Origin of the sequence: Propionicimonas sp. (assembly GCF_049840635.1) — a bacterium.
GTDB lineage: Bacteria > Actinomycetota > Actinomycetes > Propionibacteriales > Propionibacteriaceae > Propionicimonas.
Genome location: NZ_JASGKL010000005.1, coordinates 168,778 through 279,600, shown reverse-complemented (window position 1 = coordinate 279,600; position 110,823 = coordinate 168,778). Strand labels below are relative to the sequence as shown.

Below are 110,823 nucleotides of genomic sequence, written 5' to 3'. Positions count from 1 at the left end.
GGTGACGGGGGCGCTCATGGCGTCCACCTTAGGGTGCGAGGGCGACCCCGGTCAGTTCGGTCGACAGCTCCCAGAGCCGCTCGCCGATCCCCGGCTTGCGGGCGCCCTCGGGCAGCCGGGCAGGCCCGGCAGGTCCGGCCGAACCACGGTGCCTCGTCGGGCCGTAATAGGCGCCCGGATGAGGGTCGGTGGCCGCGAGCAGGACCGGCTGGGCGCCGTCGGCGGGCGACTGGATGGCGCCGGTGAGCCGCCCGATCAGCGTCACGAAGGCCGGCGGGCCACCGGTGTCGAAGATCGCGGTCGCACACCAGCCGGGGTGGGCGGGGACGGCCGTGACGTCGATACCGGCCCGCAGGCAGCGGCGACGCAGTTCACCGGCGAAGACAACGGTGGCGAGCTTGGAGTCGCAGTAGGACTGGTAGGTCGAGCGCGTCGGCCGTCCGAACCCGGGACCGATCCGGCCGCGGGTCGCCATCGTCGAGCCCAACGACACCACCCGTGCGTCGCCGGCGTCGCGCAACGCCGGCCACAGCCCCGCGGTCAATGCCCAGGCGCCGAGGTGGTTCACGCCGACCTGGAGGTCGAAGCCGTCGGCTGTGCGCGCGTCGGGGTCGTCGGTCCCGGTGCCGGCGTTGTTCACCAGCAGGTGGACGGGACGTTGGCCGATCCGCGCGGACGCGTCCGCGATGCTGACCAGCGAGGCCAGGTCGACGAGTTCGACCGAGACCTCGGCGCCCCGGTGCCTGTGCCGGATCTGCGCGGCGGCCGCGTCGCCGCGGCCGGCGTCCCGGACGGCCAGCACCACCTCGGCCCCGGCTCCGGCGAGCGCGTCCGCCGTGGCACGGCCGATGCCGGCGCTCGCCCCGGTGACGACGGCGCGCCGGCCGCCCAGATCGGGCAGCGGCAGTGGGGGCAGTCGGTCACCGATCCCGCGGGCCATGCTCAGCCCTGTCGCCTCTGGATCGCTGCCCACTCGTCCCGCAGCCCGACCGTGCGGTGGAAGAGTCCCGGTGCGTCCGGATCCGCGGCGAAGTAGCCCAGTCGCTCGAACTGCACGACCTGACCGGGAGCCGCCTCGGACAGCGCCGCCTCGGCCTTGCCGGCCACGACCTCGCGAGAGGCGGGGTTCAGGTCATCCAGGGGCTCGCCGGTCGCCTCGCCGGGAACGGCGGCGGTGAACAGCCGCTCGTACAGCGCGACGGCGATGTCGGTGGCATGCGCGGCGGAGACCCAGTGCATGGTCGACTTCACCTTGCGTCCGTCGGGGGCGTCGCCGCCCCGGGTCGCCGGGTCATAGGTGGCGTGGACGGCGACCAGGTTCCCGTCCGCGTCCTTCTCCACGCCGGTCGCCGTGACCAGATAGGCGCCGCGCAGGCGCACCTCGCGTCCGACCGAGAGCCGGAAGAACTTCGGCGGCGGCACCTCGGCGAAGTCGTCCGCCTCGATCCACAACTCGCCGGAGAAGGCCACCTCGCGGGTACCGTCCGCGGCGTTCTCGGGGTTGTTGGTCACCTCGAAGTACTCCACCACCGGGGCGCCGGACGCGTCGGTCGGCCAGTTGTCGATCACCAGCCGCAGGGGGTGCAGGACGGCCATCCGGCGCTGGGCGGTCGTGTTCAGCTCGCGCCGGACGAAGGCCTCCAGCGCCTCGATGTTCTGGCGGCTGTTGGTGCGCGTCGTGCCGATCTCGGTGCAGAACGCGCGGATCGCGCGGGCGGGGTAGCCGCGACGACGCAGTCCGCTCAGGGTCGGCATCCGCGGGTCGTCCCAGCCGTCCACCGTCCCGTCCGCGACGAGCTTGGCCAGGCGGCGCTTGCTCGTCACGGTGTGGGTGAACTCAAGGCGCGCGAACTCGATCTGCTTCGGCTGGTCGCCGGGCAGGGGCAGCTGGGAGAGGTACCAGTCGTAGAGCGGACGGTGGGTGTCGAACTCCAGCGTGCAGATCGAGTGGGTGACGCCTTCGATCGCATCGCTCTGGCCGTGCGCCCAGTCGTAGGTGGGGTAGATGCACCACTCGTCGCCGGTGCGGAAGTGGTGGGAGTGCCGGATCCGGTACATCACCGGGTCGCGCAGCGCCATGTTCTCGTGGTTCATGTCGATCTTCGCGCGCAGCACCTTCGCCCCGTCCGCGAACTCGCCGGCCTTCATCCGGCGCAGCAGGTCGAGGTTCTCCTCCGGCGTCCGCGTCCGGTAGGGGCTGTCGATGCCCGGCTTGCCGAACCCGCCGCGCTGGGCGGAGATCGTCTCAGTGTCCTGGTCGTCCACGTAGGCCAGGCCGTTGCCGACCAGGTACTCGGCCCACGCGTACAGCTGTCCGAAGTAGTCGGACGCGTGCAGCACCTGCGCGGGGTGGAAGCCCAGCCAGGCGATATCGGCGAGGATCGATTCGACGAACTCGGTCTCCTCGGTGTCGGGGTTGGTGTCGTCGAGGCGCAGGTTGCAGCTGCCCCCGAAGTCCTCCGCGGTGCCGAAGTCGACGGTGATCGCCTTGGCGTGGCCGATGTGCAGGTAGCCGTTCGGTTCGGGCGGGAACCGGGTCTGGACGCGTCCGCCGTAGGTGCCCTGCTCGTTGTCGCGCCGGATGATGTCGCGGATGAAATCGTTGGCGGCCACGGGCTCGGTCATGCCAGTGAAGTTAGCACGGACGCAGCCGCCGTCCGGACGCAGGCAGAGCCTTGTCAGGCGTCGTCGGGGGCCACCGTTCTGTGCTGAGGGCCATGGCTCACGCCGAGGGCCCGTGTCTGGGCAAGGGCTCTCGACGGGAGGGGTGGCTGTCGAGCGGGAAGGGTGGCTGTCGGAGGTGGCGCGGCCGGATCGGTAAGCTGGGCCGGCCATGACAGCCAGCCCAGCCCGCCTCCGCGTCGCGCCGTCGCCCACCGGTGACCCGCACGTCGGCACCGCGTACATGTCCCTGTTCAACCTCGCCTACGCGCGCGCGACCGGGGGGTCGTTCGTGCTGCGGATCGAGGACACCGACCGTGCCCGTTACGTGGCGACGTCCGAGCAGCAGATCTACGACACCCTGCACTGGCTGGGCCTGCCCTGGGACGAGGGCCCCGACATCGGCGGCCCGTACGCGCCCTACCGGCAGTCCGAGCGCCTCGACACCTACCGCCCGTTCGTCGAGCAACTGGTCGAGGCCGGCCACGCGTACTACTGCTGGTGCTCGACCGACCGGCTGGCCGAGCTGCGGGCCGAGCAGCAGGCCAGCAAGTCCCCGGTGACGGGCTACGACCGGCTCTGCCTCGGCAAGACCCGCGACGAACGCGCGGCGCTCCCGGGGTTCAGCGAGACGCCGGTGGTGCGGATGCTCGTCCCCGACGACGTCGAGCTGACCTTCACCGACCTGATCCGTGGTGAGGTGAGCGCGCCGCGTCCCGACGACCAGGTGATCCTGAAGGCGGACGGGTTCCCGACCTACCACCTGGCCGTGGTCGTCGACGACCACCTGATGGGGATCACGCACGTCGTGCGCGGCGAGGAGTGGATCTCCTCGACCCCCAAGCACCTGCTGCTGTACCGCTGGTTGGGCTGGGACGAGCCGGCGTTCGCGCACATGCCGCTGCTGCGCAACACCGACAAGAGCAAGATCTCCAAGCGCAAGAACCCCGCCGCCCGGCTGACCTGGTTCCTCGAGCAGGGCTACCTGCCCGAGGCGCTGCGGAACTTCCTCCAGCTGCTCGCCTACCCGCCCGTGCACGAGGGCGAGGACGTGAGCAGCTTCGACGAGTTCGTCGCCGCGTTCGACTGGGCGAAGGTGAACACCACCGGGCCGATCTTCGACCTGGCCAAGCTGAACGCGCTGAACGGCCACTACATCCGCGCCCTCTCGCCGGAGGAGTTGGCCGACCGTGTGGTCGAGTACGCCGTCCGCGAGGGGCAGTGGACGCAGCCGTCCGACGCCGACGTCGCGCTGCTGCGCGCGGCCGTCCCGCTCGTCCAGGAGCGGCTGGTGCTGCTCGGCGAGGCCGTGCCGAAGCTCGCCTACCTGTTCGAGGCGGACGACGACCTGGTCATCGACCCGCACGCGCTGGCCAAGGCAGGTCCCGACGCCGCGCCGGTCGTGCGGGCCGCACTGGACGCGCTGGGCGGGCTGGCCGACTGGCACCACGAGGCGATCCAGGCCGCGCTGCGCGAGGCGCTGGTCGACGGACTCGGGATCAAGCCGAAGTTCGCCTTCGGCCCGGTGCGGCTCGCCGTGACGGGGTCCAACGTGTCGCCGCCGCTGTTCGAGTCGATGGAACTGCTGGGCCGGGAGTCCTCGCTGGCCCGGCTGACGAGGCTCCAGGGCCTGTTGTGAGCGTCGTCGCCGTCTTCGGCGGTCGCAGCGAGATCGGGCTGGCCGTGGCCACCCGGCTCGCTGCCGGCAACACCGTCGTGCTCGCCGCGAGGCCCGGGCCGATGGACGAGGCGGTCGCCGCCTGCCGCGCCTCGGGTGCCGCGCGGGTGGAGACGGTCGAGTTTGATGCCGACGACGTGGCCGGCCAGGCCGGGGTGGTGGCGGCCATCGAGCGCCGCACCGGCCCGATCGACATCGCGGTGCTCGCGTTCGGTGTGCTCGGCGACCAGGCGCGCGCCGAGCGCGATCCGGAGTTCGCCGCGTCCGTTCTGCACACCGACTTCATCGCCCAGGCCACCCTGCTGACCGTCCTCGCCGACACGATGCGGACGCGGGGGAGCGGCACGATCGTCGCCTTCTCCTCCGTCGCCGGCGCCCGGGTGCGCAGGGCGAACTACGTGTACGGGTCGGCCAAGGCGGGCCTGGACGGGTTCGCGTCCGGACTGGCGGACGCGCTGCACGGCAGCGGCGTGCGCCTGTTCATCGCCCGGCCGGGCTTCGTGATCGGGCGCATGACCGAGGGCATGGAACCGGCACCGTTCTCCTCGACGCCGGAGCAGGTCGCCGACGCCGTGGTCCGGCGGATCCGCTCCGGCGGCGGCCCGGACCTGTGGATCCCCGGGTACCTCGGCGCCGTCATGGCGGGCACGCGGTTCGCGCCGCGTTGGGTGTGGCGCCGGATGCCCCGCTGAACGGCGTGGCCGCGTTGGCGACCCGGTGCGAACGGCAAGGATGGTAGCGAGAAGCACCGCGAGCGGAAGGTTGACGAGATGGCTCTGAAGGTGGATCCGGTACAGGGTGCGGGCGGACGCCACGTGCCGCGGCGCGGACCGGCGTCCTTCGCCGACGCCGGCTACTGCGGGCGGTCGTTCAACGAGGGGGTCCTGCGGTTCCACGACGCCCAGACCGGGCCGAACTACCGTGAGCTGTGCTTCGAGGCATTCCCTGAGCTCGCAACGGTCGACGCCGATGCCGACGTGCTCGCGTTCGACTGGCACGGACGCCAGTACGTCACCGCCGCGGTCGCGGGCACCCCGGACGTGCAGGTGCTGATCCTCGACGTGTGCGCGGGCACCATCGAACGGCTGGCCGGGGTCGCCGAGTTCGCCGCCGTGCTGAAGCTCGACAACATGCGTGACTTCTTCGACGGAGACTTCTACGACCAGTGGCGCGCCGCTGTCGGCCGCCCGGACGGGCAACTGGGCTTCAGCGACTGCGTGGAGTTCACCGTCCCGCTGTACCTGGGCGGGCCGGAGACGGTCGAGAACCTCCAGCTGATCGACCTGGACGTCTCCTGGACGATCGGCGCGCAGCTCAGGGCGCAGACGCCCCGCTCCTGATCCGGCGCCGCGCCGTTCAGCGCCAGGGCTGCCACTTCCTCAGGCTGAGGATGTGGGCGACGCCGGCCTCGATCGTCGTCTCGATCCGCTCCCGCGTCCAGACGGGCGTCGGGCTGCCGAACAGCCACATTCCGCAGAGGACGGACAGGTCGTTGAGTGCCTCGCCCACCCGCAGGTCGTGGCTGTCGGCCGGACCGGAGAAGACGTCCTTGAGCATGCTGCCGTCCAGTGCCCGTGGCAACGGGAGGTAGGGGTCCCCGGGAGCGTTCGTGGCGAGGTCGGCCAGGGCCTCGGCGGCCGTGGTGTCACCGGCGCGGTGGGCGAAGTAGCACACCCGCGTGATGCTCGAGTGGAGGTAGGAGTACTGCACCGAAGGCGTGCCGTTGGGGACGCCGCGCAGCGCCAGCGCCGCCGGCACCGCGCGATCGAGGAACCCGTAGAGGGTGAGGACGCCGAACGAGCCGTAGAGGTTGCTGAGGTCGACGCTGGAGTCGAAGCACAGCCGCTTGGACAGCCCCTTGAGCGCGACGTTGGCGCCGTGCCCGCGGGGGACGCCGAGGGACGCCGGGTCGATGATCCGGACCACCTCGGCGGCGACCTCGGGGTACGGGTGGGTGGCCACAGGTGAGCCCTCCGGGTTCGGGCGGGCTCAGCGCCAGGGCCGCCACTTCTCGAGTCCGAGGATGCCGGCGACGTCGGCATCGATCGTGGCGTCGATCCGTTCCCTCGTCCACTCCGGCGCCGGGCTGCCGAACACCCACATGTCGCAGAGCATCGCCACGTCGTTCAGGGCGTCTCCCACCCGCTGGCCGTGATCCACGCCCGGCTTCGAGAACAGGTCGTTTAGCAGGCTGCCGTCGATCGTGCGGGGCTTGGGCCGGTACGGGACGCCCGGAGCGTTGAGGGCGAGCTCGTGCAGGAGCTGAGCAGACTCAGTGTCGCCCGCCCGGGCGGCGAAGCGGCAGGTCAGCGTGATGCAGGTATTGAGGTACCCGTAGAGCACCATCGGCGTACCGTTCGGAACCGCTCGCAGAGCCAGGGCCGCGGGCACGGCGCGATCCAGGAACCCGTAGAGGCAGAGGTTGAGGAAGGCGCTGTAGAGGTTGCTCAGGTCGGTCGTCGAGTCGAAGTTCATCCGCTTGGACAGACCCCGGAACGCCCCGGCGGCGCCGTGGCCCCGAGGGATGCCGAGCGAGTCGCCGTCGATGAGGCGGACGACCTCTGCGGCGACCTCGGGGTAGGGGTGTCTGGCCACGGGTGACTCCTTCTGTTCGGGCGCGGGACCTCTTGGGGAGCACCCTAGGGGCTCGGCGGCAGTACCAGCCTCACGTCGGTGCCGAAGTCCAGCTGCGCGCGCTTGATCGCATTGTTGATCTGGGCGCCGAAGCTCCGGTTGACCGACCGATCGAGGAGCTGCAGGTTCTCGATCACGCTCTTGCCCCCGAGCTGGAGGTCGAGGATGTGGTCGACGTCCACCCCGGACTGGGTGATCTTCCCGGACACGCTCTCCCACAGCCGACGGACGTTCACCGCACGTTCCGCCTCGGCGACCCTGGAGACCATCGGCCCGGCCGCGTTCACGTCCGCGACCTTCTGGGTCGCCGCCGCGATCTGGTCGGCGTTCCACCCCCTCTTCATCCGGAGCGCGATCTCCACCACCCCGTCGTCGGCGAGGCTGACGCCGCGGGCGAGGGCGGTGCCCCCGCGAGCGGCACCCTCGGCCGCCTCGACGCCTCGGGCGCCGGCCCTCAGCCCGGCGAAGATGCCGCGCGCCGCGCCGCCGATGCCCACGCAGCCCAGCACGGCGAAGACGATCGAGACGACGGCCTCGCCCCAGGACTTCTCCCCGGTGGCGGCCAGCGCGATGTTGGCGAGCGCGGCCACGATGCCGGCCACGGCGGCGACGATCAGCAGGACGCCGGCGAGCGCCTGCCCGATCACCGGGATCCAGCACACCAGCAGCGCGAGGATGCCGGCGATGGTGGCGACCGCCTCGGCGATCGTGGCGATCCACTCGGTGAGCTTGGCGCCCCAGTCGTCCCACCACGAGTCGTTGAGGCCGTCGGAGGAGGTCGTGTTCTCGATCTTGTCGATCGCGGTCCGGGCGGCAGCGTCCCGGTCGCTCACCGCCGCCTGGACGAGCTGCACCTGGGTGGCGATCCGCGCGCGGGCGGCCGACGCGGCCCGCTGCTGTGCGTCCTGCCTGCGCACGTAGTCGTCGTGCTCGTCGGCCTGGTCGGGGTCGTCCGCGTCGTCGGCCAGGTCGCGGTAGTGCCGTTCGGACGCCTCCGCAGCCTCGGCGTCCGCCTGCGCCGCGCGGGCCTGGCTGAGCGCGTGCAACGTGTCGACCTGGACGCGATCAAGGGTCACGGCGTAGGTCGACAGCGCCTGGCCCGCGCTCCGGTAGCGTCCCTCGGCCTTGCCGACGTCGTCGACCACCTTGTCGCGGGACTCCAGCAGCGCCTTCACCGAGTCCGCGGTGGAGGAGCCCGCGTCGAGACGTCGCAGCGTGGCGGCCGCGCGCGCGATCGCGTCGGCGACGCCGGTGTAGCTCGTGCCGCCGTCCCGGACCACGGCCGGATCGCCCGGTGTGGGGTCGGAGGACAGGCCCAGTGCCGACCAGTCGGAGGGTCTCGACATCGCCGCCTCACCTTGTTCGCTCTGCAGGACGCTTCGCACCTTACCGGCAGCCACCGCCAACGGTCAGGAGGGTCACCCGTGCCCGGACGGGGGATCCGGCACGGCCACGACGAGCCGGACGGCGCCGTGGAACCAGGGCTGGGAGCGCAGGTGCCCGTGGCGTGCGTCCCAGGCGCCGGACGCCAGGTCGGCCGCCAGCCGGTCGAGGCCCGCGGCGATCGTGGGCGGGTCGGCGAAGTTCCAGGCCGACTGGGCGGCCCGCACGGCCGGGTCGAGGAAGGCCTCGGGGCGTCCGTAGAAGGCCTCGGTGAAGCCGTCGGTGCAGTCCAGCGGGATCAGCACCCGCGCGACGCTGGTCACACCGCCGAGGGCGGTGCACACCGCGTCGATCGTCGGGTAGCGGGCAGCCTCGGCGGCGAACAGCTCCGGAACGTACTCGTCCAGCCACCACTCGGGCACCGCTGCCGGGTCGAACGTGAGCACGACCACCGGTCCGCTGCTCACCCGGCGGAGTTCGCGCAGGCCCGCTGCCGGGTCGCGCCACTGGTGGATGGTCACCGTCGCCATCGCCGCCTCGAACGCCCCGTCGGGGAAGGGCAGGTTCTCCGCGGTCGCGTCCACCACCGGCGCCGAGCCGTGCGGACGCTGCGCGCGCATCTGCGCGGACGGCTCGACGGCCACGACGTCGCGATCGGCGGGCTCGTAGGATCCCGCGCCCGCCCCGACGTTCACCACCGTCCTGGCGTCGCCGAGAGCGGCGTGCACGAGGGCCGCGATCCGCGGGTCGGGCCGACGCCGACCCGCATACCCGACGCCGGTCGCCTCGTAGTCGACGTCACCGGCGGGAGTCGTCCTCTGCTCGGGTACGGTCATGCGGCCACCCGCTCCCACACGGAGATCCGTCCGGTGTCGTCGTTCGACGGCGGCGTCCGGTCCCAGTCCGCCCAGCGGTGTCGCAGCCGCAGTCCTGCCTGCCGGGCCATCAGGTCCATCTCCCCGAACCACGCGTAGCGGTGCACGGAGGCGAACACACGTCCCTGCCCCGGCCGGTAGTGGTGGGACGTCAGACGCTGGGTGACCAGGTCGTAGGTGTCGAAGCCGAGGTGCTCTCCGTCCACCTCGAACGGCACGGCGACCGCCCCCGGTGGCAGCAGCCGCAGCTCCGGCTCGCCCTGTTCGACGACGAAGCACCCGCCCGGTGCGAGGTGCGCGGCCGCGTTGGCGAAGCAGGCGACCTGTTCGTCCTGCTCGATCAGGTTCGACAGCGTGTTGAACACCAGGTAGACGAGCCCGAACCGGCCCGGCACCCGCGCGGACGCCATGTCGCCCACCACGACGGGGACGTCCTCGCCGCCGGGCTTCGCGCGCAGCCGGGCGATCATGTCCTCGCTGAGCTCGATGCCGCTCACCGGGACGCCCCGCGCGGCGAGGGGGAGCGCCACCCGGCCCGTCCCGATCGCGAACTCGAGCGCAGGGTCGCCGTCGGCGAGGTCGACCAGGACGTCCAGCATCGGCGCCAGCGCCTCGGGCGTGGAGACGTCCGCGCAGTCCGCGTCGTACCGTTCGGCGACCTCACCGGTGAAGATGTTCTGCACGCGCCCAGCCCACCACGACGGGCCGTGCCGGACAACCCTGTCCGTGGGGCCTAGTTGTCGAGGGTCTCGAGCTCCTCCGCGAACGTCGGGACGCCCACGGGCGCTCGCCCGGCGGCCAGCCGGATCAGCACCACGCCGGCCACGATCAGCGCGCCGCCGGCCAGCTGCATGGTGGTGGGCACCTCACCGAGCAGGACGGCGGCGATCAGCGCGGCGAACAGCACCTCGGAGAGGCTGACGAAGCTCGACAGCCGTTCACCCATCAACGCGATGCCGGCCACGCCCAGTGCGTACGCGAGCACGGTGGCGGCCAGCACCACCACCGAAAGGGGCACCCACCACGGCACGGACGCACCCATCAGCTGCACGTCCACCAGCGGTGCGGAGTAGGGGAGGGCGCCGACCAGGATCGCCAGGCCCAGCACGGCCGCGCCGACAGGGAGGCCGAACGCGGGCAGCGCCAGCGGGTGCAGCAGGGACGGACGCGCGCCGAGCGCGAAGTAGGCGGCGGCCCCGACCATCGCGCACAGCCCGAACAGCACGCCGAGCGGGTCGAGTCGCGCCCCGGTGAGGTCGAGGACGCAGAGCAGGCCGAGCACGCTGGTCGCCGTCCCCGCCAACACCAGCCGGGAAGGGGCGTGCCGCGTCCGCACCCACGCCAGCAGGACCAGCGCGACCGGGGCGAGGTACTCCAGCAGCAGCGCCACCCCGACGCTGAGCCGGGAGACGGCGGCGAAGTACATCAGCTGGGCCAGCGCGACGGCCAGCGCGCCGAAGCCGACCACGGTGCGCCATTCGGTGAGCACCACGCGCAGGCGTCCGCGCATCACCCACAGGCCGACCGGCAGCAGCAGGACGGCGGCGACGCACACCCGCCAGAACACCGCCGCGCCCGGCGTCCAGCCCGCGTTCATCAGGGGACGGGCGAAGGTGCCGGACGTGGCGAAGGCCAGGGAGGCGACCAACCCGAGCCCGATGCCGAGGCCGATCCGGCGGGTATCGTGGGGCGTTGTCGCGGGCTGGTCGGCTGAACTCACCCGGCCCACTCTGCCAAAGCTGTGAGATTTGGCATCGCAGCGCCCAGCATGAAAGAATCGACAGGTTGCTCCGAAGGGGACGCCAGTTCTGGCGGCCCCCCGGCAAGTCTGGCGCTGACGTGCCGGGCCCTACCACGACCCATCAAAGATCGGTCATGTGCGGCCCAGACGTGGTTCGACACGCCCGACCCCGGGGGTCGGAGGGACACGCTTCTCCGGAAGATGCACCGGGGGAGGAAGACGAGAAGAAGGACGAACCAGTGGCGGGACAGAAGATCCGGATCCGACTCCGGGCCTACGACCACGAGGTCATTGACTCCTCGGCGAAGAAGATCGTCGACACCGTGACCCGTACCGGCGCCAAGGTGGCGGGGCCCGTGCCCCTGCCCACCGAGAAGAACGTGTTCTGTGTGATCCGTTCGCCGCACAAGTACAAGGACAGCCGCGAGCACTTCGAGATGCGCACCCACAAGCGGCTCATCGACATCCTCGACCCCACGCCGAAGACCGTCGACTCGCTGATGCGGCTCGACCTGCCGGCGGGCGTCGACATCGAGATCAAGCTTCCGTGAGGTCAGACGAGATGAGCGAAACCAACGTGAAGGGCCTGCTGGGCACCAAGCTCGGCATGACCCAGGTCTGGGACGAGAACAACCGTGTCGTCCCCGTGACCGTGATCCAGGCCGGTCCCTGCGTGGTGACCCAGGTCCGCACGCCCGACGTCGACGGCTACTCCGCCGTCCAGCTGGGCTTCGGTGCGGTCAAGGCCAAGAGCGTCACCAAGCCGGCCGCCGGCCACTTCGAGAGGGCAGGGGTCACGCCCCGCAAGCACCTCGTCGAGCTGCGCACCGCGGACGCGAGCACCTACACCCTCGGCCAGGAGCTGACCGCCGAGACCTTCGCCCAGGCGGAGATCGTCGACGTGACCGGCGTCACCAAGGGCAAGGGCACCGCGGGCGTCATGAAGCGCCACGGCTTCGGCGGCCTGCGCGCCACCCACGGCGTGCACCGCAAGCACCGTTCGCCGGGCTCCATCGGCGCCTGCGCCACCCCGGGCCACGTCTTCAAGGGCACCCGGATGGCCGGCCGGATGGGTGTCGAGAAGGTGACCGTGCAGAACCTCACCATCCACGCCGTCGACGCAGAGCGCGGGCTGATCCTGGTCAAGGGCTCCGTGCCCGGCCCCAAGGGTGCCCTCGTCGTGCTGCGCACGGCGGCCAAGAAGGGAGCTCAGGCATGAGCGAGACCCGCACCGTGAACGTGCTCGGCACGAAGTCGGCCAAGGCCGAGCTGCCGGGCGAGCTGTTCGACGTCCAGACCAACGTGCCGCTGATCCACCAGGTCGTGGTGGCCCAGCAGGCCGCTGCCCGCCAGGGCACGCACGCCACCAAGACCCGGGGCGACGTCTCCGGCGGTGGCGCCAAGCCGTGGCGCCAGAAGGGCACCGGCCGCGCCCGCCAGGGTTCGCGCCGCGCCCCGCAGTGGACCGGCGGTGGCGTCGTGCACGGCCCGCAGCCGCGCAGCTACGCCCAGCGGACGCCCAAGAAGATGATCGCCGCCGCCCTGCGCGGTGCGCTGTCCGACCGGGCCCGCGAGGGACGCATCCACGTGGTCGAGGGCATCGTCACCGGCGAGACCCCGTCCACGAAGGCCGCCCTGAAGGCGCTCGCCGAGATCGGCGGCAGCAAGCTCCTGGTCGTGCTCGACCGGGACGAGGACGTGGCGTGGCTGAGCCTGCGCAACGTCGCGACCGTCCACGCGATCGCCGTCGACCAGCTGAACGCCTACGACGTGCTGGTGGCCGACGACGTGGTGTTCACCACCGCCGCGCTCGCCAGCTTCGTGGCCGGGCCGGTCAAGGGCAAGGTCACCGTCGTGGCCGCCGAGAACGAGGAGGCTGCCAAGTGAGCGACCTGAAGATCCGCGACCACCGCGACATCCTCCTGGCCCCCGTGGTCAGCGAGAAGAGCTACGGGCTGCTGGACGAGAACAAGTACACGTTCCTCGTCTCCCCGAGCGCGAACAAGACCGAGATCAAGATCGCGGTCGAGGCCGTCTTCGGCGTCACGGTGACCGGCGTGAACACCAGCAACCGCCAGGGCAAGCGCAAGCGCACCCGGGCCGGCTGGGGCAAGCGCCCCGACACCAAGCGCGCCGTGGTGAGTGTGGCCGAGGGCCAGCGCATCGACATCTTCTCCGGGCCGCTGGCCTGAGCCGAGATAGGAATACGAACTCATGGGTATCCGTAAGTACAAGCCGACCACCCCGGGCCGTCGTGGCTCGAGCGTGGCCGACTTCGTCGAACTGACTCGCTCCACGCCGGAGAAGTCGCTGGTCACGTCCAAGCCGAAGACCGGTGGCCGCAACAACTCCGGCCGGATCACGACCCGGCACATCGGTGGCGGCCACAAGCAGGCCTACCGGCTGATCGACTTCAAGCGCTACGACAAGGACGGGGTTCCGGCCAAGGTCGCGCACATCGAGTACGACCCGAACCGCACCGCCCGGATCGCGCTGCTGCACTACGCCGATGGCGAGAAGCGCTACATCATCGCCCCGAACGGCCTGAACCAGGGCGCGACGGTCGAGGCCGGCGAGGGCGCGGACATCAAGCCCGGCAACAACCTGCCGCTGCGCAACATCCCGGTCGGCACCACGGTGCACGCCGTCGAGATGCGCCCCGGTGGCGGAGCCAAGCTCGGCCGCTCGGCCGGCGCGAAGATCCAGCTGGTCGCCCGCGAGGGCAAGATGGCCACGCTGCGGCTCCCGTCCGGTGAGATGCGCCTGGTCGACGTGCGCTGCCGCGCCACGGTCGGCGAGGTCGGCAACGCCGAGCAGTCGAACATCAACTGGGGCAAGGCGGGCCGCAACCGCTGGAAGGGCGTCCGCCCGACCGTCCGCGGTGTCGCGATGAACCCGATCGACCACCCGCACGGCGGTGGCGAGGGCAAGACCTCCGGCGGCCGTCACCCGGTCAGCCCGTGGGGTAAGCCCGAGGGCCGCACCCGGGACAAGAACAAGGCGAGTTCTCGCCTGATCATCCGCCGCCGCAAGTCCGGCAAGAAGCGCTGATAGGACAGGTGAGGTAACCAATGCCACGCAGCCTGAAGAAGGGCCCCTTCGTCGACGACCACCTGGTCAAGAAGGTCGATGCCCAGAACGAGAAGGGCACCAAGCAGGTCATCAAGACCTGGTCCCGGCGCTCCATGATCACCCCGGACATGATCGGCCACACGATCGCGGTGCACGACGGCCGCAAGCACGTGCCGGTGTTCGTGTCCGAGGCCATGATCGGCCACAAGCTGGGCGAGTTCGCCCCGACCCGCACCTACCGCGGGCACATCAAGGAAGACAAGAAGTCGCGCCGCCGCTGAGGCAGCGAGAAGAGGAACTGATACTCAGATGAGCAACAAAGAGCGACCCACCCGTCGCGCCGCCCTGCTCGGGGATCGTCCTGGCTCGTACGCGATCGCGCGTCACGTCCGGATGAGCCCGATGAAGGTGCGCCGCGTCGTGGACCTGGTCCGCGGCCTGCCCGTCACCGACGCCCTCGACGTGCTCAAGTTCGCCCCGCAGGCGGCCTCCGAGCCCGTGTACAAGGTGGTCGCGTCCGCGACGGCCAACGCGGAGAACACCGAGGGCCTGCGCGCCGACGAGCTGTACGTCTCCCAGGCGTTCGTCGACGAGGGCATGACCCTGCGTCGCATCCGCCCGCGGGCGAAGGGTTCGGCCAGCCGGATCCTGAAGCGCGCGAGCCACATCACCGTCGTCGTCGAACCCAAGGCAGAGAAGGGAGCCTGAGCATGGGCCAGAAGATCAACCCCAACGGCTTCCGCCTCGGGATCACCACCGACCACAAGACGCGCTGGTACGCGGACAAGAACTACTCCGACCTGGTGGCGGAGGACGTGAAGGTCCGGCGCTACCTCGCCAAGACCCTCGAGCGGGCCGGCATCTCCTCCGTGGAGATCGAGCGCCGCAGCGAGCGGGTGACGATCTTCCTGTACGCCGCGCGTCCGGGCATCGTCATCGGCCGCAACGGGGCCGAGGCGGAGCGTGTCCGCGCCGAGCTGGAGAAGCTCACCGGCAAGCAGGTGCAGCTGAACATCCTCGAGGTGAAGAACCCCGAGACCGATGCGCAGCTCGTCGCCCAGGGCATCGCTGAGCAGCTCGGCGCCCGCGTGGCCTTCCGCCGCGCGATGCGCAAGGCGCAGCAGAGCGCGATGCGCGCCGGCGCCCTCGGCATCCGGATCCAGTGCTCCGGTCGTCTCGGCGGCGCCGAGATGAGCCGCTCGGAGTTCTACCGCGAGGGTCGCGTGCCGCTGCACACCCTCCGGGCGGACATCGACTACGGCTTCTACGAGGCGCGCACCACCTTCGGCCGGATCGGCGTGAAGGTGTGGATCTACAAGGGTGACGTCTCCGGCAACCGCGCCGAGCGCGCTGCCCAGAAGGCCGCCCGGCAGGCAGCCGGCGGTCAGCGCCGTCCGGCCCGTGGCCCGCGTCGTGATGGCGCAGGCGCCGGCCGTGGCGATCGTCCGGAGCGTGGCGGACGCCGTCGCGCCGATTCCGTTGCCGAGGGTGCCGCTGCGCCCGAGGCCGTCGAGAGCAACGCAGGAGCCTGAGCATGCTGATCCCACGTCGCGTCAAGCACCGCAAGCAGCACCACCCCAAGCGGACCGGTATGGCCAAGGGTGGCACCAAGCTCGCCTTCGGTGACTACGGCATCCAGGCCCTGGAGTCCTCGTACCTGACGAACCGTCAGATCGAGAGCGCCCGTATCGCCATGACCCGTCACATCAAGCGTGGCGGCAAGGTCTGGATCAACGTCTACCCGGACCGTCCGATGACCAAGCACCCCGCGGAGTCCCGGATGGGTTCCGGCAAGGGTTCGCCCGAGTGGTGGATCGCCAACATCAAGCCGGGTCGCGTGCTCTTCGAGCTCTCCGGTGTGGACGAGCCGGTGGCCCGCGAGGCCATGCGCCTCGCCATCCACAAGCTGCCGTTCAAGGCTCGCTTCATCAAGCGGGAAGTAGGTGACATCTGATGGCCAACACAGTGACGGCCAACGAGCTGCGCGGGCTTTCCCGTGAGGAGCTCAACGCCAAGGTGGTCGAGCTGAAGGAGGAGCTGTTCGGGCTCCGCTTCGCCGCTGCGACCGGCCAGCTGGAGTCCCACGGGCGGCTGCGCGAGGCCCGCAAGGACATCGCCCGGATCTACACCGTGATCCAGGAGCGCAACCTGGGCATCGTGCCCGACCCGGATGAGGACAAGTGAGTCAGATGAGCGAGACTGTGAACACCGAGAGCGAGAGCCGAGGCGGCGCCCGCAAGGTGCGCGAGGGCATCGTCGTGTCCGACAAGATGGACAAGACGGTCGTGGTCAAGATCGAGCAGCGCGTCAAGCACCCGCTGTACGGCAAGGTCATGACGAAGTCAGAGAAGCTCAAGGCGCACGACGAGGCCAACGAGGCCGGCGTCGGTGACCGTGTTCGGGTGATGGAGACCCGGCCGACGTCCGCGACCAAGCGGTGGCGTCTGGTCGAGGTCCTCGAAAAGGCCAAGTGACCAGGAGAGACTGACAATGATCCAGCAGGAGACGCGACTCAAGGTCGCCGACAACACCGGTGCGAAGGAACTCCTCTGCATCCGCGTGCTGGGTGGCTCCAAGCGTCGCTACGCCGGCCTGGGCGACAAGATCGTCGCCACGGTCAAGGACGCCATCCCCGGTGGCAACGTGAAGAAGGGCGAGGTCGTGAAGGCGGTCGTCGTCCGCACGGTGAAGGAGACCCGTCGTCCCGACGGCTCCTACATCAAGTTCGACGAGAACGCCGCCGTGATCCTGAAGAACGACGGGGAGCCCCGCGGCACCCGCATCTTCGGTCCGGTCGGCCGTGAGCTGCGCGAGAAGAAGTACATGCGAATCATCTCGCTCGCGCCGGAGGTGTTGTGAGCATGCATGTGAAGAAGGGTGACCGCGTCAAGGTCATCGCCGGGAAGGACAAGGGCCGCATCGGGGAGATCATCTCCGTCGACCCGCAGGCCGGCCGGGTGATCGTCCAGGGCGTGAACCTCGTGAAGAAGCACAAGCGCGAGACCCAGAACAACCAGACCAGGCAGAACAACGCTGCCGGGATCATCACCACCGAGGCCCCGATCGACGCGTCCAACGTGCAGTTGGTCGTGAAGGTCGACGGCAAGGACGTGGTGACCCGGGTCGGGTACGAGCGCCAGGAGGTGACCAAGCGTCGCGCGGACGGGACCGAGTACTCGGCCGAGCGCAGCGTCCGGGTCGCCCGCAAGACCGGGAAGGAAATCTGATGGCCGCCACTGCGACCGAGACGAAGAGCCTGCCGCGGCTGAAGGAGAAGTACCGCTCCGAGATCGCCCCGGCGCTCAACAAGGAGTTCTCCTACGACAACGTCATGCAGATCCCCGGTCTGGTGAAGATCGTGGTGAACATGGGCGTCGGCGAGGCGGCCCGTGACTCGAAGGTGATCGACGCCGCCGTGCGCGACCTCACCGCGATCACCGGCCAGAAGCCGACCGTGACGAAGGCCCGCAAGTCGATCGCGCAGTTCAAGCTGCGCGAGGGCATGCCGATCGGCTGCCACGTGACCCTGCGCGGTGACCGGATGTGGGAGTTCGCCGACCGGCTGCTCACCCTGGCGCTGCCCCGGATCCGTGACTTCCGCGGCCTGTCGGCCCGCCAGTTCGACGGCAAGGGCAACTACACCTTCGGCCTGACCGAACAGGTGATGTTCCACGAGATCGACCAGGACCGCATCGACAAGCTGCGGGGCATGGACATCACCTTCGTGACCACGGCCACCAACGACGACGAGGGGCGCGCGCTGCTGAAGGCGCTCGGCTTCCCGTTCAAGGCCCCGGCCGACGAGGTCGCCAAGGTCGCCAAGAAGAAGGGCCCGGCGTTCACGGGCAAGAAGAAGAGGTGAACTGACTCATGGCCAAGACCGCTCTGAAGGTGAAGCAGGCTCGCAAGCCGAAGTTCGCCGTCCGCGCCTACACCCGCTGCAGCAAGTGCGGCCGGCCCAAGGCCGTCTACCGCAAGTTCGGCCTGTGCCGGATCTGCGTGCGGGAACTCGCCCACAAGGGTGAGCTGCCCGGCGTCACCAAGTCCTCCTGGTGAGCAGTACCAGGAACCAACCCAACCCGCTGAAGGTCCACCCGATGGTGGAAACCGTGGCGAGAAAGAGGCATCACACGTCATGACCATGACCGATCCGATCGCGGACATGCTGACCCGGCTCAGGAACGCCAACCAGGCGTACCACGAGTCGACGTCCATGCCGCACAGCAAGATCAAGGTGGGGATCGCCGAGATCCTGAAGGCGCAGGGCTACATCGCCGGCTACGAGGTGGCCGAGCCCGAGGCGGGCGAGGTCGGCAAGACCCTCACCCTCACCCTCAAGTACGGGACCAACCGCGAGCGTTCGATCGCCGGCGTCCGCCGGATCTCGAAGCCCGGCCTGCGCGTCTACGCCAAGTCCACCGCGCTCCCCAAGGTCCTCGGCGGCATGGGCATCGCGATCATTTCGACCTCGCAGGGGCTGCTGACCGACCGGGAGGCCAACTCCCGCAGTGTCGGCGGCGAAGTCCTCGCCTACGTCTGGTGAGAAGAAGGAGCTGAACAGATGTCACGAATTGGCAGGCTCCCGATCGCCATTCCGGCCGGGGTCGAGGTCAACCTCGACGGTCAGACGGTGTCGGTGAAGGGGCCCAAGGGTTCCCTGCAGCACACCGTCGCGGAGCCGATCAGGGTTGCGCGCAACGACAGCGGCGAGCTGGAGGTGAGCCGTCCGGACGACGAGCGCGAGAGCCGCTCGCTGCACGGGCTCACCCGCACGCTGGTCGCGAACATGGTCACCGGTGTCACCGACGGCTATGAGAAAAAGCTCGAGATCGTGGGCGTCGGCTACCGGGTGATCTTCAAGGGCCCCGAGCAGCTGGAGTTCAACCTCGGGTTCTCCCACCCGGTCGTCGTGAACGCCCCCGCGGGCATCACGTTCTCGGTGGAGAGCAACACGCGGTTCACCGTCTACGGGATCGACAAGCAGGCAGTGGGCGAGGTCGCGGCCAACATCCGCAAGATCCGCAAGCCCGAGCCGTACAAGGGCAAGGGCGTGCGTTACGCCGGCGAGCGCGTTCGTCGCAAGGTTGGAAAGGCTGGTAAGTGATGGCTATCTCACTGTCCTCGAACAGGGGCATGGCGGACAAGGCCGCGGCGCGGCTGCGTCGGCAGGCCCGGGGCCGCAAGAAGATCGCCGGCACGACCGAGCGTCCGCGCCTGGTGGTGTTCCGGTCCAGCCGGCACATCGCGGCCCAGGTGGTCGACGACACCGCCGGTGTGACCCTCGCGTCCGCCTCGTCCCTGGAGCTTCGCGCCGAGTCCGGCGACAAGTCCGAGAAGGCGAAGGCTGTCGGCAAGCTCGTGGCCGAACGTGCGAAGAAGGCCGGCGTGGAGAACGTCGTCTTCGACCGCGCGGGCAACAAGTACCACGGACGGATCGCGGCGCTGGCTGACAGCGCCCGCGAGGCCGGTCTCGGATTCTGACGGATCGAAAGGTAAGCAAGCGATGAATGGAACCCAGCGCCGCGGTGGCGGTGCAGGTACCGGCGATCAGCAGCGTCGCGGCGGCCGTGAAGACCGTCGTGGCCGCGACCAGGCCGCCGAGAAGGAGAAGAGCAACTACCTGGAGCGGGTCGTCGCGATCAACCGCGTCGCGAAGGTCGTCCAGGGTGGTCGCCGGTTCAGCTTCACCGCGCTGGTCGTGGTGGGCGACGGCGAGGGTACGGTCGGCGTCGGCTACGGCAAGGCCAAGGAGGTGCCCGCGGCGATCGCCAAGGGTGTCGAGGAGGCCAAGAAGCACTTCTTCCGCGTGCCGCGGGTGCAGGGGACGATTCCCCACCCCGTGCAGGGCGAGAAGGCTGCCGGTGTCGTGATGCTGCGTCCGGCCTCGCCGGGTACCGGCGTGATTGCGGGCGGCTCGGCCCGGGCCGTGCTGGAGTGCGCGGGCGTGCACGACGTGCTCGCCAAGTCGCTCGGCTCGGACAACGCGATCAACGTGGTGCACGCCACGGTCGCGGCCCTGCAGAGCCTGGAGGAGCCGGAGTCGGTGGCCAAGCGCCGCGGACTCACGGTCGCCGAGGTCACCCCGGCGGCGCTCCTGCGGGCGCGTGAGGAAGGTGCGCACGCATGAGCAGGCTGAAGGTGACCCAGATCAAGTCTGGGATCGGTGGCAAGCAGAACCAGCGCGAGACCCTGCGCTCGCTGGGTCTGAAGCGCATCGGTGACGTGGTGGTGATCGAGGACCGTCCCGAACTCGTCGGCATGGTCAAGACGATCCCGCACCTCGTCGCCGTCGAGGAGGTCGAGTGACATGGCACTGAAGGTTCATCACCTGCGTCCGGCACCCGGAGCCAAGACCGACAAGACCCGCGTGGGTCGCGGTGAGGGCTCCAAGGGCAAGACCGCCGGCCGCGGCACCAAGGGCACCGGTGCACGGAAGAACACCCCGGAGAACTTCGAGGGCGGGCAGATGCCGCTGCACATGCGGCTGCCGAAGCTTCGCGGCTTCAACAACCCGTTCCGCGTGGAGTACCAGGTGGTCAACGTGGCCCGGATCGCCGAGCTGTTCCCCGAGGGCGGCGCGGTGACCCCGGCCGATCTGGTGGAGAAGGGCGCCGTCCGCGACGGCCAGCTCGTCAAGGTGCTCGGCAACGGGGAGATCTCCGTCGCCGCGCAGGTCAGCGCGCACGCGTTCTCCGCGTCCGCCAAGGCCAAGATCGAGAAGGCCGGCGGCTCCGCCACCGAGCTCTGACGAACGACGCGAGGCCCCCGGCGCTGCCGGGGGCCTCGCTGCGTCCCCGGCTGCTGTCCCCACACAAACGCTCCCGAAACTCGCAGAAGCTCCCGAAATTTCGGGAGCTTCTGCGAGTTTCGGGAGCGTTTGTGCCGACTGGCCGGAGGACGCGAGCGGTGGACGGAGTAGTTGGATGTTCAACCAGGTGTTGTCCGTTTCGCCGAAGTGTTGTCCGTTGCCGGCTGGACCTTGTGGACGGATGATCGAGGGTCGTGAACTGTCGTCCATGACCGTGAGCCGAACCCACCAACTGCTGAGCCTGGGCCAGACCAGCGCCGACCGAGTGCGCCTGGCGAGGACGGGCGAGTTGGTTCGGGTGCGTCATGGTGCGTATGCGGATGAGGCAGCCCACTCGGCACTGGACCGGCACCGCCAGCTCATCGCTGGCACCGTGCCGATCATGACAGCTGAGATGGTGCTCAGCCATGTCAGTGCGGGCATCCTTCACCAATTGCCGAGCTGGGAGTCGACCCTGGGCCAGGTGACGGTGCTCCGGCTGTCCGGCGGTCACGGCTCCCGGCGGCGCAACCTGCACGTCCGGCTCGCGCCCATCGAGGGCGTCGAGATCACTGAGATCGACGGATACCCGGTCACCAGCCTCGAGCGCACGGCGATAGACCTCGGCTGCATCCACGCGTACGAGCGAGCCGTGGCCGTCATGGACGCGGCGCTGCATCGGGAGGCCGGCTTCGAGGTGATGGTGGACACGGTGCAGGCGGCGCGGACGCGGCGTGGCGTGGCGACCGCGCGGGCGGCGCTGACGTTCGCGGACGGCCGGGCGGAAAGCGTGGGGGAGTCGATCAGCCGCGTCCGGATGGCCGCTGCCGGCTTGCCGGTTCCGCAGTTGCAGGTGAACGTCTTCGACGAGTTCGGCATCTGGCTCGCCCGGTCGGACTTCGGCTGGGAGGCGCTGGGGGTGCTGGGCGAGTTCGATGGCCAGTTGAAGTATGTCGGTACGCCCGAGCAGGTCGCCCGAACCGTGATGCGGGAAAAGGATCGGGAGGATCGGCTGCGCGAGCTCGGCTGGGTCGTCGTCCGCTGGAAGTGGGCTGATCTCGCCGATCTGAACGGGTTCCGGCGCCGGATCGAAGCCGCGATCGCGCAGGCCAACCCGTCCGCGGTCCGAGGCTCCGTCCGCCCGTCCTGACCCACCCCGGGAACAAACGCTCCCGAAACTCGTCCGCGCTACCGAAATTTCGGGAGCGCCCGCGAGTTTCGGGAGCGTTTGTGGTCGACGGGGCCGGGAGGGAGGGCCGCGCGCGGGGTGAGGGGCGGGGGGCGGTCCCGCGGACAGGCGGGTCAGGGGGTCTTGGTCGTGGCGCCTCGGCGGCGGGCTTCCCGCCGATGCGGGAAAGTCGCGCGCGGCTTGATAGAGTTCACCGGGTTGTCTGGGCGCGGTGCCGCAGCGACGCCGACGCCGACGGGGCTGCACGGGCAGCGCCTCGAAGTAAGGAGTGGGTCCTCTACATGCTCTCCGCATTCGCGAACGCACTACGGACGCCTGACCTGCGCAGGAAGATCCTGTTCACGCTGATGATCCTGGCGGTGTTCCGCCTGGGCTCGACGATCCCGACGCCCAACGTCAACATCGTGAACGTCGACTCCTGCCGGGCCCAGGCCACCAGCGGCGACACGTCGGGCCTGTACTCGATGATCCAGCTGTTCTCCGGCGGCGCGCTCCTCCAGATGGCGATCTTCGCGCTCGGCATCATGCCGTACATCACCGCCAGCATCATCCTCCAGCTGCTCACCGTGGTGATCCCGCGGCTCGAGGCGCTGAAGAAGGAGGGCGCGTCCGGCACGCAGAAGATCACCCAGTACACGCGGTACCTGACCCTGGTGCTCGCGGTGCTGCAGTCGACCGCGTACGTCACCCTCGCCGTCAACGGCCAGCTGTTCCAGGGCTGCTCGCTCGACCTGGTCTACGACAAGAGCATCTTCCCGATCATCACCATGATCATGACCATGACCGCCGGCACCGGCGTGATCATGTGGCTCGGCGAGCTGATCACCGACCGCGGCGTCGGCAACGGCATGTCCGTGATGATCTTCACCCAGATCGCCGCCCAGTTCCCCGCCTCGCTGTGGGCCATCAAGGAGAGCCACGAGGGCGCCCAGGGCTGGTTCTACTTCATCATCGTGCTGATCATCGGCCTGGCCGTCATGGCCGGCGTCATCTTCATGGAGCAGGCGCAGCGCCGGATCCCCGTCCAGTACGCCAAGCGCATGGTCGGACGCCGACTGCTCGGCGGGTCGACGACCTACATCCCGATGAAGGTCAACCAGGCTGGCGTCATCCCGGTCATCTTCGCCTCGTCGATGCTCTACCTCCCGATCCTGTACGCCCAGTTCCAGCCGGGCACGACCGACAGCCCGAACCCGGTCGCCACCTGGATCTCGACCTACCTCACCACCGGCAACATCGTGTACGAGGCGATCTTCTTCGTCCTGATCATCGCGTTCGCCTACTTCTACGTCTCGATCACCTTCGACCCGGTCGAGGTCAGCGACAACATGAAGAAGTACGGCGGCTTCATTCCCGGCGTCCGTGCGGGCAAGCCCACCGAGCGCTACCTGGCCCACGTGCTGTCCCGGCTCACCGCGCCCGGCTCGCTCTACCTTGCGATCATCGCGCTGATCCCGGCCATCGCCTTCGTCGCCCTCGGCACGGCCAACAAGTTCCCCTTCGGCGGTACATCGATCCTGATCATCGTCGGAGTCGGTCTGGACACTGTGAAGCAGATCCAGAGCCAGCTGCAGCAACGGAACTATGAAGGATTCCTGAGGTGAGACTTCTCATCATGGGCCCTCCCGGTGTGGGGAAGGGAACCCAGGCCGTGGGCATCGCCGCCCATTACGGCATTCCGGCCATCTCGACCGGAGACATTTTCAGAACCAACGTGAAGAACCAGACGCCCCTCGGTCAGGAGGTGTCCCGGATCATGGCCGATGGCGGCTACGTCCCCGACACCATCACCAACGCGATCGTCGCTGATCGCCTGACCGAAGCGGACGCGGCGCAGGGCTGGCTGCTCGACGGCTACCCCCGCACCTCCGGCCAGGTGGACGCGCTCGACGCTGAGCTCGCCCGGACCGGGCAGGGGCTGGACGCGGTCATCTCCCTCGTCGCGGACACCGACGTCCTCGTCGGGCGGTTGCTCAAGCGTGCGGAGCTCGAGGGCCGCGACGACGACAACGCCGACACGATCCGCCACCGCATGGAGATCTACACCGAGGCGACCGACCCGCTGCTGGCGACCTACCGCAGCCGTGACCTGCTGGTCGAGGTGGACGGCATCGGCGCCGTCGACGAGGTCGCGGGCCGGATCACCACCGCGCTCGACGCGAAGCTCGCCTGAGCCGCACGGCTCGCAGGGACCAGGCAGGTTCGACGATGGCGCGACGCTCCTCGATCGAGGTGAAGAGCCCCGAGCAGATCCTGAAGATGCGGGCCGCCGGACTGGTGGTGGGACGCACGCTGCAGACGGTCAAGGAGGCCGCTCGCCCGGGCATCACCACCGCGGACCTCGATGCGGTCGCGCGTGAGTGCATCGCCCGCGCCGGCGCGGTCTCGTCGTTCCTCGGCTACGGAGGCGGCTTCGGGCTGCCGCCGTTCCCCGCGGTGACCTGCATCTCGGTGAACTCCGCGGTCGTCCACGGCATCCCTGGCGACCACGTCCTCGCCGATGGCGACCTGGTCAGCGTCGACTTCGGGGTCTCCCTGGCCGGCTGGCACGGCGACTCCGCGATCACGTTCGCCGTCGGCACGCCGTCCCCGGAGGCCGAGGCGCTCAGTGAGGTCACCCGGCAGGCGATGTGGGACGGGGTCGCGGCGGCCCGGATCGGCGGCCGGATCGGCGACATCTCGCACGCGGTCGAGTCGTCCGTCCGTTCGCACGGGCGGCGGTACGGCATCGTCTCGGAGTACACCGGTCACGGCATCGGGACGGCCATGCACCAGGACCCCGACGTGCCCAACATCGGCCGGCGGGGACGCGGGGAGCTGCTCACCAAGGGCGTCTGCCTCGCCATCGAGCCGATGGTGACGGCGGGCTCCGCCGCCACGGCCACGCTCGACGACGAGTGGACGGTGGTGACCAGGGACGGCTCGCTCGCCAGCCACTGGGAGCACACGGTCGCCCTGACCGGGACCGGCCTGTGGGTGCTCACCGCCGAGGACGGCGGCGAGGCCGAACTCACCGCCCGCGGGGCGAGGTTCGGACCCCTGGGCGACTGATGGCGCCCCGGATCGTCCTCGTCGGCCTCGGTGCCCTCGGTGCGGGCTACGCCAGCCGGCTGCTCGACGCGGGATGCGACCTGCGCGTCCTCGTCGACCCCGGACGTGCCGCCCGGTACGCGGAGCGTCCCACCATCGTGAACGGCAGGCCGTACGACTTCCCGCTCTCGACCGGCGCCGACGGTCCGGCCGACCTGGCCGTCGTCGCGGTCAAGCGGGCGGCGCTGGACGAGGCGATCGCGCTGCTCCGTCCCTGCGTCGACGAGCGGACGGTGATCCTGAGCCTGCTGAACGGGATCGACAGCGAAGAGGTGCTCGCACGGGCGTTCCCCGCCGCCACCGTCCTGCTGGCCGTGAGCGTGGGGATCGACGCGGTGCGCGACGGTCGCGACGTCCGATTCACCTCGCTGGGCCGGATCCTGGTCGGCGAGCCGGCCAACCCGGGACCCGCCGCGGACCGGGTTGCCACGGTGGCAGCACTGCTCACCGGCGCCGGCATCGAGTGCGCGGTGCCCGCCGACATGGTCCGCGAGCTGTGGTGGAAGTGGCTGATCAACGTGGGGGTGAACCAGGTCTCCGCGCTGAGCCGGGCGCCCTACCGCGTGCTCCAGGATCGCGACAACCCCGCGCGGGAGGTGATGGTCGCCGCCCAGCGTGAGGTGATCGCCGTGGCGAACGCCCGCGGGGTCGCGCTCGACGAGCACGACATCGTCCGCTGGCTGGCGGTGCTCGACGGCCTCGGACCGGACAACTACACCTCGATGGCACAGGACGCGCTCGCGGGGCGCCCGACGGAGGTGGACGGCTTCGGCGGCACGGTGGTCACGCTCGGCCGCGAGCTCGGCGTCCCCGTGCCGGTGAACACGGTCCTGTACGGGCTCCTGAAGGGCGCCGAGGCGGCGAGCCCTCCCCGGTGAGGCCGGACGGTACCCTCTTCCGGTGACCAGCACAGCGAAGCGGCGGCTCCTCGCCGGCCTGATCGACCTCGGCCTGATGCTGGCGTGGGCACTACTGGCCGGGGCGGTCATCCTCTCCCTCGCCGCGGCGGGGAGCCTGGGCGGCATCGGTCTGCTCGGGGTGAACGTGGTCGGTATCGCCGCAGTGGTGCTTCCGGTGACGGTCGGCCTCACCGCGCTCGAGGCAGGACGCTACGAGGCCACCCCGGGGAAGCTGAAGTTCGGGCTGCGTGTCCGCCACGACCCCGGCGGCGAGCGGGTCGGGTGGGGACGCTCCTTCGTCCGCAACCTGCTCAAGCTCGGCCTGCCGTGGACGCTGCTCCACCTCGCCGTCGTCTCCGCCGCCATCGGCGGGGGACCGGCGGCCTGGGCGGGGCTCGTCCTCGGCGTCGCTGTGGCTGCCGGCTACGTCGTCTCCCTCATCCGGGGCGACGGACGCACGGTCTACGACCACCTCGCCGGCACGATGGTGATCAGCACCGAGCCGGGCCGCCGGTTCGCCGCCGACTGAGGCCACGCGGCCGTCCCCGCGCCGCACCTGTAGACTCCACCGGTGAGTGAGCCTTCCCTCGACCCCGTCCCGCCGCGCTTCGACGACCTCGGCCTCGACCCCCGTCTGCTCCGCGCGGTGCGCGAACTCGGGTACGAGACGCCGACCGCGATCCAGGCCGCAACGATTCCGCCCCTGCTCGCCGGCTACGACGTGGTCGGCCGCGCGCAGACCGGCACCGGCAAGACGGCGGCCTTCGCGCTCCCCGTCCTGAACGGCCTCACCCACGCCCAGAAGCAGCCCGAGGCGCTGGTCCTGTGCCCCACCCGCGAGCTGGCCCTGCAGGTCTGCGAGGCGTTCGCCAGCTACAGCACCCACCTGCCCGGCGTGCACGTGCTGCCGGTGTACGGCGGCCAGGGGTACGGCGTGCAGCTGAGCGCGCTGCGTCGTGGCGTCCAGGTCGTGGTGGGGACGCCCGGACGCGTGATCGACCACCTGGAGAAGGGCACCCTCGACCTGACCCGGCTGCGGTTCCTCGTCCTCGACGAGGCCGACGAGATGCTGAAGATGGGCTTCGCGGAGGACGTCGAGACCATCCTGGCCGACACCCCCGGCGACAAGCAGGTGGCGCTCTTCTCCGCGACCATGCCCGCGCCGATCCGCAAGATCGCCAAGAAGTACCTCACCGAGCCGGTGGAGGTGCACATCAAGACCTCCACCACGACCGTCGTCACCACCAGGCAGCGCTACCTGAAGGTGCCGCACTCGAAGAAGCTGGACGCCCTCACCCGCATCCTCGAGACCGAGAACTTCGAGGCGATGATCATCTTCGCCCGCACCAAGCAGGAGACCGAGCAGCTCGCCGAGCGGCTGCGGGCGCGCGGGTTCTCCGCCGTCGCGCTCAACGGTGACGTCGCCCAGGCCCAGCGCGAGCGGACGATCAACCAGCTCAAGGACGGCCGCCTCGACATCCTCGTCGCCACGGACGTGGCCGCACGCGGCCTCGACGTCGACCGGATCAGCCACGTCGTGAACTACGACATCCCCACCGACACCGAGTCCTACGTGCACCGGATCGGACGCACCGGGCGGGCCGGCCGGTCCGGGGACGCGATCTCGTTCGTCACGCCCAAGGAGTTCCGGCTGCTGCACGCCATCGAGAAGGCGACCCGGCAGGAGGTCTCCCCGATGCCGCTGCCGACCATCGACGACGTGAACAGCACCCGCCTGGGCAAGTTCGACGACGCGATCACCGCGGCGCTGGAGTCGGAGACGGTCGACTTCTTCCGGGACGTCGTCACCCACTACGTGCGTGAGCACGACGTGCCGGAGCTGGACGTGGCCGCCGCGCTCGCCGTCGTCCTGCAGGGCGACGTGCCGCTGCTGCTGGAGGAGAGCGCGGAGGCGCCCGCCGACGACCGCGACGCCAGGGGTGCGAGGGCCGACCGCGGGGAGCGCGGCGACCGTCGCGAGCGCGAGCCCCGGCCGCGCGGCCCCCGCGACTTCGCCACCTACCGGATCAACGTGGGACGTCGGCACCGCGTGCAGCCCCGCCAGATCGTGGGCGCGCTCGCGAACGAGGGTGGTCTGGGCAGGGACGACTTCGGGCACATCGACATCCGGATCGACCACTCGCTGGTCGAGCTGCCCGCGCAACTGCCCCCGGGCGCCTGGGACGCGCTGGCCGACACCCGGATCTCGGGGAAGCTGATCGAGCTGTCCCGGGTGGGGGCCGACCGCGGCGGCAAGAAGCCGCGCCGGCGCAGCTGACCGGTCGGTCTTCGCGACGTGGTTCGACAACGACGGCACGATCGGAACCGTCCCCATCGTGCCGGGCTGTGATCGGGTGGTCGTGGGGCGGTTTCGACACGGCCCTGAAACACAGGGGGATTCCGCCCGTTACACGCCCCGCCTAACCTGACCATCGTGAGCCTGCTGTTTCGCGATTACGCCGGCACCCCGAAGGCCTTCGACGAGGTGGTGGGTGCCGAGGGCGTGCGGGTGGCCTACGGATCGGTGCTCCGGCAGCTGGCGAAGCTGGACTCCGACGAGGTCCGCGCCCGTGCCGAGTACCTCAAGTCGACCTATCTGGACCAGGGCGTCACCTTCGACATCGGTGGCGAGGAGCGTCCGTTCCCCCTCGACATCGTCCCCCGCGTGCTGCTGGCCGACGAGTGGGCCGAGGTGGAGGAGGGCGTCGCGCAGCGCGTCCGAGCCCTCGAGGCGTTCCTCTCCGACGTCTACGGCGAGGGCAGGGTGTTCCGGGACCGGGTGATCCCGCGCCGCGTCGTGGTCACCTCGCCGCACTACCACCGGGTGATGGCCGGCGTGCGGATGCCCAACGGGGTCCGGTGCCACGTGGCCGGCATCGACCTCGTCCGCGACGAGGTCGGACGCTTCCGCGTGCTCGAGGACAACGTCCGGGTGCCGTCCGGGGTGTCGTACGTCATGACCAACCGCAGGGCGATGTTCTCCGCGCTGCCCGAGGTGACCTCGCGGCACCGGATCCGCCCGGTGGAGGGCTACCCCCTGCACCTGCTGGCCGCGCTGCGGGCGGCCGCGCCGAGCGGCGTCAGCGACCCGACCGTCGTCGTGCTCACCCCCGGCGTGTACAACTCCGCGTACTTCGAGCATGCGCTGCTGGCCCGGATGATGGGCGTCGAGCTGGTCGAGGGCCGCGACCTCGTCTGCCACAACGGACGCGTCTCGATCCGCACCACCCAGGGCCTCAAGCCCGTCCACGTGATCTACCGCCGCGTCGACGACGAGTTCCTCGACCCGGCCCAGTTCAAGTCGGACTCGATGCTCGGCTGCGCGGGCCTGGTCACCGCGGCGCGGGCGGGCAATGTGACGATCGCCAACGCGATCGGCAACGGGGTGGCAGACGACAAGCTCGTCTACACCTACATCCCGGACCTGATCCGCTACTACCTCCACGAGGAGCCGAAGCTCGCCAGCGTCGACACCTGGCGGATGGAGGAGCCGTCGCACCGCGAGGAGGTGATGGACCGGCTCGCCGAGCTCGTCCTCAAGCCCGTGGACGGGTCGGGCGGCAAGGGGATCGTGATCGGCCCGAGGGCCAACGCCCGGCAGCTGGACGCCCTGCGCGCCCGGATCCTGAAGGACCCGCGCGGCTGGATCGCCCAGCCGGTGGTGCAGCTGTCCACGGTGCCGACGATGATCGAGGGGAAGATGGCGCCCCGCCACGTCGACCTGCGCCCGTTCGCCGTCAACTCCGGTGACGACGTCTACGTGCTGCCGGGCGGGCTGACCCGGGTCGCCCTGCCCGAGGGCGAGCTGATCGTGAACTCCAGCCAGGGCGGCGGGTCCAAGGACACCTGGGTGCTGGCCCGGGACGGCGTCCGCGGGACGCGGCGCCGGCGGCGTCCGCGCGAGGCCGTCTCCAGCGTCCCGCAGGCCGACCTCGGCGAGGAGAAGGTGCAGCAGCAGCAGGCCCAGCAACAGCAGCAGGCGAGGATCGGCGGTGCGGCGTGCTGAGCCGGATCGCCGAGTCCCTGTTCTGGATCGGTCGCTACCTGGAGCGGGCCGAGGACACCACCCGGATCGTCGAGGTGCACCTGCAGCTGCTGCTCGACGACCCGACCGTTGACCAGGACGACGCCGCCCTGAACCTGCTCGCCGTGATGGGCGCCCCGGAGGGGGAGACCGCCGACACGAACGAGGTGTTCCGGGTGCTCTGCTACGACCCGCTGTCGGCGTGTTCGGTGGCCGCGGCGCTCGGTGGCGCCCGCGAGGCGGCCCGGAGGGCGCGCGAGACCGTCTCGATCGAGATGTGGGAGGCCATCAACACCACCTGGAATTCGGTGAAGGGCGGCCGGTTGCAGCGGATGCGTCCCGCCTCGGCGTTCCGGCTCGTCCGAGAGCGGTGCGCGGTCATCTCCGGCACCGCCGACCAGACGATGAGCCACGACGAGGGCTGGCACTTCCTGACCCTGGGCCGCAGCCTGGAGCGGGTCGACATGACCGCGCGGCTGATCTCCAACGCCCACGTGACCGGCGGCCAGAGCGCGTGGAGCAACGTGCTGCGTGGCTGCGGCGCCCACCACGCCTTCGTCCGCACCTACGGGGGCGTGACGACCGACAAGGACGCGGCGGAGTTCCTGCTGCTCGACCGGCTGTTCCCGCGCTCTGTCGTGCACAACCTCGCCGCGGCGGAGGCCGCGCTCGCCGACCTGGACTTCGCCGGCGGCCGCAGGGTGGGCTTCGACGACGAGGCGCGCCGCCTGCTCGGCACCGCGCGCGCGGCGCTGGAGTACCGGGCGCCGGGCCGCATCCTCGAGGACCTGCCGCACCGGATGACCGACCTGCAGCGGATCTGCAACCAGGTCAGCGAGACGGTCACGCAGCGGTACTTCAGCGGCGCGACCGCCGCCACCTGGAGCGGAGGCATCTGATGGGACGGCAACTGCGGATCGTCCACCACACCGGCTACCGGTACGACGGCATGGTCAGTGCCTCCCACAACGAGGTGCGGATGACCCCGCGCGCGACCAGGGAGCAGTACGTGCTGGCCACCCGCCTGGACATCTCGCCGATGGCGTGGTCGCACTCCTTCGTCGACTACTGGGGTACCCCGGTCACCGCGTTCGAGATCGCCGAGCCGCACAGCAGGATGGACGTCGTGGCGACGTCCACCGTCGATGTCGGCGACCGGCTCGCCGTCGGACCGGGGGTGAGCTGGGAGGCCCTGGCCGACCCGGCGCTGTGCGACCAGCAGGTGGAGTTCCTCGCCCCGTCCGAGCACGTCGAGCCGCCGGCGGAGCTGCGCCGGTTCGCCGCGGAGGCCGCGAAGTCCGCCGACCGGCCGGTCGAGGCCGTCCGGGAGATCATCGAGCGGATCCGCGACCGGGTCGCCTACGTGCCCGGGTCGACAGAGGTGAGTACGACGGCCACCGCCGTCTGGGAGGCGCGGGCCGGCGTCTGCCAGGACCTCGTCCACCTCGCCCTCGGCGCCTTGCGTGGCGTCGGGATCCCGACCCGCTACGTCTCCGGCTACGTGATGCCGAACGCCGCCCCGGTCGTCGGTGAGGCGCGGACGGGGGAGTCCCACGCCTGGTTGCAGTACTGGGACGGGGCGTGGGTCGGCCTCGACCCGACGAATGACACCGCACCGGGCGACTTCCACGTCGAGGTCGGGGTCGGCAGGGACTACTTCGACGTCACCCCGCTCAAGGGCGTGTACTCCGGTTCGCAGTCCTCCGACCTGTTCGTCGAGGTGGAGATCACCGTCCTCGCCTGACGCCGTCGCGCCGCTGCCGTCAGCGGCGCCGGGGGAGCGGCCCCGGCCGGTACTCCTTGTTGGTGGGACGCATGTCCTCGCCGGTCAGTTCGGCGTGGACGCGGTAGGCGGCCAGCGCCCCGGTCAGCAGCTGTGCCCAGGCGTCGGTCCCGCCCGGTGACCACGCCGAAGCGACGATCACTCCCGGTTTCGCGGGCTGCAGCCGCGGCAGGTCGAGCAGCGTGCGCCACGACGTCCACAGGGGCCCGCCGCCCGGTGCCCGCTGGAGTCGTTGGGCCGTGCGCAGGTCGGGCCGCTCGCGGGTCAGGTCGGCGTGGGTGAACGGGTCGACCGCGCTGACCACGGTCTCGGCGACCAGGTCCCCGGCCGTCGTGGTCAGGCGGTGGCCACCGTGGGGGTCGACCCGGATCGAGAGCACCTCGACGCCGCTGCGCACCTCCGCACCCCGCGCCCCGAGGCGCTCGACGAGCAGGCCGACCAGGGCGGCCGCCGGCTGCGGGACCCCCCGGGTGTCGACCAGCTGCCAGCGGCCGAAGACGCGCTCGACCGACAGCCGGGTCGCGTGCCAGCCGGGCAGCCGGGCCGGGTCCTGGCCCAGCCGTGCGGCCACCTCGAGCACGAGGTCGGCCAGCGGAGGGACCCGTCCGGCGAGCCGGGCGATGCTCGTCCGGGGCGCCAGCACCGCCCGGTCGGCGGCCGTCAGCCGGCCGTCGAACTCGGCCTCGAGGCCGAGCCTGCGCAGCACCTGCCACGTCCCGTCGAGCTCGTCGAGCAGGTCGCGCCACGCCGCGGCGGTGTCCTGGCCGAAGCGGGGGGCGAGCACCGCCCACTGCGCGCCCCTGTCGGTGGGCAGGGCGAGCGCCGAACCGTCGGACAGAGTGAACGACCGCGGGGGAGCGGGTACCAGCTCGAGCCCGGCCCTGCCCAGTTCGGCGTCGAGGCTGCGGCCGGTCTTCCGGAACAGGTCGCGCCACGCCGCGGGGAGGGTGAGGACGGTGCCGCCGGGCTCGGTGGCGACACCGATGCCCGTGCCCGGAACCGGGGCGTTGTCACACACGACGACCTCGTGGCCGGCCCTGGCGAGGCGGGCCGCAGCCGCGAGCCCGGCGAGACCCGCACCGACGACGACGATCAATGGGTGGCCAGCCAGGCCCGGAGCGCGGCGACGCCCTTGCGGATCTGGGCAAGGAGGAGGATGGCGAGCGCGATCGTCCCTGCGAGCAGGAGGGCGGCGAGGAGCGCGGCCTGGACGGGGTAGGCGATCGCGAGCGAGAGCACGGTGATCAGTGCGGCGTCGCCGACCAGCGACGCCCCGATGTTGCTGATCGGCTCGGGCGAGGTGTTCACGGCCAGCCGGACGCCGGCGCGCGCGGTGTGGCTGACCAGCGCGGTGACGCCGCCGAGGGCGCCCATCGTGACCGGCAGCAGGTCGCCGTTCGCCCCGGCCAGCAGGGCGCCGATCAGCGCGCCGGCGACGGGCCGGATGAAGGTGGACACCGCGTCCCAGATCGAGTCGAGGTAGGGGATCTTGTCCGCGAAGAACTCGACGACGGCCAGGACGCCCATGATCACCAGGACGTCGGTCCGCTGGAAGCCCTCGGGGATCCCCGCCACCCCGCCGAGCCTGCCGATCAGCCCGAGCAGGAAGACGGTCGCGTACGCGTTGAGGCCACTCGCCCACCCGCTGGCAAAGGTCATGGCCACCACGTCCATGCCGGAATCGTAGTCGCGGGCACCGCGCCGCCGGGGGACCAGCGCCGTGACGGGCACCCGTCACGACGCTGAGGGCCACCGTTGGGTACCGAGCGCCAGGGTTGCCGTCGAGAGCCCGTGCCTGGACGAGGGCTGTCGACGGGAAGGGTGGCTCTCGGCGATGTCGGGTGGCGGGCCCTTGACGCATTGTCAGAGCGGGTGGTTATCATGGTGCTCATTCGAACGAACGTTCGATAACGCGGGCAGGGGAAGCCCGCGCACCGGGAGACGGGCGACCGTCCCGGAACGGCCCCGGCGCCGACGTCCCCGCCGTCGTGGGAGTGGACTCGACCCCCGCTTCCCACGTCGTGCGGGCCGCGTCCACGCCGGGGCCGGGCATTCCCGGGGTACCGCAGGAGGGCGGCCGACATGGGTGGTGACGAGGTGCCACGGGTGGTCATGTGTGTGGACATGGACGCCTTCTACGCCTCCGTGGAGTTGCGGCGTCATCCGGAGTGGCGTGACGTGCCGATGTGGGTCGGCGGCGCGCACCGCGGGGTGGTGCTGTCGGCGAACTATCCCGCCCGTGCGTTCGGCGTCCGCGGCGGCATGTCCTCGACCAGGGCGCGCAGGCTGTGCCCCCACGCCGTGTGCGCGCCACCGGACTTCGACGCCTACACCGAGGTCAGCGCGGGGATCGTCGCCGTGCTCGAGACGTTCACGGCCAAGGTCGAGAGCGCATCGATCGACGAGGCGTACCTCGACCTCACGGGCTCGGAGCGGACCGTCGGCCCCGCCGCGCTCCTGGGGGAGCGGATCCGTGCGATCGTCCACGACGAGCAGGGCATCTGCTGCTCGGTCGGGATCGGGCCGAACAAGCTCGTCGCCAAGATGGCCTGCAACGCGGCCAAGCCGGACGGGCTGCGCGAGGTCGCCCCTGCCGATGTGGTCGCGTTCCTGCACCCGCAGCCGGTGGGGAACCTGGTCGGGGTCGGTGAGAGCACGGGGGCCCGGCTCGGACCACTGGGGGTGGTGACCGTGGGTGACCTGGCCGCGCTCCCGCGCAGTGCCGTGCAGGCCGCGTTCGGGCTCCGGGCCGGCGCACTCCTGCACGACCTGGCCTGGGGGCGCGACCACAGCAGGGTGGTCGCCCGTCCCGGCGAACGCGGGGTCGGCTGCCAGGAGACCTTCGGCCGCGACCTCCTCGACGACGAGCGCGTCCACGCCGAACTGCTCCGGGTCGTGGTCAAGGTCACGTCCCGCATGCGCGCCGCCGGGGTACTCGGACGGACGGTCACGCTCACGCTGCGGTACGCGGACTTCCGGACGGTGTCGAAGGCGCTGACACTGCCCGCGCCGACCGACCTGACCGACGAGGTCTACGACGTCGCCCGCCACCTTTACGCAATACTGCGGACGCCCCGCAGCCCGGTCCGTCGGGTCGGAATCCGGGTGACAGGGCTGGCCGACATCGGCGCCGTCTCCCTACAGCCGACCCTTGACGCCCCCGACCGCGGCTGGCGGGACGCCGAACGTGCCGCTGACAACGTGATCCGGCGGTTCGGGCCGACCGCGGTGCGCAGGGCGGTGCTGACGAGGCGCGAGCGGCCGTGACGGCGGCCCTGACGAGCACCGACAGTTCCGAAAACCCACCTGCGCGCCTAAACTGGCCGTGTCCGCACGGACAGTCCGAACAGGGGAGGCGGCCATGGCACTCTCGGAAGAGGAGCAGCGACTCCTCGACCAGATGGAGGCCGCGCTGGCGGCCGAGGATCCCAAGCTCGCCAACGCCCTGCGGGGCACCTCCCACCGGTGGCAGCGTCGGCGCGCGGTGCTCGCGGGCTTCGGGTTCGTGGTCGGTGTCTCCTGCCTGATCGGCGGCATGCAGGTGCATCCCGTGCTCAGCGTGTTCGGCTTCGTGGTGATGCTCGCCTCCTCGGTGCTCGGCGTGACGGCCTGGCAGCAGTCGGGCCTCGCAGGGGACGCGTCCGGGTCGGGCGGCAAGGCCGGCGGGGCCTCCGAGTTCATGGGCCGGATGGAGGACCGCTGGCGGCACGGTCAGGACGACGGCGGGGCCTGACCCCTCACGATCTCGACGGCCGCAACGATCGCGGCCACCACACCCGGGCGGTGGGCGGTGCCCACCGCCTCTGCATTGCCGCCGTGATCCTCTCCACCCGCTCGCGCAGCGCCCGGGGATGCCCCGGGGTCTCGGCGTACCGCACCCGCTCGACGTCCAGGGCGAGGCTGGACAGCGCGTCCCTTCCGTCCACGTCCAGCGCAGGACCGATGTCTGCGGCGACCTGACGGGTCGTCCCCTCCGGCCAGTCCTGGCCGGCGTCCCTCGCCACCGCTCGCACCTCCGCCCACGCGTACTCGGCCGCGCGCCGCGGATCGGCGGAGCCGGCCAGCCGGACCTGGCGCTGCACCGCGCGGACCAGTCGCGGGCCCGCGGCCACCGCCGCGCCGGCCACGAGAACGCCGATCAGCCACGGCAGCGGGTTGCCCGGCGCGGATCCCGGGCCGGTCGGGGTGACGGGCGCCACGGACGGCGTCGCCGTGGTGGGCGCAACGCTCGGCCGGGCGCTGGCGGTCGTCGGGGTTGCGCTCGGGGAGGCGGAGGGGCCCGCGTTCCCCACCGCGCCCGACGGGGTCGCGTCCACGGGCACCCAGCCCACGTCGCCCCCGAAGTACAGCTCGGTCCACGCGTGCATGTTGCGCGGGGTGACCTGCCAGTTCGCGCCCACCTTGCGGCCGGGGAGGAAGCCCACGACGACCCGGGAGGGGATCCCGACGACGCGGGCCATCACGGCGAGCGCGCCGGCGAACTGCTCGCAGTAGCCGATCCGGCTGCCGAGGAGGAAGTCGTCGAGGGTGCTGAGGGTCGTCCCGGGCGTGACGGCCGTGCTGTAGGTGAACGCGTCCGAGCGGAGGAACTCGGCGAGTGCGAGCGCCTTCCTCCCCGCGCCGTTGCGACCGGCGGTGACCTGCTCGGCGAGCTGCCGGACCTCGTCGGACAGGCTGTCCGGCAACTGCAGGGTGAGGCCGCCGTCCGCGGGGTCGCCGGCCAGGGTCAGGTCGGGCAGCAGTGCGCTCGCCGCAGGCAGGCGCGCGGACGTCGTCTCGTAGCTCAGCCCGCGGGTGGCCGAGGTGCGTCCGGTGCCGACCGCGACCACGGCGAGCGTCTTCGGGTCGTAGCGCCAGACGTCCGGGTCCACGTCGGCCGTCAGCGGGTACCACGGCGTGGGCAGGTACTCGCTGGCGAGGTTCCCCACGGTGATGGACGTCTCCTCCGTCGAGGTGGACGCGGCGGGGCCGTCCCTGTCGGCGGAGAGGGGGACCAGGTCGGTGGCGGTCAGGTGGAAGCCGCGGTCGTCGAAGGCCGGCAGCGCGGCGAGGCGCAGGTACTCGCCGTCCCCGTCGCTCGTGCGGTAGGTGATCACCACCTGGTCGCTGTTGGAGTTCACATTCCGGATCAGGTCGAGGCTCGGGTCGCCGAGCTGGACGGAGCCCTGGCCGCCGGAGGACTGGGCGCCCGCCGAGCGCTCCGGGATCGGCAGCGACACGACCACGGTGCCGACGAGTGCGAGCACCGTGGACAGGGTCGCCGTGGTGGCCACTCCGCGGCGCCAGCCGGCCACGGTGTCCACGTCGTTGCCGCCATCCGCGCCGGCGGAGGTCGCCGTCGCCGTCGCCAGGACCAGGGCGTAGCCGGCCGCGGGGAGGACGAACAGGAACGGGCTGGTCTCGGAGTAGATCGCCAACGTGGGGACGAGGTAGGGCAGCAGCAGGACGGGGAACGTCCACGCGGGGGCAGCCAGGCCGATCGCCAGCGTCTCGCACAGGAGGTAGACCGCCCACAGGAGCACCGCACAGAAGACGGCGAAGCCGGCGTCGTACGGCATCGGTGCGAAGGCGGTCTGGATGAACGAGTAGGTCTGTTCGAACAGCCCCAGCGGGTCGAGCACCGCAGGGATCAGGACCGGCACGACCACCGCGGGGAGGAGCTGCGCGATCCGGACGAGCGGCTCTCCCGCGTGCAGTCGGCGCACCCCGATCCCGAGGGCACAGCTCAGCCCGATCAGCAGCCCGGCGAGGACCAGGTAGCTGCGGTCCTGGGTCAGGGGCGTGAGCGGGGCGCCGGCGGTGAGCGCCGCGAGGGCGGACGCAATGCTGCGCCGGTCGCTGCCGGTCACCGGGTGCCCTCCCTGCCGAGCTGTCGCCAGGCGTCCGCGACCGGTGTGCCGGGCCCGGCGACGACGCAGGCCCAGCCGGCTTCGCGGACGGTCGCTGCCTGGGCGGCGTCGAGCTGGGCGGAACTCGCCAGCAGCACGGCCCAGCAGGTCCGGCCGGCGCGGGCCGCCTCGGCGAGCGCGCTGGCGTCCGCGGCATCGACACGGCTGAGGAGCGCCACCAGCAGCTGGCCCTCCGCGCCCCGGTTGGTCGCGGCCAGCGCGTCCCTGAGGGTGTGCGCGCGGTCCGGGGCGAGGTCGGCCAGGTGCTCGAGCACCATCGACTCCCTGCCCGTGCCCACCCGGTGGGGCGCGACGAGGTGGCCGTCCGCGCCAACGAGGCTCAGGTCGAAGCCGTCGGCCAGGAGGTGGATCGCGATGGACGCCGCCGCGGACACCGCCCACTCCAGCCGGTCGTCGTGGACGCGGGTGGAGTAGCCCCGCGACCGGTTGTCGATCACGATGGTCGCGCTCGGGTCCCACGAGCGCTCCTCGCGCCGCACCATGAGCTGCCCGGCGTGGGCGGTCGAGCGCCAGTGGATCCGCCGGACGTCGTCGCCCTGCTGGTACTCGCGGACCAGGACGTCGTCCGCGCTGCCCAGGCCCGTCCGGAGCAGGCTGGTGTCGGTCGCCAGCCCCACCCCCGACGCGCCGCGCAGGTTGGCCAGTGGTTCCACCCTCGGCGTGACCAGCAGTTCGGACTGGCCGGGGATCGTGTGCGTCGAGCGGGCGAGGCCGAGGCCGTCGGCCACCGTCCGGTCGAGGGGGCCGATCCGGTGCCGGCCGCGCCACCGGGGCCGCACCTCGTAGGTGATCGACTGCTGCCACAGGCCCAGGCCCATCGCGCTGCCGAACCAGCGGGCCTGCCCGAGCGCCTCCGGCAGCCGGTCGCGCACCCGGGCGACGCCGCCCACGCTGATGCCGCTCGGGTCGAGGACCAGGTGGACGCGCACGGGCTCGCCCACGCTCACCCGGTCGGGTCCCAGTCGGCGGGTGACGGTGAGCCCTCCGGAACCGGGCACGAGGAGGAGCCGGCTGGCCAGGGGCAGCAGGACGAGGAACAGCCCCGGCCACCAGAGGTCGCGCTGGCCGATCGCGAGCGCCGCCACGCACCACGCGACCCCGCCGCCCAGGACGGTCCAACCGCGGGCGGTCAGGTTCATGTCAGTGGCGACCCGTCGGGACGGGCACGGCCCGGACGGCGGAGCGGACCAGGTCCGCGGGGCTGTGCCCGGAGAGCACCGACGGCGTGTTCAGCAGCACGCGGTGGGCGAGCGTGGGGACGGCGAGGTCGGCGACGTCGTCGGGGATCACGTAGGGGCGTCCGTCCATCGCCGCCCTGGCCTTGGCGGCGCGGAGCAACTGGAGGCCGGCGCGCGGCGACGCGCCGAGCCGGGCCTGGGGGAGCGTGCGGGTCTGGTCGAGGATCGCGACCAGGTACTGCTTGACGGCCGGGTGTACGAAGACCTTCCGGACGGACGCGACCGCCCGCATCACCGCCTCGGCGTCCGTGGCCGGCTGCAGCGGCTCGAGCGGGTCGCCCTCCCCGTGGTGGTCGAGCATCGCGACCTCGGCGTCCGCGCTCGGGTAGCCCATCGAGATCCGCAGCAGGAACCGGTCCCGCTGGGCCTCCGGAAGGGGGTAGGTGCCCTCCATCTCGATCGGGTTCTGCGTCGCGATCACCAGGAACGGCCGCGGCAGGTCGTGGGAGGTGCCGTCGACGGACACCCTGCGTTCCTCCATGGCCTCCAGCAGCGCCGACTGCGTCTTCGGGGAGGCCCTGTTGATCTCGTCGCCGATGACGAGGTTCGCGAAGATCCCGCCCGGCTTGAAGTCGAACGAGCCCGAGGCCTGGTTGTAGACCGAGACGCCGGTGATGTCGCTGGGCAGCAGGTCCGGGGTGAACTGGACGCGGCGCACCGTGCAGTCGATGGCCCTGGCCAGCGACTTGGCCAGCATCGTCTTGCCGACGCCCGGCACGTCCTCGATCAGGAGGTGGCCCTCCGCGAGGACGGCGGTGATCGCCAGGTCCACCGCCTCCGCCTTGCCTTCGATCACGGTCGCGACGGCCCCCCGGACCGCCTGCGCCAGTGCGAGCACGTCGGCGATCTCCCGCTCCCGGTCGGCGTCCACGCTGTCCTCCCCTCCGTGCCGCCCACTCTAGGTGGCACGGTCGCGGCGCGGGAGCGGTGCGCTCATCCCCGGGGGCCGCGAAAACCCGCCGAAGGGGTGTTCAGTGGAGGAAAGTGGAGTACTGTGGCGCCAAGTGGAGGAGAGTGAAAGGGGAGTGGACCCGTGTTCCTGGGCACCTACACCCCCAAGCTCGACGAGAAAGGCCGGTTCTTCCTGCCCGCGAAGTTCCGCGAGCAGCTGGCCGGAGGACTCGTCATCACCCGCGCGCAGGAGCGGTGCCTTGCCGTCTGGCCGACCGAGGCCTTCATGGCCGAGGTGGCGAAGAGCGCGAGTGGTCCCACCACGGTCCGCGGGGTGCGGGACTACCAGCGCATGGTGGCCTCGGGCGCCTCGGACGAACTGCCGGACAGCCAGGGACGGGTCACCGTCCCGCCGCCGCTGAGGGCCTACGCGGGCCTCGGCAAGGAGATCGTCGTGATCGGGGCCTTCAACCGCCTCGAGGTGTGGGACGCGACCACCTGGGCGGACTACCAGGCAGCGCAGGAGGAGGCCTTCGCGGGCCTCGACGAGGGAACACCCGCCGTGGGCTGAACGCTCCCGGCACCGGCTCGTGCGGTTGCGGCTCCCGTCCGCGTCGCCGGTCCCTGGCGCACCTTCCCCGGTGCCAGGAACCGAGCAACGCGGACGGGGACCACGGCGCACGAGCCGCACGGTTCAAGGGATGACGGGCGGACGAGGGTCGAGCATGGGATCTGCGGGCAGGAGCACCGGGGCCACCCACGTGCCCGTGCTGGCGGGGCGCATCGTCGAGTTGCTCACCCCGGCGCTGGCCGCCCCCGGCTCCACCTACGTCGACGGCACACTCGGGCTCGGCGGCCACGCCGCGCTGGTCCTGGATGCCTGCCCGAACGCGCAGCTGGTCGGGATCGACCGAGATCCGGCGGCCCTGGCGATCGCGGGCGAGCGCCTGGCCCGGTTCGGCGACCGCGTGCGGCTGTTCCACGCCATCTACCACGAGCTCCCGGAGGTCCTCGCCGAGGCGGGACTGCGGTCCGTGCAGGCGATCTGCCTCGACCTCGGCCTGTCCTCCCTCCAGATCGACGAGCGCGAGCGCGGCTTCGCCTACGCGGTGGACGCGCCCCTGGACATGCGGATGGATCCGGGCGCCGGCCTCACCGCAGCGACCATCGTGAACAGCTGGTCAGCCGCGGAGATCGCCCGCGTGCTCAGGACGTACGGCGAGGAGCGGAACGCCCGCCGGATCGCCGACCGCATCGTCGCGGCCCGCGCGCAGGAGCCGTTCACGACCTCGGCCCGGCTCGTGCAGGTGATCGCGGACGCGCTGCCCGCCGCCGTGCGCAACACCGGCGGCCACCCGGCCAAGCGCACGTTCCAGGCCCTCCGGATCGTCGTGAACGAGGAGCTGGAGTCACTGAGCGGCGTCCTTCCTGCTGCCCTCGACGCGCTCGCCTCCGGCGGCAGGCTGGCAGTGCTGGCGTACCACTCCGGGGAGGACCGGCTGGTCAAGCAGGCCTTCGCCGCCGCGTCCACCGACCACGTGCCCGTCGGCGTACCCGCCGTGCCGGACGCCTACCGCGCCCAGTTCTCCCTGCTCACCCGCGGCGCCGAACGTCCCGACGCCGCAGAGGTCGCGGCCAATCCGAGGTCCGCCTCGGCGCGACTGCGCGTGATCAGCCGCAACCAGAGTTCTCCTCCACCGGACCTGCCCGCACAACCCCGTGAGGACCGCCCATGACCGCACAGCTGGCGCCCAGACCGGAACGTGGCGCACCCGACACCGGGGCGCCGCGGCTGCGTCCCGTCCCGCCCGCCCGACGACGGATGGCGACCGTGCCCTTCGTCGGGGTGGTGGCGCTCGTCCTGGCCCTCGGCATGGTCGGGCTGCTCGTGCTCACCACGGCCCTGCAGGACCAGGCGTTCACGGTCGAGGCCCGACAGGGCCAGGCCGAGCAGCTCGCCGACCAGCTCGCAGCGCTGGAGGCGCAGGCCGCGCAGGCCCGCTCCGTGCAGAACCTTGCTGTCGCTGCCCAGAACCTCGGCATGAAGCCGAACCCCTACGGCGCGCAGCTCGTGGTGCCCGACGGGTCCGTCATCGGCACCGCTCGGGCCGTGACGGGGAGAGATCCCGTCCGTGCGCTACCTGACGCCCGAGCAGGCGCAGGCCCAGCGCGACGCGCTCGCCAAGGCGGAGGCGGAGCGGCTGGCCAAGCTGAAGGCCCAGGCGCAGGAGCGGAAGAAGAAAGCCGAGGAGGCCGCGAAGGAGAAGGCCGCGGCAGAGAAGAAGGCCGAGGAGGAGAAGAAGGCCGCCGCGGAGAAGAAGGCCGAGGACGCAGCGAAGAAGAAGGAGAAGCGCCCGTGAGCAAGCCGCTGGACAGGTTCTTCGCCCCCACCCCCTCGCCGAAGGGGAGGAAGAAGGGGTCCTCGACCACTCCGAAGGCGAAGGCCGCCGCCTCCACCCCCGCGACGCCGAAGGCGAAGGGTGGCCGCAGACGTCGCGTCACGCTGCCTCTCGCCCGGTCGACCGGACGGGTCCGCGCGCTGCTGATCGTGGTGGCGATCGTGTTCTCCCTCGCCGCGGGCCGCGCCGTCCAGGTGCAGGCGATCGACGCGAGCAACGTCGCGGCGGAAGCGGCCGACCAGATGACGGTGAGCCACGTGCTGCCCGCCTTCCGCGGCACCATCGCTGACCGCAACGGGGATGTCCTCGCGCAGACCGAGGACACGGTCAGGATCACGGCTGACGACAAGATGATCCGCACGAACGGACGCGGCAGCGCGGAGATGACCGAGTCCGACAAGGCGGCCGCCGCCGCCGCGCCGGGGAAGATCGCCGCGATCCTCGCCGAGTACCTCGGGGGCACGGCGGAGGACTACCTGCCGAAGCTGACCGTGGTCGGTGCGGGCGAGTCGGTCCAGAAGATCAAGGACAAGGTGACCGCGGAGACCTACCGCGAGATCAGCGCGGCGATGAGCGCGCAGAAGCTGGTGGGGTTGAGCTCGACGAGCGAGCCGACGCGCGTGTACCCCAACGGCGTGCTGGCCGCGAACCTGCTGGGCTTCCTCAAGGACGACGGCACGGGCGCGTCCGGGCTGGAGTACTCGCTGAACTCGATCCTCGCCGGCAAGGACGGCAAGGAGGCGTACGAGACCTCGCCCAACGGCAAGATCCCGCTCGGAGACAGCGCGCTCGTCGAGCCGGTGAACGGCAGGGCCGTCCAGCTCACCATCGACTCGGGCATGCAGTGGCAGCTCGAGCAGATCCTCGGGGATCGGGTCCGGCAGACCAACGCCACCCGGGCGACCGCCATCGTCACCAACATCAAGACCGGCGAGGTGCTGGCGCTGGCGCAGTACCCGAGCTTCGACCCGAACGACGGCGGTGCCGCCGACCAGGACAACGTGCCTGCGCGGGCCGCCACCGACCCGTACACCCCCGGCAGCGTGCAGAAGGTGCTGACGCTCTCCGCCCTGATCGACATGGGTCTGACCAGCCCGTCGGACGTGGTCACGGTGCCGGCGCGGGTGAAGTCGGGCGACCAGTACATCACCGACGCCGAGTCGCACGGGAAGATCAAGCTGTACACGCGCGGGGTGCTGGCGAAGTCGTCGAACATTGGCACGATCCTGCTGTCCCGCAGGGCCGACAAGGCGGCGCTGCACGACTACTACACCAGCTTCGGCCTCGGCTCGAAGACGGGGCTCGGGCTGCCCGGTGAGTCGTCCGGCGTCCTGCCCCCGGCGAACATGCCGGACTATGCGCGCGACGGTCTCGCGTTCGGTGGCAGCGCGGTGTCGGTGACCATGCTCCAGGAGGCTGCGGCGATCGGCGCGGTCGCCAACGGCGGCGTGTACGTCCCGCTGAAGCTGATCAAGTCGACCACGCTGGCCGACGGCACCGTCCAGGAGCAGAAGACGGCGGACCCGCACCGGGTGGTGTCCACCGAGGCCGCGAACGACGTCGTCGGGATGATGGAGACCATGGCGCAGGCCAGCACCAGCCACACCTTCGACGTCGAGGGCTACCGGGTCGGGGCGAAGACCGGCACGTCGAAGAAGTTCGACACCAGCTGCAACTGCTTCCGTGGCCTGGTCACCTCCGCGATCAGCGTCGCCCCGGTGCAGGACCCACAGATCCTCGTCTACGTGGTCGTCGACAGCCCGCTGCGGGGCTCTGCGGGCGTGTCCGTGGCCGGCCCTGCGGTCCAGGACGCGATGTCGATCGCGCTGGCCCGCTACGGCATCCCGCAGAACACGGGCAAGGTGCCGCACCTGCCGGTGTCTCCGGACAAGAAGATAAAGTAGCCGCCCATGTCGACAACGCCCGCGGTGCTCCGGCCGTCCGCCACCCCGGGGACGCTGCTGTCGGCCGTGCTGCCGCAGGCGCCGGCGATCCCGGTCACGGGGGTGAGCCTCGACTCCCGGTCCGTGCGCCCCGGTGACCTGTACGTGGCGCTGCCGGGGCAGGTCACGCATGGCGCGCGGTTCGCCGGCGACGCGGTGGCCGCGGGCGCCGCGGCCGTCCTGACCGATCCCTCCGGACGCGAGTACCTGGAGGCGATCGACGTCCCGGTCGTCGTGGTGGCCGACCCGCGCGGGGAGATGGCGGCGGTCGCCGTGGAGGTCTACGGGCGGCCCGCCGAGAGGGCGGGCCTGTTCGGGGTGACCGGCACGGTGGGCAAGACCAGCACGATGTGCCTGGTCGCCGCGGGGCTGGCCGCCGCCGGCCACACCGTCGGGACGATCGGCACGATCGGCTTCACTCTGGCGGGCCGGACGCTGGCCTCGCCGCGGACCACCGTGACCACGCCCGAGTCGCCCGACCTGCAGGCGCTGCTGGCCCTGATGGTCGAACAGGGCGCGGACGCGATCGCGATGGAGGTGTCCTCGCACGCGCTGGCGCTGCACCGGGTCGACGGGGTGACGTTCGACGTGGCGGCCTTCACCAACCTCGGCCGCGACCACCTCGACTTCCACGTGACGCAGGAGGCCTACTTCCAGGCCAAGGCGAGCCTGTTCCGGGACGGCCGCTGTCGCGCGGCAGTCGTCAACACCGATGACGAGTGGGGCCGACGGCTGGAGGCGGAGTTGCGGGAGCGCGGCGCGGTCCCGCTGGTCACGACAGGGGCGACCGGGGACTACCGGCCGCTCGGCAGCGAGGTCGTCGCCGACGGGTCGTCCGTCGTCCGGCTGGCCACGCCGGGTGGCGAGCGGGAGTTCGCCCTCGGCATGCTGGGCGGGTTCAACGTCCGGAACGCCGCCACGGCTGTCGCGATGCTCGACCTCGCCGGCGTCGACCTCGAGCGCGCGCTCCCGGGGTTCGCGACCGCGTTCGTGCCCGGCCGCATGCAGCGCGTCGACCTCGGTGCGGACGCCCCGGGGGTCGTGGTGGACTTCGCCCACACACCGGAGGCGGTGGCCGCAGCACTCACCGCACTGCCCGAGACCCGCCGGATCGCCGTACTCGGCTGCGGGGGCGATCGGGACCACGCCAAGCGCGGACCGATGGGCGCCGCGGCCGCCACGACGGCGTCGGTCGTGGTCGTCACGGACGACAACCCGCGCAGCGAGCCGCCGGAGGAGATCAGGGCGCAGGTGCTGGCCGGGGCGAGGGAGGCCGCGGGGGAGTCCGGCGCGGAGGTCCTTGACGGCGGCGCACGGGGGGAGGCCATCGCGATGGCCCTGCGCCTGGCCGGGCCCGGCGACTGGGTGGCCGTGCTGGGTAAGGGGCACGAGAGCGGCCAGCAGCTGGCCGATCGTACGATCGCCTTCGATGACGTCACGGAGGTGCGGCGGGCCTGGTCCGTCCTGCACCCCGGCCGGGAGGAGCAGTATGCGTGAGGTCGCCGTCGGCAGGCTGGCCGAGGTCCTGGGCGCCGTGCGGGTGGGCGATCCGGGGACTGCGGTGGGCCCGGACGTGGTGATCGACTCCCGGGCCGCCACCCCGGGGTGCCTGTTCGTCGCGTTGCACGGCGAGCGGGCCGACGGCCACGACTTCGCCGCGGCGGCGGTGGACGCCGGCGCCGCCGCGCTGCTCGTCGAGCGCGCGCTGGACCTCCCGGTGCCGCAACTGCTGGTCGGCGACACCCTCGCTGCACTCGCCGTCCTCGGCAGGGCGGTCGCCGCGGAAGCGAGCGCGGCCGGAATGGTGACGATCGGGATCACCGGTTCGTCGGGCAAGACCAGCACGAAGGACCTGCTCGCCCAGGTGCTCGCCACGGCGGGGGAGACGGTCGCTCCGGTCGGCTCGTTCAACAACGAGATCGGGGTGCCGCTGACAGCCACCAGGGTCACGCCCTCCACCCGCTTCCTCGTCAGCGAGATGGGCGCGCGGGGACAGGGGCACATCGCCTGGCTGTGCAGCGTCGTGCCCCCGTCCGTCGGCGTCGTGGTGAACGTCGGGCACGCGCACCTCGGCGAGTTCGGCTCGGTCGAGGCGATCGCGCAGGCGAAGGGCGAGCTCGTCGAGGCGGTCCCCGCCGGCGGCTGGGCGGTTCTCAACGACGACGACCCGCTGGTCACCGCGATGCGTGCGCGCACCCCGGCACGGCTGGCCGCGTTCAGCACCGCGGGGGAGCCCGGCTGGGGAGACCTGCGCGTCTGGGCGAGCGACATCGGCGCCGACGCCCTGCAGCGTCCGTCCTTCGTCCTCCACGCTGCCCCTTCGACCGAATCGGGGACCGCTCCTGGCCCGGTCCATCCCGACGCGTCCGCGCCCGTCCAGCTGCAGGTCTCAGGTGCCCACCAGGTCGGCAACGCCCTCGCCGCCGCGGCGGTCGCGCTCAGCCAGGGGCTCACGGTGGCCGCTGTCGCCGCTGCTCTTTCACACGCGGAGGCGCGTTCGCACTGGCGGATGGAGCTGGTCGAGCGACCCGACGGGCTGCTGGTCGTCAACGACGCCTACAACGCCAATCCCGACTCGATGGCGGCGGCGCTGCGCACGCTGGCGTCCCTGCGCCGGCCGGGGGGACGGCTGCTGGCCGTCCTCGGCGACATGCTCGAACTGGGTGAGGGCGCGCCGGACGCCCACCGGGAGATCGGTGTCCTGTGCGCGGACCTCGGGATCGACGCGGTGATCGCGCTCGGCCACCACGCCACCGACCTCGCCGCGGGGTACGGCCAGGCGACGATGCTTGTCCCGAACCGGCAGGTCGCCGCGGCCGCGGCGTCGGCCTGGCTGCGACCCACGGACGTGGTGCTGGTGAAGGCCTCCCGGGGACTAGGTTTGGAGACCGTGGCCGAAGACCTGTCAGTGACCCCGGAAGGCGGCCGACCATGAGGAGCATCCTGCTCGCGGGGGCGATCGGCATGCTGGGCACCCTCCTCGGCACCCGCTACGCCATCCGCTTCCTCGTCGGTCGCGGGTACGGCCAGTTCATCCGCGATGACGGCCCCACCAGCCACCACACCAAGCGCGGCACGCCCACCATGGGCGGGATCGTGATCATCATCAGCGTCCTGCTCGCGTACGTGGTCGCGCACCTCGCCACGTGGACCCCGCCGAGCGCCACCAGCGTCCTGGCGCTCGGCCTGTTCACCGGGCTGGGCATGGTCGGGCTCGCCGACGACTGGATCAAGATCAGCAAGGCCCGCTCGCTCGGCCTGCACGCGTGGGCGAAGTTCGGCCTCCAGACCGCGGTGGCGGTCACCTTCGGGGTCCTCTCCTTCCAGTTCCCGGACGCGCGCGGCCTCACCCCGGCCAGCCAGGCGATCTCGTTCCTGCGCGACCTGCCGTGGCTCCAGCTGCCGATCTGGCTCGCGGTGATCTGGATCGCGCTGCTGGTGGCGTCCTGGTCGAACGCGGCCAACCTCACCGACGGCCTCGACGGCCTCGCCACCGGTGCGGCGGCCATGGTCTTCGCCGCCTACACGTTCGTGAACGTGTGGCAGTACAACCAGTCCTGCGCGTGGGCGGACGCGGGGACGCTCTGCTACGAAGTGCGCAACCCGCACGACCTCGCCGTGGTGTCGCTGGCCCTGGCCGGGGCCTGCTTCGGGTTCCTGTGGTGGAATGCGAGCCCTGCCAAGATCTTCATGGGCGACACCGGGTCGCTGGCGATCGGTGGTGCCCTCGCCGCGCTCAGCGTGCTCACCCGCACCGAGCTGCTGATGCCGGTCATCGCGGGGCTGTTCGTGATCATCACGATGTCGGTGGTGCTGCAGGTCGGGTGGTTCAAGCTGAGCAAGGGCAAACGGCTGTTCAAGATGGCCCCGTTGCAGCACCACTTCGAGCTGCTGGGCTGGGCGGAGGTCACCATCACGGTCCGGTTCTGGATCATCTGCGGACTCTTCGCCGCCACCGGGTTGGGCATCTTCTACACCGAATGGGTCGTGGGTTCGTGAAGGACTGGATGGCCGGGGCGGACCGCCTCTCGCCCTGGTCGCAGGCGACCGTCGTGGTCGCAGGGCTGGGCACCTCCGGTTTCGCCGCGGCCGACGGGCTGATGGACCTCGGCGCGCGGGTGGTCGTGCTGGACGCGTCCGACAGCCCGGCCAACCAGGAGAAGGCGACCGTGCTGGAGATGCTGGACGTGACCGTCCGGCTCGGTCCCGGGGCCACCGACACCCTGCCCGACGACGTCGACCTCGTGGTCACCTCGCCCGGCTGGCGCCCGTCGGCGCCCCTGCTCGCGCAGGCCGCGCTGCGGGGCGTCCCGGTCTGGGGCGAGGTCGAACTCGCCTGGCGGATGAGCCTGCCCGACCGGACGGTGCCGTGGCTCGCGGTCACCGGCACCAACGGCAAGACCACGACCGTGGGCATGCTGGAGTCGATGCTCACGGCCGCCGGGCTGCGGACCAGTGCGGTCGGCAACGTGGGCCGCCCGATCGTCGAGGCCGTGCTGGACGAGGTCGACTACGACGTGCTGGCCGTCGAGTTGTCCAGCTTCCAGCTGCACTGGACGAACAGCCTCTCGCTGCACTCGGCCGCCGTGCTGAACCTCGCTCCGGACCACCTGGAGTGGTACGCCGACTCCGCCGGCTGGCCGCCGGGGGTGACCGACCCGATGGCCGCCTACGCCGCGGACAAGGCCCGGATCTACGCGCGTGTGCAGCGCTCGTGCGTCTACAACGTGGCCGACCCCGCCACCGAACACATGGTGGAGGAGGCCGAGGTCGTCGAGGGGGCCAGGGCGATCGGGTTCACGCTCGGCATCCCCGGCCCGTCCATGCTCGGCGTGGTCGACGATCTGCTGGTCGACCGGGCGTTCATCCCGCAGCGCCGCGACTCCGCGATCGAGGTGGCCAAGCTCTCCGACGTGGTGCCGTACGCCCCCCACAACGTGGAGAACGCCCTGGCCGCCGCCGCGCTGGCTCGCTCCTTCGGCGTGCACCCGACGGCCGTCGCGGACGGCCTGAGGCGGCTGCGCCTCGGCGACCACCGCATCCAGACCGTCGCCGAGGTCGGCGGCGTCCGCTACGTCGACGACTCCAAGGCGACCAACCCGCACGCGGCGGCGGCGTCCCTGGCCGCGTTCGACCACGTCGTGTGGATCGCGGGCGGGCAGGCGAAGGGGACGACGTTCGACGACCTCGTCACCGCCGTCGCGCCGAAGCTGCGCGCGGTCGTGGTGCTGGGCGTGGACCGCCACGTCATCGCCGACGCGCTCGCCCGACACGCGCCCGAGGTGCCCGTCAACGTGCTGGACACCAGCGATCATGGAGCAATGCAGCAGGCGGTCGAGTGGGCGGCGGCCCGGGCGGTGCCCGGGGACGTCGTGCTGCTCGCACCCGGCTGCGCGAGCAAGGACATGTATCCCGACTACGCCGCGCGGGGCGACGCGTTCGCCGCAGCGGTCACGACGTTGACCGGATAGGAGGACGAAACCAGTGGCGATCCTGTCTTCCCCCATCGTGGATCGCCGCGGAACCGCGTCGGAGCCGCCCGCAGAGGGCCGCCGACGCAGTCTCGTGGTCGAGTGGCTGGCCCATCCACAGGCCAGCTTCTACCTCGTGCTGGTGCCCGCGGTGCTGCTGCTGGGCCTCGGCGTGATGATGGTGCTGTCCGCGTCCAGCGTGTACGCGTTCGTCCGCTACGACGACGCCTACTACTTCGTGAAGCGGCAGGCGCTGTTCCTCGTCCTCGGCGGGGCGTTCGCCTTCGTCCTCGCCCAGCGCTCACCCAAGCAGCTGAAGGTGTTCGGCTGGATCCTCGTCGTCACGGCGCTGGTGCTGCAGGTGGCGACGTTCACCCCGCTCGGGTACTCCAACAACGGCAACACCAACTGGATCCGGTTCGGGTCCTGGTTCGGCATCCAGCCCTCGGAGCTGGCCAAGCTCGCGATCGTGGTGTGGAGCGCCGACCTGTTCGCCCGCAAGCACAAGCGGCTGTCCGACCCGCGGCACCTGCTGATCCCCTTCCTGCCCGTCTCGCTGATCCTGATCGGGTTGGTGGTGCTCCAGTCCGACCTCGGTACCGGGATGATCATGGGGGCGATCGTGCTGGTGGCCCTGTGGTACGTCGGGGCGTCGTGGAAGGTGATCGGCTCGCTGGTCGGCGTCGTCGCCCTCGGCGTCGGCGTCCTGGTGCTGACCACCCCGTACCGGATGTCCCGGATCCTCGGCTTCTTCAATCAGGACCTCGACCCCCTGGGCGTGAACCACCAGCCGATCAAGGCGATCTTCGCGCTCGCCTCCGGCGGCTGGTGGGGGCTCGGCCTGGGCGCGAGCCGCCAGAAGTGGGGTGGCCTCGTGGAGTCCCACACCGACTACATGCTCGCCGTGATCGGTGAGGAGCTCGGCCTGGTCGGGACGCTGCTCGTCCTGTCGCTGTTCCTCGTCCTCGGCTACGCGGGGTTCCGGATCGCGATGCGCTCCGACATCCGGTTCTGCCGGTACACCGCGGCAGGGATCACCAGCTGGTTCATGATCCAGGCCCTGGTCAACATCGCCGTCGTGCTGCGCATGATGCCGGTCCTCGGCGTCCCGCTGCCGCTGCTCTCCTACGGCGGGTCCGCGCTGATGGCCAACCTGATGGCGCTCGGCGTCCTGCTGGCCTGCGCGCGCCAGGAGCCGGAGGCGCGGGCGTTCGCGCGCCGCCGCGCCAGGGCCCACCGGCAGGCGCTGGTCACCACCGCGCAGGGACGCGGGTGAGATGACCCCGGTCCGGATCGTGCTGGCGGGAGGGGGGACGGCCGGCCACACCTCGCCGCTGATCGCGACCGCGCGGGCGCTGGAGTCGCTGGCCGACGTCGACATCACCTGCGTGGGCACGCCGAAGGGGCTGGAGACCAGGGTGGTCCCGGACGCCGGTCTCCGCCTGGAGCTGATCCCTCCGGTCCCGCTGCCACGCCGGCTCACCCCCGAACTGCTCCGCGTGCCCGGCCACCTCGCGCAGGCCGTCCGGGAGGCAGGGGCGATCCTCCGCCACCACTCCGCGCAGGTGGCGGTCGGTTTCGGCGGCTACGTGTCGCTGCCGGTCTACCTCGCCGCGCGCAGGGCGAAGGTGCCGCTGGTCCTGCACGAGGGCAACGCGGTCCCCGGGCTGGCCAACCGGATCGCCGCCCGGTTCACCCCGTACGTCGCGACCACCTTCCCCGAGACCAGCCTCCCGCACGCCACCCGGCTCGGCCTGCCCGTGCGCGCGGGGATCGCCACCCTCGACCGGGCTGCGCGCCGGCCCGCGGCCCGGGCGTCCTTCGGGCTGCCCGAGCGGGGGAGCGTGCTGCTCGTCAGCGGCGGTTCCCAGGGCGCCCGCAGCCTCAACCTCGCCACCCTCGGCGCTGTGGACCGGCTGATGGCCCGCGGGATCAGCGTCCTGCACGTGCTGGGACCGGCCAACCTCACCCCGGAGACCGTCGCCCGCACGGACCCCGACACGGGAGCGGCGTACGTCCCGGTCGGGTACGTGGACGAGATGGGGGACGCCTACGCCGCGGCCGACCTGATGCTCGGACGGTCGGGCGCGGGCACGGTGATGGAGACGGCGATGACCGGGCTGCCGACGATCTTCGTCCCGCTGCCGCACGGCAACGGCGAGCAGGCGCGCAACGCCACCTTCCTCGTCGAGGCCGCCGCCGGCGTGCTCATCGCCGATGCGGACCTCGACGCGGACCGCGTCGTCCGCGAGGTCACCGGGCTCCTCGACGACCCGGACCGGCTGGCCCGGATGTCCGCGGACTGCCGCCGGCTGGTGCCGGCGGACGCGTCCGCGGCCCTGGCCCGGTTGGTGCTCGACGTCGCGGAGCAGCGACACTGAACCCATGCTGATCGAACCCGTCCCGCTGGTGCCGGTCGCCGAGCTCGGCGGTGTGCACTTCATCGCCATCGGCGGCGCCGGGATGAGCGGTGTCGCCGCGATGTACGCGCAGGCGGGGGTGCCGGTCAGCGGGAGCGACCAGGCCGACTCGGCGACGCTCGCCGAGTTGCGGGACCTGGGCGTCCGCACGTACGTCGGGCACGACGCGACCCAGCTGGGCGACGCCACGACGGTGGTGGTGTCCTCGGCCGTGCGCGAGAGCAACCCGGAGCTCGCCGAGGCGCGGCGCAGGGGCCTGCGCATCTGGCACCGCAGCACGGCGCTCGCCGCGCTGATGGCGGGCCGGACGGGCGTTGCGGTCACCGGCACCCACGGCAAGACCACCACCTCGGCCATGGCCGCGACACTGCTCGCCGGGGCGGGCGCCGACCCCAGCTGGGTCGTGGGCTCCCCGCTCGCCGCGACCGGGCACGCCTGGCACGTCGGCGCCGGCGAGGCGTTCGTCGTGGAGGCGGACGAGAGCGACGGCTCGTTCCTGCAGTACCCGGCCTCGATCGTCGTGGTCACCAACATCGAGGCCGACCACCTCGACAACTGGGGGACGCCGCAGGCCTACGGCGAGGGCTTCGTCCGGCTCGTGACAGCCGACGCGGTCCGCACGGTCGTGCTGAGCGCCGACGACCCGGGCACCCGGGCACTGGAGGTCCGGGCGAGGGCGGCGGGTAAGTCCGTCGTGACCTTCGGCGAGTCCGAGGGCGCCGACGTCCGGCTCAGCGGACTGGCGTATCCGCCGTCGGGGGCGACGGCGACGCTGACGGCCGACGGCGACACGGGGCCGCTGACGCTCGCAGTGCCCGGCCGCTACAACCTCCACAACGCCGCGGCGGCGTACGCGGTCGGCAGGACGCTCGGCCTCCCCGGTGACCTGCTGCGGGCGGGTGCGACCGACTTCGCGGGGACGCAGCGCCGGTTCCAGCCGGTCGGCGAGGCCCGCGGCGTCCGGGTGTTCGACGACTACGCGCACCACCCCACAGAGGTTGCGGCCACGCTGACCGCGGCGCGCGGGCTCGTCGGTGAGGGTCGGCTGGTCGCCTGCTTCCAGCCGCACCTGTTCACCCGCACCCGTGAGTTCGCCGGCGAGTTCGGACGGGCGCTCGGCCTGGCCGACGAGGTGCTGGTGCTGGGCATCTACCCCGCGCGGGAGGACCCGATCCCCGGCGTCAGCGGCCGGCTGGTCGCCGACGCGGCGGAAGCGGCGGCCCCCGGTCGCGTCCGCTACGTGGAGGCGGTCGCGGACGCCGCGCCCGCCCTCGCGGCCCTGGTCGGGCCGGGAGACCTCGTCGTGACCCTCGGTGCGGGCGACGTGACGAAGGTCGGCCCTGCCCTCGCCCGGCTCCTGGAGCAGGGATGAGTGAGGTCCGCGACGCGACCGCGCGGTTGCAGCTGCGCCGGCGCGGCGACCGGAGGCGGCGCTGGCTGCGCTGGTTGGTCGCCGGTCTCGTCGTCGCCCTCCTCGCGGCCGCCGTCTGGGTGGTCGGGTTCTCACCCGTGCTCGCCGTCCGCGCGGTCACGGTCACGGGGACCGACGTCCTGACGAGGGCCGACGTCCTCGCCGCCGCGGACGTGGGGGTGGGGACGCCGATGGTCCGCCTGGACACCGGAGCCGTCGCCGACCGCGTCGCGGGGCTGCCGCCGGTCGCGTCGGTGACCGTGACCCGCAGCTGGCCGGGCACGGTGCGGGTCGCGGTGACGGAGCGGGAGCCGCGACTGGCCATCCCCGCCGGCGGCGGCTACCTGCTCGCGGACGCGGAGGGCGTGGTCTTCCGGGCCGTCCACACCGCACCGTCAGGCCTGGTCGTGGTGGACGCGGATCCGGACGACCAGCAGGTGCTGGTCGACGTGGGGACAGTGTTCTCCTCGCTCAGCCCACAGACGGCGTCGAAGGTGTCCCGGCTGGCCGCGCCGAGCCGGGACGGCATCGAGCTGCGCCTCACCGATGGCGCCAGGGTGATCTGGGGGAGCGCGGACGACTCCGCGCTGAAGAGCGAGGTGCTGGACGCGCTGCTGCCGCTCGGCGGCACCGAGTTCAACGTCTCCGCGCCCGCCTTTCCTACCCGGCGATGAATTCCGGCCCAACCCTGAACCCCAACTTGAGGGACACGCCGAGCCCACAGGCATTCTTGGACAACCCCAAAACGGGGTGCCTAGCCTTGGGCTCACGCCGAAGCTGTTGCCTTCCCCGGTTCGCCCGCTTCGTCGAACCAATGACGTCAAGGCATCAATTGCAGAAGTAAAGGGTGGGATTCGTGGCCACTGCGTCCCAGAACTACCTCGCGATCATCAAGGTGGTCGGAGTCGGCGGCGGCGGCGTGAACGCCGTGAACCGGATGATCGAGTCGGGCCTTCGGGGCGTCGAGTTCATCGCGGTGAACACGGACGCCCAGGCACTGTTGATGAGCGACGCCGACGTGAAACTCGACATCGGCCGCGACCTCACCCGTGGCCTCGGCGCGGGCGCTGACCCGGCCAAGGGCCGCCAGGCCGCCGAGGACCACGCGGACGAGATCGAGGAGGTGCTCAAGGGCGCCGACATGGTCTTCGTGACCGCGGGCGAGGGCGGCGGCACCGGCACCGGCGGCGCGCCGGTCGTCGCGCGTATCGCGCGCTCGCTGGGCGCGCTGACCATCGGCGTCGTGACGCGCCCCTTCAGCTTCGAGGGCCGACGCCGCTCGAGCCAGGCCGAGGACGGCATCGGCACCCTCCGCGAGGAGGTCGACACCCTGATCGTCATCCCCAACGACAAGCTGCTGGAGATGACCGACCACCACGTGGCGATCCTGGACGCGTTCCGCCAGGCCGACCAGGTGCTGATGCAGGGCGTGTCCGGCATCACCGACCTGATCACGACGCCCGGCCTGATCAACCTGGACTTCGCCGACGTGAAGGCCGTCATGCAGAACGCCGGCTCGGCGCTGATGGGCATCGGTTCGGCCCGCGGCGAGGACCGGGCGCGCGCCGCGGCCGAGATGGCCGTCTCCTCGCCCCTGCTGGAGGCCAGCATCGACGGCGCCCACGGCGTGCTCCTCTCGATCGCCGGCGGGTCCGACCTGGGCCTGTTCGAGGTCTCCGCCGCGGCGAACCTCATCGAGGCGGCGGCCCACGAGGACGCGAACATCATCTTCGGCACGGTCATCGACGACGCGCTCGGCGACGAGGTGCGGGTGACCGTGATCGCGGCGGGCTTCGACGGCGGGCAGCCGCCGCGCAAGCCCGTGGCCCGTCCCGAGGTGCGCAGGCCGGAGCCGGTGGTGTCGCGTCCGACCCCCACGCCTGTGGCCGTGCAGCCCGAAGAGGCGGAGGAGGAGACCGCTGCGGCCCCGCAGCCCGTCCTCAAGCCGGCTCCGAAGATCGAGGAGCCCCCCGCGGACGACGACGACCTCGACGTTCCCGACTTCCTGAAGTAGAGCCCGCCCGCGCTGTGTTCAGCTTCCGTAACGACCCCGGCGCCGACGGCGTCGGGGTCGCGTTCTTCGACGCCGTCGCCCCCGACGGCGGCCGGCTCGACCTGAGCCTGCTCTGGCCGGACGCGTGGCGCGCCCCGGACTGGGACCGGGCGGAAGCCGAACTCGGTGTCCCTGTCCTGAACGTCCACCAGGTCCACGGCGACCGGGTGGTCGTGGTGGACGCGGGGACCGACCCGCGTGCCCTCGCCGCGGAAGAGGCGGACGCCCTGGTCACGACGGCACGGGGAATCGCGCTGGCGGTTCGGGCGGCCGACTGCCTTCCGGTGCTGTTCGCCGACACCGCGGGAGGGGTCGTGGGAGCAGCGCACGCCGGCAGGGTGGGCCTTGGTGCCGGTGTCCTGCCCGCCACCGTCGCCGCGATGAGCCGACTCGGTGCGTCGACGATCGCCGTCTGGATCGGGCCGCACATCTGCGGCGACTGCTACGAGGTCCCTGCGACCCTGCGCGATGAGTTCGGCGCACTGCACCCGGCAGCGGTCGCGGCCACGAGCTGGGGGACCCCGTCGCTCGACCTCGGTGCGGCGGCCCGGGCCCAGCTGGAGGCGCTCGACTGCACGGTCGTCCGGGTCGACCCGTGCACCCGCACGACGCCCACGCTCCACTCCTTCCGCCGTGACGCCGCCGCATCCGGTCGCCAGGCCGGCGTCGTCTGGCTCCTCTGACCTCGGCAGGGTCGGCGTGCCTTTCCGGACGGAACGGTGTGCGCGGCTAGCATCAATCGGGACTGGCGACACGTAGGGAGCAAACGATGGCTGATCGCTTCAAGAAGGCGGCCGTGTGGCTCGGCCTCGTCTCTGACAACGACTACGCGGAGGTCGAGCCCGACCTCGACGAGGTCACCGAACAGGTGGTGGATCCCCGGCAGGCCGAGGAGAAGCCCGCGTCCGCGCCGGCCACGGTCACCGAGCTGGAGACCCGGCGCCCCGCCAAGGAGCACCCGCGGGTGGCGGACATCAACCGGATCACCACCGTGCACCCGCGCACCTACAACGAGGCCCGCACCATCGGGGAGAACTTCCGCGACGGGATTCCCGTGATCATGAACCTCGGCGACATGGAGGACGCGGACGCGAAGCGCCTCGTCGACTTCTCCGCCGGCCTGATCTTCGGACTGCGTGGCAGCATTGAACGCATCACCAGCAAGGTGTTCCTGCTGTCGCCCCACAACGTGACCGTTGCCGCGGAGGACAAGGAACGCCTCGCCGGAGGGTTCTTCAACCAGTCCTGAAAGGCGCGTCCCATGGGCCCGGTGCTCGTCGTCATCCACGGGCTCTGCGGGGCGTTCCTCGCCCTGCTCACCCTGCGCGCGGTGCTGTCGCTGGTGCCGCTGTTCATCCGGAACTGGGAGCCGGCCGGCGGCCTGCGGGTGCTCTCTGAGCTCGTCCTCACCCTCACCGACCCACCCCTGCGGGCCCTGCGGAGGGTGCTGCCGGTGGTCCGGCTGGGCGACCTCCGCCTCGACGTGGCCTTCACCGTCCTCTACGTGGTGATCGCGCTGCTGGTGAGCTGGCTGTGAATGTCTTGACCTCGGGTTTACCCCTGCGAGCCACGAATTCTGCCGCTCTTGGACGGAGCTTTCCCGACGCACTAGCCTGAGAACGCCCTTCGGGGCCCGCTCGCGCGGGTCCCGGTACCGATCACGTGAGGTGAGCAATGACCCTGACCCTCGAACAGGTCCGCCAGACCCGCTTCCACCTGGCCCGGCGGAACGGCTACGAGCCCGTGGACGTCGACAACTTCGTCGACAAGGTCGAGGCCACCCTCTCACAGCTCACCGAGGAGAACGCGACCCTCAAGCAGCAGGTCGACGCCCTCGGCTCGAGCGAGCCGTCGAGCATCTTCGTGCCGGGCGACTCCGCCGAGGCGGACAAGCTGAAGGCCGACCTGCAGGGCCGCCAGAGCGAGCTGGACGGGGTCAAGGGCGAGCTCGCAGGCAAGGACGAGGAGCTCGCGCAGCGCGCCCAGGAACTCGAGCAGGCCCGCGGCGAGTTGTCCGCGGCGCAGTCCGAGCTGGAGTCGCTCCGCAACCAGGTCGCCCAGCTCCAGCAGGCGGCGGCCCAGCCGGCTCCGGCCGAGCCCACCGCGCCGGTCGGCAAGGTCGAGAACATCGTGGTGACGTCGTCGGCGGAGGCCTCGCCCGCGGTCACCCGGCTGCTGCAGATGGCCACCGAGCAGGCCGAGCGCCTCGTCGGCGAGGCCCAGGTCGAGGCGCAGAAGATCGTCTCGTCCGCCCGCGCCGAGGCCGAGAGCGTCATCGACAGCGCCAACAAGAAGTCCCACGAGAGCCTGACCGACGCCCGCACGCGCGCCGACCGGATCGAGTCCGAGGCCCGGGTCAACGCGGAGAAGGTCACCACTGAGGCCCAGCAGCGGGCGGACGCGGTGAACGGCCAGGCCGACGCCCGCCGCGCCGAGCTGTTCACGGCGCTCGAGCAGGAGCGCGACACGCTGCGGGGCAAGGTCGACCACCTGCGCAGCTTCGAGTCGTCCTTCCGCACGAACATGGCCAACCACCTGCAGAGCCAGATCTCGGCCCTCACGGAGGCCACGATCGAGCCGTCCGACACCCCGGCGATCCTCAGCGAACCGGCGCCCGAGTCGGCCACCCCGCGGCTGGACGCCCTGCTCAGCGAAGGCAACTGATCGCCTGATCCCCACCGGACGCCGCCCCTCGGGGCGGCGTCCGGCGTTTCCGGAGGGAGGTCGCCGGGCAGGTGGTACTCTCCCTGCTCAGACATCAGCAGGAGGAGTTTTTGATGGCGTCGGCACGCACCCGGGAGACCACGGTCACCCCCAGGCCCGCGGCCTCCTTCCCTGTGGCCGAGGGTGAGGATCCCTGGACCGAGGAAGAGGTCGAGGAGATCCGCCAGGAACTCCTCGCGGACATCGCCCGCATGGAGCGGGCCATCGAGGTCGCCGAGGCCGGGCTGGCCGACCTGTTCGAGGAGGGCACGGACGGTGCGGGCCGCGACCCCGCCGACGTCGGCTCCTCCAACTTCGAGCGCGACCAGGAGATGTCGCTGGCCCAGAACGCCAGGGACATGCTGGAGCAGGCGCAGCTGGCGTACCGCCTGTTCGAGTCCGGCGACTACGGCATCTGCGAGTCGTGCGGCCAGCCGATCGGCAAGGACCGCCTCCAGGTGTTCCCCCGCGCCACCATGTGCGTGGCCTGCAAGCAGCGGGAGGAACGGCGATAGCCGGCGAGGACGTCGTGGTGTCCGACCAGGTGGTGCCCGCCGCGCCCGCGGCGCGGGTGGGACGCCTGCGTGCCCTGTGCCTCGGCATCGCGGTGGTCGGCTACGGCGTCGACCTGTTCGTCAAGAACCTCGCGCTGGCGAACCTCGACCCGCAGAACCCCGTCCCGCTGCTCGGAGGGCTGGTCACCCTCCAGCTGATCCGCAACCCGGGGGCGGCGTTCAGCATGGGGGAGAACTTCACGGTCGCCCTCACGGTCGTCGCGATCGCCGCGCTCGTCGGCGTCCTCGCGTTCATCGTCCCCCGCGTGCGGCACCGGGGCTGGGCGGTGGCGATCGGGCTGCTGCTGGCCGGGATCATGGGCAACCTCTCCGACCGGCTGTTCCGGGAGCCCGGGCCGTTCCACGGGCACGTGATCGACTTCATCCAGCTGCCGTACTTCGCCATCTTCAACGTGGCGGACATGTTCATCACCGCCGCCGCGGTGCTGGTCATCTGGCTCTCCATGGTCTCCCAGGTCTCGCTCGGCGGCGTCCGGCTGAAGGAGCAGGCCTCCTCCGGCGATGAGTAGCGTCTGGCTGGTCCCCGACGGCCTCGATGGCGACAGGGTGGACGCGGCCGCCGCGCGCATGACCGGGCTGTCCCGCAGCAGGGTCTCCGAACTCGCCGACGCCGGGCAGGTGCAGGTGAACTCGGTCGTCGTGCCGAAGTCCCACCGGGTGCGGGCCGGGGACCTGCTCGAGGTCGAGATCACGTCCGCGCCCACCGTCCAGGTCGTGCCGAGCGAGGTGGCCGGCATCCGGATCGTCCACGACGACGCCGACATCGTCGTCGTCGACAAGCCCGCCGGCGTGGCCGCGCACCCGAGCCTCGGGTGGGACGGGCCGTCCGTCGTCGAGCACCTCGCCGCGGCCGGTTTCCGGATCTCCACCTCGGGGGCGGCCGAGCGCCAGGGCATCGTGCAACGCCTGGACGTCGGCACGTCCGGCCTGATGGTGGTCGCCAAGAGCGAGCCCGCATACACGGCGCTCAAACGTGCATTCCGGTCCCGCGAAGTTGAGAAGACGTACCACACGCTCGTCCAGGGCCACCCCGATCCGTTCGAGGGGACGATCGACGCCCCCATCGGACGGCACCCCGGCGCGGACTACCGGATGGCCGTAGTGGCGGGCGGTCGGCACAGCATCACCCACTACCGGATGCTGGAGGCCTTCCCGGCCGTCACGCTGCTGGAGGTCCACCTCGAAACCGGCCGTACCCACCAGATTCGCGTGCACATGCAGGCGATCCGGCACCCGTGCGTCGGCGACCCGACCTATGGCGGCGATCCGGTCCTGGCTGCCCGCCTGGGGCTGGAGCGGCAGTGGCTGCATGCCGTGGAACTGGCCTTCGTCCACCCCGGGACCGGGGAGTTGGTGAGGTTCTCGTCAGGATACCCTGAGGACCTCAGGGCAGCGCTGGAGCTCGTCCGCGGCTGACCCGTGCCCGGAAGGCCGTCCCGCGGTCGGCTATCGTGTTGTGACGTGCGTAGAGCAAAGATTGTGTGCACGATCGGCCCAGCGACCGATTCTGCGGAAGCCATCGTCAAGCTTGTCGAAGCGGGGATGAACGTCGCCCGGCTGAACATGAGCCACGGCGACCATGTGATCCATGCCAAGCGAGTGGCCTGGATCCGAGACGCCGCTCGGACGGTCGGCCGCCCGATCGGGATCTTCGCGGACCTGCAGGGGCCGAAGATCCGGCTCGGCGAGTTCGCGGACGGGTCGGCGATGCTCGAGCCCGGAGCGACCTTCACGATCACCACCGAGGACGTGCCCGGAACGGCCGAGCGCGCGTCCACCACCCTGAAGACCCTCACCGATGACGTGCGTCCCGGTGACCAGATCCTGATCAACGACGGCGCGATCGAGCTGCGCGCCGTCGAGGTCACCGACACCGACGTGGTCACCGAGGTGGTCATCGGCGGCAAGGTGTCCGACCACAAGGGGATCAACCTTCCCGGCGTGCCCGTGAGCGTGCCGGCCCTGAGCGACAAGGACGAGCGTGACCTGCGCTGGGCGCTGCGCCACGGCGTCGACATGGTCGCGCTGTCGTTCGTCCGCAACGCCTCCGACGTCGAGCCCGTCCGGAAGGTGATGGAGGAGGAGGGGCGCGTCGTCCCGGTCATCGCCAAGCTGGAGAAGCCGCAGGCGATCGAGAACCTGTACGAGGTGATCGACTCCTTCGACGCCTTCATGGTCGCCCGCGGCGACCTCGGCGTGGAGCTGCCGCTGGAGGAGGTGCCGGGTGTCCAGAAGCGGATCATCGACGCGGCCCGCGCCTGGGCGAAGCCCGTGATCGTCGCGACCCAGATGCTGGAGTCGATGATCACCGCGCACCGCCCCACGCGCGCGGAGGCGTCCGACGTGGCCAACGCGATCCTGGACGGGGCGGACGCGGTGATGCTGTCCGGCGAGACGGCGGTGGGGGACTACCCCTTCGACGCGGTCGGCGTGATGGCGCGGATCATCGCCCGCACCGAGGACGAGGGCCTCGACAAGATCCGGGCCCTGAACTGGAACCCGCACACCACCTCGGGCGTCATCTCGAAGGCCGCCGTCGACGTGGCGGAGCGGACGGGCGCGAAGTACCTGGCGGCGTTCACGATCTCCGGGGACACCCCGCACCGGTTGGCCCGGCTGCGTTCGGAGGTGCCGATCATGGCGTTCACCCCGCTGCCCAAGACTGCCCAGGAGCTCACCCTCTGCTGGGGCGTGCAGAGCTACGTCACGCCGGAGTACACGAACACCGACGCGATGGTTGACTCCGTCCAGACGGCGCTCACCGAGACCGGTTTCCTGCACCACGGCGACCGCGTCGTGATCGTCGCCGGCAACCCCGGTCGCCACTCGCGCCAGACGAACTCCCTGCGCGTCTACGAGATGGACTGACCGCACCCGTTCCCACCAGGAGGGCCGCCGGGTTTCCCGGCGGCCCTCCGCGCGTCCCGTCCACCACAAGGTGGACGCTTTGTGGTGAGTTCTCCGCAAATGCGTCCCCTCTGTGGTGGCGGCGGGTTGCGTCCACAACAAGGTGGACGGATTGTCGTGAGTTCGCCGCAGAAGCGTCCACCTTGTGGTGGTGGTGGTGGCCCTCCCGGGCGCTCGCTCTCGGCGCCGTCCATGCTGTTGAGGGCCACCTGCCTTGTCATCCCGGCGGAAGCCGGGATCTCGATGTCGATCGCGCGGGTTTCGAGAGAGCGAGGTCGCGTCCCCTTTGTGGTGGCGGCGGGTTGCGTCCACGACACGGTGGACGGATTGTCGTGAGTTCGCCGCAGAAGCGTCCACCTTGTGGTGGTGGTGGCCCTCCCGGGCGCTCGCTCTCGGCGCCGTCCATGCTGTTGAGGGCCACCTGCCTTGTCATCCCGGCGGAAGCCGGGATCTCGATGTCGATCGCGCGGGTTTCGAGAGAGCGAGGTCGCGTCCCCTTTGTGGTGGCGGCGGGTGGCGTCCACGACACGGTGGACGGATTGTCGTGAGTTCGCCGCAGATGCGTCCACCTTGTGGTGGTGGCTGCGGACGATCCGGGCGTGTGGGGCGTCGAGGCGGCGGGTACAGAGGGGGAAGCCGAGGGCAGGAGTGCGAGATGACGACGCGGACGACCGAGGAGTGCCCGGTGTGCGGGGCGGCGGTGGACGCGGCCACGGCGCCGTCCGCGGTGCACGACGCCCAGACCTACCACTTCTGCTCGGACGAGTGCCGTGAGGCCTTCCTCGCCGATCCCGGCCGCCACGTGGGCAACACCGGCAGCTGACGGCGATACCTACCCGGCCTCGAGGAGCTCCAGCACGGCGCGCTCCAGCGCGGCCTGCCTCGCCTGCGCGGTGCGGTACCGGCGGGATGCGGCCGCGGCGATCGTCGCTCCCGACTCGTAGCAGTCGATGATCCGCGGATCGACGTAGGCGGACCTGGCCACTGCGGGGGTGTTGCCGAGGTAGCCCGCCACGTCGCGGACGGCCTGGCGGACGGCGCGGCCGCGCGACGCAGCGCTGCGACCGGGCTCCTCGCTCAGCGCGAGCGACTCCGCCGCGATCACGGTCGCGTGCCACGTGCGGAAGTCCTTCGCGGTGAGGCCGCCGTCGAAGAGTTCGGCGAGGTACGCGTTCACGCTTCCCGAGGTCAGGTCCGCCCATCCGCCGCCGCCGCGATAGGCCAGCAGCCGCCGGCCCCCGTCCCTGCGCGAGCGGAGAGTCCCCAGCGCCGCGATCGCGGCGGGATCACTGATCGTGACCAGGTGCTCGATGCCGGACTTGCCGACGAACCGGAACACCAGTTGCCGGCCGTGCCTGCGGACGTGGTGCCGCTCCAGCGTGGTCAGGCCGAACGAGCCGTGGGCGTCCGCGTACAGGTCGTTCCCGATCCGGAAGTAGCCCAGGTCGAGCAGCCGGACGGCGAGGGCTGCGGCGCGATCGAGCGGCATGCCGTCGCGGGCGAGGTCGCGGGTCACCCGTGCCCTCGCCCGCGGCAGGTCGGCGGCCGCGCGGGCGACCCGGTCGAACTTCAGCCGGTCCCGCCGTTCGCGCCAGGCGGGGTGGTAGAGGTACTGGCGGCGACCGGCGGCGTCCACGCCGGTCGCCTGCAGGTGGCCGTTGGCATACGGGCAGATCCAGACGTCGCGCCACGCCGGCGGGATCACGAGGGCGGCGACCCGATCGCGCTCCTCAGCCGTGAGCGGCCGGCCCTCGGCGTCCGTGTAGCTGAACCCGCGGCCGTGCCGCGTCCGGCGCCACCCGGGGACGTTGGGCGAGACCCTGCGAAGTCGCGGCACACCGCACTGCTACCCGCACAGCGGCGGGCCCATTCCTCAGGCGACGACCACGTGGACGCCGAGCGCGCGCAGGCGGTCGAGTTCGGACGCGTCCGCGGAGTCGTCGGTGACCAGCATGTCGATCTCGGCGATCTCGGCCATCGGCGCGAACGCCGACCGGCCGACCTTCGAGCCGTCCGCGACCACGACGGTGCGTTCGGCCTTGCTGACCATGGCGTGGTTGGTGCGCGCCTCGGTCTCGTCGTGGGTGGTGACACCGTCGGCTGCCGAGATCCCGTCGGCGCCCAGGATGGCCGTGCCGACGTGTTTGACCGCGTGGAACGTCCCCTCGGCCAGGACACCGACCAGTTCGAGTGACTGCGGACGCAGGATCCCGCCCGTCATCACGACCTTCAGGCGCGGGAACCGGGCCATCAGGGTGGCGATCGTCAGCGAGTTGGTGATGACGGTCAGGTCGGTGTGCCAGGCGAGTTCCCGGGCGACGGCTGCGGTGGTGGTGCCCCCGCTGAAGCTCACCGCCTGCCGCTCGTGCGGGATCAGTGCGGCGGCGGCCCTCGCGATCCGGAGCTTGGCGTCCGAGTAGCGGGTGTCCCGCAACGCGACCGGCACTTCTGCCGGTGAGCCCCCGACGGTCGCACCGCCGTGGGTGCGGACGAGCAGGCCCTGGTCGGCGAGCAGGCCGAGGTCACGCCGCAGGGTGGCGGCGGAGGCGCGGAAGTGCTGGCCGAGGTCCTGGATGGACGCCTCGCCGTGCTCGCTCACGTAGTCGAGGATGTCGGCCATCCGGCGCGACCGTTTCGGCGAACTGCCGAGCCCGGCGAGGGACGGGGTGTAGGGGCTGACCACGAATCGATCATCGCAGCTGCTCATTTGGGCGTCAATGTGCGCATTCTGTTGCGCGGAATGAGCGGTAGTCCCGACAATCTCGACATGGCGACCATCACGTTCCTCGGTGCGGGCAGCGTGGTGTTCACCCGCCAGCTGGTTGTCGACCTGCTCCGCTTCGAGGACCTGCCCACGCTGGACCTGGTGCTCCACGACATCGACCCGGACCGGCTGGACGTCGCGAGGGGCACGGCCCTGAACGTCGCGCGGCAGCTCGGCAGGGACCTCCGTGTGCGTGCGGAGCCCGAGCGCAGGGCGGCGCTGGACGGAGCGGACTTCGCTGTCAACATGGTCCAGGTCGGCGGGATCGACGCCACCCGCGTCGACCTGGAGGTGCCGGCGAAGCACGGCCTGCGCCAGACGATCGGCGACACCACCGGCGTCGGCGGCGTGTTCCGCGGATTGCGGACCTTCCCCGTCCTCTCCGGCATCGCGGACGACATGCGCGCCGTCTGCCCCGACGCGTGGCTGCTGAACTACACGAACCCGATGGCCATGAACGTCTGGTGGCTGGCCGAGGTCGCGCCGGAGCTGAAGGCGGTCGGCCTGTGCCACAGCGTCTACTGGACGGTGCACGACCTCTGCGAGCTGGTCGGCGTCCCGCTCGAGGGCACCCACTACCGGGCGGGCGGGGTGAACCACCAGGCGTGGCTGACCGAGTGGAGCCGCGACGGCGCCGACCTCTACCCGCTGCTGCGGCGCCGGATCGCCGAGGACCCGGGACTGGAGCGGAGGGTGCGGGTCGAGATCTTCTCCCGGATCGGCTTCTACCCGACCGAGACGAGCGAGCACTCCGCCGAGTACCTCGGCTGGTTCCTGCGCTCGGACGCCCAGGTCGAACGGTTCCGCCTGCGGCCGCTGGAGTACCTCCAGATCTCGGAGGACAACGTCGCGGAGTACGAACAGGCCCGCACGGTCCTCGCCGCGGGCGGCGACCTGCCCCTGCACGACGCGGACGACGCCGCCGAGTACGCGCCGCAGGTGATCCACTCGATGCTGACCGGGACGCCACGGGTCATCCACGCGAACGTGGTGAACCACGGCCTGATCGACAACCTTCCGCAGGGTGCGGTCGTCGAGGTGCCGGCCGACGTGGACGCGGACGGCCTGCGCCCGCAGCGGTTCGGCAGCGTCCCCACCGCGGGGGCAGCCCTCAACCGCAGCTACCTCTCGGTGGCGGAACTCACGGTCGCCGCCGCCCGGACGGGAGACCCGCGGCTGGTCCGACAGGCGGTGCTGGCCGACCCGAACGCCAGCTCAACCCTCACTCCCGACCGGATCTGGGCACTGTGCGACGCACTCACCGCCGCCCACGCCCGGTACCTGCCGCGCGCGCTCGGCGGCACCCTCGACCAGCCATGACGCTCACGTCCACGGGCGCCCTCGTCGAGGAGGCGGCAGCGCGCGGGAGCGCGGTCGTGGCCTTCAACGTGATCACGCTCGAGCAGGCGGAGGCCGTGGTGGCCGCCGCGGAGGAGACCGGCCGGCCCGTGGTCCTTCAGGTGAGCCAGAACGCGATCCGGTTCCGGAGGGGGTTCGCCCCGCTGCTCGCCGCCTGCCGCGAACTCGCCTGCGCCGCGGAGGCTCCGGTCGCCCTCCACTTGGACCACCTGGAAGACCCGGGGCTCGCGGGCGCCGCGCTCGAGCGCAGCGGGGAGCTGGGGGTCGGCTCGCTGATGTTCGACGCCTCCACGCTGCCGCACGAGGAGAACGCCGCCCTCACCGCTGACGTGGTCGCGGCGGGGCACGTCCACGGCCTGTGGGTCGAGGGCGAGCTCGGTGCGGTCGGGGGCAAGAACGGGGCGCACGCTCCCGGCGTCCGCACCGACCCCGGCGAGGCCAGGACGTTCGTCGACCGCACCGGCGTGGACGCCCTGGCGGTCGCGGTGGGCAGCAGTCATGCGATGGTCGAGCGAACGGCTCGCCTCGATCTGGCCCTGATTGCCCGGCTGCGCGACGCGGTGGGCGTCCCGCTGGTGCTGCACGGGAGCTCCGGAGTGCCCGATGACGTGCTGGCCGCCGCGGTCAGGGCCGGGATCCGCAAGGTCAACATCGGGACGGCGCTCGCTGTCGCGGGGACGGGGCGGCTCCGGGAGGAGCTGGCTGCGCGGCCGGACGCCGTCGACCCACGCTCCTACCTCGTCGGTGTGCGCGAGGCGACCACTCGTGCCGCCGCACACCTGCTCTGCGTCCTGGGCTGACTCCGCGACGGGGGCTGGTCCGCGGTCGCCCCGCGGCGGTCAGGCGGTCCCGAGCACCCTGTGCGCGTTGCCGCGGTACACCTTCTCCAGCACGTCGGGGGACAGGCCGAGACCGGAGACCGTCCAGCGGCCCTGGGGCGGGATCTCCTCCTCGGGCGCGTAGTCGAAGGCTTCGTCACAGGTCTCGAGGAACCGGTAGTGCAGCCGGTACTGCGCGGCACTGGCCGGGTAGCAGTCGGTGCCGAACAGGACGCGGTCGGCGTAGCGGGCGATGAACGCGGCGGCGTGGCGGGGCTGGCGGCCGAGCTCGGCGAGCCGGCCGGCGATGTCGACGTGGTAGTGCGGGGCGGCGTCGAGCAGCCGGGCGACCCGGTCGAGGTCCTCGGCGCAGCACCCGACGTGGGCGCCGATGAAGGTCGTACCCGGGCAGGCGAGGACGAGCCGGGAGTGCGCGTCGAGCAGGGTGTCGAAGCTCGGGTACCGGTCGGGATCGCCGAACCACCAGTCCGGCTGCCCCGCGAGCTCGTCGAGCCGCTCGTTGTGCGCGTCCAGCGGCTGGAAGAAGGCGATCGGGTCGGCGGTGTGGATGAGCACCGGCAGGCCGAGTTCTCCCGCGCGGGCGAGGACGGCGACCACGCGGTCGTCGTCGGGGGAGACGAGTGCTCCCGCGGCGTCGCGGACGTGCAGCCCGAGGGTCTTCCACACCTTCACTCCGCGGGCACCGCGTCGGGCGCTGTCCTCCAGCGCGGCGATGAGCAGGCGGACGCCGTCGGGCCGCGCGAGCAGCGTCCAGTCCAGCTGGCAGAAGGTGGCGAAGCGGCCGGGGTGCGCGCGGTCCAACCGGTCGAGGTTCGCCTCCAGCTCGTCCCCGGTCATGCCGTCGAGGTTCACGATCGTCTCGACGTGCTGCGCGTCCATCATCGCCAGCAGCGCACCGACGTCGGGGACGATCCAGTCGCCGTCGTCGCTGAGCCAGCGGCCGAGGTGGTTGTGGGCGTCGATGCACGGCACCAGCGGGACCGCTACCTCGGTGTGCGGCGTGCGCAGCTGGCTGCGCGGCCGCCAGTCCCGCAGGCGTAGTTCCTCGATGGCGAACATGGCAGCATCGTCGGCCCGCGCGCAGCCGGATTGCACGACAATGCCTCGGATCGCTCAGCCGAAGTGAGCAGATCGCGCAATTGATTGCGTGATCGCTCAGTCAGTCAGGAGGATAACGCTGTCGTCACGTGCCAGGAGGACCACCATGAGCCGCCGTATTCCAGGAGCCCTGAGCGCCGCAGCCGTCGCTCTCTCGCTGATCACGCTCACCGCCTGCACCTCCGGGCCGTCGACCGGTACCTCCGCGACGGCCGATCCCGACGCCGCCGTGACGCTGACCTGGTGGACCGGCCAGTCGGACGCGGCGGAGAAGCTGCTGGAGGGGCTGGCCGGCGAGTTCATGAAGCTGCACCCGAACGTCACCATCAACACCTCGCCGGGGGCGTCCTCGACGGAGGAACTGCTCCAGAAGCTGTCCGCGGGGTTCGCGTCCGGCACGTACCCGAACATCTCCTACGCGTTCGGCTCCTGGGCGAGCGAGCTCGAGTCGTCGGGCAAGATGCAGGACATCACCGACCAGGTCTCCGACCCGTCGGTGGGCTGGGACGAGTTCTCGGAAGCCGCCCGCGCCACCGTGCGTCCCACCGGCCAGGCGACGATCGGCTTCCCCGCGCTGGTGGACAACCTCTCGCTGATCTACAACAAGACCGTCTTCGACAAGGCCGGGGTCGCCTACCCGATCGACCAGTGGACGTGGGACGACTTCCGGGCCGCGGCGAAGCAGCTGACCAACGCCGGCACCCAGACCTACGGCTACGCGTACTCGGTGTCCGGGTCGGAGGAGACGACGTGGCAGTTCTGGCCGCACCTGTGGCAGAACGGCGGCGCCATCCTCACCGACGACCAGAAGAAGTCGGCGTTCGCGTCCCCGGAGGGCGAGCAGGCGCTGGAATTCCTGCGGGCGATGGCCGTCGACGACAAGAGCGTCTACCTCGACCAGACCGACACGAAGTTCGCCCAGCTGTTCGCCGCCGACCGGATCGGCATGATCACCTCGGGGCCGTGGCAGCTGAGCGACCTGGCCACGGCGAAGACCAGGTACGGCGTGACGATCCTGCCGGGCACGAACGGCGACCACCAGACGGTCTCCGGACCGGACATCTGGGCGCTCCCGGACACCGGGGACGCCAACCAGAACCACTGGTCGGTCGAGTTCCTGAAGTGGCTGACCGCGCCCGAACAGGACCTGCGCTGGAACGTGGCGTACGGCAACCTGCCGCTGCGGACCAGCGAACTGGACACCCCGGAGTTCAAGGCCCAGGTGAAGGCGCTGCCGGGCCTGGACGTGATGGCGGAGAACAGCGCGAACGCGAAGCAGGCGCGCCCGACTGTGCAGGGCTACGTGGGGCTGTCGGAGGCGATCGGATCGTCCATCTCGCAGGTGCTGCAGGGCAAGGGCACCCCGGCGGACGCCCTCACACAGGCCGCGGCCAAGGCCGATGAGGCCCTCGCCGGCGAGTAGTCCAACGTCCCACTTTGTACGACAGGAGCGGATCCCGATGACCATCACCGCGCAGGAGATCGAGAGCCAACCGCGGGTGTGGCGCGAGGCACTCGGCCTCGTGCCGCACGCGACGCAGCTCCTCCGCCGGCCGGGGGAGCGGGTGCTGGCCGTGGGGTGCGGCACCTCCGCCTTCGTCGCGCTCGCCTTCGCCGCGCTCAGGGAGGCCGCGGGGCTGGGGGTCACCGACTGGGCCTACGCGTCGGAGCCGAGGGCGCCGCGTCCCTACGACGCGGTGCTGGGGATCAGCCGCTCGGGCGACACCACCGAGGTGCTGGACGCGTTGCGCGCGGTCCCGGACGGCGTCCGGAGGATCGTCGTGACCGGGGTCGCCGACTCCCGGTGCGCCCGTCTCGCCGACGAGGTGCTCCTGCTCGACTTCGCCGACGAGCGTTCGGTCGTGCAGACCCGCTTCCCGACGTCCTTCCTCCTGCTGGCCAGGGCGGCGTTCGGAGAGGACGTCTCCGGGCTGCCCGCCGCGGTGGAGGCGGCGCTCGCCTCCCCGCCCGCCGTGCTGGACCCGACGGCCTTCGACCACTTCGTCTACCTGGGCAGGGGCTGGACGAACGGCCTGGCGATGGAGGCCGCCCTGAAGATCAGGGAGGCCGCGCAGGCGTGGGCGGAGAACTACCCGCTGCTGGACTACCGGCACGGGCCGATGGCCGTCGCGCACCCCGGTTCGCTGGTGTGGCTGCTCGGGGCCGACGACCCGGGGCTGGTCGCACAGCTCACCACGACCACCGGCGCCACCGTGGTGTCGGGGCTGGCCGCCGACCCGCTCGTCGAACTGGCCCTGGCCCAGCAGCTGGCGGTCGGGGTCGCGCTGACCAGGGGCCTCGATCCGGACCGGCCGCGCTATCTCACGCGTGCTGTCGTGCTGGACGGCCCGGCCCTACGCTGAGCGCGCGCAGAGTGGAGCGGGCACGATGACGATGACGACCCCGGGGGCACGGGCGCTCGCCGACGCGTCCGCCCCCGCGTCCGCGCCGCAGGACACCCCGGCCGACGACCGGCGCCGCCGGGCAGCGGCCCGGCGCCGGCGAGGCCTGCGGGACGCGCTCGCCGGCTGGTCGTTCATCGGACCCGGCATGGTGTTCGTCCTCGGCCTGTCGATCTTCCCCGCGGGATGGGCGTTCGTCCTCTCGCTGCAGAAGTGGAACGGCTTCTCCACCCCGAAGTTCGTGGGCCTGAAGAACTACACGACGCTGGTCAGCGACGCGGAGTTCGCCCAGGCCGTCACCCAGACCGGGCTGTTCGTGTTGCTGTTCGTCCCGGCCTCGGTGCTCGCGGGGTTGTTCCTCGCCGTCGCGCTGAACCGGCAGATCCGGTTCATCGGCTTCTACCGGACGGCGATCTTCGTCCCGTTCGTCGCGTCCGCCGCGGCGACCGGCATTCTCTCCACCTACCTGTTCAGCCCGCAGTACGGGCTGGTGAACAACGTGCTGCGCGTCTTCGGGATCCCCGCGCAGGGCTGGCTGGAGGACCCCCGCCAGGCGATGCTGGTGATCGCGATCATGTCCCTGTGGGGGCAGGCGGCGTTCACGACCGTGATCTACCTCGCGGCGCTGCAGGACATTCCCGCCGAACTGCTGGAGGCGGCGAAGGTCGACGGCGCGAACCCGTGGCAGGCGTTCTGGCGCGTGGTCTGGCCCGAACTGGCCCCGGTCACGGTGTTCGTCACGATCTGGCAGGTGATCGGGGCGATCCAGCTGTTCGACCTCGTCTACACCACCACGCGCGGGGGGCCGCTGGACGCGACCAAGACGATCGTCTACTTCCTGTGGGAGAAGGCGTTCAAGGGCCTGGAGTTCGGCTACGGGTCGGCGGCGGCCTACGTCCTGTTCCTGATCACGCTGCTGATCACGATCGGCGTGGTGGTCTACGCGCGACGCAAGAACCTGGAGGCGTTCTGATGGCCGTCGTGGACGCGCCGCGCCGGCGCCGGCGCCGGATCAGCGGCTGGCACTTCGTGCTGGCCCCGATCGCGCTGGTGTTCCTGACCCCGTTCCTGCAGATGGTGACGGCCTCGCTGTCGCCGGCGGAGGAACTCGTCCGGTTCCCGCCGCCGTTCTTCCCGTCCCGGCTCACCCTCGACGGCTTCATCGGCCTGTTCGGCGACACCGAGGTGCTGCGCTGGCTGCTGAACAGCACGATCGTCTCTGTCGTCGCGATCGGCTCGCACCTGGTGCTGTGCTCGCTCGCCGGCTACGGCTTCGCCCGGCTGCGCTTCCGGGGTCGCGACTTCGGCTTCTTCGCCGTGGTGGCGACGATCATGATCCCCACCCAGCTGCTGATGATCCCGACCTACATCATGTTCTCGCGGCTGCACCTGATCGACACCCTGGCCGCAGCGTTCGTGCCGTGGCTGGCCTCGGCGTTCGGGATCTTCCTGATGCGCCAGTTCTTCCTCTCGATCCCTGCCGAACTTGAGGAGGCGGCAGCGCTGGACGGGTGCAGTCGCTGGCAGACGTTCCTGCGCGTGGTGCTGCCCCTGGCCCGGCCCGCCCTGACCACGCTGGCGATCTTCACGCTGCTGGGTGCGTGGAACGACCTGGTCTGGCCGCTGATCGCGATCAACAACCAGGACCTGTTCACGATCCAGCTCGGCATCGCGGACTTCCAGGGCACCCGGCGGACGCAGTGGTCGCTGCTGATGGCGGGCAACGTGGTGGCGACGCTGCCGCTGATCGTGTTCTTCCTCGCCGCGCAGAAGCACTTCGTGGCGACGATGACGATGTCGGGGCTGAAGGGATGAGCGCCCGGGTGCTCGTCGCGGGGGACGCGAACCTCGACCTGGTGCTGAGGGGGGACGTGCGCCCGCGGTTCGGCCAGGCCGAGCAGTTCCTCACCGGTGCCGACCTGGTGCTGGGGTCGAGCGCGGGGATCTGCGCGTCCGGACTGGCCCGACTCGACGCGGACGTGGCGCTGGTGGCCCGGGTCGGCGACGACGTCTTCGGTGACCGGACGCGGGCGCTGCTCGATGCGGCGGGGGTGGACACGGGACTGCTGCGCACCGTGCCCGGCGCGACCGGGCTGTCGGTGATCCTCTCCGAGGGCGGCGACCGCTCGATCCTGACCCTTCCCGGCGCGATGGCCACGCTGTCGGCGTCCGACGTCAGGGCAGCCGTCGGGCAGGGACGGGCCACGCACCTGCACGTTGCCGCCTACTTCCTGGTGCCCGGCTTCGCCGAGTGGCTCCCGGAGGTGCTCGCCGAGGCGAAGGCGTCCGGCCTGACCACGAGCCTCGACCCGAACTGGGACCCCCGGCAGTCGTGGACGGGCGTGGCGGAGTGCCTGCCCTACGTCGACGTGCTCCTCCCCAACGCCGCGGAGGCGGTCGCGCTGGCGGGTGACGCCGCTGCATCGGACGCGGTCGCCGCCGCCCGGTTGCTGGCCGCGCGCGGTCCGCTGGTGGTGGTGAAGGACGGTGCCGCCGGTGGCTTCGCGGTGGTGGGTGACGACGTCGTGCGCGCGCCCGGCCTGGTCGTCGACGTCGTCGACACGACGGGGGCGGGGGACAGTTTCGATGCCGGGTTCCTTGTGGCCTGGCTGGAAGGTCGCGAACAGGCGGACTGCCTGGCCTGGGCGGCGGTCGCCGGCTCGCTGTCGACGACGGGGACGGGCGGCACCGGTAGGCAGGCCGACCGCGCGGCCCTGCTCGCGGCGCTGGGCCGGTCGTGATCACCTGCGTGGGCCTGGCGCCGGCCCTCGACGTCACCTACGGTGTGCGGGCCGTCCGGGTCGGCCGGATCCACCGGCCGGAGTGGGTGCTCGAACTGCCGGGCGGCAAGGCGGTGAACGTGGCGCGGGCCCTGTCGACGCTGGGGGCGGAGGTCCGGGTTGTCGTGCCGTTGGGCGGGCCCAACGGAACCGCGGTCGAGGAGGCGCTGGACAGGGAGGGGATCGTGGCGGCGGTCCTGCCGAACGGTGCGGGTACGCGGCGCTGCGTCACCGCGCTGGACGCGGACACCGGCGCGGCCACCGAGTTCTACGAGCCGGCGCCGCCGCTGGACGCGGCGGTCCTCGGACGGCTGGCGGAGGTGATCGCCGCGGTGGAGGGCTGGCTGGTGGTCTCCGGCTCGATGCCGGGCGGGACCGAGGACGAGGTCGCGGGGATGGCGGCTGCGGCGGAGCGCCGCGGCGTCCGGGTGGCCGCCGACGTCCAGGGGGTTGCGTTGCAGGCGCTGCTGGCGCAGGGGCGTCCGGACGTGGTGAAGGTGAACCGGGCCGAGGCGGAGGACCTGTTCGGGCCGGGTGACCCCGCGCGGCTCGCCGCCGACCTCCGCGGCGCGGGAGCGCGGGTGGCCGTGGTCACCGACGGCGCGGAGGGTGCAGTGGCCGCTGCGGCGGAAGGGACGTGGCGGGCACGCCCCGGCGAGCGCGGCCGCTACGCGGTGGGCTCGGGCGACTGCTTCCAGGCGGGCCTCGTCCTGGCACTCAGCCGTGGCGACGACCTGCCGCGGGCGCTGGCGCTCGCCACGTCCGCGGCGACGGCGAACACGCGCGTCCCGGGCGCAGCCCGGTTCCGGCCCACCGACATCGCCGAGGTGGCCGCGAGTGTGCGGGTGGAGCCGCTGCGGGCGCCGTCCCCCTCGCTCTGACCCGGGGGCAGCCGCGACAGGGACCGTGACGCGATCCTGCCGCGCGCCGCGTCCCATCTGTCTCCTCCGTCACGGTTCCGGCCTTCCGTGGCGGGATCGCGTCAGGCCGTCCAAGGATCCGGGACCCGACCAAGCGATGGGGCGAGCGACCGCGATCGGGACGGCCGTGACGTGATCCCGCCGCAGGAAGTCGAGGATGGGACGAAACGAGCTCGGTCGGACACGGCCGATGGCGGGATCGCGTCACCGGGACCGAATCGGCGGGCCAGGGAGAGGTACCGGGAAGGGGAGTCGAACCCCTACGCCCTTGCGGGCAGACGGGTTTGAGCCGTCCGCGTATACCATTCCGCCACCCCGGCAGGTGCCCATGAAGTGTGCCACAACTTGGCGGCCCCCATTCGGGGCAGGGTAACCTCGTCCCTGCCCCTCCACCCCGGGGGATCCGATGATGATGACCAGCCAGGAAGGCTGACGAGTGATGACTGCCGACGACCGCGAAGACGACGAGAAGCTGCGCGTGCTGGTGGCCGAGGACGAGGCCCTGATCCGGCTCGACCTCGTGGAGCTGCTGACCGAGGAGGGCTACGACGTCATCGCCGAGGCCGGCGACGGTGAGGAGGCGCTCGAACTCGCCCGCAAGCTCACCCCTGACCTCGTCGTCATGGACGTGAAGATGCCCAAGATGGACGGGATCTCCGCCGCGGCCGTGATCGCGGAGGAGCGGATCGCCCCCGTCGTCATGCTCACCGCCTTCAGCCAGCGCGAACTGGTCGAGCGGGCCAGGGACGCCGGGGCGATGGCCTACGTCGTGAAGCCGTTCGACTCCTCCGACGTCATCCCCGCGATCGAGATCGCCATGGCCCGGTTCGCCGAGATCCGCGCGGTCGAGGCCGAGGTCGCCGACCTCGAGGAGCGGTTCGCGTCCCGCAAGGCCGTCGACCAGGCCAAGGGCCTCCTGCAGGAGGGTCTGGGCCTCAGCGAGCCGGAGGCGTTCCGCTGGATCCAGAAGACCGCGATGGACCTGCGCAAGTCGATGCGCGAGGTGGCCGAGGCCGTCATCGAGCAGTCGAAGGGCGACAAGCGCAAGAAGTGACGCTCAGCGCTTCCGCTTGAGGAACACCGTGATCCGGGCGGCGCAGACCTGCTCGTCCGCCTCATCGGTGATGGTCACGTCGTAGGTCGCCAGCGAGCCGCCGATCCGGATCGCCGTCGCGACGCCGGTCAGCCAGCCCCGCCGCGCCGGACGCAGGTGGGTGGCGTTGATGTCCACTCCGGTCACGGCGCCCTCCGGCCCGACCTCCGCCGCCGCGGCGAGGGACGCGAGCGTCTCGGCGAGCACGCAGGACGCGCCCCCGTGCCACAGCCCGAACGGCTGGGTGTTGCCCTCGACGGGGCAGCGGGCGGACGCCCTGGTCGGCGTCACCTCGTCCAGCTCGACCCCCAGCTTCTCGTCGAGGGGACTGCTCAGGCCGGCGAACCAGTCGGGAACGTTCATGGGCCCTACCTTGGCACACCGGGCAGCGCCGGCTGTCGGTGGCCGCCGGTAAGGTTCGGGACTGTGACCAGTCCCGCGAGCGCGTCCGCAGAGAAGACCCCGACCCTGCTGCTGATCGACGGCCACTCGGTGGCCTACCGCGCGTTCTTCGCGCTGCCGGTCGAGAACTTCTCCACCACCACCGGCCAGCACACCAACGCGGTCTACGGGTTCACGTCCATGCTGATCAACGTGTTGCGCGACGAGCAGCCCACCCACCTCGCGGTGGCGTTCGACGTGTCCCGCCAGACGTTCCGCAGCGAGGAGTACGCGGAGTACAAGGCCAACCGGTCGGCCTCGCCCGCGGAGTTCTCCGGCCAGGTCGCGCTGATCAAGGAGGTGCTGGACGCGCTGAACATCGTCCACCTCGAGCGGGACGGGTTCGAGGCGGACGACATCATCGCCACCCTCGCCGGGCGGGGGGCGGCCCAGGGGCTGGACGTGCTCATCTGCACCGGCGACCGCGACACCCTCCAGCTCGTGAACGATCGCGTGACCGTGCTCTACCCGCGCAAGGGCGTCTCCGACCTGGCCAGGCTCGACCCGCCGACCGTGATCGAGAAGTACCTCGTCGCCCCCGCCCGCTACCCCGAACTGGCCGCCCTCGTCGGGGAGACCAGCGACAACCTTCCGGGAGTACCCGGCGTGGGCCCGAAGACCGCGGCCAAGTGGCTCGAGGCGTACGACGGGTTGGAGAACCTCGTCCAGCACGCCGCTGAGGTCGGCGGAAAGGCGGGGGAGTCGTTCCGGGCCCACCTCGACGACGTGGTCCGCAACCGGCGGCTCAACGCGCTGGTCGGCGACCTCGAACTGCCCGTCGGCGTCAGTGACCTGGCCCGCAGGGACTGGGACAGGGAAGCCGTCCACTCGCTCTTCGACGGGCTCGAGTTCCGCGTCCTGCGGGACCGGCTCCTGGAGACCCTGCCCGCCGAGGACGCAGAGTCGCAGGGTGGGTTCGAGGTCACCGGCGAGATCCTCGCCGCGGGGAGCGTGCGGGCCTGGCTCGACGAGCACGCGCGCACGGGCGTCGTGGGCGTCGACTGCCAGGGACGCTGGCGCTCGGGCACCGGGGACCTCACCGGCATCGCGTTGGCCGCCGCCGACGGTGCGGCCGCCTGGATCGACGTCACCACCGTCTCGCCCGACGACGACGCGGCGCTGGCCGCCTGGCTGGCCGACGACGCCGCGGCCAAGGCCATGCACGACGCGAAGGGTCCGATGCTCGCACTCTGGGCGCGCGGCTGGGACCTGGCGGGGCTGGCCAGCGACACCCAGCTGGCCGCCTACCTCCTGCGGCCCGACCAGCGCGTCTACGACCTCGCCGACCTGACCGCCCGGCACCTCCGGCGCGACCTGTCGGTCGCCGGCAGCGGCGGGGACGGCGGCGACCAGGCCGCGTTCTCGTTCGACGACACCGAGAGCCACGACGCGATGGTGCGGGCCCGCGCGGTGATCGACCTCGCCACGGCGCTGGAGACCGAGCTGGAGGAGCGCGGCGGCGCCACGCTGTTGCGGGAGGTCGAGCTGCCGCTGACCAGGACGCTGGCCACGATGGAGCGGGTCGGCATCGCCGTCGACATCGACTACCTCGACCGGCTGCACGCCGACTTCGACGCCGCGGTCAGCCAGGCCGAGGCGGACGCCTTCGCCGTCCTCGGCCACCCGATCAACCTCGGCTCGCCCAAGCAGCTGCAGACCGTCCTGTTCGACGAGCTTGCCATGCCCAAGACCCGGCGCACGCAGACCGGCTGGACGACGGACGCCGAGTCGCTGGAGGCGCTGTACGCCAAGACGGAGCACCCGTTCCTCGCGCACCTGCTGCGCCACCGCGACCAGATCCGGCTGCGGCAGACCGTCGAGGGGCTGCAGAAGTCGATCGCCGACGACGGCCGCGTCCACACCACCTACGTGCAGACGATCGCCGCCACGGGGCGGCTGTCGTCCACCGACCCGAACCTGCAGAACATCCCGATCCGCACCGAGGACGGGCGGCGGATCCGGGAGGCGTTCGTGGTGGGAGACGGCTACGACAGCCTGCTCACCGCTGACTACAGCCAGATCGAGATGCGGATCATGGCCGACCAGTCGGAGGACGCGGGGCTGATCGAGGCGTTCGCGTCCGGCCACGATTTCCACAGCACGATGGCGTCCCGCGTGTTCGGCGTCCCCGCCGACGCCGTGACGGGCGCGATGCGGGCCCGGATCAAGGCCATGAACTACGGCCTCGCGTACGGCCTGAGCGCGTTCGGCCTGAGCCAGCAGCTGAAGATCGAGGTGTCCGAGGCGCGGGGCCTGATGGAGGAGTACTTCGAGCGCTTCGGCCACGTCCGCGACTACCTGCACGAGATCGTCGACACCGCGCGCCGGACGGGCTTCACCGAGACCATCCTCGGCCGGCGCCGCTACCTGCCCGACCTCACCTCGTCGAACCGGCAGCGCAGGGAGATGGCCGAGCGGGCCGCGCTGAACGCGCCGATTCAGGGGTCGGCTGCCGACGTGATCAAGGTGGCGATGCTGGACGTGGAGACCGCGCTGGCGCAGCAGGGCCTGCGCAGCCGGATGCTGCTCCAGGTGCACGACGAACTCGTCTTCGAGGTCGCGCCGGGGGAGCAGGGCGCGCTCACCGCCCTCGTCCGCGACAAGATGGGCCACGCCGTGGAGATGCGCGTCCCGCTCGAGGTGTCGGTCGGCGTCGGCCACTCCTGGCACGACGCCGCCCACTGAGGACGCCGGGCACCCTTCTGTCATCCCGGCGAAAGCCGGTGGCTGGTGGTCAGGTCGGCCGCTCCCTTTGTCATCCCGGCGAAGGCCGGGATCTCGTGGTCTGTTCGGCCGCCCCCACTGTCATCCCGGCGGAGGCCGGGATCTCGTGGTCTGTTCGGCCGCCCCCACTGTCATCCCGGCGGGGGCCGGGATCTCGTGGTCTGTTCGGCCGCTCCCTTTGTCATCCCGGCGGAGGCCGGGATCTCGTGGTCTGGTCGGCCGCTCCCTTTGTCATCCCGGCGAAGGCCGGGATCTCGTGCTCAGGTCGGGTTGGGTGCGTCGGAGCTCCCGGGTCAAGCCCGGGATGACAGCTGACGCGCCAGCGTCCACCTTGTCGTGGACGGTTTGGCGGCGTAGTCGCCCGATTCCGTCCACCTTGTTGGGGCGCGGGAGCCGCGGCGGGCCAAGGTGGACGGTTGTGTGGTGAGTTCGCGCGTTTCGGTCCACTTTGTGGTGGACGGGATGGCGGCGTGACTGCGTCCACTTTGCGGTGGACGGGATGGCGGCGTGACTGCGTCCACGTTTAGGTGGACGGTGGTGTGGCGTACTCGCGGGTTTCCGTCCACCTTGTGGTGGCGCGGACGCGGGGCCCGGGTAAGGATGGGTCGACGTGTTCTGAGGAGGTTCTGATGGTGTTCAGCCACCTGTCCGTGCACCGGCCGCACCCGGAGGCGCGGGACGCCCTCGTCGCGTCCATGCACCGGTACGGCGCCGCGATCGCGGACGCCCCGGGCCTGGTCTCCGTCCACACGTTCGAGGACGCGGCGCGGGGCACGCTGATCGGGCTGGCGATCTGGGAGTCCGAGGACGCGTTCCACGCGTCCGTCGGCCTCGCAAGGGACGCCGTGGCGGACGACCCGTTCGACGAGTGGGAGGCCGCACCCGTCGACGGCTACCGGCTCACCGAGGTCTGAACCCCGGAGCCGGTCCGTCGACGAACCAGCCGGGCCGAGTCAGCGAAGAACGGCCAGGGTCTGCTCCTGGACGGTGCCGTCGGCGTCGGTCCAGCGGCCGTCCAGGGTGCCCAGGGGCACGCGGCTGCCGGGCACGTGGTTGCCGTCCAGCACCCGGACCACCCGCATCGCCTCGCTGGCCGCATTCGACACCGGCACGATGCCGGACCCGAGCACCGTCATCGACTTCTCCCCCCGGGAGAGGTCGGCCTCGGTGTCGCCCTCGTGGATCACCCGCAGCAGTTCGACCATGTAGACCGGGTCGCCGACCGCGTCGTACACGTAGCGCGTGCCGAGCACCGAGTGCTCGAGGGTGCCGACCAGGTAGTCCTCCGCCTCGTCCAGCGGAGCCCCGCGGTAGGTGAGCGGGACCTGGTAGGTCACACCACGCGACCGCACCAGGATGGTCTCGATGCCGACCTCGCCCTCGGGGTCGACGAAGCGGTAGGACGCGACGCGCTCCACGTCGTCCGAGTCGCCGACGAACCACTCCTGGGCCGGCAGCCACGCCGCCAGCAGCTCGAGCTTGCCCGGGGTCAATGTCGCTTGGTGGATCTCGGCTGTGCCGCTCATTCTTCTCCTTCTGGGGTCGGTTCCCCAGCGTAGTCTGAACCGGCGCCGGATTGCCCTCGCTCACAGCACTCGGTAGGCTGTCGGTCGCACTTCGACCGGCATGACCTCAGACCTAGCGGGTCGGCACGCGTTCACGCGGCGGAGACCCAGACGTCAGCCTGGTCCTCTGGCAGTGGAGCACGTGGTCGGCGTGCGAACGCCATTTCCATACAAACCCATCGGAGCCCTACTACATGACCTCTTCTCCCGAGGCAGCCACCGTCGCGTTCGACGACTTCGGATCTCCCGAAGCCTTCCTGGCAGCGATCGACGCGACCATCAAGTACTTCAATGACGGCGACATCGTGACCGGCACGGTCGTCAAGGTCGATCGGGACGAGGTCCTGCTCGACATCGGCTACAAGACCGAAGGCGTGATCCCCTCCAAGGAACTCTCCATCAAGCACGACGTGGACCCGTTCGACGTGGTCAGTGTCGGCGATGTGATCGAGGCCCTGGTGCAGACCAAGGAGGACAAGGAGGGTCGCCTGATCCTGTCCAAGAAGCGCGCCCAGTACGAGCGCGCCTGGGGCACGATCGAGAAGGTCAAGGAAGAGGACGGTGTCGTCACCGGCCGCGTCATCGAGGTCGTCAAGGGCGGCCTGATCATCGACATCGGCCTGCGCGGCTTCCTGCCGGCGTCGCTGGTGGAGATGCGTCGCGTCCGTGACCTGCAGCCCTACGTCGGCATGGAGCTCGAGGCGAAGATCATCGAGCTGGACAAGAACCGCAACAACGTGGTCCTCTCCCGGCGCGCGTGGCTCGAGCAGACCCAGTCCGAGGTCCGCCACACCTTCCTGAACCAGCTCACCAAGGGCCAGATCCGCAAGGGTGTCGTCTCCTCGATCGTCAACTTCGGCGCGTTCGTCGACCTGGGCGGCGTGGACGGCCTCGTGCACGTCTCGGAGCTGTCCTGGAAGCACATCGACCACCCGTCCGAGGTCGTCGAGGTCGGCGACGAGGTCACCGTCGAGGTGCTGGACGTCGACATGGACCGCGAGCGCGTCTCGCTGTCGCTGAAGGCGACCCAGGAGGATCCGTGGCAGACCTTCGCCCGGACCCACCAGATCGGTCAGATCGTCCCGGGCAAGGTCACCAAGCTGGTGCCGTTCGGCGCGTTCGTCCGCGTCGAGGAGGGCATCGAGGGCCTGGTGCACGTCTCCGAGTTGGCCGAGCGCCACGTGGAGATCCCCGAGCAGGTCGTCTCCGTCAACGACGAGGTCATGGTCAAGATCATCGACATCGACCTCGAGCGTCGCCGCATCTCGCTGAGCCTCAAGCAGGCCAACGAGGGTGTCGACGTGGCCGCTGACGACTTCGACCCGGCGCTGTACGGCATGACCGCGTCCTACGACGAGCAGGGCAACTACATCTACCCCGAGGGCTTCGATCCGGAGACCCAGGAGTGGAAGCCCGGCTACGAGGAGCAGCAGCGGGCGTGGGAGCAGCAGTACGCCGAGGCGCAGGCCCGGTGGCTGGCCCACAAGAAGCAGGTCGAGGACGCCGAGGCCGCCGACGTGCAGGCCGCCGTCGCCCAGGCCAGCGCCGCCGCGTACTCCGCGGGTGGCGACGAGGACGCCCAGGAGGGCTCCCTCGCTTCCGACGAGGCCCTGCAGGCCCTCCGGGAGAAGCTGACCGGCGGTCGCTGACCGACAGCTGTACGACGTGCCCCCCACTTCGGTGGGGGGCACGTCGTCGTTCCGGCACCACTGGCATGCTGGGAGTCGGCAGGACACCCCCCAGGAGACCAGGTGAGCGACCAGGAGCCGAACCGGTTCGAGAACTACCCGGCGCAGACGCCGGAGCCGTCCGGAACGACGGACGGGCAGCCCGCTGCCGGGACCGGCACGCCGTACCACATCACCCCGTACCATCCCCCGTCAGTCTCTGCGCCGTCGACGGCGAGCGGGACGGGCCGGCGAAACCTGCTCGGGCTGGTGATCGGCGTCCCCGTCGCACTCGGGGTGATCGGCTGGCTGGGTCGGGCGAGCGACTCCCAGGGGTACGACCCCTACCCCGAGTACCCCGGCGGCTTCGCGACCGAGGACGACACCGGCAGCGAGACCGATGAGGAGACCCCGGCCCTCGCGGTCGGGCCCTGGGCCGCCGACGTCCCCGACGGCTGGGACCTGACGTCCCTCTCCACAGACGAAGCGGTGTCCTCCCACGGTGCGAACTGGGTGCAGGCCTACGCCTTCACCGCCGACGAGGACGACCGCGCCAGCGACCTCATCACCGCGCTCGTGCGGCGGCGCAAGGCCACGTTCGAGGGTGACCTCTCCGATCCGGTCTCCTCCATGGCGGACGGCGTCCAGCACGCCACGGTCTCGGCGACCGGCACCGTGTCGGGGAAGAAGGCACGCTTGAAGGGCCACCTGTGGATCGACCTGGACGCGGAGGCGCTCCTCGTCGTGCGCGTCCTGACCGCGAAGTCGGGTTCGACCACGGCAGAAGAGGCGCAGGCGATGGTCGACCAACTGGCGGGGGAGTTCTGAGGTGATGGCATGACGACCCCGCAGCCCCAGCCCCAGCACCGGTTCGAGAACTACCCCGATCCGGACGGCCAGGCTGGCACGAACGCCGACAGCAGCCGGTTGCTCCCTCGGCGGGCGTTGGCCCGCAGCAGCGCAGGCCCTGTGGAGCCGCCCGGACCCCACGAACCGTCAGGTCCGAGTCGGCGCAACTGGCTCGCCCTTGCTTCTGCCTTCGCCCTGGGAGGAGCCGCGGTCGGGACCTGGATGCTGTTGCAGCCGCGAGGCGACTCGGGAACCAAGGCAACGCCCTCCGCCGACCAGCCGACCTCGCCGACGGCCTCATCCTCCGCGTCGTGGCCAACCAGCACGGCCGATCCGTGGGACAACTCGGACGACGAGGCGCCGATGCCGGGGCAGTTGACTGTCGGGAGCCACGCCGCAACGGTGCCGAGCGGCTGGGACGTCGTCCGCAACGAGGCGAACGAGGTTGTCCTGACCCGCGGTGCGAATCGCGTGGACGCCTACGCGTTCGTGGCGGACTCGCAAGACCGGGCGATCGATCTGGTCGTGCCGCTGACCCGAAGCCGGCGGGCAGGGTTCCGCGGCCAGCTCAGGGTCACCGATCATGATCAGGACCCTGTGTACGGCCAGTATGCGTGGATCGAGTCGCACGGCACCTTCGGCGGCAAGGCGGCGAAGCTCTGGTCGATGCTCTGGCTAGAGCCAGAGCTCGGCGACGCCTTCCTCGTCATCGAGATCGTCACCGCACTCTCCGGCTCGAAGACGGCGGTCCAGGCTGATGCGTTGTTCCGGGACCTCACGATGGACCTGCCATGACGGAGTCCTCCGGAATCCTGGTCGGGCTCACCGGGGGCATCGCGTCCGGGAAGTCGACGGTGGCCGAGTTGCTGGCCGAACGGGGGGCGCTCGTGATCGACGCCGACCGACTGGCCCGCGAGGTGGTGGAGCCGGGCACCCCCGGCCTGGCGGCGGTGGTGGCAAGGTTCGGCGACGGCGTGCTGCGTCCCGACGGCTCCCTCGATCGGCCCGCGCTGGGCCGGATCGTGTTCGCCGACACGGTCGCCCGCGGCGACCTGGAGGCGATCATCCACCCCGCCGTGCGCGCCCGCGCGGCGGAACTCACCGCGGCGGCGCCCGCGGGCGCTGTGGTCGTACAGATGATCCCGTTGCTGGTCGAGACCGGCCAGCAGGACGCGTTCGACCTCGTCGTGGTCGTCGACACCGCGCCGGAGGAGCAGCTCGCCCGGGTCCGCGCGCGCGACGGCCTCGGCGCCGAGGAGGCCCTGGCCAGGGTCAGGGCGCAGGCCGATCGTGAGCGCCGACTGGCCGCCGCGGACGTCGTGCTGCACAACGACGGCACCCCGGCCGATCTCGCCGACCAGGTCGACAGGTTCTGGACGGAACTCACCGGCTCCCCAGGTGCGGAAATTCACTAGCCCGCCCTCTGCCGCGGCGGCGTGGCGTCCCCCTATAGTGAGCGCACCACTCGCCAGGAGGCCGTCCATGGACTGTTCCCGCTGCCACTCCACCGTTCCTGACGTCGCCCACTTCTGTCATCGGTGCGGCCTCGACCTCGTCCCCGGCGACGCGCGAGGGCAGCGCCGGTTCGCGCTCGCCCCCGACGAGCCGGTGGCGTCCTTCGCGATCGTGTCGACGATCATGCCGAAGGACGCCGGCCGGCACCCGCAGACGTACCGCACCGCGTTCACGATCACGCTCGTCGCAGCCCTCGTCGCTGCCATCTTCGGCGCGCTCCCGATCGCGGTGCTGATCGCAGCGTTCGCGATCCCGATCGTCTACATCACCTACCTGTACGACGTGAACCTCTGGGAGGACGAGCCGCTGCCGGTGGTCGGGCTCGCGTTCGCACTGACCGGTCTGGTCGCCGCGCTCTTCACGGTGCTGTGGACGCGACTGCTGCCGCTCACCGCGACGCTCCGCGCTCCGGACGGGACGCTCCTGTCCGGCCCGCAGTGGGGAGCCTTCCTGATCTTCGCCGTCCTCGTGCCGGTGGTCGGCGAACTGATCCGGCAGGTCGGTCCCGTCCTGCTGGCCCAGCGGCCGGCGTTCGACGACCTCATGGACGGGGTCACCTTCGGCATCGTCAGCGGCGTCGCCTACGCCTGCTTCGACACCCTGGTGCGGCACTGGGCGCTCCTGACGGGAGGCATCGTGGAGGCGCAGCCCGCGCAGCTCGCCTCCTTGGTCTTCCTCGAGGGGTTCATCAAGCCGCTCGTGATGGGCACGGCCACCGGACTGGCCGTCGCCGAGTTCTCCGGGCTCGGCCGCGGCTACGACGGCTTCACGCCGCGGTACTTCGCCGGGGTGGCGCTCGCCATCGGGGCGAACATCCTGCTCAACACCGGCACCTACCTGCTCTCGTGGGTGGGCTCGCAGAGCGTGTCGCTCGTGCTGCAGGTGGTCTGGGGCCTGCTGGTCCTCGGGGTGCTCGTACTCCGCCTGCGGACCGTGCTCCACACGGGGCTCCTGGAAGGGGCGCTGGAGGCCGCGGCGCGGACCGGCCAGGCGGCCGACACCGACCTCGGCTTCTGCGCGCGGTGCGAGATGCCGCTGCTGCCCGGATCGGCCTTCTGCAGCGCCTGCGGTGTCGCCACCCGGGCGTGGGCGAAGCTCCCGGCCGACGACGAGCCCCAGCCGGTCACCGTGCCCGGTTCGCCTCCACCTGAACAGCCCTCTGATGCCGGCGACGACGCGGAGAGCGAGGACGCGAAATGAGCCAGGACCCCCGCGCCGGCGCCCCGCAGCCGACTCAACCGCAGCAGCCGACTCCACCCCAACAGCCGACTCCACCTCAACAGCAGGTCCCGCTGCAACAGGCGGCCGGCCAGCAGGCGTACCCCGGTCAGCCCTACCAGCAACCGCAGGCCACCCCGCAGGCCTACGCGCAGCAACAGCAGGGCTACCCGCAGCAACAGGGCTACCCGCCGCAACAGGGCTACCCGCCGCAGGGTTACGCACCCCAGACCGGTGGCGCCTATGGAGCCCAGGGGGCGTACACGACCCAGGCGGGCAACCCCCAACAGGGCTACCCGCCGCAACAGGGCTACCCGCCCCAGCAGGGCTACACCCCGCCCGGGGGCCGGCCGCCGGGCCGCGCCTCGTCGTCCAAGGTTCTCCTGATCGTGATCGGTGCCGTGGTGCTGCTGGTCGTCGCCGGTGCGGTGCTGCTGGCGATGTCCAACCGTTCGACCCCGGCCGATCCGGTCTCCCCGGAGCCCACGGTCGTGCCGACCGCCGTCGAGACCACCGAGCCGACGGCGTCCGCCAGCCCGACCGACGTCGCGACGGAGGAGCCCAGCGTCGAGCCGACGGATGAACCCACCGGCGAGTCCACGGACGAGCCGTCGAACGTCACGCTCGTCGACCTCGGCAATGGTGTGAAGTTCTGGACGGCCGACGGCTGGGAGGTCCAGGAGCAGGCGCCCTCGGCGATCTCGGTGAGCGACGGCAAGGCCGTCCTCGTCACGCGGGTCGTGCAGCAGAAGAAGAACACCAACCCCGGCCAGCTCTGCGACGCCTTCAACCGGCAGGTGCTCAAGCAGGCCACGGGCGCGAAGTTCGGGGAGCCGAGCGACGTGGACGCGGGCCTGTCCACACTGTCCGTCGCCCAGTGCGCGGCCGCCTACATCGACACCTCCAGCGGGAAGAGCACCCAGACCTACGTCGTGACCTTCGCCGCGGTCCGGAGCTCCGACGGGATCTCGACGCTGTCGACCCTCCTGTTCACCGACGACACGCCCGACACCAGCTTCAGCGACGTCGACAAGATGCTGGGGGTGGTCCTGGGCACGCAGGCGGCCGGCTGACCCCGGCCGCCGCCGGCCGGCAGGGCCGGTGTCAGAGGGGGCACCTATGCTCGTCGTCGTGCGACCAGTGACCGATGTCCAGCGCCGGGTGGCCCCCTTCCACGTGGTGGCCGACTTCGAGCCGGCGGGCGACCAGCCGGCGGCGATCGACGACCTCCAGCGTCGTCTCGAGGCCGGTGAGAACGACGTCGTGCTCCTGGGCGCCACCGGCACGGGCAAGACCGCGACGGTGGCGTGGCTGGCCGAGCGGCTGCAGCGTCCCATGCTGGTGATGCAGCCCAACAAGACGCTCGCCGCACAGTTCGCCAACGAGTTGCGCCAGTTCTTCCCCGACAACGCCGTGGAGTACTTCGTCTCGTACTACGACTACTACCAGCCCGAGGCCTACGTCCCCCAGACCGACACCTACATCGAGAAGGACTCCTCGCTCAACGAGGAGGTCGAGCGGCTCCGCCACTCCGCCACGAACTCGCTGCTGACCAGGCGGGACGTGATCGTGGTCGCGACGGTGTCCGCCATCTACGGCCTCGGCACGCCGCAGGAGTACGTCGACCGCATGGTCCGGCTGCGCAGGGGTGAGGAGATCGACCGCGACACCCTGCTGCGCCGGCTGGTCGACATCCAGTACGTGCGCAACGACCTCGCCGCGACCCGCGGCACGTTCCGCGTCCACGGCGACACGGTCGAGGTGTTCCCGATGTACGAGGAGCACGCGGTCAGGGTTGAGTTCTTCGGCGACGAGATCGAGGCGCTGTCCACCCTGCACCCGCTCACGGGGGAGGTGCTCAGCACCGATGCGGAGATCTACGTCTTCCCGGCGTCGCACTACGTGGCCGGGCCGGAGCGGATGGAGCGCGCCATCGAGGGGATCGAGGCCGAGCTCGACGTGCGGCTGGCCGACCTCGACGCGGAGGGCAAGCTGTTGGAGTCGCAGCGGCTGCGCATGCGGACCGGCTACGACATCGAGATGATGCGCCAGATCGGCACCTGCTCCGGCATCGAGAACTACTCCCGCCACATCGACGGCCGCGGCGCCGGGTCGGCGCCGAACTGCCTCCTGGACTACTTCCCGGAGGACTTCCTGCTCGTGGTCGACGAGTCGCACGTGACGATCCCGCAGATCGGCGGGATGTACGAGGGGGACATGTCCCGCAAGCGCACGCTGGTCGAGCACGGCTTCCGGCTGCCGTCGGCGATGGACAACCGTCCGCTGCGCTGGGAGGAGTTCGTCGAGCGGATCGGCCAGACCGTGTACCTGTCGGCCACCCCCGGTCCGTACGAGGTGGCGAAGTCGGACGGCTTCGTCGAGCAGCTGATCCGGCCCACCGGCCTGGTCGACCCCGAGATCATCGTGAAGCCGACGAAGGGCCAGATCGACGACCTGATGGCCGAGATCCGCACCCGCACCGAGCTCAACGAGCGCGTGCTGGTGACGACCCTGACCAAGAAGATGGCCGAGGACCTCACCGACTACCTGATGGAGAACGGCGTCCGGACCCGCTACCTGCACTCCGAGGTGGACACCCTGCGGCGCATCGAGCTCCTCCGCGAGCTCCGGCTCGGCACCTACGACGTGCTGGTCGGCATCAACCTGCTCCGCGAGGGCCTTGACCTCCCCGAGGTGAGCCTGGTCGCGATCCTGGACGCCGACAAGGAGGGCTTCCTGCGCAGCGAGCGGTCCCTGATCCAGACCATCGGGCGGGCGGCCCGCAACGTGGCCGGCCAGGTGCACATGTACGCCGACCGGATCACCCCGTCGATGGCGGCAGCGATCGACGAGACGAACCGGCGCCGCGAGAAGCAGGTCGCCTACAACACGGAGCGGGGGATCGACCCGCAGCCGCTGCGCAAGAAGATCGCCGACCTCACCGACCTGCTGGCGAGGGAGGACGCCGACACGTCCGCGCTGGTCAGCCGCGCGGGCGGCCGGCGTCCGACCAGCCCGGTGCCGCTGTCGGCGGAGAAGAGCCGCGACCTCGGCGCGATGCCGTCCAGCGAGCTGGCCGGGCTGATCAGCGAGCTCACCGAGCAGATGCACGGCGCGGCAGCGGAACTCCAGTTCGAGCTGGCTGCGCGGCTGCGCGACGAGATCGCCGACCTGAAGAAGACGCTCCGCCAGATGTTGGAGGCGACCCGCTGAGCCCGACCGTGCCACTTTGGCCCGCGCGGGCCGGACTGAGAGAATCGGTGGGTACTACCGGGACGGGGCGCCCGCCCGCGAGCCGAGCCGAGGACGAGCTGCATGGATGTGACCGCTGAGGTCTGGCTGATCACCATCGCGATCCTCGCCGCCGTCTTCGTGGTCGACCTGGTCGTGATCGGGCGGCGTCCGCACGAACCGTCCATGCGGGAGTGCGGGATCGCCATCGCCGCCTACTCCGGCCTCGCCGTGCTGTTCGGCCTGGGCGTGTGGTACACCAGCGGCCCCCGGTACGCGGGGGAGTTCTTCGCCGGCTGGCTGACCGAGTACAGCCTCAGCGTGGACAACCTTTTCATCTTCGTGATCATCATGGCGAACCTGCGGGTGCCCAGGAAGCTCCAGCAGTTCGCCCTGATGTTCGGAATCGTGCTCGCTCTGGTCTTCCGCGGCATCTTCATCGCCCTCGGTGCGGCAGCGATCGAGCGGTTCAGCTGGGTGTTCTTCCTCTTCGGCGCCTTCCTGATCTACACCGCGGTCAAGCTCTACCTCGACTACCGCAGTGAGGTGGACGAGAACGACGCCACCGAGAACGCGGTGATGACCTGGGTGCGCCGTCGGTTCCCGTCCACCGATGACTTCCGCGGCACGCGGCTGGTCGTGGTCGAGGACGGCCGGCGGCTGATCACGCCGATGCTGCTGGTGGTCGTCGCGCTCGGCACGACCGACCTGCTGTTCGCGCTCGACTCCATCCCCGCCATCTACGGGCTCACCCAGGAGCCCTATCTGGTCTTCACGGCCAACGTCTTCGCGCTGATGGGCCTGCGCCAGTTGTACTTCCTGATCGGCGGACTGCTGCAGCGACTGGTCTACCTCTCGGTGGGCCTGTCGGTGATCCTCGCGTTCATCGGCGTGAAGCTCGTCCTGCACGCCCTGCACGAGTACGGGCTCGACGCGGCGATCGGCCTCGAACTGGACGTTCCGATCTGGCTCTCCCTGACCGTGATCATCGGGACGCTGGCCGTGACGACGGTCGCGAGCCTCCTCAAGTCCCGTCGCGACGAGGGCTCGCGGCCGGCGGGCTCAGGCGAGTAGCCCGGGCTGCAGCCCATCGGCGCCCAACACCCCGGACGCGGGCAGCCGCCCGCTCAGCCAGGCCCACAGGCGCGCGTCCGACCCGGTGATCCGGCGCGGCTCGACGCCGCTGCCGATGCGCGCGGTGAGGGACTCGCCCTCCAGCTGGAGGGCGGGCAGGTCGGCGTCCGCGCGGAGGTCGAGCACCCAGCGCAGCAGCCAGCCGGCCGCGGCAGGGTCGACAGCATCCGGGCTGAGCGCGCAGTCGAGGTCGAGGTGGTGCACGCAGACCTCGTGCAGGCGTCCGAGCGCGGTCGCGGCCAGCGTGGCGTCCCTGCCGTGGAGGACGACCGGCGTCGACCAGTCGGTGACCCTCTCGATGATGCCCTGGAGCGCGCCCGCGCTGGTGTCCAGGTCGATCTGGAGGTCGAGCCCGCCGCGGTCGGCGCCCGCCTCGAGTTCCGCCTGGCGCTCGGCGGCCGAGACCGGGGGCGGGGGCGGATCGCCGGCGAGGACCGCGCGGATGAGCGCGGAGAGGCGGTCGGCGCCACGGGCGAGGTGGGTCGCGATGTGGGCGCGCGACCAGCCCGGCAGCGGGCTCGGGGCGTGCCACTGCTCGTCGCTGAGGCCGATGGTGAAACCGAGGAGTCGCTGGGTGGCCTCCGCCTTCCAGCGGTGCACGTCCTCCACCGGAATCGACCCGGTGTACTGGCTCATGGGGCCCAACCTTAGGCCCCGCGGTGGTCCCGGGCCACCCGCAGCCGTCCGTTCCGGGACTGTCGGAGGCACGATCTACCATGAGCGGCGTGAATGACCGGCTGATCGTCCGCGGGGCGCGGGAGCACAACCTGCGCAACATCAACCTCGACCTGCCCAGGGACGCCCTGATCGTGTTCACCGGGCTGTCCGGGTCCGGGAAGTCGAGCCTCGCCTTCGACACGATCTTCGCCGAGGGCCAGCGGCGCTACGTCGAGAGCCTTTCCGCGTACGCGCGGCAGTTCCTGGGCCAGATGGACAAGCCCGACGTCGACTTCATCGAGGGCCTCTCGCCCGCCGTGTCGATCGACCAGAGGTCCACCAGCCGCAACCCGCGCTCGACCGTCGGCACGATCACGGAGATCTACGACTACCTCCGCCTGCTCTACGCGCGCGCCGGGCGTCCGCACTGCCCGATCTGTGGCGAGCCGATCAGCCGGCAGTCCCCGCAGCAGATCGTCGACCGGCTGCTGGCGCTGCCCGAAGGGACGCGGTTCCAGGTGCTCGCTCCCGTCGTGCGCGGACGCAAGGGCGAGTACGTCGACCTGTTCCGGCAGCTCGCCGGGCAGGGCCTCTCCCGCGTCCGGGTGGACGGGGAGGTCCACCAGCTGCTCACGCCCCCGACCCTGGAGAAGCAGAAGAAGCACTCGATCGACGTCATCGTCGACCGGCTCGCCAACAAGCCGAGCATCAAGCAGCGGCTCACCGACTCCGTCGAGACCGCGCTCGGCCTGGCCGGCGGCGTCGTCTCGATCGACTTCGTCGACCTGCCCGAGGACGACCCGGGCCGGGAGCGGCGGTACTCGGAGAAGCTGGCCTGCCCGAACGACCACGACATCTCGGTGGAGGAGCTGGAGCCCCGCCAGTTCTCGTTCAACGGTCCGTGGGGAGCCTGCCCCGCCTGCTCGGGCCTCGGCACGCGGATGGAAGTGGACGTCGAGCTGGTCGTTCCCGACACCGGCAAGAGCCTCGCCGACGGCGCGATCGGGATGTGGCAGACGCCCTACCTCGCCGGCTACTTCCAGAACCTGTTCGCCGCGCTGGCCGAGCAGGAGGGGTTCTCGGTGCGCACCCCGTGGGAACAGCTGCCCGCCCGCATCCAGGGCCTGCTCCTGATGGGCGTGCCGCACGCCCTCACCGTCCACAGCCGGACCCGGCACGGCAGGGAGCACACCTACCGCGCGAAGTACGAGGGTGCCGTGCCGTACATCCGGCGCAGGCACGCGGAGGCGGAGTCCGACACGGCGAGGGAGCGGTACGCGGGGTACATGCGGGAGGTGCCGTGCCTGACCTGCAACGGCGCCCGGCTGAAGCCGACTTCGCTGGCGGTCACCGTGAGCGGGAAGAACATCGCCGAGGTGTCGGCGATGGCGATCGACGACGTCGCCGTCTTCATGCGCAACCTGCAGCTCACCGAACGCGAGGCGCAGATCGCGGAGCGGGTGGTCAAGGAGATCAACGAGCGGCTCCGGTTCCTGCTCGACGTCGGCCTCGACTACCTGTCGCTGTCGCGTCCCTCGGGCAGCCTGTCCGGGGGCGAGGCCCAGCGGATCCGGCTCGCCACGCAGATCGGGTCGGGCCTGGTCGGCGTGCTCTACGTGCTCGACGAGCCGTCCATCGGCCTGCACCAGCGCGACAACCGTCGCCTCATCGACACGCTGATCCGGCTGCGCGAGCTGGGCAACACCCTGATCGTCGTCGAGCACGACGAGGACACCATCCGCACGGCGGACTGGGCGGTCGACATCGGCCCCGGTGCGGGGGAGCACGGCGGCGAGGTGATCGTGTCGGGTCCCGTGGAGGAACTGCTCGCGAGCACGACGTCGCTGACCGGCGCATACCTGTCCGGCCGCCGGTCGATCCCGATGCCGGCGCGGCGGAGGGCCGGTGACGGCAAGGCGATCACCGTGCGGGGTGCCGCGGAGCACAACCTGCGCAAGATCGACGTGTCGTTCCCGCTCGGCAAGCTCATCTCGGTCACGGGCGTGTCCGGGTCCGGGAAGTCCTCGCTGGTGAACAGCATCCTGTACACGGCGCTCGCGAAGAAGCTGTACAACGCGCACGCCGTCCCCGGGCGGCACTCCTCGATCACCGGCACGGAGTACATCGACAAGAGCATCCACGTCGACCAGTCGCCGATCGGACGTACGCCGCGCTCGAACCCGGCCACCTACACCGGCGTCTTCGACCGGATCAGGAAGCTGTTCTCGGAGACGCCGGAGGCGAAGGTGCGCGGCTACCAACAGGGCCGGTTCTCCTTCAACGTGAAGGGCGGACGCTGCGAGAACTGCGCGGGCGACGGCACGATCAAGATCGAGATGAACTTCCTGCCGGACGTCTACGTCCCGTGCGAGGTCTGCCACGGCGCCCGGTACAACCGGGAGACGCTCGAGGTGCACTACAAGGGGAAGACCATCGCCGAGGTGCTCGACATGCCGATCGAGGAGGCGGTCGAGTTCTTCGCTCCCATCCAGGCGATCGCCCGGCACCTGCGGACGCTCGTCGACGTGGGCCTGGGGTATGTGCGCCTGGGCCAGCCCGCCACGACGCTGTCGGGTGGTGAGGCGCAGCGGGTGAAGCTCGCTGCTGAACTGCAGCGTCGCTCGACGGGGCGGACGTTCTACGTGCTGGACGAGCCGACCACGGGCCTGCACTTCGAGGACATCCGGCGGCTCCTGGAGGTGCTGCAGTCGCTGGTCGACAAGGGCAACACGGTGGTGGTGATCGAGCACAACCTCGACGTGATCAAGGCGTCCGACTGGGTGATCGACCTCGGGCCGGAGGGCGGATCCCGCGGCGGCCTCGTGATCGCCGAGGGCACCCCGGAGGAGGTGGCGGCGAACCCGGCGTCGTACACCGGCGCCTTCCTTCGGCCGATGTTGGAGGGCCATGCCGTGACGGTCGGGGAGGAGCCGGACCTGCTCAGCGCGGGCTGACCCGGGCGCCGCCGTCGGTGGGCCGTCCACGGGGCGTGGCGGACGACCCCGCGAGCCTCAGCTGATCGTGAGGGTGTCGCCGCTGACGGTGACGGTGGCCTTGGTGAGGGCCTTGGTGGCGGGTCCGTGGAGCACGGAGCCGTCCGACAGCGAGAAGTTGCTCCCGTGGTGCTCGCAGACGATGGCGGCGTCCGTCACCTCGCCCACGGGGAACCCCTGGTGGGTGCAGAGGTAGCTGAACGCCTCGTAGGTGCCGGCCGTGGGCTGGGTGACCACGAACGGGGCGACGATCTTTCCCGAGCCGACCGGGATGTCGGCGGCGTTCACCGTTACCGGTCCGGCCGAGCTGGAGCCGCCGGACGTCGCCGATCCGGATCCGGCGGCGGCACAACCGCCCAGGCAGAGCGTGACCGCAGCGATCCCTGCGGAGTTCAGGACCGTGCGACGGGTCGGGTTCAGCGGGGTAGTCATGCGGGCCTCCTGTGGTCTGTCTGCCGAAATGGTAGAACCTTCAACCACGCCCGCGGCTGTGTCTGTCCTGTGAATGCGGAAGCGCCGGCAGGATCGCCGGGGACGGTTCTTTCGTGCCGGGTCCCGGGGGACGGTTCTTTCGTGCCCGGTACGAAGGAACCGTCCCCGCGTAACCGGCGCACAGGGACGGACCTTCCGGTCGCGGCACGATGGGGACGGTTCCTGGCGTGCCGGACCCCCCACTTCCGTGCGGGCGTCGCCCGTACCCGAGGACTCGCACTGCCGCGGCGGCGCTGCGCCGGGCTACCATTCCGACACCGTTCGGGTGGGGGGACGACATGGCCGAACCGCAGGTGCCGCCGCAGCGCGAGCCCGACCCGGGCCGCCCGCCCACGCTGGAGAGCAAGGACTGGCTGGGCGCCGGCGGGTCCGTCCTCGCGATCGCGCTCTCCGTGCTCGGCCTGAACCGGGACCCGGCGTTCCGGGCCTGGGCGGTCGGCCTCATGCTGCTCGCCGCGGCCACCGGGGTGGCGGCCATCCTGATCCCTCACTACCGAAGGGTGACGACTGCCGTGGCCGTCGTGTTGGTGGTCGCGTCGGTCGGCGTCCTGACCCTCGCCCCGGAGCCCGCCGCGCAGGTGGCCGTCCCCTCGCCGTCCGCGGGGCCGCAGCTCAGCCTCAGCCAAGTGGTCGTGGTCGCTCCGGACGGCGGCGGTTCGGTCGCCACGCTGGACATCACCGTCCGCAACGACGGCCCGGAACTCGCTGTGCTCACCGGCGTCGAGCTCACCATCGACGATTTCGGCTACCTGCCGCCGTGCCTGTCCGGCAGCAACCTGGAGGTCACAGGGAAGTACACCGCGACGCTGCCCGACGATCCCCAGGCGGGCCAGGTCGTCCGGGTCACGTTGCACCAGCAGGTGGAGCCGGGCGCGGCGGACCGGTTCACGATCGGCCTGAAGGCTCCGACGAAGCATGAGGGCGCGGAGGCACCGATCAGTTCGTACGTCTACCTGATGCGCGTGGCCGTCGTGCAGGACGCCGCCGGCTCGGCGGTCGCGGCCGGTCAGGTGCTCGTGGACGCCGGGAGCCCGCTCGACGCCAACGGCACCTTCTATTTCGGCGCCGACAGGGACGCGACGGCCGCGGACGTCGGCGACGGAGGCCTGTGCGGGGGCGAGAGCAGCTGCGTCCGCACGCAGGTGGAGTGCTGGAACGCGAACCGGGCCACCCTGCTGCCGCTGCTCGCCGTCCCGGCGACCCGGTCCGAGGGCGGCGACGCCGCCGCGTCCGCCCTCGGCACGGGGTAGGCCACGCCGCCACCCCGCCCGGCACCGGAACGTCGGTGCCGGTGCCTATGCTGGCTCGGGTGAGGGACGCGAGGCACCATGGCTGATCCGGCGAGCTACCGTCCCGCGACCGGCACGATCCCCACCGGGCCGGGGGTGTACCGGTTCAGTGACTCCGAGGGCAGGGTCATCTACGTCGGCAAGGCGATCAACCTGCGCCAGCGGCTGAACTCCTACTTCGCCGACCCGGCCGCGTTGCACTTCCGCACCCAGACCATGGTGCGTACCGCCACCCGCGTGGAGTGGACGCTGGTCCGCAACGAACTCGAGGCCCTCCAGCTCGAGTACACGTGGATCAAGCAGTACGAGCCCCGGTTCAACATCAAGTACCGCGACGACAAGTCCTACCCCTGGGTCGCGGTGACGTGGTCGGAGGAGTTCCCGCGCGTCTTCGTGGGCCGGGGGAGCAAGCGCAAGGGCACCCGCTACTTCGGTCCCTACGCGCAGGCGTGGGCGATCCGCGACACGATCGACTCGCTGTTGCGCGTGTTCCCGATGCGCTCCTGCACGAGGGGCGTGTTCAACAGCGCGCACGCGTCCGGCCGGCCGTGCCTGATGGGCTACATCGGCAAGTGCGCCGCGCCCTGCGTGGGACGCATCGACGCCGACCACCACCGCGCGCTCGTCCAGGACGTCTGCGACTTCCTCGCCGGCCGGACGCAGGCCCTCGTGCGGCGTCTGGAGACGGACATGCGGATCGCGTCCACGAACCTGGAGTACGAGCGTGCCGCCGTGATCCGCGACCAGCTGGCCGCCCTGCGGCAGGCGACAGAGAAGAACGCGATCGTGCTGGGCGACGGGACGGACGCCGACGTGGTCGCCCTCGCCGAGGACCCCCTGGAGGTCTCCGTGCAGGTCTTCCACGTCCGGGACGGACGCGTCCGCGGCGAGCGCGGCTGGGTCGCGGAGCGCAGCGATGACGCGGGCACGGGCGAGCTGCTCGAGCAGTTCCTCCTCCAGCTCTACGCCGACACCGACCCGGACGCGATGCCTCCGCAGGTGCTGCTGCCCGAGCTGCCGGCCTCCGCGGACGTGCTCGCCCAGCTGCTCGGCGAGCAGCGCGGTGCCAAGGTGCGGCTGAAGGTGCCACAGCGCGGTGACAAGGCGGCCCTGCTGCAGACCGCGGCCCGCAACGCCGCCGACGCCCTCGCCCTGCACAAGGTCCGCAGGGCCAGCGACCTGTCCACCCGGAATCGTGCTCTCGAGGAGTTGCAGGAGGCCCTCGACCTTCCGCAGGTGCCGCTGCGGATCGAGTGCTACGACATCTCGCACACCCAGGGCACCGAGGTCGTCGCGTCCATGGTGGTCTTCGAGGACGGGCTGGCCCGCAAGAGCGAGTACCGCCGGTTCGTCATCCGCACGGTCGAGGGCAGCAACGACGTGGGCGCGATGCGCGAGGTGATCACGCGTCGGTTCACCCGGCTGCTCGAGGAACGCCGGCAGGCCGACGCGGCCGAGGCGGAGTCGGGCCCCATGCTGGTCGACCCCACGACGGGAGCGCCCCGGAAGTTCGCGTACGCGCCCAGCCTGGTCGTGGTGGACGGCGGCGCGCCCCAGGTGGCTGCGGCCGGACAGGCACTGGCCGACCTCGGCATCGTCGACGTCGCCCTGTGCGGCCTCGCCAAGCGGCTGGAGGAGGTGTGGCTGCCCGGGGAGGAGTACCCGCTGATCCTTCCCCGCACGAGCGAGGGCCTGTACCTGCTCCAGCGGGTGCGGGACGAGGCCCACCGCTTCGCGATCACCCACCACCGCGGCCGGCGCAGCGCGTCCATGGTGGAGTCGCTCCTCGACGACGTGCCCGGGTTGGGGGAGATCCGCCGCAAGGCGCTGATCCGCTACTTCGGCTCGTTGCGCAAGCTGCGCGCCGCGACGGTCGAGCAGCTGGCCGAGGTGCCGGGTATCGGTCCGCGCACCGCGGTCGCCATCAAGGAGGCCCTGGCCGGGCAGGAGGCGCCGGTCGCGATCAACATGTCGACGGGCGAGGTCATCGAACAGTGAGCTCCGGCCCGGCGATAATGGGGGCATGAGCGACCTCGCGTCCCCGGTTCAGTTGCTGGTCGTCACCGGGATGTCCGGGGCGGGCCGCCGGACGGCGGGGCACGCGCTGGAGGACCTCGGCTGGTTCGTCGTCGACAACCTCCCCCCGAGCATGCTGCCCGACCTGATCGAGGTCAGCCGGGAGCGCCAGTTCAGCCGGGTGGCGGTCCTCCTCGACGTCCGCAGCCGGTCAGACTTCCGCAAGATCCCTGAGGTGTTCGCCCGTCTGGGCGAGGCCGGGGTCGTGCCGGAGATCCTGTTCCTGGACGCGAGCGACGCCACGATCGTGCGGCGGCAGGAGTCGGTCCGGCGGCCGCTGCCGCTGCAGGGGTCGGGACGGCTCCTGGACGGCATCCAGAAGGAGCGCAAGATGCTGGCGGGGCTGCGCGGGAGCGCGGACCTGGTCATCGACACCACCTCGATCAACATCCACGAGCTCACCGCGCGGGTCGCCGAGGCCTACGCAGAGCCGGACGAGACCGACCTGCAGGTCACCCTGATGTCGTTCGGGTTCAAGAACGGGCTCCCGATCGACGCAGACATGGTCTTCGACGTCCGCTTCCTGCCGAACCCGCACTGGGTCCCCGCGCTGCGTCCGCAGACCGGCCTGGCCCAGCCCGTGTCGGCCTATGTGCTCGGCCAGCCCGACGCGGAGCCGTTCCTGGCACACCTGCTCGGCGTGGTCGACCTGATCCGTCCTGGCTACGTGAGGGAGGGCAAGCGCCACGCCACCGTCGCGATCGGTTGCACGGGCGGCAAACACCGCTCGACGGCGATGGTGGAGGAGTTGGCCCGGCGCCTGGCCGCCCAGGGCCTGCGCACGGAGGTCGTGCACCGCGACCTCGGCCAGGAGTGACCGACGGATGAACGCCTTCACCCCGCCCCCGAACGTGGTCGCCTTCGGCGGCGGCCACGGCCTGGCCGCCAGCCTCACGGCGCTGCGGCAGCTCACCCATCGCCTGACCGCGGTCGTGACGGTCGCCGACGACGGCGGATCGTCGGGACGGTTGCGGGACGAGTTCCCGATCCTCCCGCCCGGAGACCTGCGGATGGCGCTCGCCGCACTGTGCGGCGACGACGAGGTGGGGCGGGCGTGGGCGGAGGTGCTCCAGTCGCGGTTCCCGGGTGTTGGACCCCTGGGTGGCCACAGCATCGGCAACCTGCTGATCGCGGGGTTGTGGCAGCAGCTCGACGACCCGGTCGCCGGCCTGGACATGGTGGGCCACATGCTGCACGTCGAGGGGCGCGTGCTGCCCATGGCTGCGGTGCCGCTGGTGATCGAGGCGGACGTGATCGGCGCCGATCCCGAGCGTCCGGACGAGACGAGCCTCGTCGTCGGCCAGGAGGCGGTCGCGCTCGCCACGGGGGAGATCTCGGACGTGCGCCTGGTCCCTGCGGACCCGCCCGCGGTGCCGGAGGCGATCGCGGCGATCGTGGGTGCCGACCACCTCGTCCTCGGCCCCGGGTCCTGGTACTCCTCCGTGCTCCCGCACCTGCTCGTGCCCGAGCTGCGCGAGGCGATCCTCGTCTCGCGCGCCCAGCGGATCCTGACCATGAACCTCGCCCCGACCGAGGACGAGACACCGTCGTACACGGCGTCCCGGCACCTGGAGGTGCTCGCCCAGCACGCGCCCGGGCTGCGCCTGGACGTGGTGGTCGCCGACCCGTCCTTCGCCGCCGGCGACCCGCATCTGGACACCTGGGCCTCGGCGCTCGGTGCGCGGCTCGTCGTCGCCCCGGTGCGGATGCGGGACGGCTCGGCCCGGCACGATCCCCATCTCCTGGCGTCGGTGTATGCGGGGATCATGGGTCTGTAGGCTGAGCCCACTCAGACGCAGATCACGGCGAAAGGCAGTTGGCGAACGACCATGGCGATGACGCAGCAGGTGAAGTCCGAGCTCGCCACCCTGGAGGTGACGAAGCCCGAGCTCCGCAAGGCAGAGGTCGCCGCCCTGCTGAGGTTCGCCAACGGGCTGCACATCGCCGGCGGCCGGATCGTCGTGGAGGCCGAACTCGACACGGGCGCGGCGGCACGCCGGCTGCGGACAGCGATCGCCGAACTGTTCGGGTTCTCTTCCGAGTTCGTCGTGATCACGGGCAGTGGCCTGCGTCGCGGCACCCGCTACGTCGTCCGGCTGATCAGGGACGGGGAGTCGCTCGCCCGCCAGACCGGCCTGATCGACCCGCGCGGGCGCCCCGTCCGCGGCCTGCCCGTGCAGGTGGTGAACGGCGGCCTGGACGTGTCGGTCGCCGCCTGGCGTGGTGCGTTCCTCGCGCACGGCTCGCTCACCGAGCCCGGCCGGTCGATGGCGCTGGAGGTTACCTGCCCCGGCTCGGAGGCGGCGCTCGCGCTCGTCGGGGCCGCGCGCAGGCTCGGGATCAGCGCCAAGGCCCGCGAGGTGCGGGGGATCGACCGCGTGGTGATCCGCGACGGCGACGCGATCGCCGCCATGCTCACCCGGCTCGGCGCGCACGAGACCGTGCTGGCCTGGGAGGACCGCAGGATGCGCAGGGAGGTGCGCGCGTCCGCCAACCGGCTCGCCAACTTCGACGACGCGAACCTGCGCCGCTCCGCCCGCGCGGCCGTCGCGGCCGGTGCGCGGGTCAAGCGGGCACTGGAGATCCTCGGCGAGGACATCCCCGACCACCTCCTCGAGGCTGGCCGGCTCCGCCTGGAGCACAAGCAGGCGAGCCTGGAGGAACTCGGCCAGCTGCACGTCCCCCCGCTGACGAAGGACGCGGTCGCCGGCCGGATCCGCCGGCTGCTGGCCACCGCGGACAAGCGCGCCGCTGAACTCGGCATCCCCAACACCGAGGCCGGCCTGAGCCAGGACCTGCTAGACGACGACGCGTAACCGGCGTCAGCCGGTTGAGCGGAGGACCGGAGGACGGTCGATACCGAGGGTGACTGCACGTTCGTCCGCTCTCACCCCCCGGGTAACCGCTGTGCGACGGAAACGCTAGGGTGGATCCCGAACACGGCAAGGCTGACGCCCGCCGCTGGACCTCTCGTAAAGGAGACCCCTTCAACATGACCGTCAAGGTTGGCATCAACGGCTTCGGCCGGATCGGCCGCAACTACTTCCGCGCCCTGGTGGCTTCGGGCGCCGATCTCGACGTGGTGGCCGTCAACGACCTCACCGACAACAAGACGCTCGCCCAGCTGCTGAAGTACGACTCGATCCTGGGTCGCTTCCCCGGCGAGGTCACCTACGACGAGACCGCGCTCTACGTCGACGGCAAGGAGATCAAGGCGTTCGAGGAGCGCGACCCGGCCAACCTGCCGTGGGGCGAGCTCGGCGTCGACATCGTGATCGAGTCGACCGGCTTCTTCACCGACGCGACCAAGGCCAAGGCCCACATCGACGCGGGTGCCAAGAAGGTGCTCATCTCCGCCCCGGCGAAGAACGAGGACATCACCATCGTCATGGGCGTCAACGACGGCCTGTACGACCCGGCCGCGCACAACATCATCTCCAACGCGTCCTGCACCACGAACTGCCTGGCCCCGCTGGCCAAGGCGCTGAACGACGGCATCGGCATCGTCAAGGGCCTGATGACCACCATCCACGCCTACACGCAGGACCAGAACCTGCAGGATGCCCCGCACTCCGACCTGCGTCGCGCCCGCGCCGCCGCCCTGAACATCGTCCCGACCACCACCGGTGCGGCCAAGGCCGTCGCCCTGGTGCTGCCGGAGCTGAAGGGCAAGCTGGACGGCTACGCGCTGCGCGTCCCGGTGCCCACGGGCTCGGTGACCGACCTCACGTTCGAGGCCAGCCGCGAGACCACCGTCGAGGAGATCAACGCGATCGTCAAGGCCGCGGCCGAGGGCCCGCTGAAGGGCATCCTCGAGTACAACGAGGACCCGATCGTCAGCAAGGACATCGAGACCTACCCGCTGTCCTCGATCTTCGACGCGCCGCTGACCAAGGTCATCGGCAACCAGGTCAAGGTCGTCTCCTGGTACGACAACGAGTGGGGCTACTCCAACCGGCTGGTCGACCTGACCGCGCTGGTCGGCTCGAAGCTCTGATCGGACCACAGGCACATCGGGCCGGCTCGCGTCATCATGGCGCGGGTCGGCCCGTTGCATGAAACCAGCAACAAGAAAGGCCGAGTAGTGAAGTCCGTATCCGACCTCGGAGACCTCCGGGGCAAGCGGGTCCTGATCCGCTGTGATTTCAACGTGCCGCTGGACGGCGACACCATCACCGACGACGGTCGCATCCGCGCGGCCCTCCCCACGCTGACCTTCCTGAAGGACGCCGGCGCGAAGGTCGTCATCATGGCCCACCTCGGCCGCCCCAAGGGGCAGGTGAACCCCGCCTACTCGCTCGCCCCCGCCGCCACGCGGCTCGGTGAGCTGATCGGCGCCGACGTGCACCTCGCCGGCGACGTGGTCGGCGAGAGCGCACAGGCGACCGTCGCCGCGCTGGCCGACGGCGAGATCGCGATGCTGGAGAACGTCCGCTACGAGCCCGCCGAGGAGTCCAAGGTGGACGCCGAGCGCGAGGAGCTCGCTGCGAAGTACGCCGGCCTGGCCGACGTGTTCGTCTCCGACGGCTTCGGCGTGGTGCACCGCAAGCAGGCCTCCGTCTACGACGTCGCGAAGCTGCTGCCGAACGCGGCCGGCTTCCTCGTCGCCAAGGAGGTCGAGGTGCTGAAGAAGCTCACGGAGAGCCCCGCCAGCCCCTACGTCGTCGTCCTCGGCGGCGCCAAGGTGGCCGACAAGCTGGCCGTCATCGACAACCTGCTGAAGGTCGCCGACACCCTGATCATCGGCGGCGGCATGGCGTACACGTTCCTCAAGGCGAAGGGCTACGAGGTCGGCACCTCGCTGCTCGATGCGGAGAAGGTCGAGACCTGCGCGGGCTACCTCGAGCAGGCGCAGGCCGCGGGCAAGCAGATCCTGCTCCCGGTCGACACCCGTGTCGTCGAGGTCCTGGACTTCCCCAACCGCTCGGCCAGCGAGGTCACGGTCGTCGACTCCGACCGGATCCCCGCCGACCAGCAGGGCGCGGACATCGGCCCGAAGACCGAGTCGCTGTTCGCCGGCGCGATCGCTGGTGCGGCCACCGTGTTCTGGAACGGCCCGATGGGCGTGGCGGAGATCCCGTCGCTGGCCAGCGGCACCGAAGCGGTGGCGAAGGCGCTGGCCGAGACCTCAGGCTTCACGGTCGTCGGCGGTGGCGACTCGGCGGCCGCCGTGCGCAACCTCGGCTTCGCCGACGACGCCTTCGGGCACATCTCGACCGGCGGCGGTGCGTCGCTGGAGTACCTGGAGGGCAAGGTGCTCCCCGGTCTGGCAGTCCTGGAAGGGGAGTGACATGGCCCGCAAGCCCTTGATGGCCGGCAACTGGAAGATGAACCTCAACCACGTCGAGGCCACCGGCCTGGTGCAGAAGCTCGCGTGGACGCTGGCGGACGCGAAGTACGACGCGGAGAAGTCCGAGGCGGCGGTGATCGTCCCGTTCACCGACATCCGCACCGTCCAGACGCTGGTCGAAGGCGACAAGCTGCCGCTGAAGTTCGGCGCGCAGGACGTGTCCGCCCACGCGTCCGGCGCGTACACCGGCGAGGTGTCGGCGGACATGCTGGCCAAGCTCAACTGCAGCTACGTCGTGGTCGGCCACTCCGAGCGCCGCGAGTACCACGGCGAGACCGACGAGCTGATCGGCGCCAAGGCCAAGGTGGTGTTCGAGGCCGGCATGACCCCGATCATCTGCTGCGGCGAAGTGCTGGAGATCCGCAAGGCCGGCACCCACGTCGAGCACGTCCTCGGCCAGGTGAAGGTCTGCCTCGCGCCGCTGACTGCGGAGCAGGTGGCCGCATCCGTCATCGCCTACGAGCCCGTCTGGGCGATCGGCACCGGTGAGGTGGCGACCCCGGAGGACGCGCAGGAGGTCTGCGGGGCGATCCGCGGCTACGTCGCAGAGGCGTTCGGCGCCGAGGCGGCCGACGCCGTCCGGATCCAGTACGGCGGCTCGGTCAAGGCCAACAACGTCGTCGAGATCATGGCGCAGCCGGACGTCGACGGCGCCCTGGTCGGTGGCGCGAGCCTGAACGCCGACGAGTTCGCGAAGATCGTGCTGTTCTACTCCTCGGCCAGCTGACGTTGGCTGACTGCTGACGATCTCCGAGGGCCACCCGTCGAGGCGGGTGGCCCTCGGTGCGTCCGGGGGTGTGTCGGGGTCGTCGTCGTTTCGTTGGTGGGGCGCGGCGTGGGTTACGATTCTCCTCGTGACTCTGCTCCCCCTGATGACCTGGCCGATCGTGACGCTGTCCGTGGTCCTGATCCTGACCAGCCTCGTCCTGGCGCTGTTCATCCTCCTCCACAAGAGTCGTGGCGGCGGCATGTCCGACCTCTTCGGTGGGGGCATGACGACGGGCATGGGCGGCACCTCGGTGGCGGAGCGCAACCTCGACCGGCTGACGATCACGGTCGGGCTCGTCTGGCTGGCGTCCGTCGTCGGGCTGCTCGTCCTCTACCGTTACTTCCCCGAAGTGGGAACCCTGGGCTGAGTCCCCCCTCTCGCACAGCAAGGAGTCATGGCACGTGGTTGGTGGTAGCGCGATTCGCGGGAGCCGGGTCGGAGCAGGCCCGATGGGTGAAGCGGAGCGGGGGGATGCGGCGCCTCGGCTGTACGTGTCCTACTTCTGCGCCAACCGGCACGAGACACGTCCGGCGTTCGCCGCCGACGCGGTGATCCCCGAGACCTGGGACTGCCCGCGCTGCGGGCTCCCGGCGAACCTCGACTCGGAGAACCCGCCGCCGCCGCCGAAGACCCAGCCCTACAAGACGCACCTCGCGTACGTGAAGGAGCGTCGTTCGGACGCGGAGGCCGTGGCGATCCTCGCCGAGGCCCTCGACTCGCTGCGTGCCCGCAGGGCCGCCGGCGAGATCATCTACTGACGGTTCGCCGGACCGGGAGCCGGGTGGCTCCCGGTCAGGCCGGACAGTCGAAGTAGGGCAGTTCGGACGCGGCCGCCTGGTCGACCAGCCACAACGTGCGCTCGCGACCCGCGACCCGCCCGGCCGGGAGGCTTGAGTCGCCGGCGAGCGCGCGGGCGAGTGCGTTCGACTTCTCCGTCCCGCTGACCAGGAACCACACCTCGCGGGACTCGTTGATGGTCGGGATGGTCAGGCTGATCCGCTCCGGCGGGGGCTTCGGTGCGTCGCTGACGCCGATCACCGACTGCGTGGTCGGCTCGCTCGACGGATGGTTGGGGAAGATCGACGCGACGTGGCCGTCCGGTCCCAGGCCGAGCAGGCACAGGTCGAAGCGAGTGTCGCCGAGCTCCTTGGCGTAGGTCGCCGCCGACGCGTCCGCATCGATCACACCGTCGGCGCTCGGCATCGGGTGCGTCCGGGCGGGGTCGAGCGCGAAGTGGCCGGCGAGGAGCGCGAGCGTGGGTCCGGCGTTGCGCTCGGGGTCGTCGGTCGGCAGGAACCGCTCGTCCCCCCACCACAGCTCGAGCCGGGACGGGTCCAGTGCGGATCCCTCGACGAGGCTGCCGAGGCTGGCGTAGACGGCATGGGCGATCCGGCCACCGGTCAGGCAGACCTGCGCGACGCGATCGTTGCCCTGCAACTCGATGAGGGTCGCCAACAGCCGGACCGCGGCGCTCCTGCTGAGGTCGTCGCCGTCGGCGTGCCGGACGACCTGCGGCTGCACGCCGCTCATACGGTGCGTCCTCCCGGCTCTTTCATGACAGCTGTCCGCGGGCGCGTTCCGCTGCTCTGTCGAGCCGTCTCACCAGTGAGGCCATGGCCTCAGCGTAGATGGCGTCGTCGTCGAGGCGGCGCAGCTCCTCGGCCAGCAGCGTGTTGAGGTCACGACGGGGCACCGCGACCAGCCGCTGCGGCAACCCGGGGGCGGAGAAGCTGGCCAGGTTGCCGTCGGTGCGGGTCACGCTGATCTCGTCCTCACCCGCAGCGAGCACCACGCCGGTGATCCCCACGCCCGGACGGCCGTGGTCGACAGCGACCGGGACGTCGAGCCGCTCCGAGAGCCAGGCGGCCAGCAGGGTGCCCGCGGCGTTCTCCGGGGCGGCGGAGACCGTGACGCGGGAGACGTCCATGGGGTACGCGTCGAGGGCTGCGGCGAGCAGGCCGCGCCAGCGGGTGAGCCGCGTCCAGGTCAGGTCGGTGTCGCCGGGGCAGTAGTTGCGGGCGCGCACTTCGAGCGCGGCCAGCGGGTTGGGGTCGCCCATCGCGTCGGTGATCCGGCGGGTCGCCAACCGTCCGAGGGGGTCGGTGCCGGGCGACTTCGGAGAGCGGCCGGGCCACCACCCGATCACCGGCAGGTCCGGCAGCAGCAGCGGCAGGACGACGGACTCACGGTGCTTCTGCAGTTCGCCGTGGAACTTCAGGCTGATGATCTCCCCGGGCGAGCCCTCACCCGCCTGCACCTCCGCGTCCAGCCGGTCGGCGCGGGCGCGTCCGTTCGTCACCAGCAGGATGCGGGACGGGTGCTCGCGGCCGGCCCGGATGCAGGCCTCCATCGCCTTGTCGTACTCGACCATCTCGGCGATCACGACGAGCGTGAAGACGAGTCCGGACGCGGCCCCGATGTTGTGCCTGGCCTTCTGGATGCCCTGCTGCACCTCGGCGGCGTTGGTGTTCGTGAGCTTGACGATCATCTCTCCTCCTCCTACGGCCTGCGCCAGCTGAAGCCGTCGCGGGCCAGCATCTCGACGGCCGACGACGGCCCCCAGCCGCCGGAGGGGTAGGGCTCCGGCGGCGTCTCCAGAGAGGCCCAGCGGTCGAGGACGGGGTCGAGGATCTCCCAGGACAGCTCGACCTCGGGGGACTGCGGGAAGAGCGGCTCAGAGCCGAGCAGTACGTCCAGCAGCAGCCGCTCGTACGCCTCGGGGCTCGACTCTGCGAAGGACGTGCCGTAGCCGAAGTCCATGTTGACGTCGCGCAGCTCCATCGGGGTGGCCGGCACCTTGGCGCCGAACCGCAGGGTGATGCCCTCGTCCGGCTGGATCCGCAGGACGAGGGCGTTGGTGCCGAGCGAGCGGACGTCCGTCCCGTTGAACGGCAGGTGGGGGGCCGGACGCAGGTTCAGCGCGACCTCCGTGACGCGGCGGGCGAGGCGCTTGCCGGTGCGCAGGTAGAACGGGACGCCCGCCCAGCGGCGGTTGTCGATGTCCACGCGGATGGCGGCGTAGGTGTCGGTGCGAGAGTCGGTGGGGATGCCCTCCTCCTCGAGGTAGCCGGGCACCTCGACGCCGCCGGCCCAGCCGGCGGCGTACTGGCCGCGCGCCGAATGGAGGTCGAGGGACGCGGGCACGCGCGCGGCAGAGAGCACCTTGCGCTTCTCCATGCTGAGCTGGTCGGCCCCGAACGAGGTCGGCTCCTCCATGGCGGTCAGCGCGAGCAGCTGGAGGAGGTGGTTCTGGATCACGTCCCTGGCAGCGCCGATGCCGTCGTAGTAGCCCGCGCGTCCACCGATCCCGATGTCCTCGGCCATCGTGATCTGGACGTGGTCGATGTAGTTGCGGTTCCAGATCGGTTCGAACATCGTGTTCGCGAACCGGAACGCCAGCAGGTTCTGGACGGTCTCCTTGCCCAGGTAGTGGTCGATCCGGAAGATGCTGGACGGGTCGAACGCCCGGGACAGCTTGCGCTCCAGCTGCCGGGCGCTGGCGAGGTCGTGACCGAACGGCTTCTCGATCACGACGCGGCGCCAGGACCCCTTGGGCCGGTCGGCCAGGCCGTGGCGCCGAAGTTGGGCGACCGCGGTGTCGAAGGCGGCGGGCGGCACCGAGAGGTAGAAGGCGTGGTTGCCGCCGGTGCCCTGGCGCTCGTCGAGGTCGGTGAGGGTCTGCTTGAGCCGCTCGAAGGCCTCGTTGTCGCCGAGTTCGCCAGGGACGAACCGGATGCCCTCCTGGAGCTGCTTCCACACGTCCTCGCGGAACTCGGTGCGGGCGTGGTCGCGGACGGCCTGGGCGACGACCTCGGCGAAGTGGTCGGCGGCCCAGTCGCGCCGGGCGAAGCCGACCAGGCCGAAGCCCGGGGGCAGGAGGCCGCGGTTGGCGAGGTCGTAGACGGCAGGGAGCAGCTTCTTCGTCGCCAGGTCCCCGGTCACGCCGAAGAGCACGAGCGCGGACGGACCGGCCATCCGGGGCAGTCGGGGATCACGCTGGTCACGGAGCGGGTTCACGTCTGAGACTGTACAAGCCCGGACACGCGGCGAGCAGGGGCGTCGCCGGGTGGCGGGACGGGGCAGTAAGCTGCACCAAACCTGCGAGAACCGGATCAGGAGCGCGATGAAACCAGTCGAGGAGGGCGTGCCCCTGGCCGCCCTGGAGTCCGGCGACTGGCGAGCGGTGGTGCAGGCGTACGTGGCGCTGGCCAAGCCGCGGATCATCGAACTCCTCCTCGTCACCACCATTCCGGCCATGTTCCTCGCCGCGGGCGGCTTCCCCGACTGGCAGCTGGTGCTGTGGACGCTGCTCGGCGGCACTGCGGCCGCGGGCAGCGCGAACGTGTTCAACTCGGTGCTGGACGCCGACATCGACGCGAAGATGCGCCGTACGCGTCGCCGTCCGATGGCCAGGGACCTGGTCAGCACCCCGCGGGCGCTGGCCTTCGGCGCGGTGCTCGGCATTGCTGCCACCCTCATGCTGGGTCTCGGCGCGAACTGGCTGTCCGCGGCGCTGGCGCTGGTGGCGAACCTCTACTACGTGTTCGTGTACACGATGGCGCTGAAGCGACGCACGTCCCAGAACATCGTCTGGGGTGGCATAGCCGGCTGCTTCCCTCCTCTGATCGGGTGGACGGCCGTCACCGGCTCGGTCTCGTGGACGCCGCTGGTGCTGTTCGCGATCGTGTTCGCCTGGACCCCGCCGCACACCTGGGCGCTGGCGCTGCGGTACCGCGAGGACTACCTGAACGCCCACGTCCCGATGCTTCCCGTCGTGGCCCCGCCCGTCCGGGTGGCGTGGCGGATCCTCGCCTACAGCGCGTTGACCGTGGCGGTGAGCCTGCTGCTGTGGCCGGTCGCGGGCACGGGCTGGCTCTACCCGCTGGTGGCCGTCGTTGCGGGTGGGGCGATGCTGGCCGAGGCGGTAGCCCTGCTGCTGCGCGCCCGCCGGGGCCTGGTGGACGCCGCGCTGAAGCCGATGCGCCTGTTCCACCTGTCCAACAGCTACCTGGCGATCGTGTTCATCGCCGCCGCCGTCGACCCGCTGATCTTCTGATCTCGCCGTCATGTCATCCCGGCGAAAGCCGGGATCTCAAGCGCGCCAAGGTGGACGTTTCTGCGGCGAACTCGCGACGATTCGTCCACCTTGTCGTGGACGGGAACGCGGTGAGGTCGTGTCGCTTGGCCGCGCTTGCATCGGGCGGCAGCATTCGAGGCGTCACGGTGGACGCTTCTGCGGCGAACTCGCGACGATCCGTCCACCTTGTCGTGGACCCGATGGCGTCCACCACAACGTGGACCGAAATGCGGCGTAGTCGCGACGATCCGTCCACCCTGTCGTGGACCGCGTCTTCGGAGGCGCCAAGGTGGACGATTCTGCGGCGAACTCGCGACATTCCGTCCACCTTGTCGTGGACCCGATGGCGTCCACCACAACGTGGACCGAAATGCGGCGTAGTCACGACGATCCGTCCACCTTGTCGTGGACCGCGTCTTCGGAGGCGCCAAGGTGGACGCTTCTGCGGCGAACTCGCGACGATCCGTCCACCTTGTCGTGGACGGGAACGCGGTGAGGTCGTGTCGCCTGGCCGCCGTTGCATCGGGCGGCAGCACTCGAGGCCTCAAGGTGGACGCTTCTGCGGCGAACTCGCGACGATCCGTCCACCTTGTCGGGGACCCGATGGCGTCCACCACAACGTGGACCGAAATGCGGCGTAGTCACGACATTCCGTCCACGTTGTGGTGGACGACGCGGCGTCAGTGGGTCGTGGCGGCACCCGTCTCGACGGCCTCCGCCGAGGCGGCCGGGGTGCGGGTCAGCCACCACAGGTGGGTCAGGGCGGCGGTGAACAGCGTCGTGCCGACCATGTGCAGGGCGACCAGGGCCGCGGGCAGGGCGAGGAAGTACTGCGCGTAGCCGACGGCGCCCTGGGCGAGTTCGACGACCAGCAGCAGCTGGACGGCCCGCCGCGCGCCCGGGACGCGGCGGAGCAGTGCGAGCAGCACGATCGTGAGCGCGACGACCACCCAGACGCTGAGCGAGTGCACGCGGGCCACCGTGGTCAGGTCGAGGCCGTTGCGGGCGGCGCCACCGTCCCCGGAGTTCGGTCCGGCCCCGGTCACCACCATGCCAGCCAGCATCGCGACCAGCCCGACCACGAACGTGGCCACGACCACCAGCCGGGCCCGTGCGGGCACTGGTGCCGGCACCACGCGCCACGCCTGGTGGACGAGGACGGTGCTGATCACGATCAAGGCGATCGACGGCACCAGGTGCAGCCCGACTACCCACGGGTTGAGGCCCGTCAGCACCGAGATCCCGCCGATCACCGCCTGCGCCGGAATGCCCAGTGCCGCGGCCAGCGCGAGCCCGCGCAGGTCGCGCCGCGGGCTGCCGACCGCGTCCCTCGCCCGCCAGGCCGCGACGAAGGTCCCGATCGCGATCGCCACTAGGACGAAGGTGAGCGTCCGGTTGCCGAATTCGATGAAAGCGTGCGCCCCGGACTCGGCGTGCGGCACGTACGAGCCGGGCGTGCACTGGGGCCACGTCGAGCAGCCCAGCCCCGACCCGGTCACCCGCACCAGGCCGCCGGTGACGACGATGCCCATGTTGCCGATCAGGGACGCGAGCGCCCACCGCCGCATCGCCGCGGGTGAACTCACGAGGTCCATCGGAACACCTTCCTTGCCAGCGCGATCGCCGCGACGGCCCAGAGCAGGACGACGAGCAGGGGGAGCGGGGTGAAGCCACCGGTGGCCCACGCCCGCAAGGTCTCGCCCAGCGCGGTCGTGGGCAGCACCGTCACCAGCGGCTGCGCCCAGCCGGGGAAGCTGTCGGCAGGGACGAGCAGGCCCGTGGCCGCCCCCACGAGGTAGACGAGGTTCGCCAGCCCGAGGGTGAGTTCCGCGGACGCACGCCCCGCCAACGTGAGTGCGAGCCCGGCGAACGCCACCAGGCTGAGCGGGACGACGGCCAGCGTGACCAGCGTCTGGGCGAGCGTCGGCGCGGGCCTCCAGCCCGCCACGAGCCCCGCCACGACGAGGATCGCGGCCTGGCCGATCGCGAGCAGTCCGATCATCGTCGCCTTGCCGAGCAGCAGGTCCGCGCGGCGCAGGGGAGTGGCGACCAGCCGCTCCAGGACGCCGTAGCGGCGCTCGAACGCCGTGGTGATCGCGGGGGACGTGAACCCGCTCGACCACAGCCCCAGGGCGATCACGGACGCGATGAACGGCTCCCTGGCGATGCCGAACCTTGCGCCGGCGACGGCGTGGAGGACGATCAGGCCCAGCGGGATCACCAGCGCCAGCAGCAGCTGCTCGCCGTTGCGGACGATCAGCCTGGTCTCCATCAGCGCGTGCCGCACGATCCGGCGCACGCGGGGCGCGGGCGCGGCGGCGGGGCGCAGGTCGAGCGCGCTCACCACGCACCGCCCGGCGTCGTCAGGTCGAGGAAGAGCTGCTCGAGGTTCTTCTCCGCGGTCAGCTCGGCCACCGTCCCCGCCGCGACCCGGTGGCCGGCGTTCAGCAGGACGACCCGGTCTGCGAGCTGCTCGGCCTCGTCCATCGCGTGCGTGGTCAGCAGGACGGCGACGCCGGCGGCGCGCAGGTCGCGGACGAGCGTCCACACCTGGCGGCGGGCGTGCGGGTCGAGGCCTGCGGTCGGCTCGTCGAGGAAGGCGAGCTCGGGGCGTCCGATGATCGCCCCGGCGAGGTTCACCAGCTGTTGCTGGCCCCCGGACAGCCGCCGGTACGGGGTCTGGGCGAAGCTCGTGATGCCCAGTGCGGCGATCAGGTCGGCCGGCGGCACCGGGTTGGCGTACAGCGAGGCGAGGTAGGTGAGCAGCTCGGCGGGTTTCACCCCC

The 110,823-nt window shown here is 71.2% G+C and carries 116 protein-coding genes and 1 tRNA gene (2 of these 117 cut by a window edge); 89 read left to right on the top strand and 28 right to left on the bottom strand.

Features of this window, described 5'->3' with window-relative positions:
* The 3 genes in view from QM779_RS07380 to QM779_RS07370 are tightly spaced (at most 10 nt apart) and all read right to left on the bottom strand, a layout consistent with a single transcriptional unit that may run on beyond the window.
* A protein-coding gene (locus tag QM779_RS07380; protein WP_428533753.1) for a carbohydrate kinase family protein crosses the window boundary here: on the bottom strand, positions 1-18 show its 5' end (the start). It extends 909 nt beyond the left edge of the window; only the first 18 of its 927 coding nucleotides appear in the window; it begins with the start codon at positions 16-18; its stop codon lies off the left edge, out of view.
* 10 nt (positions 19-28) lie between these two features.
* Positions 29-940 carry an SDR family NAD(P)-dependent oxidoreductase gene (locus QM779_RS07375; RefSeq protein ID WP_428533751.1) on the bottom strand — a complete coding sequence of 304 codons (912 nt, stop codon included), beginning with the start codon at positions 938-940 and terminating at the stop codon, positions 29-31.
* A 2-nt stretch (positions 941-942) separates the two neighbouring features.
* A complete protein-coding gene (locus tag QM779_RS07370; protein WP_428533749.1) occupies positions 943-2,625 on the bottom strand; it encodes a glutamine--tRNA ligase/YqeY domain fusion protein in 1,683 nt (560 codons plus the stop codon).
* 208 nt (positions 2,626-2,833) lie between these two features.
* Between QM779_RS07370 and gltX the strand changes: the two genes are divergently transcribed.
* The 3 genes from gltX to QM779_RS07355 all read left to right on the top strand — a co-directional run bounded on the left by gltX (position 2,834) and on the right by QM779_RS07355 (position 5,679).
* The gene (gene gltX / locus QM779_RS07365; RefSeq protein WP_428533747.1) at positions 2,834-4,300 is read left to right on the top strand and encodes a glutamate--tRNA ligase; all 1,467 of its coding nucleotides are present in this window, start codon (positions 2,834-2,836) and stop codon (positions 4,298-4,300) included.
* Positions 4,297-5,031, top strand: coding sequence for an SDR family NAD(P)-dependent oxidoreductase (locus QM779_RS07360; RefSeq protein ID WP_428533745.1), 735 nt, complete (start codon positions 4,297-4,299; stop codon positions 5,029-5,031). Before gltX ends, QM779_RS07360 begins: the two co-directional genes overlap by 4 nt.
* Before the next feature lie 78 nt (positions 5,032-5,109).
* Entirely contained in the window at positions 5,110-5,679 is a 570-nt protein-coding gene (locus QM779_RS07355) for a hypothetical protein (RefSeq protein WP_428533743.1), read from the top strand.
* A 16-nt stretch (positions 5,680-5,695) separates the two neighbouring features.
* On the opposite strand, the gene QM779_RS07350 is transcribed toward QM779_RS07355, so the two are convergent.
* The 6 genes from QM779_RS07350 to QM779_RS07325 all read right to left on the bottom strand — a co-directional run bounded on the left by QM779_RS07350 (position 5,696) and on the right by QM779_RS07325 (position 10,951).
* Positions 5,696-6,301, bottom strand: a complete 606-nt coding sequence (locus QM779_RS07350; protein WP_428533741.1) for a hypothetical protein — start codon at positions 6,299-6,301, stop codon at positions 5,696-5,698.
* Between the two features lie 27 nt (positions 6,302-6,328).
* Complete coding sequence (locus QM779_RS07345; protein WP_428533739.1) at positions 6,329-6,934, bottom strand: hypothetical protein; 606 nt, start codon at positions 6,932-6,934, stop codon at positions 6,329-6,331.
* A gap of 44 nt (positions 6,935-6,978) precedes the next feature.
* Entirely contained in the window at positions 6,979-8,319 is a 1,341-nt protein-coding gene (locus QM779_RS07340; protein WP_428533737.1) for an HNH endonuclease, read from the bottom strand.
* Between the two features lie 72 nt (positions 8,320-8,391).
* On the bottom strand, positions 8,392-9,192 hold the full coding sequence (locus tag QM779_RS07335; protein WP_428533735.1) for a class I SAM-dependent methyltransferase: 801 nt from the start codon (positions 9,190-9,192) through the stop codon (positions 8,392-8,394).
* Positions 9,189-9,914, bottom strand: a complete 726-nt coding sequence (locus QM779_RS07330; RefSeq protein ID WP_428533733.1) for a class I SAM-dependent DNA methyltransferase — start codon at positions 9,912-9,914, stop codon at positions 9,189-9,191. Before QM779_RS07330 ends, QM779_RS07335 begins: the two co-directional genes overlap by 4 nt.
* A gap of 50 nt (positions 9,915-9,964) precedes the next feature.
* Complete coding sequence (locus tag QM779_RS07325) at positions 9,965-10,951, bottom strand: EamA family transporter (RefSeq protein WP_428533731.1); 987 nt, start codon at positions 10,949-10,951, stop codon at positions 9,965-9,967.
* Positions 10,952-11,211: 260 nt separating this feature from the next.
* On the opposite strand from QM779_RS07325, the gene rpsJ reads away from it, so the two are divergent.
* From rpsJ to QM779_RS07170, 31 genes are all read left to right on the top strand, one after another.
* Complete coding sequence (rpsJ, locus tag QM779_RS07320; protein ID WP_020488540.1) at positions 11,212-11,523, top strand: 30S ribosomal protein S10; 312 nt, start codon at positions 11,212-11,214, stop codon at positions 11,521-11,523.
* A gap of 11 nt (positions 11,524-11,534) precedes the next feature.
* Positions 11,535-12,191 (top strand): 50S ribosomal protein L3, encoded by a 657-nt coding sequence (gene rplC / locus QM779_RS07315; protein WP_428533729.1) that lies wholly within the window; start codon positions 11,535-11,537, stop codon positions 12,189-12,191.
* Positions 12,188-12,859, top strand: coding sequence for a 50S ribosomal protein L4 (rplD, locus tag QM779_RS07310; protein ID WP_428533727.1), 672 nt, complete (start codon positions 12,188-12,190; stop codon positions 12,857-12,859). The genes rplC and rplD overlap by 4 nt, the downstream gene beginning before the upstream one ends.
* Entirely contained in the window at positions 12,856-13,164 is a 309-nt protein-coding gene (rplW, locus tag QM779_RS07305; protein ID WP_428533725.1) for a 50S ribosomal protein L23, read from the top strand. Before rplD ends, rplW begins: the two co-directional genes overlap by 4 nt.
* 22 nt (positions 13,165-13,186) lie before the next feature.
* Positions 13,187-14,023, top strand: coding sequence for a 50S ribosomal protein L2 (gene rplB / locus QM779_RS07300; RefSeq protein WP_428533723.1), 837 nt, complete (start codon positions 13,187-13,189; stop codon positions 14,021-14,023).
* Between the two features lie 20 nt (positions 14,024-14,043).
* Positions 14,044-14,325 (top strand): 30S ribosomal protein S19, encoded by a 282-nt coding sequence (rpsS, locus tag QM779_RS07295; protein WP_415153272.1) that lies wholly within the window; start codon positions 14,044-14,046, stop codon positions 14,323-14,325.
* Positions 14,326-14,353: 28 nt separating this feature from the next.
* Positions 14,354-14,752 carry a 50S ribosomal protein L22 gene (gene rplV / locus QM779_RS07290; RefSeq protein WP_428533721.1) on the top strand — a complete coding sequence of 133 codons (399 nt, stop codon included), beginning with the start codon at positions 14,354-14,356 and terminating at the stop codon, positions 14,750-14,752.
* A 2-nt stretch (positions 14,753-14,754) separates the two neighbouring features.
* A complete protein-coding gene (gene rpsC, locus QM779_RS07285) occupies positions 14,755-15,576 on the top strand; it encodes a 30S ribosomal protein S3 (RefSeq protein ID WP_428533719.1) in 822 nt (273 codons plus the stop codon).
* A gap of 2 nt (positions 15,577-15,578) precedes the next feature.
* Positions 15,579-15,998, top strand: coding sequence for a 50S ribosomal protein L16 (rplP, locus tag QM779_RS07280; RefSeq protein WP_415154589.1), 420 nt, complete (start codon positions 15,579-15,581; stop codon positions 15,996-15,998).
* Entirely contained in the window at positions 15,998-16,228 is a 231-nt protein-coding gene (gene rpmC, locus QM779_RS07275; protein ID WP_415154590.1) for a 50S ribosomal protein L29, read from the top strand. The genes rplP and rpmC overlap by 1 nt, the downstream gene beginning before the upstream one ends.
* Positions 16,229-16,233: 5 nt before the next feature.
* The gene (rpsQ, locus tag QM779_RS07270; protein WP_428533716.1) at positions 16,234-16,518 is read left to right on the top strand and encodes a 30S ribosomal protein S17; all 285 of its coding nucleotides are present in this window, start codon (positions 16,234-16,236) and stop codon (positions 16,516-16,518) included.
* A 16-nt stretch (positions 16,519-16,534) separates the two neighbouring features.
* Positions 16,535-16,903: a 50S ribosomal protein L14 gene (gene rplN / locus QM779_RS07265; RefSeq protein ID WP_098460480.1), complete on the top strand. Its 369-nt coding sequence runs from the start codon at positions 16,535-16,537 to the stop codon at positions 16,901-16,903.
* Between the two features lie 2 nt (positions 16,904-16,905).
* Positions 16,906-17,271: a 50S ribosomal protein L24 gene (gene rplX, locus QM779_RS07260; RefSeq protein WP_415154592.1), complete on the top strand. Its 366-nt coding sequence runs from the start codon at positions 16,906-16,908 to the stop codon at positions 17,269-17,271.
* On the top strand, positions 17,271-17,906 hold the full coding sequence (gene rplE / locus QM779_RS07255; RefSeq protein WP_428533714.1) for a 50S ribosomal protein L5: 636 nt from the start codon (positions 17,271-17,273) through the stop codon (positions 17,904-17,906). The genes rplX and rplE overlap by 1 nt, the downstream gene beginning before the upstream one ends.
* An 8-nt stretch (positions 17,907-17,914) precedes the next feature.
* On the top strand, positions 17,915-18,100 hold the full coding sequence (locus QM779_RS07250) for a type Z 30S ribosomal protein S14 (protein ID WP_428533712.1): 186 nt from the start codon (positions 17,915-17,917) through the stop codon (positions 18,098-18,100).
* A 79-nt stretch (positions 18,101-18,179) separates the two neighbouring features.
* Positions 18,180-18,587: a 30S ribosomal protein S8 gene (gene rpsH, locus QM779_RS07245; RefSeq protein ID WP_428533710.1), complete on the top strand. Its 408-nt coding sequence runs from the start codon at positions 18,180-18,182 to the stop codon at positions 18,585-18,587.
* Positions 18,588-18,605: 18 nt separating this feature from the next.
* Entirely contained in the window at positions 18,606-19,148 is a 543-nt protein-coding gene (gene rplF / locus QM779_RS07240; protein ID WP_428533708.1) for a 50S ribosomal protein L6, read from the top strand.
* The gene (rplR, locus tag QM779_RS07235; RefSeq protein ID WP_428533706.1) at positions 19,148-19,525 is read left to right on the top strand and encodes a 50S ribosomal protein L18; all 378 of its coding nucleotides are present in this window, start codon (positions 19,148-19,150) and stop codon (positions 19,523-19,525) included. The genes rplF and rplR overlap by 1 nt, the downstream gene beginning before the upstream one ends.
* Before the next feature lie 22 nt (positions 19,526-19,547).
* Complete coding sequence (gene rpsE, locus QM779_RS07230; protein WP_428533704.1) at positions 19,548-20,171, top strand: 30S ribosomal protein S5; 624 nt, start codon at positions 19,548-19,550, stop codon at positions 20,169-20,171.
* On the top strand, positions 20,168-20,350 hold the full coding sequence (rpmD, locus tag QM779_RS07225; protein ID WP_415154599.1) for a 50S ribosomal protein L30: 183 nt from the start codon (positions 20,168-20,170) through the stop codon (positions 20,348-20,350). Before rpsE ends, rpmD begins: the two co-directional genes overlap by 4 nt.
* Before the next feature lies 1 nt (position 20,351).
* Positions 20,352-20,792, top strand: coding sequence for a 50S ribosomal protein L15 (rplO, locus tag QM779_RS07220; RefSeq protein WP_428533702.1), 441 nt, complete (start codon positions 20,352-20,354; stop codon positions 20,790-20,792).
* A gap of 175 nt (positions 20,793-20,967) precedes the next feature.
* On the top strand, positions 20,968-21,981 hold the full coding sequence (locus tag QM779_RS07215; protein WP_428533700.1) for a hypothetical protein: 1,014 nt from the start codon (positions 20,968-20,970) through the stop codon (positions 21,979-21,981).
* Positions 21,982-22,301: 320 nt separating this feature from the next.
* On the top strand, positions 22,302-23,624 hold the full coding sequence (gene secY, locus QM779_RS07210) for a preprotein translocase subunit SecY (protein ID WP_428533698.1): 1,323 nt from the start codon (positions 22,302-22,304) through the stop codon (positions 23,622-23,624).
* Positions 23,621-24,193 (top strand): adenylate kinase, encoded by a 573-nt coding sequence (locus QM779_RS07205; protein WP_428533696.1) that lies wholly within the window; start codon positions 23,621-23,623, stop codon positions 24,191-24,193. The genes secY and QM779_RS07205 overlap by 4 nt, the downstream gene beginning before the upstream one ends.
* Positions 24,194-24,228: 35 nt before the next feature.
* The gene (map, locus tag QM779_RS07200) at positions 24,229-25,071 is read left to right on the top strand and encodes a type I methionyl aminopeptidase (RefSeq protein ID WP_428533694.1); all 843 of its coding nucleotides are present in this window, start codon (positions 24,229-24,231) and stop codon (positions 25,069-25,071) included.
* Entirely contained in the window at positions 25,071-25,988 is a 918-nt protein-coding gene (locus tag QM779_RS07195) for a ketopantoate reductase family protein (RefSeq protein WP_428533692.1), read from the top strand. Before map ends, QM779_RS07195 begins: the two co-directional genes overlap by 1 nt.
* 22 nt (positions 25,989-26,010) lie before the next feature.
* Positions 26,011-26,538 (top strand): RDD family protein, encoded by a 528-nt coding sequence (locus tag QM779_RS07190; RefSeq protein ID WP_428533690.1) that lies wholly within the window; start codon positions 26,011-26,013, stop codon positions 26,536-26,538.
* A 42-nt stretch (positions 26,539-26,580) separates the two neighbouring features.
* Entirely contained in the window at positions 26,581-28,287 is a 1,707-nt protein-coding gene (locus QM779_RS07185; protein WP_428533688.1) for a DEAD/DEAH box helicase, read from the top strand.
* A gap of 156 nt (positions 28,288-28,443) precedes the next feature.
* The gene (locus QM779_RS07180) at positions 28,444-30,015 is read left to right on the top strand and encodes a circularly permuted type 2 ATP-grasp protein (RefSeq protein ID WP_428533686.1); all 1,572 of its coding nucleotides are present in this window, start codon (positions 28,444-28,446) and stop codon (positions 30,013-30,015) included.
* Positions 30,009-30,932 carry an alpha-E domain-containing protein gene (locus QM779_RS07175; RefSeq protein WP_428533684.1) on the top strand — a complete coding sequence of 308 codons (924 nt, stop codon included), beginning with the start codon at positions 30,009-30,011 and terminating at the stop codon, positions 30,930-30,932. Before QM779_RS07180 ends, QM779_RS07175 begins: the two co-directional genes overlap by 7 nt.
* Positions 30,932-31,777 (top strand): transglutaminase family protein, encoded by an 846-nt coding sequence (locus QM779_RS07170; protein WP_428533682.1) that lies wholly within the window; start codon positions 30,932-30,934, stop codon positions 31,775-31,777. Before QM779_RS07175 ends, QM779_RS07170 begins: the two co-directional genes overlap by 1 nt.
* A gap of 19 nt (positions 31,778-31,796) precedes the next feature.
* Here QM779_RS07170 and QM779_RS07165 read toward each other — a convergent pair whose 3' ends face one another.
* Both QM779_RS07165 and QM779_RS07160 read right to left on the bottom strand, forming a co-directional pair.
* A complete protein-coding gene (locus QM779_RS07165) occupies positions 31,797-32,912 on the bottom strand; it encodes an FAD-dependent oxidoreductase (RefSeq protein WP_428533680.1) in 1,116 nt (371 codons plus the stop codon).
* On the bottom strand, positions 32,909-33,490 hold the full coding sequence (locus tag QM779_RS07160; protein ID WP_428533678.1) for a DUF4126 domain-containing protein: 582 nt from the start codon (positions 33,488-33,490) through the stop codon (positions 32,909-32,911). The genes QM779_RS07165 and QM779_RS07160 overlap by 4 nt, the downstream gene beginning before the upstream one ends.
* Before the next feature lie 408 nt (positions 33,491-33,898).
* Here QM779_RS07160 and dinB point away from each other — a divergent pair, with 408 nt between their 5' ends.
* Positions 33,899-35,083 carry a DNA polymerase IV gene (gene dinB / locus QM779_RS07155; protein WP_428533676.1) on the top strand — a complete coding sequence of 395 codons (1,185 nt, stop codon included), beginning with the start codon at positions 33,899-33,901 and terminating at the stop codon, positions 35,081-35,083.
* Between the two features lie 94 nt (positions 35,084-35,177).
* Complete coding sequence (locus QM779_RS07150) at positions 35,178-35,549, top strand: DUF3040 domain-containing protein (protein ID WP_428533674.1); 372 nt, start codon at positions 35,178-35,180, stop codon at positions 35,547-35,549.
* A gap of 4 nt (positions 35,550-35,553) precedes the next feature.
* On the opposite strand, the gene QM779_RS07145 is transcribed toward QM779_RS07150, so the two are convergent.
* Genes QM779_RS07145 through QM779_RS07135 form a run of 3 tightly spaced genes read right to left on the bottom strand, consistent with a single transcriptional unit; the run spans position 35,554 to position 39,834 of the window.
* Positions 35,554-37,665 carry a transglutaminaseTgpA domain-containing protein gene (locus tag QM779_RS07145; RefSeq protein WP_428533672.1) on the bottom strand — a complete coding sequence of 704 codons (2,112 nt, stop codon included), beginning with the start codon at positions 37,663-37,665 and terminating at the stop codon, positions 35,554-35,556.
* Positions 37,662-38,864: a DUF58 domain-containing protein gene (locus QM779_RS07140; RefSeq protein ID WP_428533670.1), complete on the bottom strand. Its 1,203-nt coding sequence runs from the start codon at positions 38,862-38,864 to the stop codon at positions 37,662-37,664. Before QM779_RS07140 ends, QM779_RS07145 begins: the two co-directional genes overlap by 4 nt.
* 1 nt (position 38,865) lies before the next feature.
* The gene (locus QM779_RS07135) at positions 38,866-39,834 is read right to left on the bottom strand and encodes an AAA family ATPase (protein ID WP_428533668.1); all 969 of its coding nucleotides are present in this window, start codon (positions 39,832-39,834) and stop codon (positions 38,866-38,868) included.
* A gap of 162 nt (positions 39,835-39,996) precedes the next feature.
* On the opposite strand from QM779_RS07135, the gene mraZ reads away from it, so the two are divergent.
* From mraZ to QM779_RS07025, 22 genes are all read left to right on the top strand, one after another.
* A complete protein-coding gene (gene mraZ, locus QM779_RS07130; protein WP_428533666.1) occupies positions 39,997-40,425 on the top strand; it encodes a division/cell wall cluster transcriptional repressor MraZ in 429 nt (142 codons plus the stop codon).
* 154 nt (positions 40,426-40,579) lie between these two features.
* Positions 40,580-41,590 (top strand): 16S rRNA (cytosine(1402)-N(4))-methyltransferase RsmH, encoded by a 1,011-nt coding sequence (gene rsmH / locus QM779_RS07125; RefSeq protein WP_428533664.1) that lies wholly within the window; start codon positions 40,580-40,582, stop codon positions 41,588-41,590.
* A 396-nt stretch (positions 41,591-41,986) separates the two neighbouring features.
* Positions 41,987-42,214 carry a hypothetical protein gene (locus QM779_RS07120; RefSeq protein WP_428533662.1) on the top strand — a complete coding sequence of 76 codons (228 nt, stop codon included), beginning with the start codon at positions 41,987-41,989 and terminating at the stop codon, positions 42,212-42,214.
* Positions 42,211-44,157 carry a peptidoglycan D,D-transpeptidase FtsI family protein gene (locus QM779_RS07115; protein WP_428533660.1) on the top strand — a complete coding sequence of 649 codons (1,947 nt, stop codon included), beginning with the start codon at positions 42,211-42,213 and terminating at the stop codon, positions 44,155-44,157. The genes QM779_RS07120 and QM779_RS07115 overlap by 4 nt, the downstream gene beginning before the upstream one ends.
* Before the next feature lie 6 nt (positions 44,158-44,163).
* Entirely contained in the window at positions 44,164-45,693 is a 1,530-nt protein-coding gene (locus tag QM779_RS07110; protein WP_428533658.1) for a UDP-N-acetylmuramoyl-L-alanyl-D-glutamate--2,6-diaminopimelate ligase, read from the top strand.
* Positions 45,686-47,131: a UDP-N-acetylmuramoyl-tripeptide--D-alanyl-D-alanine ligase gene (locus QM779_RS07105; RefSeq protein ID WP_428533656.1), complete on the top strand. Its 1,446-nt coding sequence runs from the start codon at positions 45,686-45,688 to the stop codon at positions 47,129-47,131. Before QM779_RS07110 ends, QM779_RS07105 begins: the two co-directional genes overlap by 8 nt.
* Positions 47,128-48,195, top strand: a complete 1,068-nt coding sequence (gene mraY, locus QM779_RS07100) for a phospho-N-acetylmuramoyl-pentapeptide-transferase (RefSeq protein ID WP_428533654.1) — start codon at positions 47,128-47,130, stop codon at positions 48,193-48,195. The genes QM779_RS07105 and mraY overlap by 4 nt, the downstream gene beginning before the upstream one ends.
* Positions 48,177-49,667 (top strand): UDP-N-acetylmuramoyl-L-alanine--D-glutamate ligase, encoded by a 1,491-nt coding sequence (gene murD, locus QM779_RS07095; RefSeq protein WP_428533652.1) that lies wholly within the window; start codon positions 48,177-48,179, stop codon positions 49,665-49,667. The genes mraY and murD overlap by 19 nt, the downstream gene beginning before the upstream one ends.
* Before the next feature lie 13 nt (positions 49,668-49,680).
* Complete coding sequence (ftsW, locus tag QM779_RS07090) at positions 49,681-50,943, top strand: putative lipid II flippase FtsW (protein ID WP_428533650.1); 1,263 nt, start codon at positions 49,681-49,683, stop codon at positions 50,941-50,943.
* Position 50,944: 1 nt separating this feature from the next.
* Positions 50,945-52,048: an undecaprenyldiphospho-muramoylpentapeptide beta-N-acetylglucosaminyltransferase gene (murG, locus tag QM779_RS07085; protein WP_428533648.1), complete on the top strand. Its 1,104-nt coding sequence runs from the start codon at positions 50,945-50,947 to the stop codon at positions 52,046-52,048.
* A 4-nt stretch (positions 52,049-52,052) separates the two neighbouring features.
* Positions 52,053-53,459: a UDP-N-acetylmuramate--L-alanine ligase gene (murC, locus tag QM779_RS07080; protein ID WP_428533646.1), complete on the top strand. Its 1,407-nt coding sequence runs from the start codon at positions 52,053-52,055 to the stop codon at positions 53,457-53,459.
* Positions 53,456-54,172, top strand: a complete 717-nt coding sequence (locus QM779_RS07075; RefSeq protein WP_428533644.1) for a cell division protein FtsQ/DivIB — start codon at positions 53,456-53,458, stop codon at positions 54,170-54,172. Before murC ends, QM779_RS07075 begins: the two co-directional genes overlap by 4 nt.
* A gap of 182 nt (positions 54,173-54,354) precedes the next feature.
* Positions 54,355-55,512 (top strand): cell division protein FtsZ, encoded by a 1,158-nt coding sequence (gene ftsZ / locus QM779_RS07070; RefSeq protein ID WP_428533642.1) that lies wholly within the window; start codon positions 54,355-54,357, stop codon positions 55,510-55,512.
* Positions 55,513-55,526: 14 nt separating this feature from the next.
* Entirely contained in the window at positions 55,527-56,234 is a 708-nt protein-coding gene (locus QM779_RS07065; RefSeq protein ID WP_428533640.1) for a polyphenol oxidase family protein, read from the top strand.
* Between the two features lie 86 nt (positions 56,235-56,320).
* Positions 56,321-56,800: a cell division protein SepF gene (locus QM779_RS07060; protein ID WP_428533638.1), complete on the top strand. Its 480-nt coding sequence runs from the start codon at positions 56,321-56,323 to the stop codon at positions 56,798-56,800.
* A gap of 12 nt (positions 56,801-56,812) precedes the next feature.
* Complete coding sequence (locus QM779_RS07055) at positions 56,813-57,088, top strand: YggT family protein (protein ID WP_428533636.1); 276 nt, start codon at positions 56,813-56,815, stop codon at positions 57,086-57,088.
* A gap of 137 nt (positions 57,089-57,225) precedes the next feature.
* Positions 57,226-58,215, top strand: a complete 990-nt coding sequence (locus QM779_RS07050; RefSeq protein WP_428533634.1) for a DivIVA domain-containing protein — start codon at positions 57,226-57,228, stop codon at positions 58,213-58,215.
* Positions 58,216-58,328: 113 nt separating this feature from the next.
* Complete coding sequence (locus QM779_RS07045; protein WP_428533632.1) at positions 58,329-58,769, top strand: TraR/DksA family transcriptional regulator; 441 nt, start codon at positions 58,329-58,331, stop codon at positions 58,767-58,769.
* 32 nt (positions 58,770-58,801) lie between these two features.
* Entirely contained in the window at positions 58,802-59,338 is a 537-nt protein-coding gene (locus tag QM779_RS07040; RefSeq protein ID WP_428538348.1) for a signal peptidase II, read from the top strand.
* Complete coding sequence (locus QM779_RS07035) at positions 59,331-60,245, top strand: RluA family pseudouridine synthase (protein ID WP_428533630.1); 915 nt, start codon at positions 59,331-59,333, stop codon at positions 60,243-60,245. Before QM779_RS07040 ends, QM779_RS07035 begins: the two co-directional genes overlap by 8 nt.
* Positions 60,246-60,290: 45 nt before the next feature.
* Positions 60,291-61,697 (top strand): pyruvate kinase, encoded by a 1,407-nt coding sequence (gene pyk / locus QM779_RS07030; RefSeq protein ID WP_428533628.1) that lies wholly within the window; start codon positions 60,291-60,293, stop codon positions 61,695-61,697.
* Positions 61,698-62,391: 694 nt separating this feature from the next.
* Positions 62,392-62,559 carry a YHS domain-containing protein gene (locus QM779_RS07025; RefSeq protein ID WP_428533626.1) on the top strand — a complete coding sequence of 56 codons (168 nt, stop codon included), beginning with the start codon at positions 62,392-62,394 and terminating at the stop codon, positions 62,557-62,559.
* A gap of 9 nt (positions 62,560-62,568) precedes the next feature.
* Here QM779_RS07025 and QM779_RS07020 read toward each other — a convergent pair whose 3' ends face one another.
* Both QM779_RS07020 and QM779_RS07015 read right to left on the bottom strand, forming a co-directional pair.
* A complete protein-coding gene (locus QM779_RS07020) occupies positions 62,569-63,573 on the bottom strand; it encodes a DNA topoisomerase IB (protein WP_428533624.1) in 1,005 nt (334 codons plus the stop codon).
* A gap of 36 nt (positions 63,574-63,609) precedes the next feature.
* Positions 63,610-64,356: a DeoR/GlpR family DNA-binding transcription regulator gene (locus QM779_RS07015; protein WP_428538345.1), complete on the bottom strand. Its 747-nt coding sequence runs from the start codon at positions 64,354-64,356 to the stop codon at positions 63,610-63,612.
* A gap of 147 nt (positions 64,357-64,503) precedes the next feature.
* Between QM779_RS07015 and melA the strand changes: the two genes are divergently transcribed.
* Together melA and QM779_RS07005 are read left to right on the top strand one after the other, a co-directional pair.
* Complete coding sequence (gene melA, locus QM779_RS07010) at positions 64,504-65,820, top strand: alpha-galactosidase (protein ID WP_428533622.1); 1,317 nt, start codon at positions 64,504-64,506, stop codon at positions 65,818-65,820.
* Positions 65,817-66,659: a class II fructose-bisphosphate aldolase gene (locus tag QM779_RS07005; RefSeq protein ID WP_428533620.1), complete on the top strand. Its 843-nt coding sequence runs from the start codon at positions 65,817-65,819 to the stop codon at positions 66,657-66,659. Before melA ends, QM779_RS07005 begins: the two co-directional genes overlap by 4 nt.
* 39 nt (positions 66,660-66,698) lie before the next feature.
* On the opposite strand, the gene QM779_RS07000 is transcribed toward QM779_RS07005, so the two are convergent.
* Positions 66,699-67,757 carry an amidohydrolase family protein gene (locus QM779_RS07000; protein WP_428533618.1) on the bottom strand — a complete coding sequence of 353 codons (1,059 nt, stop codon included), beginning with the start codon at positions 67,755-67,757 and terminating at the stop codon, positions 66,699-66,701.
* A 145-nt stretch (positions 67,758-67,902) separates the two neighbouring features.
* On the opposite strand from QM779_RS07000, the gene QM779_RS06995 reads away from it, so the two are divergent.
* Genes QM779_RS06995 through QM779_RS06970 form a run of 6 tightly spaced genes read left to right on the top strand, consistent with a single transcriptional unit; the run spans position 67,903 to position 73,859 of the window.
* Entirely contained in the window at positions 67,903-69,219 is a 1,317-nt protein-coding gene (locus QM779_RS06995; RefSeq protein WP_428533616.1) for an ABC transporter substrate-binding protein, read from the top strand.
* 37 nt (positions 69,220-69,256) lie between these two features.
* Entirely contained in the window at positions 69,257-70,159 is a 903-nt protein-coding gene (locus QM779_RS06990; RefSeq protein WP_428533614.1) for an SIS domain-containing protein, read from the top strand.
* Positions 70,160-70,184: 25 nt separating this feature from the next.
* Entirely contained in the window at positions 70,185-71,171 is a 987-nt protein-coding gene (locus QM779_RS06985) for a carbohydrate ABC transporter permease (RefSeq protein WP_428533612.1), read from the top strand.
* On the top strand, positions 71,171-72,013 hold the full coding sequence (locus tag QM779_RS06980; protein ID WP_428533610.1) for a carbohydrate ABC transporter permease: 843 nt from the start codon (positions 71,171-71,173) through the stop codon (positions 72,011-72,013). The genes QM779_RS06985 and QM779_RS06980 overlap by 1 nt, the downstream gene beginning before the upstream one ends.
* Positions 72,010-72,939 carry a carbohydrate kinase family protein gene (locus tag QM779_RS06975; RefSeq protein WP_428533608.1) on the top strand — a complete coding sequence of 310 codons (930 nt, stop codon included), beginning with the start codon at positions 72,010-72,012 and terminating at the stop codon, positions 72,937-72,939. Before QM779_RS06980 ends, QM779_RS06975 begins: the two co-directional genes overlap by 4 nt.
* Before the next feature lie 8 nt (positions 72,940-72,947).
* Positions 72,948-73,859, top strand: a complete 912-nt coding sequence (locus QM779_RS06970; protein WP_428533606.1) for a 1-phosphofructokinase family hexose kinase — start codon at positions 72,948-72,950, stop codon at positions 73,857-73,859.
* 276 nt (positions 73,860-74,135) lie between these two features.
* On the opposite strand, the gene QM779_RS06965 is transcribed toward QM779_RS06970, so the two are convergent.
* Positions 74,136-74,218: transfer RNA gene (locus QM779_RS06965), tRNA-Leu, on the bottom strand.
* A 119-nt stretch (positions 74,219-74,337) separates the two neighbouring features.
* Between QM779_RS06965 and QM779_RS06960 the strand changes: the two genes are divergently transcribed.
* A complete protein-coding gene (locus QM779_RS06960) occupies positions 74,338-74,952 on the top strand; it encodes an ANTAR domain-containing response regulator (protein ID WP_428533604.1) in 615 nt (204 codons plus the stop codon).
* Positions 74,953-74,955: 3 nt separating this feature from the next.
* Here the strand turns inward: QM779_RS06960 and QM779_RS06955 are convergent, their stop codons facing one another.
* Complete coding sequence (locus QM779_RS06955; protein WP_428533602.1) at positions 74,956-75,354, bottom strand: PaaI family thioesterase; 399 nt, start codon at positions 75,352-75,354, stop codon at positions 74,956-74,958.
* Positions 75,355-75,417: 63 nt separating this feature from the next.
* On the opposite strand from QM779_RS06955, the gene polA reads away from it, so the two are divergent.
* Both polA and QM779_RS06945 read left to right on the top strand, forming a co-directional pair.
* Positions 75,418-78,117 carry a DNA polymerase I gene (polA, locus tag QM779_RS06950; RefSeq protein WP_428533600.1) on the top strand — a complete coding sequence of 900 codons (2,700 nt, stop codon included), beginning with the start codon at positions 75,418-75,420 and terminating at the stop codon, positions 78,115-78,117.
* 668 nt (positions 78,118-78,785) lie between these two features.
* Positions 78,786-79,070: an antibiotic biosynthesis monooxygenase gene (locus QM779_RS06945; protein ID WP_428533598.1), complete on the top strand. Its 285-nt coding sequence runs from the start codon at positions 78,786-78,788 to the stop codon at positions 79,068-79,070.
* Between the two features lie 39 nt (positions 79,071-79,109).
* Here QM779_RS06945 and QM779_RS06940 read toward each other — a convergent pair whose 3' ends face one another.
* Positions 79,110-79,682, bottom strand: coding sequence for a CG0192-related protein (locus QM779_RS06940; protein WP_428533596.1), 573 nt, complete (start codon positions 79,680-79,682; stop codon positions 79,110-79,112).
* Positions 79,683-79,915: 233 nt separating this feature from the next.
* Here QM779_RS06940 and rpsA point away from each other — a divergent pair, with 233 nt between their 5' ends.
* The 8 genes from rpsA to QM779_RS06900 all read left to right on the top strand — a co-directional run bounded on the left by rpsA (position 79,916) and on the right by QM779_RS06900 (position 89,275).
* Complete coding sequence (rpsA, locus tag QM779_RS06935) at positions 79,916-81,370, top strand: 30S ribosomal protein S1 (RefSeq protein WP_428533594.1); 1,455 nt, start codon at positions 79,916-79,918, stop codon at positions 81,368-81,370.
* Between the two features lie 102 nt (positions 81,371-81,472).
* A complete protein-coding gene (locus QM779_RS06930; RefSeq protein ID WP_428533592.1) occupies positions 81,473-82,216 on the top strand; it encodes a hypothetical protein in 744 nt (247 codons plus the stop codon).
* Between the two features lie 243 nt (positions 82,217-82,459).
* On the top strand, positions 82,460-83,032 hold the full coding sequence (locus QM779_RS06925) for a hypothetical protein (protein ID WP_428533590.1): 573 nt from the start codon (positions 82,460-82,462) through the stop codon (positions 83,030-83,032).
* Complete coding sequence (coaE, locus tag QM779_RS06920) at positions 83,029-83,652, top strand: dephospho-CoA kinase (RefSeq protein ID WP_428533588.1); 624 nt, start codon at positions 83,029-83,031, stop codon at positions 83,650-83,652. Before QM779_RS06925 ends, coaE begins: the two co-directional genes overlap by 4 nt.
* Before the next feature lie 67 nt (positions 83,653-83,719).
* Positions 83,720-84,952 carry a PrsW family intramembrane metalloprotease gene (locus QM779_RS06915; RefSeq protein ID WP_428533586.1) on the top strand — a complete coding sequence of 411 codons (1,233 nt, stop codon included), beginning with the start codon at positions 83,720-83,722 and terminating at the stop codon, positions 84,950-84,952.
* Positions 84,949-86,043, top strand: a complete 1,095-nt coding sequence (locus QM779_RS06910) for a hypothetical protein (protein ID WP_428533584.1) — start codon at positions 84,949-84,951, stop codon at positions 86,041-86,043. Before QM779_RS06915 ends, QM779_RS06910 begins: the two co-directional genes overlap by 4 nt.
* Before the next feature lie 46 nt (positions 86,044-86,089).
* Entirely contained in the window at positions 86,090-88,183 is a 2,094-nt protein-coding gene (uvrB, locus tag QM779_RS06905) for an excinuclease ABC subunit UvrB (protein WP_428533582.1), read from the top strand.
* A gap of 102 nt (positions 88,184-88,285) precedes the next feature.
* Positions 88,286-89,275, top strand: coding sequence for a TerC family protein (locus QM779_RS06900; protein ID WP_428533580.1), 990 nt, complete (start codon positions 88,286-88,288; stop codon positions 89,273-89,275).
* Here QM779_RS06900 and QM779_RS06895 read toward each other — a convergent pair.
* Complete coding sequence (locus QM779_RS06895) at positions 89,264-89,971, bottom strand: maleylpyruvate isomerase family mycothiol-dependent enzyme (protein WP_428533578.1); 708 nt, start codon at positions 89,969-89,971, stop codon at positions 89,264-89,266. The two genes, QM779_RS06900 and QM779_RS06895, sit on opposite strands and share 12 nt — an antisense overlap.
* Before the next feature lie 80 nt (positions 89,972-90,051).
* Between QM779_RS06895 and uvrA the strand changes: the two genes are divergently transcribed.
* Positions 90,052-92,946, top strand: coding sequence for an excinuclease ABC subunit UvrA (gene uvrA, locus QM779_RS06890; RefSeq protein ID WP_428533576.1), 2,895 nt, complete (start codon positions 90,052-90,054; stop codon positions 92,944-92,946).
* A 57-nt stretch (positions 92,947-93,003) separates the two neighbouring features.
* Here uvrA and QM779_RS06885 read toward each other — a convergent pair whose 3' ends face one another.
* Entirely contained in the window at positions 93,004-93,417 is a 414-nt protein-coding gene (locus QM779_RS06885) for a Rieske (2Fe-2S) protein (protein ID WP_428533574.1), read from the bottom strand.
* 338 nt (positions 93,418-93,755) lie between these two features.
* On the opposite strand from QM779_RS06885, the gene QM779_RS06880 reads away from it, so the two are divergent.
* From QM779_RS06880 to QM779_RS06835, 10 genes are all read left to right on the top strand, one after another.
* The gene (locus QM779_RS06880; RefSeq protein WP_428533572.1) at positions 93,756-94,727 is read left to right on the top strand and encodes a hypothetical protein; all 972 of its coding nucleotides are present in this window, start codon (positions 93,756-93,758) and stop codon (positions 94,725-94,727) included.
* Between the two features lie 78 nt (positions 94,728-94,805).
* A complete protein-coding gene (gene uvrC / locus QM779_RS06875; protein WP_428533570.1) occupies positions 94,806-96,764 on the top strand; it encodes an excinuclease ABC subunit UvrC in 1,959 nt (652 codons plus the stop codon).
* 25 nt (positions 96,765-96,789) lie between these two features.
* Positions 96,790-97,659 carry an RNase adapter RapZ gene (rapZ, locus tag QM779_RS06870; protein WP_428533568.1) on the top strand — a complete coding sequence of 290 codons (870 nt, stop codon included), beginning with the start codon at positions 96,790-96,792 and terminating at the stop codon, positions 97,657-97,659.
* 7 nt (positions 97,660-97,666) lie between these two features.
* Entirely contained in the window at positions 97,667-98,620 is a 954-nt protein-coding gene (locus tag QM779_RS06865; RefSeq protein WP_428533566.1) for a gluconeogenesis factor YvcK family protein, read from the top strand.
* A 51-nt stretch (positions 98,621-98,671) separates the two neighbouring features.
* Positions 98,672-99,658 (top strand): DNA-binding protein WhiA, encoded by a 987-nt coding sequence (gene whiA / locus QM779_RS06860; protein WP_428533564.1) that lies wholly within the window; start codon positions 98,672-98,674, stop codon positions 99,656-99,658.
* Between the two features lie 176 nt (positions 99,659-99,834).
* Entirely contained in the window at positions 99,835-100,839 is a 1,005-nt protein-coding gene (gap, locus tag QM779_RS06855; RefSeq protein ID WP_428533562.1) for a type I glyceraldehyde-3-phosphate dehydrogenase, read from the top strand.
* 87 nt (positions 100,840-100,926) lie between these two features.
* The gene (locus QM779_RS06850) at positions 100,927-102,132 is read left to right on the top strand and encodes a phosphoglycerate kinase (RefSeq protein ID WP_428533560.1); all 1,206 of its coding nucleotides are present in this window, start codon (positions 100,927-100,929) and stop codon (positions 102,130-102,132) included.
* A 1-nt stretch (position 102,133) separates the two neighbouring features.
* Positions 102,134-102,919, top strand: a complete 786-nt coding sequence (gene tpiA, locus QM779_RS06845; protein WP_428533558.1) for a triose-phosphate isomerase — start codon at positions 102,134-102,136, stop codon at positions 102,917-102,919.
* A 145-nt stretch (positions 102,920-103,064) separates the two neighbouring features.
* Positions 103,065-103,328, top strand: a complete 264-nt coding sequence (gene secG, locus QM779_RS06840; protein WP_428538342.1) for a preprotein translocase subunit SecG — start codon at positions 103,065-103,067, stop codon at positions 103,326-103,328.
* Between the two features lie 34 nt (positions 103,329-103,362).
* Complete coding sequence (locus tag QM779_RS06835; protein WP_415153866.1) at positions 103,363-103,719, top strand: RNA polymerase-binding protein RbpA; 357 nt, start codon at positions 103,363-103,365, stop codon at positions 103,717-103,719.
* A gap of 34 nt (positions 103,720-103,753) precedes the next feature.
* Here the strand turns inward: QM779_RS06835 and pgl are convergent, their stop codons facing one another.
* Genes pgl through zwf form a run of 3 tightly spaced genes read right to left on the bottom strand, consistent with a single transcriptional unit; the run spans position 103,754 to position 106,978 of the window.
* Positions 103,754-104,491: a 6-phosphogluconolactonase gene (pgl, locus tag QM779_RS06830; RefSeq protein WP_428533556.1), complete on the bottom strand. Its 738-nt coding sequence runs from the start codon at positions 104,489-104,491 to the stop codon at positions 103,754-103,756.
* A 22-nt stretch (positions 104,492-104,513) separates the two neighbouring features.
* Positions 104,514-105,449: a glucose-6-phosphate dehydrogenase assembly protein OpcA gene (locus QM779_RS06825; protein WP_428533554.1), complete on the bottom strand. Its 936-nt coding sequence runs from the start codon at positions 105,447-105,449 to the stop codon at positions 104,514-104,516.
* A gap of 11 nt (positions 105,450-105,460) precedes the next feature.
* Entirely contained in the window at positions 105,461-106,978 is a 1,518-nt protein-coding gene (gene zwf / locus QM779_RS06820) for a glucose-6-phosphate dehydrogenase (protein ID WP_428533552.1), read from the bottom strand.
* A gap of 106 nt (positions 106,979-107,084) precedes the next feature.
* Here zwf and QM779_RS06815 point away from each other — a divergent pair, with 106 nt between their 5' ends.
* Entirely contained in the window at positions 107,085-108,017 is a 933-nt protein-coding gene (locus QM779_RS06815; RefSeq protein ID WP_428533550.1) for a heme o synthase, read from the top strand.
* A gap of 701 nt (positions 108,018-108,718) precedes the next feature.
* On the opposite strand, the gene QM779_RS06810 is transcribed toward QM779_RS06815, so the two are convergent.
* The 3 genes in view from QM779_RS06810 to QM779_RS06800 are tightly spaced (each overlapping or abutting the next) and all read right to left on the bottom strand, a layout consistent with a single transcriptional unit that may run on beyond the window.
* Complete coding sequence (locus QM779_RS06810; protein WP_428533548.1) at positions 108,719-109,633, bottom strand: COX15/CtaA family protein; 915 nt, start codon at positions 109,631-109,633, stop codon at positions 108,719-108,721.
* On the bottom strand, positions 109,621-110,382 hold the full coding sequence (locus QM779_RS06805; RefSeq protein WP_428533546.1) for an ABC transporter permease: 762 nt from the start codon (positions 110,380-110,382) through the stop codon (positions 109,621-109,623). The genes QM779_RS06810 and QM779_RS06805 overlap by 13 nt, the downstream gene beginning before the upstream one ends.
* Positions 110,379-110,823 carry the 3' portion of an ABC transporter ATP-binding protein gene (locus QM779_RS06800; RefSeq protein WP_428533544.1) on the bottom strand. Its footprint extends 263 nt past the window's final position, so only the last 445 of its 708 coding nucleotides appear in the window; the start codon falls outside the window, past its right edge — the gene reads right to left on this strand; it ends in the stop codon at positions 110,379-110,381. The genes QM779_RS06805 and QM779_RS06800 overlap by 4 nt, the downstream gene beginning before the upstream one ends.

What these genes read in the sequence shown, in the direction of transcription:
- QM779_RS07375 (WP_428533751.1), bottom strand. Translation starts at nt 940, where the DNA reads ATGGCCCGCGGGATCGGTGACCGACTGCCCCCACTGCCGCTGCCCGAT.
- QM779_RS07370 (WP_428533749.1), bottom strand. Translation starts at nt 2,625, where the DNA reads ATGACCGAGCCCGTGGCCGCCAACGATTTCATCCGCGACATCATCCGG.
- gltX (WP_428533747.1), top strand. Translation starts at nt 2,834, where the DNA reads ATGACAGCCAGCCCAGCCCGCCTCCGCGTCGCGCCGTCGCCCACCGGT.
- QM779_RS07355 (WP_428533743.1), top strand. Translation starts at nt 5,110, where the DNA reads ATGGCTCTGAAGGTGGATCCGGTACAGGGTGCGGGCGGACGCCACGTG.
- QM779_RS07340 (WP_428533737.1), bottom strand. Translation starts at nt 8,319, where the DNA reads ATGTCGAGACCCTCCGACTGGTCGGCACTGGGCCTGTCCTCCGACCCC.
- QM779_RS07335 (WP_428533735.1), bottom strand. Translation starts at nt 9,192, where the DNA reads ATGACCGTACCCGAGCAGAGGACGACTCCCGCCGGTGACGTCGACTAC.
- rplC (WP_428533729.1), top strand. Translation starts at nt 11,535, where the DNA reads ATGAGCGAAACCAACGTGAAGGGCCTGCTGGGCACCAAGCTCGGCATG.
- rplD (WP_428533727.1), top strand. Translation starts at nt 12,188, where the DNA reads ATGAGCGAGACCCGCACCGTGAACGTGCTCGGCACGAAGTCGGCCAAG.
- rplB (WP_428533723.1), top strand. Translation starts at nt 13,187, where the DNA reads ATGGGTATCCGTAAGTACAAGCCGACCACCCCGGGCCGTCGTGGCTCG.
- rpsS (WP_415153272.1), top strand. Translation starts at nt 14,044, where the DNA reads ATGCCACGCAGCCTGAAGAAGGGCCCCTTCGTCGACGACCACCTGGTC.
- rplV (WP_428533721.1), top strand. Translation starts at nt 14,354, where the DNA reads ATGAGCAACAAAGAGCGACCCACCCGTCGCGCCGCCCTGCTCGGGGAT.
- rpsC (WP_428533719.1), top strand. Translation starts at nt 14,755, where the DNA reads ATGGGCCAGAAGATCAACCCCAACGGCTTCCGCCTCGGGATCACCACC.
- rplP (WP_415154589.1), top strand. Translation starts at nt 15,579, where the DNA reads ATGCTGATCCCACGTCGCGTCAAGCACCGCAAGCAGCACCACCCCAAG.
- rpmC (WP_415154590.1), top strand. Translation starts at nt 15,998, where the DNA reads ATGGCCAACACAGTGACGGCCAACGAGCTGCGCGGGCTTTCCCGTGAG.
- rpsQ (WP_428533716.1), top strand. Translation starts at nt 16,234, where the DNA reads ATGAGCGAGACTGTGAACACCGAGAGCGAGAGCCGAGGCGGCGCCCGC.
- rplN (WP_098460480.1), top strand. Translation starts at nt 16,535, where the DNA reads ATGATCCAGCAGGAGACGCGACTCAAGGTCGCCGACAACACCGGTGCG.
- rplX (WP_415154592.1), top strand. Translation starts at nt 16,906, where the DNA reads ATGCATGTGAAGAAGGGTGACCGCGTCAAGGTCATCGCCGGGAAGGAC.
- rplE (WP_428533714.1), top strand. Translation starts at nt 17,271, where the DNA reads ATGGCCGCCACTGCGACCGAGACGAAGAGCCTGCCGCGGCTGAAGGAG.
- QM779_RS07250 (WP_428533712.1), top strand. Translation starts at nt 17,915, where the DNA reads ATGGCCAAGACCGCTCTGAAGGTGAAGCAGGCTCGCAAGCCGAAGTTC.
- rpsH (WP_428533710.1), top strand. Translation starts at nt 18,180, where the DNA reads ATGACCATGACCGATCCGATCGCGGACATGCTGACCCGGCTCAGGAAC.
- rplF (WP_428533708.1), top strand. Translation starts at nt 18,606, where the DNA reads ATGTCACGAATTGGCAGGCTCCCGATCGCCATTCCGGCCGGGGTCGAG.
- rplR (WP_428533706.1), top strand. Translation starts at nt 19,148, where the DNA reads ATGGCTATCTCACTGTCCTCGAACAGGGGCATGGCGGACAAGGCCGCG.
- rpsE (WP_428533704.1), top strand. Translation starts at nt 19,548, where the DNA reads ATGAATGGAACCCAGCGCCGCGGTGGCGGTGCAGGTACCGGCGATCAG.
- rpmD (WP_415154599.1), top strand. Translation starts at nt 20,168, where the DNA reads ATGAGCAGGCTGAAGGTGACCCAGATCAAGTCTGGGATCGGTGGCAAG.
- rplO (WP_428533702.1), top strand. Translation starts at nt 20,352, where the DNA reads ATGGCACTGAAGGTTCATCACCTGCGTCCGGCACCCGGAGCCAAGACC.
- QM779_RS07215 (WP_428533700.1), top strand. Translation starts at nt 20,968, where the DNA reads ATGTTCAACCAGGTGTTGTCCGTTTCGCCGAAGTGTTGTCCGTTGCCG.
- secY (WP_428533698.1), top strand. Translation starts at nt 22,302, where the DNA reads ATGCTCTCCGCATTCGCGAACGCACTACGGACGCCTGACCTGCGCAGG.
- map (WP_428533694.1), top strand. Translation starts at nt 24,229, where the DNA reads ATGGCGCGACGCTCCTCGATCGAGGTGAAGAGCCCCGAGCAGATCCTG.
- QM779_RS07195 (WP_428533692.1), top strand. Translation starts at nt 25,071, where the DNA reads ATGGCGCCCCGGATCGTCCTCGTCGGCCTCGGTGCCCTCGGTGCGGGC.
- QM779_RS07170 (WP_428533682.1), top strand. Translation starts at nt 30,932, where the DNA reads ATGGGACGGCAACTGCGGATCGTCCACCACACCGGCTACCGGTACGAC.
- QM779_RS07160 (WP_428533678.1), bottom strand. Translation starts at nt 33,490, where the DNA reads ATGGACGTGGTGGCCATGACCTTTGCCAGCGGGTGGGCGAGTGGCCTC.
- dinB (WP_428533676.1), top strand. Translation starts at nt 33,899, where the DNA reads ATGGGTGGTGACGAGGTGCCACGGGTGGTCATGTGTGTGGACATGGAC.
- QM779_RS07150 (WP_428533674.1), top strand. Translation starts at nt 35,178, where the DNA reads ATGGCACTCTCGGAAGAGGAGCAGCGACTCCTCGACCAGATGGAGGCC.
- QM779_RS07140 (WP_428533670.1), bottom strand. Translation starts at nt 38,864, where the DNA reads ATGAACCTGACCGCCCGCGGTTGGACCGTCCTGGGCGGCGGGGTCGCG.
- rsmH (WP_428533664.1), top strand. Translation starts at nt 40,580, where the DNA reads ATGGGATCTGCGGGCAGGAGCACCGGGGCCACCCACGTGCCCGTGCTG.
- QM779_RS07110 (WP_428533658.1), top strand. Translation starts at nt 44,164, where the DNA reads ATGTCGACAACGCCCGCGGTGCTCCGGCCGTCCGCCACCCCGGGGACG.
- QM779_RS07105 (WP_428533656.1), top strand. Translation starts at nt 45,686, where the DNA reads ATGCGTGAGGTCGCCGTCGGCAGGCTGGCCGAGGTCCTGGGCGCCGTG.
- mraY (WP_428533654.1), top strand. Translation starts at nt 47,128, where the DNA reads ATGAGGAGCATCCTGCTCGCGGGGGCGATCGGCATGCTGGGCACCCTC.
- murD (WP_428533652.1), top strand. Translation starts at nt 48,177, where the DNA reads ATGGGTCGTGGGTTCGTGAAGGACTGGATGGCCGGGGCGGACCGCCTC.
- murG (WP_428533648.1), top strand. Translation starts at nt 50,945, where the DNA reads ATGACCCCGGTCCGGATCGTGCTGGCGGGAGGGGGGACGGCCGGCCAC.
- murC (WP_428533646.1), top strand. Translation starts at nt 52,053, where the DNA reads ATGCTGATCGAACCCGTCCCGCTGGTGCCGGTCGCCGAGCTCGGCGGT.
- QM779_RS07075 (WP_428533644.1), top strand. Translation starts at nt 53,456, where the DNA reads ATGAGTGAGGTCCGCGACGCGACCGCGCGGTTGCAGCTGCGCCGGCGC.
- QM779_RS07060 (WP_428533638.1), top strand. Translation starts at nt 56,321, where the DNA reads ATGGCTGATCGCTTCAAGAAGGCGGCCGTGTGGCTCGGCCTCGTCTCT.
- QM779_RS07055 (WP_428533636.1), top strand. Translation starts at nt 56,813, where the DNA reads ATGGGCCCGGTGCTCGTCGTCATCCACGGGCTCTGCGGGGCGTTCCTC.
- QM779_RS07050 (WP_428533634.1), top strand. Translation starts at nt 57,226, where the DNA reads ATGACCCTGACCCTCGAACAGGTCCGCCAGACCCGCTTCCACCTGGCC.
- QM779_RS07045 (WP_428533632.1), top strand. Translation starts at nt 58,329, where the DNA reads ATGGCGTCGGCACGCACCCGGGAGACCACGGTCACCCCCAGGCCCGCG.
- QM779_RS07035 (WP_428533630.1), top strand. Translation starts at nt 59,331, where the DNA reads ATGAGTAGCGTCTGGCTGGTCCCCGACGGCCTCGATGGCGACAGGGTG.
- QM779_RS07025 (WP_428533626.1), top strand. Translation starts at nt 62,392, where the DNA reads ATGACGACGCGGACGACCGAGGAGTGCCCGGTGTGCGGGGCGGCGGTG.
- QM779_RS07015 (WP_428538345.1), bottom strand. Translation starts at nt 64,356, where the DNA reads ATGGCCGACATCCTCGACTACGTGAGCGAGCACGGCGAGGCGTCCATC.
- melA (WP_428533622.1), top strand. Translation starts at nt 64,504, where the DNA reads ATGGCGACCATCACGTTCCTCGGTGCGGGCAGCGTGGTGTTCACCCGC.
- QM779_RS07005 (WP_428533620.1), top strand. Translation starts at nt 65,817, where the DNA reads ATGACGCTCACGTCCACGGGCGCCCTCGTCGAGGAGGCGGCAGCGCGC.
- QM779_RS07000 (WP_428533618.1), bottom strand. Translation starts at nt 67,757, where the DNA reads ATGTTCGCCATCGAGGAACTACGCCTGCGGGACTGGCGGCCGCGCAGC.
- QM779_RS06995 (WP_428533616.1), top strand. Translation starts at nt 67,903, where the DNA reads ATGAGCCGCCGTATTCCAGGAGCCCTGAGCGCCGCAGCCGTCGCTCTC.
- QM779_RS06990 (WP_428533614.1), top strand. Translation starts at nt 69,257, where the DNA reads ATGACCATCACCGCGCAGGAGATCGAGAGCCAACCGCGGGTGTGGCGC.
- QM779_RS06985 (WP_428533612.1), top strand. Translation starts at nt 70,185, where the DNA reads ATGACGATGACGACCCCGGGGGCACGGGCGCTCGCCGACGCGTCCGCC.
- QM779_RS06980 (WP_428533610.1), top strand. Translation starts at nt 71,171, where the DNA reads ATGGCCGTCGTGGACGCGCCGCGCCGGCGCCGGCGCCGGATCAGCGGC.
- QM779_RS06975 (WP_428533608.1), top strand. Translation starts at nt 72,010, where the DNA reads ATGAGCGCCCGGGTGCTCGTCGCGGGGGACGCGAACCTCGACCTGGTG.
- QM779_RS06960 (WP_428533604.1), top strand. Translation starts at nt 74,338, where the DNA reads ATGACTGCCGACGACCGCGAAGACGACGAGAAGCTGCGCGTGCTGGTG.
- QM779_RS06955 (WP_428533602.1), bottom strand. Translation starts at nt 75,354, where the DNA reads ATGAACGTTCCCGACTGGTTCGCCGGCCTGAGCAGTCCCCTCGACGAG.
- QM779_RS06945 (WP_428533598.1), top strand. Translation starts at nt 78,786, where the DNA reads ATGGTGTTCAGCCACCTGTCCGTGCACCGGCCGCACCCGGAGGCGCGG.
- QM779_RS06940 (WP_428533596.1), bottom strand. Translation starts at nt 79,682, where the DNA reads ATGAGCGGCACAGCCGAGATCCACCAAGCGACATTGACCCCGGGCAAG.
- rpsA (WP_428533594.1), top strand. Translation starts at nt 79,916, where the DNA reads ATGACCTCTTCTCCCGAGGCAGCCACCGTCGCGTTCGACGACTTCGGA.
- QM779_RS06925 (WP_428533590.1), top strand. Translation starts at nt 82,460, where the DNA reads ATGCTGTTGCAGCCGCGAGGCGACTCGGGAACCAAGGCAACGCCCTCC.
- coaE (WP_428533588.1), top strand. Translation starts at nt 83,029, where the DNA reads ATGACGGAGTCCTCCGGAATCCTGGTCGGGCTCACCGGGGGCATCGCG.
- QM779_RS06915 (WP_428533586.1), top strand. Translation starts at nt 83,720, where the DNA reads ATGGACTGTTCCCGCTGCCACTCCACCGTTCCTGACGTCGCCCACTTC.
- QM779_RS06910 (WP_428533584.1), top strand. Translation starts at nt 84,949, where the DNA reads ATGAGCCAGGACCCCCGCGCCGGCGCCCCGCAGCCGACTCAACCGCAG.
- uvrB (WP_428533582.1), top strand. Translation starts at nt 86,090, where the DNA reads ATGCTCGTCGTCGTGCGACCAGTGACCGATGTCCAGCGCCGGGTGGCC.
- QM779_RS06900 (WP_428533580.1), top strand. Translation starts at nt 88,286, where the DNA reads ATGGATGTGACCGCTGAGGTCTGGCTGATCACCATCGCGATCCTCGCC.
- QM779_RS06895 (WP_428533578.1), bottom strand. Translation starts at nt 89,971, where the DNA reads ATGAGCCAGTACACCGGGTCGATTCCGGTGGAGGACGTGCACCGCTGG.
- uvrA (WP_428533576.1), top strand. Translation starts at nt 90,052, where the DNA reads ATGAGCGGCGTGAATGACCGGCTGATCGTCCGCGGGGCGCGGGAGCAC.
- QM779_RS06885 (WP_428533574.1), bottom strand. Translation starts at nt 93,417, where the DNA reads ATGACTACCCCGCTGAACCCGACCCGTCGCACGGTCCTGAACTCCGCA.
- QM779_RS06880 (WP_428533572.1), top strand. Translation starts at nt 93,756, where the DNA reads ATGGCCGAACCGCAGGTGCCGCCGCAGCGCGAGCCCGACCCGGGCCGC.
- uvrC (WP_428533570.1), top strand. Translation starts at nt 94,806, where the DNA reads ATGGCTGATCCGGCGAGCTACCGTCCCGCGACCGGCACGATCCCCACC.
- rapZ (WP_428533568.1), top strand. Translation starts at nt 96,790, where the DNA reads ATGAGCGACCTCGCGTCCCCGGTTCAGTTGCTGGTCGTCACCGGGATG.
- QM779_RS06865 (WP_428533566.1), top strand. Translation starts at nt 97,667, where the DNA reads ATGAACGCCTTCACCCCGCCCCCGAACGTGGTCGCCTTCGGCGGCGGC.
- whiA (WP_428533564.1), top strand. Translation starts at nt 98,672, where the DNA reads ATGGCGATGACGCAGCAGGTGAAGTCCGAGCTCGCCACCCTGGAGGTG.
- gap (WP_428533562.1), top strand. Translation starts at nt 99,835, where the DNA reads ATGACCGTCAAGGTTGGCATCAACGGCTTCGGCCGGATCGGCCGCAAC.
- tpiA (WP_428533558.1), top strand. Translation starts at nt 102,134, where the DNA reads ATGGCCCGCAAGCCCTTGATGGCCGGCAACTGGAAGATGAACCTCAAC.
- secG (WP_428538342.1), top strand. Translation starts at nt 103,065, where the DNA reads ATGACCTGGCCGATCGTGACGCTGTCCGTGGTCCTGATCCTGACCAGC.
- pgl (WP_428533556.1), bottom strand. Translation starts at nt 104,491, where the DNA reads ATGAGCGGCGTGCAGCCGCAGGTCGTCCGGCACGCCGACGGCGACGAC.
- QM779_RS06825 (WP_428533554.1), bottom strand. Translation starts at nt 105,449, where the DNA reads ATGATCGTCAAGCTCACGAACACCAACGCCGCCGAGGTGCAGCAGGGC.
- QM779_RS06815 (WP_428533550.1), top strand. Translation starts at nt 107,085, where the DNA reads ATGAAACCAGTCGAGGAGGGCGTGCCCCTGGCCGCCCTGGAGTCCGGC.
- QM779_RS06810 (WP_428533548.1), bottom strand. Translation starts at nt 109,633, where the DNA reads ATGGACCTCGTGAGTTCACCCGCGGCGATGCGGCGGTGGGCGCTCGCG.